A 108,951-nucleotide genomic window follows, 5' to 3' on the forward strand; every position below is an offset into this window, starting at 1 on the left:
ACGCCTTCGGCGAGCGCAACGAGGACCTGACCCGCGCCCGCTTTGAATCGGCGCGCGACGCCGACACCTGATAGCGCTCAGGACAGCTTGACCACTTCAGGATAAGCTGGCCGCGCCTCTTCGTGGAAAAGATCACCGAGATAGAGCGCCAGGTCGGCCTCTTCGACGTCATGCGGAATGACGAAATCGGCCGGCCGGCGCTTGCCGTCCGAACCGGGGTAGAAGGCAGCCCACTGGCTGCCCTGGCGCTCGATATGGATGCGGGTGCCGAATACATTGAACTTCAACGACATTCAAAGCTCCTCGATGCGTAAGGTGCCCGACTGCAGCGGGCGCACCAGGATATTGTACACATCGATATCGAAGCCAACTGCCGCGGTACGCGGCTTGTCCACGCCAAGGTAGCACCAGCGATCGACGATCGCATGCTGGCGCAGTCCGCCCGATTCTTCGACGATCCCCACGGCGCCCGCGAACGGCCAGCGTGTCACGCGCAGCGGCTCCAGCGCCAGCCGCACACGTGCCGCGTGCTCGGCTGCCGGCTCTTCGCCAGTACAAGCGCCCTGGCAGCGTCCCACTTGCCGCGCAAAGCACGGCCGCCCCGGCATCCCTTTCTCCAGCCCCGTCGCCACTGTGCACAGGGCGCGCGCATGCACCACGTCGCGCAGGGTTTCAATAGCCGCCTTCCTGCTGCCGAACAGGCCATAGAGCTGCTCGGCCAGCGCAAAGTCAACCTCGCGCGCGAAAACAATTTCTGGCCGGTCGCCCGCCATGCTGATCGAACACATCTCTCGCATCCGGCGCAATTTGGAATTAAAAACGGGCTGGTACTGTTTGACCAGTTCCGATTCGCGCAGCAAGGCGCCAATTTCCCCGCCGGTACGCTCGAAGTCGATGGCGGCGGAGCGCGCCAGCATCTGCATTTCCTCCGCAGTACGCAGGTGCGACAGCACCCGCGTCCGGATATTGACGCTCTTGCCGATGTAAACCGGCTTGCCGGCAGCATCGCGGAAGATGTATACGCCCGGCAGCGACGGCAGGGCGTCGATGCATTCTCTGGGGATGTGGGCGGGATAGCTGAAGTTCAATACGGGGTCGCTGACCACCAGCAGTCCCACCGAATTGACGTGGGTGCGCATGCGGGCATGATACCATTCGGCCCGCCATGAAATACCTCAGCGCTTACTCAGAACAGACACTTTCCCAGGTCCGCCAGGTGATGGACCAGGGTCGCCTCGGCGAAGTACTGCTGCAACGTTATCCGAAAGCCCACGAAATCCGCAACGACCGTGCGTTGTACGACTACGTCCAGGATTTGCGCAACGAATTCCTGCGCAATGCCGCGCCGATCGACAAAGTGGCATTCGACAGCAAGATCCATGTGATCAACCACGCACTCGGCCTGCACACCTCCGTGTCACGCGTCCAGGGCGGCAAGCTGAAAGCCAAGCATGAGATCCGCGTAGCGACAATGTTCCGCGACGTGCCGCTCGAATTCCTGCGGATGATCGCGGTGCACGAGCTGGCGCACGTAAAAGAAAAACAGCACGACAAGGCGTTCTACAAGCTGTGCACCTATATGGAGCCGAACTACCACCAGTACGAGTTCGACACCCGTCTATACCTGACGCACCTCGATGCGTCAGGCAAAAAGCTCTGGTCTTAGCCGCGCAGGCTTTGCACCAAGGCCATCGGCGAAGCGTTCACGCGTACCAGGGCCGCATGCTGCGGTTTGATGAAGCCTTCGTCGCGCGCGTGTTCGATGAAACCGACCAGCTTGTCGTAAAAACCGTCCACGTTCAGCAGGCCAACCGGCTTGCTGTGGATGCCAAGCTGCGACCAGGTCAGCATCTCGAACAGTTCTTCCAGCGTGCCCATGCCGCCCGGCATGGCGATAAAGCCGTCGGACAGCTGCGCCATCATGGCTTTACGCTCGTGCATGTCCTTGACGATGAACTGGCGCGTCAGGCCGCTGTGGCCCACTTCGCGTTCGACCAGTGCGGTCGGGATCACTCCCGTCACTTCGCCGCCAAGGCGCAGCACCTCGTCGGCGATCACGCCCATCAGGCCCACATTGCCGCCGCCGTACACCAGCGCCAGGTTCTGCTCCACCAGCGCGGCGGCCAGCGCACGCGCCTGTTCGGCGTAACGAGGGGAAGCGCCGGCATTGGCGCCGCAATACACGCAAATCGATTTCATTTGAGCTTCTTCAGGTATTCTTCGGACAGTTTCTGGAACAGCAGGCTGGTCTCGCCGCGCAGGTAAGGCCCAATCTGGGACAGCACCTGGTAGCAGCCGCGCGCCAGCGCATCGGCCATCGATTGCTGCTCGGAGTATTTGCGCGGATTGCGCACGTATTCGTAGGACAGCCAATAAGTCGCCACCACCACCATATTCACCGACATCGCGTCGATCGCCATATCGCTGGCTTCCAGCGAGCCTTCGCTGCGCAGGTCCAGGCACAGGTTGCGCGCCACCTTGATCTTGTGGGCCAGCAGTTCCTTGAATTCCAGCTCCAGCTTGCGATTGCGCGACAGCAGGTCGTTCAGGTCGCGGTAGAAGAAGCGGTAGCGCCAGATCAGCTCAAACATCAGGTGCAGGTACAGCCACACGTCCTCGACATTCGAGCGGCGCCCGCTCGGCACCTGCAGCATGCGTTCCGCTTCGGCCTTGAACTGGACGAAGATGGAATTGACGATGTCGTCCTTGTTCCTGAAATGGTAATAGAGGTTCCCCGGGGAGATATTCATCTCCTCGGCGATAACGGTGGTCGTGATGTTTGGCTCGCCGAACTCGTTAAACAAGCGCAGCGAGAGTTCCAGGATGCGTTCGCGGGTTCGTCTTGGCGCTTTTTGTAGCATAACAGGGGGGGTCTATTGTTTCCCCTGCAAGGATATCACTATTAGAAGTTTTCCAGAAGTTACGCTTTTTTCGTTGTCGCCTTTTTGACTGGCTTTTTCACCAACGCTTTCAATTCTTCGACCTGCCGGCTTAGTTCCTCCATCCGCTCGATCAAAGCGTTGATGTCCTGCCGCATCGGCACGCCGATCGAGTCCAGCGCCCGGGTTACCCGCTCTTCGAACACTTTTTCCAGTGAATTGACCGTTTCACGCACATGGCCGGCGCGGTCGCCTTCGACAGCCCGGGCCCGTTTTTGCAGGTCGGTAAATGCCCCCAGGCCGGCTTTCCAGATTTCCTGCGCCGATTCGCGTACTGCCTTGGTCAGCCGTTCTTCGCTTTCTTCAAACGATTTCGTCTTCTTCCCCATGGCGGCGGCTCCTGTAATAATTCTGGGGCCATTGTACGGCGCGCACTCTAGAAAGGGGCTTCTAATACGGACTGCAATGCCCGCATGGAACGCATCGCTCGGCTACCGCACGGCCTTGCTGGAAGCGGGTTTGATGGGTGAAACGGATGCCCGGGCGCACGGGCAGGCCTGGCCGGCTAATTGAGATATTGCGGCGCCCGGAACTGCGAATGCAGCCGGAAGCCTTCGCGTATATTCTCCCGCAACACCGCCCCCTTCCACGGCTTGGTATAGAAGCGGTCAATCGCCCCGTGATTGATGGCCGCCATGATCGGCGTCAGGTCGGCATACGCCGACAGCATGATCCTGAAGGTATCCGGCGCCAGGTTCTTGACCCGCTCCATGAACTCCGTACCGGTCATCATCGGCATGCACTGGTCGCACAGGATCACCTGCACCCGGTGGCGCGCCAGCACATCGAAGCCTTCCGCCGCCGTCTGCGCGGTCAGGATCCGGTAGCCGTCCTGCGCCAGGAAGTCGCTCAGCACATCGAGCATGAAGGCGTCGTCATCGACAATCAGCAGGGTTTGCTGGTCGACGATGCTCTCTTCGCTCGGCGTTTGCAGGTGGCGCCCTTCGCGCAGCATCTGCACGAAGTCGGGCTCCGGCAAGGGGCGGCTGAAATAATAGCCCTGCATCTCATCGCAGTCGTGGCGCCGCAGGTAGGACAGCTGCGCGTCCTTTTCCACGCCCTCCGCAATCACCTTCAGCTTCAGGCTGTGCGCCATGTTGATAATCGCCAGCACGATCGCCGCATCATCCGGATTGCTGGTCACCTCGCGCACGAAGGCGATATCGATTTTCAGCTTGTCGATCGGGAAGCGCTTCAGGTAAGCCAGCGAAGAATAGCCGGTGCCGAAATCGTCAATCGAAATCTTCACCCCGAGCGCCTTCAGGTTCTGCAGCACGGTGATGGTTTCTTCTGCATTGGACATCAGCGAGCTTTCGGTCAGCTCCAGTTCCAGCAGTTCCGGCGAGATGTCGTTCTCCTTGATGGCGCGCATCACTTCCTCTTCCAGCCCGCCAACGAAGAACTGGATGCCCGACACGTTGACCGACAGGTGCACCGATCCCACATCGCCCTTGGCCCATTCCGCAATCTTGCGGCAGGACTCATGGATCACCCAGCTGCCAACCCGCACAATCAGCCCCGTTTCTTCCAGCAAGGGGATGAACAGCGCCGGCGACACCATGCCGTGGCCGGGGCGCTCCCAGCGCAGCAGCACCTCGGCGCCGCTAATGCGGCCGGAAGCGATATGCACTTTGGGCTGGTAGAACAGGCGGAATTCACTGTTGTCGATCGCGCGGCGCAGCGCGTTCTCCATGTCCAGCCGCGCCAGCGATTGCGCATTCATCTCCGCCGTGAAGAAGCGGAAGGCATCGCGTCCGGCTTCCTTGGCGCGGTACATTGCCGTATCGGCATACTGGATCAGGGTATCGGGATCGCTGCCATCCTCCGGGAACACGGAAATGCCGATGCTGGCCGTCACCGTCACCTCATGCCCCTTCAAGTCAAAGGGCTGGCGCATCGCGTCGCGGATCTTGTCGACCACCGCAATGGCGTTCTGTGCGCCTTCCGGCAGCATCAGGATCGCGGCGAATTCGTCGCCGCCGAAGCGCCCGATGGTATCGCGCACGCGCAGGCACTCCACCAGCCGGCTGGAAAACTGCCGCAGCAGCTCGTCGCCAATGGTATGGCCCAGCGTGTCGTTGATATTCTTGAAGCGGTCCATGTCGAGGAACAGCACCGCCAGCGCCCAGTTATGCTCGGCCGCCTGCTTCAGCGACAGCGTCAGCGAATCATAGAACTGGCTGCGGTTCGGCAACCCGGTCAGGGTGTCGAAGTGGGCCAGCTTGAGCAGGCGGCGCTCAGCCTCCTTGCGCTCCGTGATATCGCGCGCGACCGCCACCAGGATCCAGTTCTGGCCCGAACGCAGCGTGCGGCGCTGCACTTCCACCGACAGCGGCGAGCCGTCCTTGCACTCTAGCAGCAGCTCGGCCATCGCCCCGCTCTGGTCGCCCGCCAGCAGCTTGTCGTACAGGTCCTGCAACGGCTGCAGGCCAGGCTCGCGCTCCGGCCCCACTTTCAGGAATTCCTCGCGCGCGAAACCCAGCATGCGGCAGGCCGTGACGTTGACGTCGATGAAGCAGGAATTGGCGCGGTCGACCAGGAAGATCGCGTCTGCCGTTGCATCCATCGCCAGCCGGAAGCGGCGCAAATCTTCGTCGAGCCGGATGCGCGCATTCATGTCCAGCTGCAGCTGGGCGTGGTGGCGGCTGATTTCCTCGTACAGCAGCAGGTTTTCGTAGGCGACCGAAATCTGCGCCGCCACCGTCACCGCCACCCGCTCATCGACTTCATTGAATTCCTCGGCGCCCAGTTTGTCCACCAGGTACAGCCAGCCGTGCACGCGCTCGCGCGAAGCGATCGGCACGCCCAGGAAGGAATGCACCGGCGGGTGCCCGACCGGCAGGCCGATTTCGCGCGGGTCGCCGCCCAGGCGGCTCATGCGCACCGGCTGGCGCTGCTGCAACAGGCTGTCCAGGATGCCGGCGCGCGGCCGGGCCGCCACCACCCTGGCATGCTCGCCCACGCCGCAGGTCGCGAAATAGCTGGTTTCCTGCGCATCCTGTTCCAGCACGCCGATGCAGGCAAAACGCGACACGCAGATATTCTGCGCCACGCGCACCCCGATTTCGATCAGTCCCTGGGCATCGCGTTCGGCGCCAAGTTCGATGCCCAGCTCGATCAGCGCCGTCAGGCGCAGGCTGACGGCCTGCAGGCTGGAGAGCGAGCGCGACAGCCGCTCCGTCATCTGGCTCAGGTGTTCCGGCTCCTCATGCCCCTCGCCATTGTTGGCAATGCGCCTAATGTGCTGGCTGCTCGACTCCAGCTCATCGATGTATTCGGCGACCTTGTGCTCGATATCGAACAGGCGCCCCTGGTCGGGCGGCTCGGGCGCGAACGCCGGCAACGCATCGCCCTGCTCCACCATCCCCAGCGCCTGGTGCACCGTCTTCAGGATCACGTCCGGGTCGGACGGCTTGGGCAGCACCCAGCGCACGCCGCAGGCTTCGGCCACTGCCATGGCTTCGCGTTCGCGGTAGGTCGCGGTATAGAAAATGATCGGTACGTCCGCCAGCTCCGGCTTGCTGCGGATGCGGTTGACGAATTCATAGCCATCCATGTTCGGCATCAGGATGTCGGAAATGACCAGGTCCGGCCGTTCCGCCTCCATCACCTTCAGGCCCTCCATGCCGCTGGCCGCTTCCAGCAGCCGGTGGCCGCTGTAGCCGAGCAACGTCATCAGGAATTCGCGGTTCAGCACATGGTCGTCGACGATCAGGATCGTCGCGATGTCGTTCTCATCCCGGGGCGACATCTCCCCCGGTAAAAAAGACTCGATTTGCGTAACAAAGGTATCGGGTTCGATCGGTTTGCCGATATAGCCGTCAAACCCGGCAGCCAGCAGTTTTTCACGGTCGCCGACCATCGCCAGTGCGGTCACGGCCAGCGCGGGGATATCTTTCAGGTTGGGGTCTTGCTTCAGTTGCGCCACCACGCCGTAGCCATCGAGCTTGGGCAGGTGCACGTCGCAGATGATCAGGTCGGGTACTTCGCGGCGCGCCACCTCCACGCCTTCCTCGCCGTTGTGGGCCAGGAGCGGCTGGTAGCCGAAGGCGCGGAGCAGGTACACCATCAGCTCCATATTCGTAGGGTTATCTTCGATAATCAGGATGCGTGCTGACATTGGTACTCCTGTCAATGTATCGCCTCTAGTATCCGCTATTCCAGCGGCAAAGTGAGCACAAATATGCTGCCGTTGCCCGGTTTGTCGAAATGCCGTATCGATCCGTTCAGCAGCGCCGCCAATTTCTGGCTCAGGCGAATGCCCAGTTGCTGCATGATGTCTTCCGTGATCCCGACCCCGGTATCGCTGACACTGACTTGCACAACAGCCTTGCCCTCTGCCACGCTGCGTTCCAGCGCGATACTGACCTCGCCCCGTTCGGTAAATTTGATCGCGTTATTCAGCAGGTTGCCCAGGATTTGCTGCAAGGCGCGGCGGTCGGTGCGCAGCATCAGCGCCTGCGCCGGCGCGCGCAAATGCAGCACCAGCCCTTTCTGCCTGGCCTGCGGCCGCAGCGCCAGCACCAGTTCTTCGACGATGGCGCGGCAATTCAGCGGCTCGCGATGCAGCTCCACCTTGCCCGATCCGATCTTGGCAAAGTCCAGCAAATCGTTGATCAGGGAAAGCAGGTGGCGGGCACTGGCTTGCACGGTACGCAGTTGCTTGTCCTGGTCCGCGTTCAGGGGGCCCGGCAGCTGCATCAGCAAGGTGCCGGTAAAGCCGATGATGGCATTCAGCGGCGTGCGCAGCTCATGCGACATGCCGCCCAGGAAGCGCTCCTTGGCCTGGCTGGCTTTCGCCAGCTCGCTGATATCGCGTACGGAATGCACTTGCAGCTGGCGGTCGCCGTCACGCAGCTGGCTGCTGCGCAGGTCGGCCGGGAACCTGTCGCCGCCCTTGCGTACCCCGCAGGCCTCCGGCACTTTGGGCAGCAGGGTTTCGATGGCCATGCCGCGCAGTTCCCCCGGCAGGTAGTCGAACAGCTCTTCCGCGCGGCAGTTGGCCAGCACGATGCGGCCACTTGCATTGGCCACCAGGATGGCATCCGGCATGGATTCAAGCAGGCCGCCGAGATGCTCGCCGGCCGCCAAGGTGTCTTCGATCTTGCCGTAGTCTGTCGCCATCGTCCCGCTTTCTGATTGAAACCTACTCGGATCAAAAATTGCAGCGTTTCTTGCTTGGCCTCAAGACAGTCTAAGTGATACCTAAAATCTCCGCAAGAATGTGACTCGCAATGGCGGGATGGCGGCCCATGCCGACGTGGCCGATGCCATGCAAGGCGATATTGCGGGCACCAGGCAGATGGCAGGAATCCTGCGGCGCGATGATGTTGTCGTGCCAGGAGTAGATGGACGTGAAGAGCCCGCGCTGCCCGCGGTCGGCGGCATCGAGCTGCGCCAGCCATTCCGCATCGCGCCGCATCTGGCGCGCATTGTGGCCCGGCCCCATATGCGCCAGGTCGGTGCCATGGTGCGGCGTGGCCAGCGTGATGATGCGCGCCACGCGCCCCGCGCCAAAGCGGCGCAGCCAGGCGCGTGCCACCAGCCCGCCCATGCTGTGCGCCACGATGACGACTTTTTCGCTGCGGCTGGCGGCAAGCAGCGCCTGCACACCCTGCTCCAGCTGCAAGGCAAAGTCCTCGATATCGCCGAACACCGGCTCCAGGTCCACGGTAGCGTGGCTGTAGCCGCGCTGCTCCAGCTGGCCGGCAAGGTGGACCCAGAAGCCGCCGTTGGCGCCGTAACCGTGCACCAGCAGCACCGGCAAGCCGCGCGGCGCACTTGCAATATGCATGCGCGGCCGGTGGCGCAGCATATGCCAGGACGTCACCGCCATGGTGGACGCATACTCGTGAAAGAATAGCTGCGCGCGTTGCAGCATGCCGATTTGCGCGTGCTCCGGCACCGGCCGCAAGGTCATGCGGAAATTGTTGGCGGTGATCGCCAAGCGTACCAACAGTACAACGATCACCGCCAGCAGCAGTGCGACGTCGGCAGGAACCACGCGCGACAGCCCCCACGCGATGCCGCCCGCAACGGCCACCTGCATGGCCATGATCATCAGCAGCATGCGTTTTACCATTGGTCAGGCCTGGCGTGACAGGCGCTCGGCCAGGCCGCTTGCCAGGCGGGCCGTGACGCCGTAAATCGACAACTGCGGGTTGGCGCCGATCGAAGTCGGGAACAGCGAGCCGTCATGCACCGACAGGTTGGCGATGCCGCGATACAGGCCGTCCGGCGCCACGACGCCGCTGGCGGCATCGCCCGTCATGGCGCAGCCGCCCATCACGTGGGCCGACACCACGCGCGTCAACAGTTTTTGCATCGGCAGTGCGGCGATGGACCGGCGCGCCTCGTCCCAGTTCCTGTACGGCTGCGCCACCAGTTCGTGCACCGGGCTCACGCCGTCGGCGCCGGCGGCGAACTGGATTTCCGCCATCGTCAGCAGGGCGCGGCGGGCGCCTTCCCAGAAATAAGGGGTCAAGGGGTAATCCAGTTGCGGCGAGCCGTCGCTGCGCAGCGTGACGCGGCCGCCGGCGGCATCCTGGTGGAAGCCGTCGCGCAGCAGCGCCAGCATGCCTTGCACATGGGCGAAGCGCTTCATCAGCTTGGCATGGGCCGCGCCGTAGGCCGACAGCGTGGTGGCGCCAAGCACCGGATGCAGCGGAGCGACTTCCAGCTTGTAGCCCATCGGGCCGTCGAGCGCTTGCGTGTGCAGGAAGTGGTCGGAATACACGGTCTGTGGCGCACCGCTGAAAGCCTCCACTGCCTGCGGGTAAAGGCCCATCGAGATCACCACCGGGTGCAGGAAGGTGCGCTGGCCAAGCAGCTGGTGCGGATCGGGCGCGCCGGAGCGCAGCAGCAGCGCCGGCGAATTGATCGCGCCGCCCGCCACCACGAAGTGGCGCGCCTTGAGCGTGATTTTGCGCCCGGTCGGCTCCATGCCGTCGGCGGTCAGCGCCACGCATTCCAGCGCCGTGGCCTGCCCGCCGGCCAGCGTGAAGCGCTCGGCGCGGGCGCGCGTCAGCAGCACCGCGCCCTGTTCCAGCGCCGACGGAATGGTAGTCACCAGCATCGACTGCTTGGCGTTGGTCGGGCAGCCCATGCCGCAGTAGCCCAGGTTCCAGCAGCCGTTGACGTTGCGGCGGATCAGGGCGGTCTTGATGCCCAGCTTTTCGGCGCCGCTGCGCAGCAGGTCGTTGTTGGCGTTCGGCGGCGTCGGCCAGTCGTTGATGTGCAGGCGCTCTTCCATCTTCTGGAACCACGGCGCCATCTGTTCCACGCCGTAGTCGCGCAGCCCGTATTGCGACTGCCACCAGGCCAGCGTGTCGGCCGGGGTGCGGAAGCTGGAGGTCCAGTTGACCACCGTGGTGCCGCCCACGGTGCGGCCTTGCAGGATGTTGATCGCCTTGTCGGCGGTCTTGCGGGCGGCCGAATCCTGGTACAGCGAAGGATAGGCGTCGGCCTCGCGCATCTTGAAATCCTTCGACGATTTCAGCGCGCCCTCTTCCACCATCAGCACTTTCAGGCCGGCCTGCGCCAGGATTTCGGCCGTCACGCCGCCGCCGGCGCCGGTGCCGACCACCACTACGTCGGCATCGAAGCTGCGGTCCTGCTGCAAAGCGGAAGCGTCGATGACTTGCCAGCCGGCGGCGATGCCGGCCTGGATCGGATCCGGGATCGGGCTGCTCATGCGCTCAGCTCCTTCATCGGGCCGGAGTAGGCGATCGCCGCCCAGCTTGAAGGCTCGGCATACCAGCCGCCAAGCACCAGGTCATGCAGGCCGTGGTAAGCCGTCTGCAGCATCTCGGTACGGTGGGTGCGCCAGCTTTGCAGGAAGGCCGCCAGCTGCTCCGGTGTCGCCTCCGGCCAGGCCGGCACACCGGCCAGCAGGCGGCGCGTGGGCGCCATGGAGAGCAGGCCAAACAGGTCGCTGATCTCTTTTTGTACCCGCAGCGGCAGGCCGTTGACGGCCGCACCTACACGATCGATACCGGCTTCCAGCGCGGCCGCATCGGGGGTAAAGCCAATAATGGCCGGAAGCAGGACGGCCAGCATGGCGCGGCCCTCGGCGTCGAGCGCGAAACGCCGCGCCGGCGCCGGGCGCAATTGCCGGTACACCGCCCCGCCCGCGACGAGCGCCAGGCCGCCCAGCAGCCCAGCTTTCAAAAATGATCTGCGTTGCATTTAGTCCCCTGTTAATAGTTATACGGGGATTCTAAGGACGCCGCCGCGCCCCGACTAGAGAAAGGACTCTAATCCTTGCGGCTGCGGGCCTGCACCTGGCGCGCAATGCCGCGCAGGATGTTGACCTCTTCCGTTTCCAGGCCGGCGCGCGCAAACATGCGCTTCAGGCGCGGCATCAGCTTGCGCGGGTTGCTGGCATCGAGGAATCCAACCTCGACCAGCGCCTGTTCCAGGTGCTCATACATGCCCTCGATCTGCGCCGAGCTGGCCGCTTCACCCTGGAAACCGACCGGGCTGGCCGCGCGCTGGCCATCCAGCGCCGCCATGCGGCACTCGTACACCAGCACCTGGGCCGCCTGCGCCAGGTTCAGGGACGAATAATCGGGATTGGCCGGAATATTCACCAGCACATTGCAAGGTTCGACGATCTCGTTGGGCAGGCCGAAGCGCTCATTGCCGAAGATCAGGGCCGCGCGCAACTCGGCGCCGGCCGCCAGTTGCCCGGCGAATTCGCGCGGCGTCACCACCGGCGGCGAAAACTCGCGCAGCCGCGCCGACACGGCTGCCGTGAAATTGATGCCATCCAGCGCTGCGGCCATGCTGCCCACGATGCGCGCCGCGGCCAGGATGTCCTGCGCGCCGGAGGCAAAGGCCACCGCTTCCTCGTGTTGGCAGGCCCCTGCGAAGCGCGGATTGACCAGCACCAGGTCGGAAAACCCCATGGTTTTCATAGCGCGCGCCACCGATCCGATATTGCCCGGACGGCTGGTTTCCACCAAAACGACACGGAGGCGGTGGAAGGCGGAGGATGCGGTTTCGGTCTGCTTCATTTACAATAGCGGGATTCTGCGTTGGGCCGCATTTTACCTTGCCCGCACAACGCGCCGCTCTTTTTCAATCTTGTCATCATTTCCGCTGCCGGATGCGCGAAGCGTTTCCGTGGGCGGCAATGTCTATTTTACGGAAGCTAGTATGCACCCAATGCTGAATACGGCCATCAAGGCCGCGCGCCGTGGCGCCGCTGTGATCAACCGCGCATCGTTTGACCTGGATCGCGTCAACGTAACTGAAAAACAACACAATGACTTCGTCACTGATGTTGACCAGGCCGCCGAACAGGCCATTATCGAAGTGCTGCTGAAAGCCTACCCTGGCCATGCCATCTTCGCCGAAGAGTCCGGCATCACCGGCACCGTAAATGACGAGAGCGAATACGTGTGGATCATCGATCCACTGGACGGCACCACCAACTTCATGCACGGCTTCCCACAGTACTGCATCTCCATCGCCCTGCAGCAAAAAGGCGTGGTGACCCAGGCTGTGATCTACGACCCGGTACGCAACGACCTGTTTACCGCCTCCAAGGGCGCCGGCGCCTACCTCAACGAAAAGCGCATCCGCGTCAACAAACTCGACCGCATCAGCGGCGCCCTGCTCGCTTCCGGCTACAAGCCGGGCAGCCCGGCCGCCATTGCGGAATTCGCCAAGATGTTCACCATCATGGCTGAGCGCTCGCACGGCATCCGCCGTGCCGGTTCCGCTGCCCTGGACCTGGCTTACGTCGCTTGCGGCCGCCTCGATGGCTACTACGAGAAAAACCTGAAACCATGGGACATCGCGGCCGGCGCCCTGCTGGTCACCGAAGCCGGCGGCATCGCGGGCGAGTTCAACGGCGAATCCAACTATATGAACAGCGGCCACATCATTGCGGCCTCGCCAAAAGTGTTCGGCCAGATGGTTGGCTTGCTGGCAGAGTTTGCATAAAAACTAGCCCAAAATCGCCACACAATGGGGCCCTGCGGGGCCTCTTTTGTTATTGCTGTGCGTCAACGAATCTGACTTACTGTTATACTCCGTACAGCGCCGACGTTTCCGTATGGCAATAATTTCCACATAATTTATATAATAATCACACTATGTCTTTTTCCGATCTCGGCTTGTCCGATGCCATCGTGCGCGCGGTCGCCGAAACCGGCTATACAGCCCCTACCCCGATCCAGAGCCAGGCGATTCCAGCCGTGCTGAACGGCGGCGACCTGCTGGCAGGCGCCCAGACCGGCACCGGCAAGACCGCCGGCTTTACGCTGCCGATCCTGCATCGCCTGTCCACCGACGCCTTCGGCAGCAAGCTGGCGAACAATACCTCGCCGCGCCCGATCCGCGCCCTGATCCTGACCCCGACCCGCGAGCTGGCGGCCCAGGTTGAAGAAAGCGTCAAGACCTACGGCAAGTACACCAAGCTGAATTCGGCCGTGATCTTTGGCGGCGTCAGCATCAACCCGCAGATCAAGCTGCTCAAGCACGGCGTCGACATCCTGGTTGCCACCCCGGGCCGCCTGCTGGACCACATGGGCCAGGGCACCGTCAACCTGGACAAGGTGGAAATCCTGATCCTGGACGAAGCCGACCGCATGCTGGACATGGGCTTCATCCGCGACATCCGCAAAGTGCTGGCCGCCCTGCCGCCGAAGCGCCAGAACCTGCTGTTCTCGGCCACCTTCTCCGACGAGATCAAGGCGCTGGCCGACGGCCTGCTGGACCAGCCGAAAACCATCGAAGTGGCACGCCGCAATTCGACGGTGGAAATCATTTCGCAGAAAATCCACCCGGTCGACCGCGACAAGAAGCACCCGATGCTGTCGCACCTGATCCGCACCCACGCCTGGACGCAGGTGCTGGTGTTTACCCGCACCAAGCACGGCGCCAACAAGCTGGTCGAACAGCTGGGGCGCGATGGCGTGAAAGCCATGGCGATCCACGGCAACAAGAGCCAGACCGCGCGTACCCGTGCGCTGGCCGAGTTCAAGGATGGCACGCTGCAGTGCCTGGTCGCCACCGATATCGCCGCGCGCGGCATCGACATCGACCAGCTGCCGCACGTGGTCAACTACGACCTGCCGAATGTACCGGAAGATTATGTGCACCGTATCGGCCGCACCGGCCGCGCCGGCGCCAAGGGCGAAGCCGTGTCGCTGGTGTGCGTCGATGAACACAGCATGCTGCGTGACATCGAGCGCCTGATCAAGCAAACGCTGCCGCGCGAAGTGATCGAAGGCTTCGAACCGGATCCGAATGCCAAGGCACAGCCGATCCAGTTGCGCAGCGGCGTCGGCCACCACCAGAACCGCCCGCCGCGCGCCGGTGGCGGTGGCGGTAACGGCAACGGCGGCGGCAACCGCGGCCAGAACGGCCAGGGCAAGCCACGTGTCGCCGCCAACGGCAACGGCAGCGCCCCGCGCGGCGCCGCTCCAGCCGGCATCCGTCGCGACGCCCGTCCAGGCAGCAGCCCAAGCGGTTCCCGCCCATCCAACGCCCCGCGCAACCGCCCACCACGTTAAATGTCCGTCTTGGGGTCAGGAACGGAAGTGGACATTCCGAGAAAAAATGTCCACTTCTGTTCCTGACCCCATGGTGGACATTTATAATCTGCGGCATGCCTAAGTTCGCTGCCAACCTGTCCATGCTGTTCACCGAAGCGCCGTTCATCGAGCGCTTCGGGCTGGCGCATGCGGCGGGTTTCAAGGGCGTGGAATTCCTTTTCCCTTACGCCTTCGATTCCGACGAGATCAGGCAACGCTTGCAGCGCCACCAGCTGCAACTGGTGCTGCACAACCTGCCGCCGGGCGACTGGCAGGCGGGCGAACGCGGCATGGCTTGCGATCCACGCCGTTTCGAGGAATTCCAGGACAGCGTCGGCATGGCACTCGAATACGCCCGGGAGCTGGGCACGCCGCGCGTGCATTGCATGGCCGGCATCCTGCCCGGCGGACTGGCGCCCGAACGTGCGCGCGAGGCGTATATCCGTTCCCTGCAATACGCTGCCGACCAGTTCGCACCGCACGGCATTGAGGTGTTGATCGAGCCGATCAACCACTTCGATATTCCCGGCTACTTCCTGAACCATAGCCGGCAGGCGCTCGACATCATCGCCGACGCCGCGCGCCCGAACCTGTTCCTGCAGTACGACATCTACCACATGCAGCGCATGGAGGGCGAACTGGCCAACACCATCCGCGCCTGCCTGCCCAATATCCGCCACCTGCAGCTGGCCGACACGCCGGGCCGCCATGAACCGGGCACCGGTGAAATCAACTACCCTTTCCTGTTCGACCTGCTTGACGAACTGGGCTACCGGGGCTGGATCGGCTGCGAATACGTGCCGAGCGCGCGTACCGAAGACAGCCTGGCCTGGCTCGAACCGCACCTTCGCGCCTGACCTTTGCGCTGGCGCAAACGCGCCGCCAGCGCCGAGGTGCAAGATGGTCCCTGCCGCCCGAGGAGACCCATCATGAAACGCTGCCTGTGCATTCTGTTGTGCCTGCTTCTGGCGGCCTGCGCCAGCAATCCGCGCCTGCAGGAAGTGCGCGCCCTCGCCGCTGACGCGCCCAAGCTGGCGGGATTCAACGACCTCAGCCAACGCTTCCGCGACACTTACCAGCGCGAGCAGCCTTACCTTGGCGCCGCGGCCATCCAGCGCGAAGAGGCGCTCGACCGCAAGCGCCGCGACGCCTATCCCGATTTCATCGCCCTGCATACTGCGGCCACCACCTACCTGCGGGCGCTTGGCGCGCTGGCCGGTGGCGACACTTTCCAGTACGGCGACCAGGTCAAGCAAATGTCCGCCAGCATCAAGGCCTGGCCCGATACCGGCCTGAGCGACCGCCACGTCAACGCCTACTCGGGCCTGCTGCGCCTGCTGCTGCGCGCCGCCACCGCGCGCGAGCAGGACCAGGCCGTGCAAGCCATGCTGCGCGAAGGCTATGAGCCGCTGCAAGGCACGCTGGATGCGATGGACACCCTGCTGCGCTACTTCAATAAGAACCACGACAACGAGCAGCGCATCGTGCTCGGCATGCTGGAAGTGGAAATCCCCTACGCCGAGGCGCCGCGCGACCGCCTGCTGGCGGCACTGGCGCGCTCGCACCAGCAGGAGAAGTCGAAGGAATACCGCCTGCTCGGCCTGCGCCACACGCTGGCCTCGCAAAACATCGAGGCCATCCGCGAACGCCATGCGGCCCTGTATCGCGGCCTCGATCCGCTGCCGGCCGCCGCCATCCCATCCGCCATCGCCAAAGGAGCCCAGCCATGAGCCTTACTGCCGCCCTGCCGCACGACCTGGAAACGCTGGCCGACAGCCTGTCCGCCAGCGCCGACGAACTGCACGAGCGCATCATGCGCGGCATCCGCCAGCAGCAGCGGCTGGAGGGCGGCAATGGCGGCGCCGCGCCGCTCACGCAGGGCGCCGCCCAGGCCCTGTTCGAAAATGAAGTCGCGCTGCGCCAGCAAGCCAATAGCCTGTATGTCGACGCCGCCAGCCACTCGCTGGAAGGGATGGGCGTCACCTTGCCCGAGCTGCTGCGCCTGGCCGCCGAAACGCGCGCAACCATCCGCCGCATCGAGCGCGTCAAGGAGCTGGCCGGCATCAGCGCCGACTTGCTGGCCGTGGCAGCGGCGATTGCCGCGGCGCGCCCGGAACACTTGCTGGCGCCGCTGGAAAGCCTGAAAAAACAGCTCGCCGCACGGCATGCACGCGAGAGTGCGTAAATAACGCAGCAGGCATACAATGGTCTTCCGAACAATGAATTCGTGGAGACCGCCATGGGCCTGTCGCCGGATCAGCTTGCATCATTGCAAGCCGCGCTGGAGCAACGCAAGCTAGCACTTTTGCAGCAGCTTGCCGGCCGCATGGACGGCGAGCTGGCGCGTGTTCCGGCGGTCGAGGAAATCGAAACCTCGCCGGCAGACAGCGCCAGCAATCGCACCCTGAACCAGCTCGAACTGGAAGCCGACGAGCACAAACAGGCACAGCTCAGCAGTATTCGCCACGCCCTGGCCAAGATCGACGAAGGCAGCTACGGCCTGTGCGACAACTGCGGCAACGAGATCCCCTTCTCGCGCCTGAATGCGCGGCCCGAAGCGCCGCTGTGCATCGCCTGCCAGACGCGGCTGGAGAAAGCGACGGCGGCCCTGCGCTGAGAGCAAGCCATGGCCTACAAAACTATCCTGGTGCATGTTGACGATGCGCCCCACAGCGCAGCGCGCATCCTGCTGGCGGCCGAACTCGCGCTGCAGGAAGGGGCGCATGTGGTGGGCGTCGCCACCACCGGCATTTCGCGCTTCCTGTACCAGAACGAAACGGTGGACGACAACGACCCCAACCTGGCGCGCCACCTCGCCATCCTGCGCGAGCGCGCCAGCCATGCGCTGGCCGAATTCGCACCGCGCCTGCAGAAGCTGGGCGTGCAATCGTTCGAACAGCGCATCCTCGACGACGAAGCGGCCACCGGCCTGAGCCTGATGGCGCGCCATGCCGACCTGGTGATTCTCGGCCAGCTGGCGCCGAACGGGCGCGGCCCCGACGTGCCGGCCGAAGTCCTGGCCGGCAGCGGCAAGCCGGTACTGGTGCTGCCATTTGCCGCGCGCACCTCGTCTGCCATTGCCGTCACCAGCGACGGCGTGGCCAGCCCGGGCGGCCCGGCGCCGGCGCGCCACATCCTGGTCGCCTGGAATGCCAGCCGCGAAGCGGGCCGCGCGCTACAGGATGCGCTGCCGCTGCTGCGCCGCGCCGACAGCGTCACCGTGGCCATCTACGACGCCGATGCGCGGCCCGGCGTGTTCGGCGATCCGCCCGGCACCGACGTGCTGGCCTGGCTCGAGCGGCACGGCGTGCTGGCGAAACTGGTCCTGGGACAAAGCGAGCGCCACGGCCTGCTGAAGCGTCCCGGCAACGTCGGCGAACAATTGCTGGCCCTGGCAAGCGAGCGCGATTGCGATTTACTGGTGATGGGGGCGTACGGCCATTCGCGTTTCCGTGAAACGCTGTTGGGCGGCGTTACGCGCAGCGTGCTTGACACGATGACGCTGCCGCTGCTGATGTCGCATTGAACGCGCCGTCAGCCGCCGGACAGCCAGGCCTGGTTGCGGATCTTGGCCACCTGGCGCAAGGCCAGCCACTTCCAGATCTGCAGCGCATCTTCCTGCTTGCAGCTCATATGGCGCGGCGTGGCGAGGGCAAGCTCGCAATCGCGGTCTGACCACTCTTCGTAGCGCACACCGCCGTCCTGGCCGACCTCGACCTGGTACATCAAGCCATCGTCGTAGCCGAACTTCAGGGTGGCGCTGCCGGGAATGCCGTCGGGGCCGTGGATCTTGCCGCCGTACACGTCCGACAGTGCCGCCACCAGTTGGGCTTCGGTCGGCGCCGAAACATCGCGCCGGTCCGGCCGCGAAAGTACTACCCATGCCTGTGTCATTGGCCCTCTCCCCCTCAGAACAAAAGCGCTAGCTCTTGTGGCAGATGATGTACTGGACGGCACGGCGTGGTCATGATCCACGTCTAGTTCGCTGCTTTTATTGTAGCAACTATCATACCGAAAATTACTTTTCGCGCAGGGGGCGTTTGCATTCCGCAACAGGGCGCTTAAACAAATTGTGGGACTGACAAGGGATCGAAATCTTTCCAGTCGCCGTTCTCGATGAGGCCCTGGGCGCGCTCGATCTTTTCGGCGCCCTGCTGGCGCATCAGTTCAATCGCACGCGCTTCCTGCCCCTCGTCCACGGCCACGGCGACCATCATGCCGGAGTGGCGCGGTGGCGGACCCGATTCATTTTTTTCCTTCATTTCAGAAAAGCTGTACAGTGAGCCGACATGGGCGCCGACCAGTCCGCCCAGCACCGGCCCCAGCGGCCCGGCCAGCGGAATGGCTGCCGCCCCGGCTGCCGCACCGATGGCGGCGCCGGTCACCTCCCCCTTGGCCACTGCTTGCGGGGTCTGCTTGGCGCCCGGCGACTCGGCGCGGTCGCCGCCGGTCGGGATCACATTGTGCTGCCCGGGCGGGTTGTTGAAGAAGTTGGTGACGCGACCGGCAGCGAAACCGGCCGCCTTGAACGCTTCGCATACGTCAAGCGCGGTTTCCTGCAACTGGAAATGTCCTGCAATGATGGTGGCCATGTTGTTTCCTCCAAAAGCCCTAGCCTGCCTAAGCTGCGCTTTTATGACTGTTAGCTATCGCACGCGCACCTTTTCTATTTCCCGCCGTATAATCAGTTCGTCCACATCAGATGCCACTTTGACATGAGTAGCTTCTACAACGAAAGGACTGCCGAACGCACGGCGATCGCACTGTCCGAACTGCTGGACGGTCACCCCGTTGCGACCTTCGTCATTGACGTCGACCACGTCATCACCCACTGGAACAAGGCCTGCGAACACCTGCTGGGCTGGGGCACGCATGAAATGGTGGGCACGCGCCAGCACTGGCAAGCCTTCTACACCAAGCCGCGTCCCTTGCTGGCCGACCTGATTGTGGACAATATCGACCCCGCCACCGACCGCAACTTCCGCGACAAGTACAAGTCCTCTTCGCTGATCGACGGCGCCTATGAGGAAGAGGACTTCTTTCCCAACCTGGGTGCGGCCGGGCATTGGCTGCAATCGACGGCGGCGCCGCTGCGCGGGCACGACGGCAAGCTGGTAGGCGCCATCCAGAGCCTGCGCGACGTCACCGAGCGGCGCGTTGCGGAAAATGCCCTGCGGCGCGCGCACGACAACCTGGAACAGACCGTGCGCCAGCGCACCGCCCAGCTGGCGGAAGACATCCGCCAGCGCCAGAGCGCCGAAGAAGAGCTGCGGCGGCGCAATATCGAACTGACCGAGCTCAATGAAACCCTGAGCCGCACGCAGCAGCAACTGGTGCAGTCCGACAAGCTGGCTTCGATCGGCCAGCTGGCTGCCGGCGTGGCGCACGAAATCAATAATCCGATCGGCTACATCTTCTCCAACTTCGGCACCCTGCAAAGCTACCTGGACAGCCTGTTCTCCATCCTCGACACCTACCAGCAGGCGGAGGCGGCGATTGTCGACCCGGCGGTGGCGGCACGCCTGCGCGCCATGCGCGAGCAGGTCGAACTGGATTTCCTGCGCACCGATATCCCGACCCTGATGCAGGAGTCGAAGGAAGGCATCGTGCGCGTGCGCCACATCGTGCAAGACTTGAAGGACTTTTCGCGCGTCGACAACCAGCAGGAATGGGTCTGGGCCGACCTGCGCCAGGGCATCGACTCCACCCTCAACATTGTCAGCAACGAAATCAAATACAAGGCCGACGTGGTGCGCGAGTACGGCGAAATCCCGGACATCGAATGCCTGCCGCTGCAAATCAACCAGGTGGCGATGAACCTGCTGGTCAACGCCGCCCACGCCATTGGCTCGATGCGCGGACGCATCGAAATCCGCACCGGCTGCGATGGCGAGCAAGTCTGGTTCAGCGTGTCCGACAACGGCAGCGGCATCGCGCCGGATAACCTGGGCCGCATTTTCGATCCCTTCTTCACCACCAAGGAAGTCGGCAAAGGCACCGGCCTTGGCCTGTCCCTGTCCTACGGCATCGTGCAAAAGCACCAGGGCCGGATCGAGGTCCAGTCCACCCTCGGCCAGGGCACGACATTCCGCGTCACCCTGCCCAAGAAACGTCCTCCCAACGAGCAGAAGGAAGCCCCCCAATGATGACCATCCTGTGTGTCGACGACGAGCCGAACATCCTCTCCTCCCTGCGCCGCCTGTTCCGCGGCAAAGGCTACGAGGTGCTGACGGCCATCAGCGGCGCGCAGGGACTGGAATTGCTGGAGCAGCAGCCGATCGACCTGGTGATCTCCGATATGCGCATGCCGGAAATGGACGGCGCACGCTTCCTGGCCCAGGTGCGCGAACGCTGGCCCAATACCGTGCGCCTGCTGCTGACCGGCTACTCCGATGTGCAGTCCATCCAGGACGCCATCAACTGCGGCGAGATTTACCGCTACATCACCAAACCCTGGGACGACAACGACATCCTGCTGATCGTGCGCCACGCGCTGGAACGCCACCAGCTCGAGCTGGAAAAGCAGCGCCTGGAAGCGCTGACGGTCAAGCAGAACGAAGAGCTGAAGTCGCTCAACGCCGGCCTGGAACATAAGGTCGAAGAGCGCACGCGCCAGCTCAAGGCCAATTTCCTGACCACCATCAAGATCCTGTCCAGCATCGCCGAAGCGCGCGGCACGGGCCAGACCGGCCAGACGCGCCAGGTGGCCGACCTGGCGCGCAAGATGGCAACCCAGCTCAAGCTCGATATGAACGAGGTGCAGGATATCTTCATCGCCGCCCTGCTGCACGACCTTGGCCGCATCGGCTTTTCCGACGAGATGCTGCGCACCCCGATGACCATGCTGCAAGGCGCCGACCTGGCGCTGTTCCGCAAGCACCCGGTGTCGGGCGCGCAGTTGCTGATGCCGCTGACCGACATGGCCGGCGTCGCCGCCATCGTGCGCCACCAGATGGAGCGCTTCGACGGCCAGGGCTATCCGGACCGGCTGGCCGGCTTTGCGATCCCGATCGGCTCGCGCATCCTGACGCTGGCGATCGATTACTACAACCTGCAGCAGGGCGCCCTGGTGCAGCGCCACCTGAAGCAGGAAGAAGCCAAGTCGCTGGTGATGGACGGCAGCGGCAAGCGCTACGACCCGCAGGTGGTGCAGGCCTTCCGCCAGGTGGTTGACGGCGGCGCGCGCGGCGCACTGGAAAGCACCGATGTCGAACTGCTGTCCGGCGAACTGGTGCCGGGCATGGTGCTATCGCGCGACGTGGTCAGCCGCGACGGCCTGATGCTGCTCGCCTCCGACCATGTGCTCAATGAACGCATGATCCAGCAGCTGCAGGACTTCGAAAAAAAGAGCGGCCACCGCCTGCCTATCTGGGTTCAGCGGAGCGCAATGGCAAATACACGGTAAACGCCGAACCCTTGCCGGGCTCGGAAATAACATTGATGCGCCCGCCATGCTTGCTGACGATGCCGTAAGCCAGGTAGAGACCCAGGCCGGTGCCGCTGCCCACCGGCTTGGTGGTGAAGAAGGGGTCGAAAATGCGGCCCAGGTTCTCGGGCGGGATGCCGACGCCGTTATCCTGGATGCGCACATGCACGCCTTCGCGGTCGGCACCGGTCACGATGCGGATGATGCCCTGGGCCGGCAAGGCCTGGATCGCATTCAACAGGATGTTGCGGAACACCTGGTTCAACTGGCCAGGCAGGCCATGCACCGGCGGCAGCTTGCCATAGTGCTTGTCGACCTTGGCCTTGAAGCGCAGCTCGTTGGCCAGGCTGTGCAGCGTGCCGTCCAGCCCTTCGTGCACGTCGGTTTGCTGCCAATGGCTCTCGCCCAGCTCCGAGAAGTCCTTCAGCGCCTGCACGATGTCGCGTACGCGGCGCAAGCCATCCATCGATTCGCGCAGCAAGGCCGCGGTATCTTCTTTCATGAAGTCGAAATCGGCCTGGCTGCGCTGCTCGGCCGTAGCGCTGTGCTCGACCAGCTCGAACAGGGTATCGGCATAGCTTTTCAGGGTGCCGATATTGGAGGTAACGAAGCCTACCGGGTTGTTGATCTCGTGCGCCACGCCTGCGGCGAGCTGGCCGATCGAGGCCATGTTCTGCGCCTGCAGCAGGGTTTCTTCCATTTCCTTGCGGTCGGTGATATCGGTCAGGGAACCGATCACCTCGAGCGGCGCGCCCTGCTCGTCGCGGATCAGGCGCAGCTTGTCGTGCATCCACAGGTAGCGCCCGTCGGCCGTGCGGAAGCGGTACTCGTAGGCTTTCTCGCCTTCGGTGAAGATCTGCGCCAGGCTGGAAAAAATGTTCGGCGCGTCGTCGGGGTGGATATGGTCGAACCAGAAATTGGGGTCGGCCACCATTTCCGCCGGCCGGTAGCCCAGTACATTCAGCGCATTGGCGCTGACGAAGGTCATCTTGAAGTCGCCGCTCGGCACCGTGCTGTAGATGATGGCCGGGGTGTTGTCGACCAGGTATTTCAGGCGCTGCAGCGGATCGGCCGGTTCGCTGGCGCGGGCCGGCGCTTCGCTGGTGATGAAATCGAAGTCTTCGAATTCCATGGGCGCCTTCGCAGTCTCCTTACCAGTCGGCCCAGGCGAACGACCGCACGGGCATTGGCATCGCCAGGAAGGCCGGTTCCGGCGCCGGCGGCGGCGGCGCCGCCAGCCAGTCGCGCGGATCGACCCGGTAGTACTTTTGCAGCTCGCCGTACAAGGCCGCATGGCGCTCGGCCAACTGCCACGGCCGCGTGAAGAAGGTTTCGGTGACCACGGCAAAGAACTCGGCCGGGCTGGTGGCGCCGTAATGGTCCAGCACACTGTCCTGCCGGCCCAGCCAGGCTGCGTGGCGCAGGTTGGCGTAGTCGCGCGACAGCACCTCCGACCAGCTGCGGTAGCTGTCCGGGCTGCCCAGGTAGGGCGCGCCGTTATTGCTGCCCGATTCGCTGTCGAGCTGGTGGGCAAATTCGTGCAGCACCACGTTGTTGCCGCCCTGCCAGTCCAGCGTGCCGCGTTCGACATCGTCCCACGACAGCACGATACGGCCGTCGCTCCACGATTCGCCCAGCATCTGCCGGCGCCCGGGAGTCACCACGCCGCCCGCCTCCACCTCATCGCGCCGGGCGACAAAGGCGCCCGGGTAGACCAGGATCGTGTGCAGGGCGCGATAAACCCTGCTCGGCTTGTTCAGCAGCAGCAGGCAAGCCTGGGCCGCGATCGTGACGCGCATCACATTGCTGACCTCGAGCCCGGCGCAACCGACGAATTTTTTCTGGTGCAGGAACTGCACCACCATGCGTTGCAACTGGCGCTGCAGATCAGGCGCCAGCTGGCGGTAGAAGGGAATGCTGCGCTCGAGCGCAGCCTGCTCGGCGACAGCCAGCGGCCGGGCCAGCGCCCGTCGCAAACTCCAGCGAGGATATACGAGCGGCGCCGCGATACCCAGCGCCGTCAAAATAAGCAAAACCCAAGCGTCCATGATGCCGTCCATAACAGAACTCGTTCCGCCACAGATGGGGCTGGTTAATGGCATTTCAACATGCCATCAATGGAAGCTTATCACTGTTCCGGCTTAAGGCATGGCCTTTTGCATGGAGCTCGGGGCGCCAAACAGCGCTGCCACCAGCGGGTCGCGCTGAACCGGAGCCCGGTTGACGCGGATGGCGTAATGGGTGTCGTCGGCCAGGATATGGAAATGACGGCCATTGCCGGCCATGCTCTGCTCGCGCAGGCTGGGGCGCTCCTTGCGCGGTGGCGCACCTTCGCGCTTGGGCTGGGCGATCGCGGCCAGGAAGGCTTGCACGCGTTCGGCATCCGGGGTCAGCTGGTATACCGCCTTGCCCAGGTAGGTTGCCGTGCCTTCTATATAGCGAGCCAGTTCGATCACGCCTGCTTCGCGCAGGTCGCGGATGTACTTACGGGCGCCAGAGGGCGAAAATTTGAGGAACCAGGCGATCTCGTCGGCCAGCATTTCGTGGTTTTGTAGTTCCGCCACCAGCTTTTGCATATTTTCAATGCGGCGCAGGGTTGCCGAGGTGGAGCGGACGCGCTCGATCGGGGCTAGCGACAGGGCTTTGCGCTCCGACACGGGACCGGGACGCTCGACAAGCGCCAGGCGTGGACGGGCAGGCACAGCCGGCAATGGTGCCGGCAGCTCCAGGGTAGCTTCGATTTCGAGGCCATGGGACGATTCTCTGATTGCGTGCATTTGAACACTCCTTGTAGAAGCCAGGGTGGATTCGCAGGCTCCAGAGTGCCTGCCTGCGACTCATCGGTCTGTGCGGCAACGAACATACAAACGCACAAACATTGGCTATTTGCCAATCTTGGGTGCGTCCTGGGTTTAGACAAGGCTTTCCTGTGTGTGTTCCCGAACAGAGTAGAAACCCGACAGCGACCTATGCTGGACCCGGCATCAACCAACCAGAGAGGAACGATCATGAAATATCCAGTCCTGCTCGCAGCCCTGGCCCTGGTGGGCCTGAGCGCCTGCGAAAAGACCGTGACCAACAACCCGCCGCCAGTGGTGGAGCCGGCGCCGCCGCCAGCTGTCGTGCCGGGGCCGCCGGGGCCATCGGGCCCGCAAGGTGATCCGGGAACGCCTGGGCCGCAAGGCGAGCCAGGCAAGCCGGGGGGCGACACGGTGATCGTGGCGCCGCAGACCCCGCCGCCGGAAGCTGAAAAAAAATAGTCATTCAGTCAACCAACCGCCACCTATACCCGTTTAGGTGGCGGCTTGACGGGAATTTCAATAGTGAAATAAGGTATATGTTGTATAAATGCTACATACTTGCTATACTTCAAGCCAAATGTGCGCCAACGCACTGATACTCGCGGTTAACGCCGCCTAAACTGAACCCACAGCAATGCATCACCGCTGGGAAAGGGAGTCGCGCAACTTTTTTTTGCGACTTTGCTACTCAAACAACGGGAGTTTTCTAGTGAATAAGATTAAGAATATCGCCATCGCCGCTGCGATGTTGTCGGCTTCGTTCGCCGCTTCGGCGCAGGACACCCTGCTCAACCAAAACTGGTACGTCGGCGCTGGCGCTGGCGCGTTCCGCCCTGACGGTGACTGGGGCATCGACAAGTACGACGGCGCTTACGGCCTGAAGCTGGGCAAGGCCCTGAATGAACAGTGGGACCTGCAATTCAACGCCACCCACGCTGCCACCAAGAAGTTCGGCTCCCGCTACGGCCAGAAAACCCTGGGCGTTGACGGCCTGTATATGCTGACCCGCAAGTCGGTACGTCCATTCCTGCTGGTTGGTGCCGGCATGGAACGCGATGTGTTCACCGCAGCGAACAGCCTGGCTGAACCAAAGCGCAATTCCCCGTTCGTCTCCGTTGGTGTAGGCCTGCAGTCGAACATCACCGACCGCCTGTTCCTGCAAGCTGACCTGCGCAACGTGCACGGCTTCATCCGCGGCGACGAGTTCGCCCTCTCGAAGTCGAACAACAAATACCTGATGTTCTCGCTGAACTACCTGCTGGGCCCAGCACCACAGCCAGCCCCGGCTCCGGTACCGGTCGCGCCAGTTGTTGCCGAGCCAACCCCGGCGCCGGTCGTAGCGCCAGTGGTGACTCCGCCGCCAGCACCGAAGTTCGAAAAAGTGACCATGTCCGCCAATGAGCTGTTCGCCTTCGACAGCGCCAACCTGGCACCGGAACAGCCTAAGCTGGACGACATGGCCAAGCTGCTGAGCGAAGACAAATCGGTCAACAACGTGGTCATCACCGGCCACACCGACCGCCTGGGTTCCGACAAGTACAACCAGAAGCTGTCCGAGCGCCGCGCTGAAGCTGTCAAGACCTACCTGGTCAGCAAAGGTGTTGATTCTTCCCGCCTGACCGCGCAAGGCAAGGGCAAGTCCCAGCCAGTGGTTCAGTGCAACGACAAGAAGATGAAGCGCGCTGACCTGATCAAGTGCCTGGAACCAAACCGTCGCGTCGACATCGACAACGTGACCGCGGAACGCCGCGTCAAGTAATCACTGCCAAGGCAGTCTGGAAAGGGACCTTCGGGTCCCTTTTTTTGTGCCCCGGCGCACCGTCAGCCTGGCCATTGCGCGCGTAAGCTTGCCCCATGAGCTGGAGACGCCTGCCCCACATCGCCAAAAAACTGCCTGCCGTCGGCTGGTGCGCCATCACCGAATGGCTCGAGCACCGCGCCAGCAGCAAGGGTGCCGCGCTCGCCTTCTACACCCTGTTTTCGCTGGCGCCGATCCTGGTGCTGGTGATTGCCATTGCCGGCCTGTTCTACGGCAAGGAGGCGGCGCAGGGCGAACTGTTCTTCCAGTTGCGCGGCCTGGTAGGCAGCCAGGGTGCGGAAGCGATCCAGCTGATCCTGTCGGGCGCCACCAATGAAACACAAGGCGTGATCGCCACCATCATCGCCGGCGCCCTGTTGCTGTTCGGCGCCACCAGCGTGTTCACCGAACTGAAAGGCAGCCTCGACGAAATCTGGCAATTGCCGCCCGCGCAAGGCAGCGGCATCTGGGATACCGTGCGCACCCGGCTGCTGTCCTTCGGCATGGTACTGGTGCTGGGCTTCCTGCTGCTGGTATCGCTGGTGGTCAGTGCCGCCCTCGCCTTCGCCGAGAAAAAAATGGGCGCCTACTGGCAGGATGCCGCGCTGCTGCTGACCGTCCTCAACCAGGTCATCAGCTTCTTCGTGATTTCCGCCCTGTTCGGCGTGATCTACAAGATGCTGCCGCGCGTGAAGCTGTCCTGGCGCGACGTGGTGATCGGCGCCCTCGGCACAGCTGCCATGTTCACGCTCGGCAAATACGCCATCGGCGTGTATATCGGCAACAGCGGCGTGACCGACAGCTTCGGCGCTGCCGGATCGCTGATCGCGGTACTGCTCTGGGTCTATTACTCGGCCCAGGTGTTCTTCCTTGGCGCCGAATTCGCGCGCCAGTATGCGCTCCAGCTTGGCAGCCTGCGGCACCGGCAATAAGCTCACTCGCCAAGCAGTTCGGCAACCACCTCCATGCCCTCGACTTTTTCCGCCACGACCTTGACGATCACCACCACCGGTACGCCCAGCAGCAAGCCCCATACGCCCCACAGCCAGCCCCAGAACAGCAGGCTGACGAACACGGCGGCGGCATTCATGCGCGCGATGCGGCCGGTCATCCAGGTGGCAATCACGGTACCGACCAGGGTCGCGATGGCAATCGACGCCAGTGCCACCAGCGCCACCATTTGCAGCGATTCCGTTTGCAGGTAGGAGGCGACGCTGAGCGCGCACACGATCAGCAAGGGGCCGAAATACGGCATCAGGTGCAGCAGGCCGGCCACGATGGCCCAGGCGCCGGCGTTTTCCAGGCCGATAAAGTGCAGGGCCAGCCACATCAGCAGCGCCAGCAGCACATTGGTCACCAGCAGCATGAACATATAGCCCTGGATCGAGCTGTTGATCTCGTCCAGGATCTGCAGCGTGACCTTCTTGCGCGTCAGCGAGGGCCCGGCCAGTTTGACCAGCTTGCGCTTGAAGGTGTCGCCGGACAGCAGCAGGAAAAACACCAGGAACACCACCATGGTGGCCTGGCTCAGGAAAGACAGCAGGCCGCGCGAGCCGGCCCAGACCCAGTCGATCACCTTGATATGGCCGCCGTCCTGCGTCACCACGGCTACCGCCTTGCGCGGCGGCGTGGCCGGTTTGCCGGACGTGGCTTGCTCGATCTGGGTGGCGACGTCCTGGATGCGTTTCAGCGTGCTGTCCTTGCCCGTGGTGGTCGACGCCACCAGGCGCGAAAACTTGCGGCCGGCATCCGGCAGTTCTTCGATGATGTTGGAAAATTCGACGTGCACCTTCTCCGCCGTCACCGCACCGCCAACCAGGATGGCGAAGGTGACCAGCGTGGTGCCAAGCGCACGCCGTACGCGCACGCGCTCCAGCCAGGCTACCAGCGGATTAAGCGTGTAGGCCAGCAGGATGCCGAGCAGCAGGGGCACGAGGAAGCCCCGGCCCCACTGCAAGGCGTACAGGAAGGCGACAGTGGCAAGGATGGTCTGCGCCAGGCGCATGAGCCATGCCACCCGCGTTTATTTGACGCGGATGTCGTTCTTGACTTCTTTGACACCTTTCACGCCGCGTGCGATTTCGCCGGCGCGGGTGATGTCGGCAGGCTGGGCCACAAAGCCGCTCAGCTGCACGGTGCCTTTGAAGGTTTCGACATTGATTTCCGTCGACTTCAGCGATGGCTCGTTGAAGATGCTGGCCTTGACCTTGGTCGTCAGTGCAGAGTCGTCGACATATTCGCCGACACTTTCCTGGGTTGGGGTCGAGGCGCAGCCAGCCAGGCCGAGGGTGGATGCAACGAACACGGCAGTAGCGAATTTATGTGCGAGTTTCATGGCGCTTCTCCTATGTGTGGTGGGTGTTCCGGGCACTAGTGTCCAGCTAACAGGGGCAGTTATCTGTTCGCCAGCGAACATTGTGCGGAATCGCACAGACGAGCACGCGCAGCGCGCCCTAAGCTGCGCCTAATCCCACCCACAGGAGGAGGCATCATGAAACCGACTGTATCCCTGGCAGCGATGATGGTGGCGGTGGCCGCACTGTCGGCCGGCTGCGCCAGTAATTCATCCTATCCCCAGTCCACCGACTATTCCTCGCAGGCTGATATCTCGACGTATGGCACGGTGGACTCGATCCGCGTGGTACGCGTTGACCCGGCCACCAGCGGGGCCGGCGCTGTTGCCGGCGGCTTGCTGGGCGCCCTGGCCGGCAGCCAGATCGGCTCCGGCTCCGGCCGTACCGCGGCCACCGCCGCCGGCGCCATTGGCGGTGCCGTGATCGGCAACCGTGTCGAAGAGAGCCGCAACATGCCGCGCGATGTGTACCAGATCAGCGTGCGCCTGGATAACGGCGACTACCGCACCATCAACCAGGACAGCGCCTACGACCTGCGGGTCGGCACGCGCGTGCGCATGGTCGATGGCCGGGTGTATCGTTATTAACGGGAGGTAGCCATGGCCACCATTCTGCTGATTGTGCTGGTGCTGCTTGTCATTGGCGCCCTGCCGACCTGGCCGCATAGCCGCAACTGGGGCTATGCCCCCAGCGGCGTTGCCGGCCTGATTGTAGTCGTCCTGCTCATCCTGCTGCTGACCGGCAGGCTCTAGCGAAGGAGCAACATCATGAAAAAGCTGATTGGCGTTGCGGCGCTGGCCCTGTGCGGGCTGGCCGGCGCCCAGGTCACGCCGCCTGAAGTTGCACGGCAGCAACAGCAAGAACTCAAGCGCGGCGACCCGCCGCGCTGGACCAGGCCGGACCGCACTGAAGCGGCCCAGCTTGCCACGCTGCGCAAGGAAATCAACGCGGCCCTGCGCGAAGCCCTGGAAGCCTGCAAGCAGCAAGGGGCTGGCGCAAACAGTGACTGCGTGAAGGAAGCGCGCACTATTGCCCAGGCGGATATGGCCAACGCACGCCAGATCCACCTGGCCTCGCGCGACCTGTCGCGTACTTTCGAGACTAGTGGTAAATAAGCAAGCGGACAACCAGCAGTTATGGTCGCAGCATAAAAAGTCATCCTGACCTTGCGCCAGGTCAGGTATGATGCGAGCATGCCACATGCATACCAATTACAAAGAGAGCAACACCGGGCCACAACCGTCCAGCGCTTGGGCATCGGTGTTGCACTCTACGACCGCTATACCGAGCTGAGCGCTCCGCACGTGACCCCGGTCCACGTGCGCAAGGGCACCATGCTGCAGGAGGCCGGCGCGCGCGCCACCCACTACTACTGGATTTCCAGTGGCGTGGCGCGGCGCGGCCATATTTCCGTTGCCGGCGAAGACCTGACCCTGGGCTTCATCACCGAAGGCGAGAACACCGGTTCGCACAGCGATATGATGGGCGGCCTGCAAGGGGAACCGGCGCTGGAATTCTTCGTCGCCGAGACCGCGGTCGAGGCCTGGCGCATCGACTGGATGGCCATGCAGCGCCACAAGGCCGAGCATGGCTTCGTGCACGAGTATTACCTGAAGATTATCGAATGCAGCATCCGCCGCTATGCGGCCAACCTGCAGATCCGCAGCCACAATTCGGCGGAAGCGCGGCTGGAAGCGTTCCGCAGCCAGTTCCCCGGCCTGGAACAGCGCATTACCCAGCGCGCGCTGGCCTCTTACCTCGGCATCACGACGCAGTACATGTCGCGCCTGCGCAAAACGCCTTAAGCCTCGGGCTTGCGCCGCATCAGCCACCAGGCGCCCACTGCCGCCAGTACCCCGGCCGCCGCAGCCGGTTTCCACAAGCGCTTGCGGGCAATCCACGAACCCACCGTCACCGCATACGGCAGCACGGTTTTGAAGCTGATGCCGGACAAGCCGCCGCCCTGGCCGATGAAAGCGCCAAGGCGCGACTGCAGCGTGCCGATGGCCTGGTCCACCGCCCCATGCAGCAAGGCTTGCGGCTGCAGGGCATGGATCACTTCATGCTTGGAGCGCAGCGTGCTGAGGCGGTACAACTCCCCTTCCCGCACCAGCCTTTCCTTGGCGACGGCAAGCGCCTGTAATTCCTGTCTGGACGCCATGTTTTCCCTTTCAAAGCAGCATGTCGCGGTCGGACTTGAGTTCCGCCATGGTCGCCGACAAGCCCAGTTTGCCTTGCCGCACCAGGCGGCGTCCCCACAGCACCAGGCCGATTGCCAACACTGAAAAGGCAAGCGCCAGTACCAGCAGGATTTTCCAGCCCATCGCCTCCCAGCACAGGTAGATCAGGGTAGCCGTGCCGAACGCAATGGCGAACCAGGCAGCCAGCAGGGCCACGGCAAACACGATGGACAATTGCAGCACCGTGTCGCGCACCTCGGTCAGCTCGAGGGCTGCGAGTTCCAGGCGCGACAGTAAAAGGTGCAGGCAGTTTTTGGCAAGCCCGGCCACTGAGGCGATCAGGCCGGGCGGTGGTGGTGGTGCCTGGTTCTCGGCCGACATCGCTTATTTGCGGCCGAGGATAACGCCGACCAGCAGGCCCACGCCGGCAGCCACGGCGATGGAACGCCATGGATTTTCCTTGACGTAGGCGTCGGTCGAAGCGGCCGCCTGCTTGGCGCCGGCCACTGCGCTGGCCTGGGCTTCATGCGCCTTGGCCAGGGCGCTATCGAGCGCTTTCATGCCGCGGCCACGCAACTCGTCGGCTTTTTCACCGGTCAGCGCGGTAGCGGCAGTAAACAGGGCTTGCGCATCCTTGACCAGCGTTTTTACATCGTTGTTGACGGTACTGATGTTCTGTTCCAGCATGATAGGACTCCTCTTTCGTCAGTGATTCAGGCCAATAGGTCTCGCATATCGTCGGCGTGTTCTTCCTCTACCGCCATGATTTGCGTCAAGAGTTGCTTGGTCGTCGGGTCGCTGTCGCCAATCAGTTCGATCATCTGGCGATAGCTCTCGATTGCCACCCGTTCTGCCACCAGGTTGGCCCGTACCATTGCTTGCACCTCCCTTGAGTCATCATACTCGGCATGGCTCCTGTCGAGCAACGTTGCTGGATTGAAATCGGGTTCGCCATTGAGCTGGACGATGCGCTCGGCCAGCCAGTCGGCATGCTCCTGCTCCTGCGTCGCATGCTCCAGGAACTCGGCCTTGATCGAAGCATTCGACAGGCCGGTCACCATGTAGTAGTGGCGCTTGTAGCGGTGGATGCAGACCAGCTCGGTGGCCAGCGCTTCGTTCAGCATCTGCAGCACCTGCGCGCGGTTGCCCTTATAGCCTTCGGTCACCGGACCGTCGGCCATATTGCGGGCTGCCGCGCGGATCGCATTTTTATCGATCATGGAAACTCCTCGTTAGCGGCGGTAAGTGATCGGGCGGCCCGCTTCGGACAACACGATCTCGACCCGGCGGTTCATCTGGCGTTCGCCGGCCGTGGCATTGCCGGCCACCGGGTAGGCTTCGCCGTAGCCGCGCGTTTCGATGCGCGCGCGCGCCACGCCCATCTGGCCCAGCGCCACGCGGATCGCCTCGGCGCGCCGCTGCGACAGCTGCAGGTTGTAGGCATCGCTGCCGGTGCTATCGGTAAAGCCTTCGACCAGCACGGTGCGGTCCGGGTTATCGCGCAGCACATCGGCCAGGCGCTGGGCCACTGCCATGCCCTGCGAAGTCAGGTTGGCCTGGTCGACATTGAACAGCACATCGCCAAAGGTGATGACGATGCCGCGTTCGGTCTGCTTGGCTTGCAGCTCGGACAGCGCGGCGGCCAGCGCAGCGGCGCGGGACTGGGCCTCGCGCGTGGCGGCTTCGGCGCTGGCGGCCTGGTTCTGCGCGTTCTCGGCATCCATGCGCGCCTGCTCGGCACGCCGCTGGGCCGCTTCGGCTTCCGCGGTGCGGGCCTGCAGGCGCACCTGGTCACGCTGGGTGGCGGCGTCCTTCACCTGGTCTTCGGCAGACTTGGCACGCGCGACTTCTTCGGCGCTGGCGGTCTTCTGCTTGGCGATATAGGCCAGCTTGTCGATCTCGGCCAAGCTTTCGTTGCGCGCGGCGGCGGTATTGGCCTGGTCCATGGCGCGGGTAGCGGCCGCCAGCTCGGCTATGGCGTACTTGGCCACGATCGGGTTGCCCTGCGCCTGGGCATAGTTGGCACGCGCGGTTTCCAGCTCACCAGTGGTGGTCGGGGTGGTGCTGCAGGCTGCCAGGGCCAAGGCCGCTGCCAGTGCAACAGGTTTGAAGTTTGGCTTGAACATGGTGGCTCCTTTCTCAGCGAGTCATGGTGCTGTTGGCGCGATCGAGTTCTTCGCGCAGCACACGGATATCGTCTTGCAGTTGATTGGCGGCCTCGGTGGCCTTGGCACTGCTGGCCTTGCTTTGCGCCAGCTTGGCGTCGGCCTGCGCCTGTTGTGCCAGGTCCTGGGCGGTGCGGTAATCCTTGGCTGCCAGCGCCTGGTTAGCGCGCAGCATCTTGTCGCGCGCTGCCGCCATCTCGGCCGGAGCCAGTTCCGGTGCGCCAGTCGAGGCTGCGGCTTCCACTGCCGTGCGCGACGATGCTACTTCGGCCGTGGCCGGGGTCTTCATGCTGCTGCAACCAGCCAACGCGATCACGCAAGCGGCGCAGGCGGTAGTCAACAGTGACAGGCGATTCAGCGAATCCATTGTTGTTCTCCTCAAAGCGATTGGGGTATTGCAGTTATATAAGCTGTCCCCGCTGGGTTCAGTACGGTGCCGCACATTGAAGTCGGGCTGCCCGGTGTAGCCTGTCGCTATGGCACATACAATTTCTCGCCGTGCAAAGATAAGCCTGGCTGTGCTGGGCTTTCTCGTGGCCATTCCGGCGGTGGCCCTGGTGATCCTGTTGAACTATGACTGGAACCGCGCCCGCCCCTGGCTGGGTGCGCGTGCCACGGAAGCGCTGCAAAGGCCCGTGCAGTTACGCGGCAATTTGTCGCTGACCTGGCAAAAACAGCCACTGCCGCAACAGGCGCGCAGCTGGCGCGACCATATCCCCTGGCCGCACCTGGTGGCGCAGGACGTCCACGTGGGTAACCCTGCCGGGCTGCCGCAGGGCGACACTGCTGCCGCGCAAAGCCTGGCATTCTCACTGAGCCCGTTTGCCCTGCTGGGCCGCAAGATCGCCATTCCCGAACTGCGTTTCGACCAGCCGCAACTGGCGCTGCTGCGCCAGGCTGACGGCAAGAACAACTGGACCCTGCCCAAGCGCCCGCCATCGGAGTGGCGCATGGAGCTGGACCGGGTAGTGTTCACGCGCGGCACCATCAAGCTTGACGATGCGCAGCAGGATATCGCTGCCACCGCCCACGTCGACACCCTCGACAACGATCCCCGCTACGGCGTGCAATGGACGCTGGCCGGCAAATGGAACAAGCAGGATATCCGCGGCAAGGGCAAGACCGGCGCCGTGCTGGCCTTGCGCGACACCGCCCTGCCCTTCCCGATCCAGGCCGATGCCAAGGTCGGCCTGGTCAGCGTGGCGGCGCAAGGCACGCTGACCAACCCGGCCCAGCTCGCCGCCATCGACTTGCAGCTCAAGGTTGGCGGCGCCTCGGCCGCGCGCCTGTATGCGCTGACCGGGCTGCTGTTGCCGGAAACCCCGCCCTTCACCACCGCCGGGCGCCTGAGCGGCCACCTGGCCGAAGGCGCCAGCCAGTGGACTTACGAGAAATTCACCGGCCGCGTCGGCGACAGCGATATCGCCGGCACCCTGTCGTTCCAGCAGCGCCAGCCGCGCGGGCTGCTGACCGGCTCGGTGCATTCGCGCCTGCTGCAATTCACCGACCTGGGTCCGCTGATCGGCGCCGACTCCAACGCCAGGAAAGAAGAGCGCGGCGTGGCAGCGGTGCAGCCGGCCGGCAAGCTATTGCCGGTGGAAACCTTCAAGACCGAACGCTGGACGGCCATCGATGCCGATGTCAGCTTCCGCGCCGAACGCATCGTGCGCACCAAGGAACTGCCGCTCAGCAAGCTGCAAACCGAATTCCACCTGAAGGATGGCGTGCTGCGCCTGACGCCGCTCAACTTCGAATTTGCCGGCGGCCAGGTCGCCTCCAAAGCCACCCTGGACGGCAGCAGCGGCCAGGCCGTGGCCGCCACGCTTGACGCCACCGCCCGCCATATCAAGCTCAGGCAACTGCTGCCCAAGCTGCCCGAACTCAAGCAGGCCACCATTGGCGAAATCAATGCCGCCGCCAAACTGACCGCCACAGGCAATTCGGTGTCGACCATGCTGGCCCATTCGAACGGCGAACTGAAAACCCTGGTCAACGACGGCACCGTCAGCAAACTGCTGCTGGAACAAATGGGCCTGAACATCGGCAATATCGTGCTGACCAAACTGTTTGGCGACAAGCCGGTACACCTGAACTGCCTGGCCGGCGACTTCGGCGTGCGCGACGGCCTGGCACAAACGCGCTATTTCATTGCCGACACGGAAGACGCGACCGTGCGCATCAATGGCGCAGTCAACCTGGCCAGTGAAAAAATCGACCTGACGCTGAAACCCGAAAGCAAGGGCCTGCGCATCATCTCGCTGCGCGCGCCGATCTATGTGCGCGGTTCGCTCAAGCAGCCCGACGTCGACATCGACAAGGGCGTGATTGCGATGCGGGCCGGCGGTGCGCTGGCGCTCGGCGCCCTCGCGGCACCGGTGGCGGCGCTGGCGCCGCTGATCAGCGCCGGCGGCGAAGGCGACAACCAGTGCGCCGCCCTGCTGGCAGCGGCCCGCGAAAAACCCAAGGCGCCGCCGCCCGGCAAGACGCAAAGGTAACAAGCCGTTACACCGTGAAATAGCGAACAGATCACATCCGGCCCGCGCCGTAAGCTGGAACCAGTATTCCAAGTTACGGAGGAAACATCATGAAAACCAAACAGATTGCTGCCCGCCTTGCCATCGCAAGCGCCCTGCTGGGCCTGGGCGCCTGCTCCTCGATGTCGCAACAGGATAAGAACACGGCCATTGGCGCCGGTGTCGGTGCGGTCGCCGGTTCCGTGCTGACTGGCGGCTCCACCACCGGTGCGGTGGGTGGCGCCGTGGTCGGTGGCGTGATCGGTAACCAGGTCGACAAACCACGCCGCTAAGCCGGCGTGCGGACCTGCTGGTAGCAATGGCAGGACACCGCTTCCAGGCCAGCCGGGTCCAATATTTCGATATTGCCCCGGCTGTAGCTGATCAAGCCCTGCCCTTGCAATGCACTCGCCGCCTTGGTCACGCCGACGCGGCGCACGCCCAGCGCATGGGCCAGGAACTCATGGGTCATGTGGAAGCGGTCCGACTGCAGGCGGTTGCGCGTGACGAGCAGCGAGCGCGCCAGGCGCGCCTCCAGCACGTGGAAGCGGCTGCATACCGCAATCTGGATCGCTTGCGCCAGCAGGCTGTCGGTATAGCGATGCAGCAGGCGCTGCAGCGAATCCATTTCCGCAAACTCGGCAATGAAATCTTCCGCTTCCATGCGCAGCGCATGGCCGCTGCGCTGGACCACGGCACGCACCTGGGCGCAGCGCTGGCCCAGCGCCACGGAGGCGCCGACCATGCCTTCGCGGCCGGCCGAGCCGACCTCCAGCGTCATGCGGCCTTCGGCCACAGCCAGCAGGGAGATCAGGGTGTCGAGCGGGAAGTAGATGTAGTCGATGGTTTGGCCGGCTTCGAACAGGATGTCGCCGGCGCCGAGGTCCACCAGTTCGCACAAGCCCTCGAGGTGCTCGAGGTCGTCTTCCGGCAAGGTTGCCAGCAGGCGGTTGCCGATGCGGGGTGGTGGCGATTCACTGCTTGGAACGGTATGAAGATTCAGGGTCATTGCCGTCAGCCTGGTGGAGTTTAGGCGGAGCGTATCGGCAATTAAAAAGACTGTATGTACGCTGACGCACGGAAGCAGGCCAGCCCGGCCACCACAATGCGTTTATCCAATAGGAAAGGAAGTACCGCATGGAACGAGAACCCAAGAGCATGAGTTACACCACCCACCCGCTGCTGCTGATCGCAGCCATTGCCGTGGTGCTGTTTTGCGGCGTCGGCATTGCCGCGGTCATGGGCTGGCTGCCGCAATCGGGCGCGAAGATGGGGCCTCCGGTGGCCGAAGCACCGCTGCAGGTAATGGGCGCGCGCGACATGGGGCCGCCACCGCCGCCAGCAGGTTACGCGCCGGTCGACCGGGTGGCCGACACGTCTGGCTACTCGGGCCACTCGGGCTACGCGGGCAGCGGCGGCGGCAGCTACGGCGGCGGCACTGCCCCGTCCGCACGCAATGCGGCGGACGCAGCTTATGCCGAAGCGCCCGCCGCGGCGCGGGCGCCGGCGCCCGCCGCCTGCCATAGCTGCGGTGTGGTGCAGTCGGTGCATGCCGTCACCCAGCGCGGCCAGGGCAGCGGCCTGGGCGCAGCCGGCGGCGCGATAGTCGGCGGCTTGCTGGGCAACCAGGTCGGCGGCGGTTCGGGCCGCAAGATCGCCACCGTGGCCGGTGCGGTCGGCGGCGCCGTGGTCGGCAACCAGGTGGAAGGCAATATGAAGTCCACCACGAGCTACCAGGTGCGCGTCCGCATGGAGGATGGCAAGCTGCGCACCATCGGCAGCAGCTCGGCCAACTGGCAGGCCGGCGACCATGTAAAAGTCGTCAAAGGACGTTTACAACGACGCTGATAGTTCGACAACGAACAGATGACGCGGTTGAACGCAGCAATAATGCACCCAGGATTACGGACTATGAGAGGAAAACATCATGCTCTATACGATCGCTGTTGTACTCATCATCTTGTGGCTGCTCGGCCTGGTGACCTCCTACACTGTGGGCGGTTTCATCCATATTTTGCTGGTCGTGGCAGTTATCATGATCCTGTTGCGCCTGATCAGTGGGCGCGGTATTTAGATAAGCCGGCCAAGCCGGCGTACACTAGCGGGGCGGGGACTGCGGCGCAGGACCCGTCCCGCTTTTTTTCGAGCATTTTTAACGAAGGAGAAGTTCATGCCCAATAAAACCCTTGCTGCCCTGCTGATTGCCGCGCTTGTCACGACCGGCTGCGCGGATATGAGCGCGACCCAGCGCGGCACTGCCACCGGTGCCGGGGTCGGCGCCGGCCTTGGCGCCGTGCTCGGCGCCGCGACCGGTCCTGGCGGCGGCAAACGGGCGGCCGGCGGCGCGGCAATTGGCGCGGCCATCGGCGCCGTGGTCGGCAACGTCTGGTCCAAGCGCATGGAAGCGCAGAAGCAGCAAATGGAACAGGCGACCCAGGGCACCGGCGTGCAAGTCACGCAAACCGGCGACAATCGCCTGAAGCTGGAGATCCCGAGCGATATCTCGTTCGACACCGGGCGCTCCGACATCAAGCCGGACTTCCGCCCTATCCTGGACCGCTTCGCCAGCACGCTCAATGAAAACCCGGCGACCTCGGTGAGCATTGTCGGCCACACCGACAGCACCGGCAGCACCGGCGTCAACCAGCCGCTGTCGGTCGAGCGCGCAGCCCATACCCGCGACTACCTGGCGACACGCGGCGTATCGCCAACCCGTATCGTGATCGAAGGGCGAGGCGAGCAGGAACCGATCGCCTCGAACGACGACGCAGCCGGCCGCGCGCGTAACCGCCGCGTGGAAATCTTCGTGGCCGAGCCACGCCAGCCACAAGGCTAAGCAATCCTGGACGGCCCGGGGCATGCTGTCCCGGGCCGCGCCTCACGCCCCTGGGAGCCCCCATGAAAATCCGATCCTTCTTCCTGCTTTGCCTGGCGGCCGCGCCAGCGATGGCGCAGACTTTGAAACCAGGTTTGTGGGAGCTGGATAACCGCATCGCCTCTGCCAGTCCGGAAATGATGGCGATGATGGCGGCAGCCCAGCAGCAGATGGCGAATATGGCGCCGGAACAGCGCAAGGCAATGGAACAAATGATGGCGCGCCACGGCGTCAACATGGGGCTGGGCGATAACGGCGGCGTCAAGCTGAGCTATTGCCTGACCAAGGACATGGCCGAGAAGCAGGACTTGCCGGCCGGCCAGCCCGGCCAGTGCAGCACCACCCGCACCCCGGTGCCGGGCGGTTTGAACGTGACCTTCAATTGCACCCGCCCGCCCTCAAGCGGCAATGGGCAGGTGATCTTCAACGGCAATACCGCTTACAGCATGCGCATGAACGTAAACAGTTCAGCGCAGGGCAAGCCGCAGAACATGGTGGTGGAAGGCAGCGGCCGCTGGCTCAGTGCGGACTGCGGCAGCGTGGCGGCGCCAGCGCCAGCCGCGCCGCCCAGCAAGCCAGGACCGGAAGTGCAGGCGCCTACTCGCCGCGCTCAATAAAGGCCCAGTACAGTTCGCGGGCCTTGGCAGCGACAGGACCGGCCGGCAGTTCGCGGCCGTTATAGCGCACGCAAGGCGTGACCTTGCCGAAGTTGCCGGTGTTGAAAATCTCGCTGGCGCGATCCAGTTCTTCCGGCTTGACGCTGCGCTGCTCGACCTCAATGCCGGCCTCGGCCAGCAGCTTGATCACCCGGGCGCGGGTAATGCCCGCCAGGAAGGTGCCATTCAGTGCTGGCGTCACGACCTTGCCTTCAGCCGTCACGAAGAACAGGTTGGCGGTGGCGAACTCCGCCACATTACCCTGGCTGTCGCAAACGACCGCGTTGTCGCAGCCGCGTTCTTTTGCTTCACGCAGCACGCGGGTCGAATTGGCGTACAGCGCGGAGGCCTTGGCATCGGTCGGCGCCATGTCGGCATCCGGGCGGCGCATGGCCGACAGGCAGGCCGAGAAGCCGGTGAAGGGCGGCACCGGTGCATCGAACAGGGTCAACGCGAAGGCAGCCTTCTCGGAAACCGGGATCAGCAAGCCATCGGTAGCAAAGACCAGTGGGCGGATGTAGAGTTCAGCGTCGGCCGGGAAACGCGCCACGCCCTCTTTCACCAGCTGTTCCATTTCATTTACGCTGAGCGGACATTCCAGGCCCAGGCTGCGCGCCGAGCGGATGACACGCTCGAGGTGCGGACGCAGGTCCGGCAGCTTGCCGCGCATGGCACGCGCACCATCGAAAACTGACGAGCCAAGCCAGACGCTGTGGTCCATGGCACCAAACAGTGGCGCATTGCCTTCCGCCCAGTTTCCATTGAAGTAAGTCAGATACATAGTGTTCCCCGCTGAAAGTTCCAGCTTGGGAATGTAGCACATCAGAAAGCGTGGCGCAGGCCGAAGGTAATGGCGCGGCTGCCCTTGCCGGTTTCGCTGGCAGTGCCGGCGGTATAAGCCGCGCCGTTGCGGTTGCGGATGTGGGCGAAGGATGCGTGCAGCGCGGTGCGCCGGGACAGCGCATACACCACGCCAAGTGCGGCCTGGTCGGCATCGTGATTCGGCGGGCTGCGGTCGTCCTTGTGGATGAACGAGGCCATATAAGTGGCGCGGCCGCTGGTATAGGAAATGCCGGCCAGCATATCGTGGCTGTAGAGCGACGGCGTTGTCAGCGCCAGGGCGCCATACGGGTTGGCCGGGTCCCAAGGTGAACTGCCGAGGCCCCGATTGATGCCATACGCGGCGAATACCGTGATGGCGCCAAATTCCAGGTTGGCTGCCACCAGGGTATTGCGTGCGGACAGGTCAACCGGCTGCGTGGTGCCGACCGCCTCGATCGGGTTGCGCTTGCGCTGGTGGGCAATGCGGACATTGAACATGCCGTTGGCAAAGCCCAGCGTGGCGCCATAGGCCCGATTGCGCGAGGTGCTGAATTCCGACTCGCCGAAACTGTAGATGGCGCCGGCGCTCCATTGATGGCCGGACGGCGTGCGGTATTTGACGGCATTGTCGTAACGCTTGGTGGTAAAGCCCATCAGGTTGGTCGCGGTACCGGCCAGTCCGCCATGGAAGGGATCGGCCACTTCGGCCAGCGCCTCATATTGCAGGTTGTACTGGCGCCCCAGGGTCAGCATGCCCCAAGTCCCGTCGAGCCCGACCCAGGCCTGGCGCCCCAGCAGGCGGCCCTCTTCAGAGCGGCCGGTGTCGTTTTCAACCCCGCCTTCCAGGGTGAACACGGCCGAGGTGCCATTGCCGCCCAGCGGTTCACGTCCAGTGATGCCGATGCGCGAACCTTCCGAGATGCCGGGCGAAACTTTGCTGCTGGCGCAATTGTCCTTGCAGCCGCGTTCGAGCACGACGCCGGCGTCGACCACGCCGTAGGGCTGGACGCCCTGTGCCGCCGGCGGTTCCCTGGTCTGCGCCAGCGCCAGTACAGGCATTGTGAGCAGGATGGCAAGTGCTTTCATGCTTGTCAGCTTAGGGTAAGCAGTGTGATGCAATCTGTGCGCACACAAACAAAACACCCTGGAGACCGAGTATGTCCAGCAAGCGTTGCAGCGCCGCCGACGCCGTCCGCCTCGTGCGTGATGGCGACATGATCATTGTCCCGACCGGCGCCGGCGAGCCGCCGGCCCTGTTGCGGGAACTGTCGGCACAGCGCCGCAGCTTCAAAGGCGTGCAGGTGGCGCAAATCCTCGCCATGCGCAAGTACGACTACTTCGATCCGGAAACTGCGCATCATGTGCGGCATTGCGCGCTATTCTTCGGCGGCGCATCGCGGACCGCGGGACAGGCGGGCTGGGCCGATTTCATCCCGGCCTATTTCTCGGAGATCCCATCCTTGATCGATCAGGGACAGATGCCCGCTGATGTGGTGTTTGCAATGGCCTCGGAAATGGATGCGCACGGCAACTTCGCGCTCAGCCTGGGCGCCGACTACACCATGGCGGCGCTGCAGAAAGCGCGCGTGATCGTGCTCGAATCCAATCCCAATGTGCCGTTCGCGCACGGCCAATGCCATATCCACATTTCGCAGGTCACGGCCGTGGTGGAAAGCGATGAGCCGGTGATCGAAGTCGGCCTGCCGAAGATCGGCCCGGTGCAGGAAGCGATCGCGGCGCATGTCGCACCCATGATCGACGACGGCTCGACCTTGCAGATCGGCTATGGCGGCATTCCCGATGCGGTGGTGATGCAGCTCACCAGCAAACAGGACCTGGGCATCCATACCGAAATGATTGGCGACGGCATCCTCAAGCTGGTGGAGTGCGGTGCTGTCACCAATCGCCGCAAAACCTTCATGCCGGGCCGCATGGTGGCGACGTTCGCGCTGGGTTCGCGCAAGCTGTACGACTTCATGCACCACAACCCGATGCTGGAAATGCACCCGGTCAGCTTTATCAATGATCCCTGCATCGCCGGGCAGAACGACAAGCTGGTTTCGATCAATGCCAGCCTGCAGGTCGACCTGCTGGGCCAATGCGGCTCGGAAAGCCTGGCCCACCTGCCCTATTCCGGCACTGGCGGCCAGGTCGACTTTGTGCGCGCCGCCAACCGTTCGCGCGGCGGCAAGTCGTTTATCGTGCTGCCATCAACCGCCAAGGAGGGCAGTATCTCGCGCATCGTCCCGACGCTTTGTGCCGGGACGCATGTGACTACCAGCAAGAACGACATCAATTACGTGGTCACGGAATATGGCGTGGCCCAGCTGCGCGGCAAATCGGCCAGGCAGCGGGCCGAAGCGCTGATCGGTATTGCCCATCCTGACTTCCGGGCCGAATTGCGGCGCGAGGCAGCCCGGCTGAACTACAGCTGATTATGTACGGTAGCGAACAATCAAACGTTCGCTGCTGTCTTAGACTTGCTTTCGGAGGTGATCCATGAGGGCAAGTCGCTGTATGGCGTTTTTCCTCGCAGGCTGGACACTGTTGGCCTGCGCACAATTGCCCGAAGTTGATTCGGACCAGGCCAAATCGCGTGCCAGCGCGGTACCGGAGATCGTCACCGCCAAAGGCAAGCTGCCACGCCAGACCACCGAGCAATTGCTGAAAAAGCGATGGGCCAAATCCACGCTGGACTTGAAGGGCCAGGCGGCGCTTGAAGAAGCGGCGACCGGCGTGCCCCTGATCGCCGGCAACAAGGTGCAATTGCTGTTCGATGGGCCGCAGACGATGGCGGAGATGATGAAGGCCATCGCGGCAGCCAAGGATCATATCAATTTCGAGACCTATATCTTCGACCAGGATGAGCTGGGCAAGCAGTTCGCCGACCTGCTGATCAAGAAGCAGCGCGAAGGGGTGGTGGTCAACGTGATCTACGACAGCGTCGGCACCATCGGTGTGCCGCAGGAATTCTTTGACCATATGAAGGATGGCGGCATCAAGCTGCTGGCTTTCAACCCAGTCAATCCGGCCAAGGCGCGCGGTAACGGTTGGAAGCTGAATAGCCGCGACCATCGCAAGATGCTGATCGTCGATGGCAAGGTTGGCTTTACTGGCGGCATCAATATCAGCGATACCTATTCCAAGAGTTCGCCATTCCGGGGCGGTATTGGCGGCAGCGGCCCTGGCAGCGGTCCCGGCGGCGGGTCTGGACTTGGCTCGGGCGCCGGCTCGCGCTCGGGCGCCGGCATCGGGTCGGGCGCAGGGTCCGGCGGCGCCAGGGCGCATCCCGCAAGCGATGATGATGTCGGCTGGCGCGATACCCATGTACGCATTGAAGGACCGGCCGTGCAGGCCATGCAGTGGCTGTTCGTGCAGGCATGGATTGAGCAGGATGCGGACGATCTGCGCGATGCAAAATACTTCTCGCAAGTGGCGCCGGCGGGCGACAAGGTGGTGCGGGTGCTGGGCTCCCGGCCCGAGGGCCGCTTTGAGATCTATAAAGCATTGCTGCTGGCGATGCAGGAGGCAAAGAAGTCGATCCATATCACCTGCGCCTATTTCGTGCCGGATGACCAGACCATGGAGGCGCTGACCAATGCCGCGCGGCGCGGTGTCGATGTACAGCTCGTCCTGCCCAGCGTGTCGGACAGCGGGCTGGTGTTCCATGCAGGGCGGGCGTTCTACCAGCCTTTGCTGGAAGCGGGTGTGAAGATTTATGAACTCAAGCTGTCGGTCTTGCATGCCAAAACGGTGGTGATCGACGGCGTCTGGTCTACCGTCGGCTCCACCAACCTTGACCGGCGCAGCTTCCTCCACAACAGCGAAGTCAACGTGATCGTCATGGGCGATCTGTTTGGACTCGAGATGGAGAAGGCGTTCAAGGAAGACCTGCACAATTCCAAGGAAGTGACGCTGGTGGATTGGAACAAGCGGCCCATCTCCAACCGCCTCAAAGAATGGCTTGCCCGCGTGTGGGACTACTGGCTCTGATTTTTGATATCCATCAAACCGCAGTGTGCCTTTCGGCCCAGGCTGAAAGCACCATGAATGACCGCAAACCGCCCACCTCGCTTGACAAGCCCCAGCCTGGCGATGAACATGCAGGTATCCCCATGCGCGTAATCAGGCTGGAGGTGATGGTGGAAGAAGTCATTCTAAAACTCGACAAGCTCGACCTGAAACTCGATAAGCTGGACAAAAAAGTCGACGATGGGCTGGAAAAGCTTAACGACAAGATCGATAGTGGACTGGAAAAACTTAACGACAAGATCGATAGCGGACTGGAAAAGCTTAACGACAAGATCGATAGCGGACTGGAAAAGCTTAACGACAAGATCGATAGCGGACTGGAAAAGCTTAACGACAAGTTCGATAGTGGACTGGAAAAGCTCAATGACAAGATCGATGCTGGACAGGAAAAACTCTACGACCGGATCGACTCGAACCAGAAGGAGTGGCTTAACCAGTTCGCCAAGATCTATTACATGCTCGTTATGTTTTTGATTGCGCTGATTGGCGGCCTGCTCGCCTTGCTGGCGAAGGCTGTTGGTGTTTTTTAGCTCGCGGGACGCCAGATGTCGCCCTGGCGGCGGAAGATGTCGGTGGCGGCGAGGGTGAAACCGGTGCTCTGGTTCCAGCCGTAACGCTCGACCTGGATTTGGTCGTACTGCACGCGCAGCACATTGAATGAATTTGTTTCGCCGCGACTGCGGGTCGACGTCGCTGTGCCAGCCTGGACTACCAACGCGGCGTAGCCGTCTATTTCATAGCGCTCGGAAGTATTGTGGCTGTGGCTGGTATGCAGGTGCCCTGCCAGCAGCAGGTCCACGCCGCAGCGCGCGAATGTCTCCATCGCCATTGGCGCACGGTCCACGATATCGTCATTGTCCTTATGCGGCGGCAGGTCGAAGGGATGGTGCGTCACCACCACCCGCGTGAGACTGCCCGACAGGCGCGAGAAGCGTTGCCGCAGGTATTCCACCTGGCGCCGGTTGACGCGGCCATCCTTGAAGGTCAGCGAACGTGCCGTGTTCAAGCCCAGCACGGCAATTTCATCGTCCACGAACTCCGGCGCCAGGTCGCGCGTGATATAGCGGCGGTATTTGACCAGCGGCTGGAAGAAGCGTGCCGCCACGTTGTACAGGGGAATGTCGTGATTGCCCGGCACCACGATCTGCGGCGTGGGCAAGGTGTCGAGGTAATGCCGTGCCTGGCGGAACTGGGCGCTGCGGGCGCGCTGGGTCAGGTCGCCGGACACCACCACCACGTCCGGCCGCAGATCACCGATCAATTCGCGCAAGGGCGCCAACAACGCATTGTCGACGCGGCCGAAATGCAAATCGGAGATATGGACCAGGGTTCGCATTAATCCTCCTGAGGTCGCGGCACGATCACCGGCAAGGCGGCCGGGCGGATCCGGTAACGCAAAGGCGGCGCCATCACGGATACCTCACCGTCGGTCGCCACCCGCAGGCGGCGGTGGCGGGTTTCGATCATCATTTCGCCGGCCTGGAACACGTGAAACTCGCGCGACTGCCGCAGCCGTCCGAGCAAAGCCCGCAGGGCCAGCTTCAGCAAGCCAAAGCGGGTCGGCCGCTGGGCCACATACACACTCAGCATGCCGCCGTCGATGCGAGCCCGCTCGCCGATATTGAAGCCCTGCATATGGTATTCATTATTACCGATGAAGACGAAAGGCGTGCGCCGCGCATGGCCTTGCTCGCCCAAAGTCAGGCGCACGCTGAGGAAAGGATAACGCCGCAGCGCGGCCAGTGTCGCCCAACCGAATGCCGTCCACTTGCCCCGGCCGAGGCGGCGCTGCTGCCGCTGGCGATCGCGCACGATATCCGGATACAGCCCGAGGCTGGAGTTATTCAGGAAGATGCGGCCATTCACCTCCCCTACGTCCACGCGCGCCACATGGCCAGCCGCCAGCGTGGCAACTGCCGCGTCCAGCTGGGGCGGGATGCGCAGGTCGCGCGCAAAGTGGTTCAGCGTCCCCATGGGAAGCACGCCGAATACGGCGCCGCTATCCAGCACCACCGAGGCAACGGCGTTGATGGTGCCGTCGCCGCCGCCTGCCACTACGATCGGCGCGCCGGCAGCCAGTGCTGCGCGTGCCGCCTCCATCAGGTGATTGACGTCCGCCGCCAGGGTAATGTCGGCATCCAGCCCATGGCTGGCAAGCCGTGCGGCCAGCGACTCGCGCCATGCCTGGCCATATCCCAGGCCGGCGCCGGCGTTGATGATCACAGCCATGCGGCTCACAGGCGCTCCCGGTGCCGGCGCAGGCTGGATACCGCCGTCACGCAGATCGCCAGCCAGCCCAGTCCTTCAGCCACCGCCGCCAGGACATCGGTCAGGTAATGCACGCCAAGATAGACGCGGCTGAACGCCACCAGCGCAATCATCAGCAACGCGCCAACGGCCAGCGCGGCCCGCTGGGCGCCGCTGCGCGCATGCGTCCACAGGTAGCAAGCCAGCGCGCCATAGAACACGGTCGCTGCCAACGTATGGCCGCTGGGGAAGCTGTAGGTCGGCAACGTCAGCAGCGGCGCCTCAAAGCTGGGGCGCACGCGCTGGTAGCTGTGCTTGAGCAGCACATTCAGCACCATGCCCGGTGGCACGGATAACAGCACGGCCAGCAGCCAGTAATGCGCCTGCCGCCGCCAGAGGTGCCAGGCAAACAGCAGGGTCAGGAAAGCAATGCCCGCCACGCTGTGCAGGTGGCTGACTGCCAGCATCAGCGTCGTCCAGGGTTCAGTGGCGCGGGCGTGCAGCCATTGCGAGACACTGATATCGAAGGCAGCCAGGCGCGCCCCCGGCCCCACCGCGGCCCCGGCAATGGCGTGGAACACGGCAGAGGCCACGATCAGCGGGGCCAGCCCGGCCACAAGGTGCAAAGGAAGTCGGATCGTATCTCTCATACAACGCTTAATAAAAAAACCTGATTTTTCATCCAGTACTGTTGATTCATACAGTATTTGTGCTATTCTAATCACTCGTTAAACACACATCACAGCACAAGGAATTCGTCATGACCACTATGCACAGCACCTTCGGCTCCCGCTTTGGCCTGGAATATGCCCCTATGTCTTTCCTGGTTCGCTTCGGCAAACGCGAAGTGCTGGTGTGCCGTGACTTCCGCAAGCGCTTCTACGCTGTGAACCCGATCATCGAGTGCGACACCGGCGTTCAGCCTGGCCACCTGGAAGTTCTGCTGTTCAGCCGCTGGCTGCTGATCTTCTCCAAGGCCCACTAAGCTTCAGTCTCGCATAGCTGTTCATACCGAGCGCGCAAGTAGTCGCGCAAACGAATCACGACGGGCGTGACCTGCGAGCGGTGCATGCAAACCAGCTGTAATGGCACCTCTTCACCCATTACATCTGGTAGCAGCAAACGCAAGCGACCGGCTTCAAGGTCGGCGGTCACGTCCAGCCGTGATTTGTAGGCAATACCCAATCCCGCTACCGCCCAGCGGCGCACCAGGTCGGCATCATCGCTGCTGCGATTGCCCCTGACCTGCACCACTTTGCCCTGGGCGGGGAAAGCCCAGCGGTCATACAGCATGTCATCCAGGGCGAAGCGCAAGCAGTTGTGCTGTGCCAGCTCGTCCAGGTTGGACGGCGAACCGTTCCGGCGCAGGTATTCCGGCGATGCCACCAGCGCACGCCGGTTGCCGGGTGCAATGGGCATGGCCACCAGGCTGGAATCATCGAGCTTGCCATAACGCAGGGCCAGGTCCACTGGCTGGCGATACATGTCCGCGACCCGGTCGCTGACAAACAGCTGCAGGCTGATGGCCGGATACTCGGCCTGGAACCCGTCCAGCCATGGCAACAGCACATTGCGGCCCACGTCCGATGGCATCGAAATCTTCAGCAGGCCAGCCAGTTCCTGCTGGCCCTGCCTGATCGCCTCATGCCCTTCGCGCAATTGACGCACCGCTTCACGTGCATGGCGCAGGTAATGCTCGCCTTCCGCCGTCAGGCGCAGCGAACGGGTGGTGCGGGCAAACAGGCGCAATTGCAATCCGTCTTCCAGCCGCTTCAGGGCCGCACTGGCCAGGGCCGGCGATATGTCCAGCGAACGTGCTGCCGCCGACAGGCTGCCACGATCGGCCGTATTGACGAAGACTTCCAGGTCATCCAGGCGCAACATTTTCAGCATTCCTTTGAAAGTGTTTCCATAATTTTAGTCTTTTTCTTGAAGCTGTGATGTTCGAAGATACCGACATCACCACTTCTTACGAAAGACGTCACCATGAAAGCTGTTGCCTACCGCGCCTCCCTGCCGATCGACCACGCCGATGCGCTGATCGATATCGAACTGCCTGCACCGGTTGCCAGCGGCCGCGACCTGCTGGTCGAGATCAAGGCTGTGTCCGTCAATCCGGTCGACACCAAAATCCGCCTCAATGTCGGCCCTGCCGAAGGCGAAAGCAAGGTGCTGGGCTGGGATGCCACCGGCATCGTGCGTGCGGTCGGTCCCGAAACCAGCCTGTTCAAGCCGGGCGATGAGGTCTGGTATGCCGGCGCCCTTGGCCGTCCTGGCACCAATGCCGAACTGCACCTGGTCGACGAACGCATTGTCGGCCATAAGCCATCCAGGCTCAGTTTCGCCGAAGCGGCCGCCCTGCCCCTGACTGCCATCACGGCCTGGGAATTGCTGTTCGACCGCCTGGGCGCCAGCCGCGACAAGGCGCGCGAAGCCGGCAAATCCCTGCTGGTAACAGGCGCCGCGGGCGGCGTCGGTTCCATCCTCATCCAGCTGGCGCGTCAACTGACGGGACTGACCGTGATCGGCACGGCCTCGCGCCCTGAAACTGCTGAATGGGTCGAGTCGCTGGGCGCGCACCACGTCATCGACCACAGCAAGCCACTGGATGAAGAAATCCGTCGCCTGGGCCTGCCGCCCGTCAATTACATCGCCAGCCTGAACGAAAGCGAACACCATTTCAGTGCGCTGGCCGAGCTGGTGGCGCCGCAAGGCAAACTGGCCCTGATCGACGATCCGGCCCATATCGACGTGCGCCTGCTGAAACGCAAAAGCGTGTCTCTGCATTGGGAATTCATGTTCACGCGCTCGATGTTCGAAACTGACGACATGGCGCAACAGCACGCCCTGCTGAACGACGTGTCGCGCCTGGTGGATAGCGGTGTGCTGAAAACCACACTGGGTGAGCGTTTCGGCGCCATCAATGCGGCTAATCTGAAACGCGCGCACGCCCTGCTCGAAAGCAATCGCGCACGCGGCAAGATTGTATTGGAAGGCTTCTAAGCTTCGGCTGCGGTGCGCACAGCGTGTGCCGCCGCGCTTGCCTCACCCGCCAATTCGATCGCATGCTGCTGCTGGCGAATCGCCAGTGCGCGGCGATCGTGCGTGTCGACCAGGTCGATCAAGGATTGCGAAACGCTGCATGCGTCTTCGACCGTTGCGTCGAAGCGATCGCGGCCGCGTTTAAGCATGGGCGACTCGTAGCCCACCGCGCTGAACATGTCGCATATTTCCGCGCACAGGTCACAGAGCGTGCGCATCGAATCGCAGGCGCCTTCGATGTCGGCGCGCATTTTACGGTCGAGGTCGATAAACTCGGTGCGAGCACAATCATGGGCCGACAATTCCGAGACCGTGCTTTTCCAGCGCTGGATGCGCCCAATGATGCGGCTGATGTTGATATTTTTCTGGCGCAGGATCAAGGCGTACTGGCAGGCCAGCAGCGCCAGCGGCAGGCAGGCCAGGAAGGCCGGCATGCCCGCACGCCGCAAATTCGTTTCCATTTTTTTGCAGCGGCGCAGGATTGCACCGATATTGCTGCCAAGGGATTGGTTGCGCATGGCCGTCCTCCCGACGATCCGCCGTGCGAAGGCATGGCGCGACAAGCCAAGTATAGGCAGCGCTGCGCCGGAGCGACCGTGCCCAGGGTTGATGCAGATTAAAGGTGCAGCGATTAAGCGCCGTTGAGCCAGGTTTGCTCGTGGGCCCGTTCGCGGCGGCGGCGCTCGGCTGGGGAGTCGAAGTCGCGCAGGAACTGGACGTGCTTGCGTTCCAGCGCCAGCATCTCGCGCTCGAGCGAATCAATTTCGGCGCGATCGGTCGAGTGATTCATGTAAGTGGCGCGTTCGCGCTGGATACGCTCCTGCTCGTCCTGGATGGTTTGCAAACGCCCTTCGCAACGCTGCACGGTGCGGCGCAGCTTTTCCGGCGTCAGGCCCTGGTCGCGCAGGTCGGTCTGCACCGCCAGGTCGCCGCGCACGGCATGGGTGCGCTTTTGCAGTTCGGCGATTTCCGCGTTGACTTCATCGATGGCCTGGGTGTCCTTGGCCGCATAGGCGCTGCGGCGGCGCTCGCCCAGCAGGGCCATTTCCGCTTCCAGCACCTGGTATTCATCGCGGAATGGGCGTTCGAAATTGCCTAATTGGGTAAGGCAGGACTCGAGCTGCTTCTCCAGTGTCACCACCTCGAGCTGCAGCTTGGCGATCGGCATGTCAAAGCGGCGCTGGGCACGCTCCTCCATTGCCTTGTTGGCGGCCAGCAGGCGCGCCTCGAAGCGCACGGTCGAAAACTTCTTGCGCGCCTCCTCCTCATGGGCGGCACGCAGCCTGCGCTCGTAAGCGCGGTAAGCCGCGGGCATGCGCAGCTTGCGATACCAATTTCGAATCCAATTCCACATAGGCAGGAATATAGCCTAGGCTGCGCCGCGTGTCATGTCTGCCAACGCCGGGACCAGCAAGGATGCGACAGCAATCGCGTTGCTGCTGTGCGGCACAGTGTCGCAGCTCGCGGTGCGCGCCACGCCGGCGGCTTGCAGGTCTTCGAAGGCAGTTGCGGCGAACAGCGGGTGGACCGCGACGCAAACGGGCGGCGGCAGGCCGGCCCGGCGTACATGGCCGACAGCGGCAATCATGGTGCGGGCGGTGGATGCGATATCGTCAACGATGACGGGAGTGTGGTGCTGCCAGCGTCCGGTGTCCGGCACCGAGACTTCCACATCGTGGTCGCCGCGGCGCACTTTTTCCAGCACGATGCAAGGGCAGCCGGCGCCGCGAGCCACCTCGGAGGCCCATTGCTCGCTCTCGGCATCCGGCCCGATCACCAGCGGCTGGGGCACATTGGCCGCGATCCATTGCGATATGGCCGGAGCGGCGCGCACCACGCGCGTTGGGATGGTATAGATTTCGGCCAGGTCGTGGTGGCGGTGCAAATGGGGGTCGATGGTCACCATCCAGTGGAACACGCCAGACAGCAGCCGCGCGAAATGGGCCGAGGTAATGCCTTCACCCGGATTGAAGATGGCATCGTGCCGCATATAAGCCAGGTAAGGGGCCGCCAGGCCGACGCTGGCGGCGCCCAGGTCGCGCGCGATGCTGGCGGCAAAGTACAGCGGCATGAAACGGTCGTCAGGCCGGTCAAGGGTGCAGACCAGGACTACCTGGCGCCCTTTCACTTCCGAGTGGTAGCGCACGTAGGATTCGCCGTCCGGGAAGCGCCGTACTTGCAAGCGCCCCTGCTCCCAGCCTGTCAATGCCGACAATTGCTCTGTCATTGCTTCATTGCCGGGCAGGGCGAACAGGATAGGCGTCATGGCGATCTCCTCAAAGTAGTGACTTTTATTCTAGCTCCCGGTCCGGGATTTGCGCAATTCAAGCATCATTTTTGACAACCTGTCGCAATCTTTGGGCGGCTAATGGTGGTAGCAGCCAGAATCGTCCCCGTTATCAAACTGGAGACATGCATGCCTTTGAACCGTTGCACCCTGCCTGCGCTGGCACTGGCGCTGGCAAGCGCCCAAGCGCATAGCGAAGCCGTGCTGCAGGATTTTTCCGGCCATAAGATTGAGGTCCTGAAGATCACCAAGCCCGGCGCCCCGGCCACCGTGGTCTTCGAAAATGGTTCGCGCATCACCCTCGACAAATGGGACAAGGTGATCCTGGAAGTGGCCAAAGAGGCGACCGTGTTCGCCTACAACCGCCCGGGCTACGGCAAGAGCGACAAACCATCCACGCCGCGCAACGGCAAAACCGTGGTTGAAGAACTACGCCAGCTGTTGCAGCAGCAAGGCTTGCAGCCGCCCTATGTCCTGGTTGGCCATTCCCTCGGCGGCCTGTACATGCAGTTGTATGCGCGCGCCTATCCGCAGGAAGTCCAGGGCGTGGTGCTGGTCGACGCGGTCTACCCCGGCATCATCAAAAAGCCGGAGGACTTTCCTTTCATGACGCGTATGGCCAAGTACCTGTTCCTGAATTCGGCGATGGAAGCGGAAGTCGACCAGATCCACAGCACCGGCCAGGCCGTGCTGGCGATGCCGTGGAACGACGAGATCCCGATCGTGCGCCTGTTCAACGTGCCCAAGTCAGCCGGCGCGGTAGCGGTCGACCTGGGCACTGTCAATGAGGACGAGCAGACCCGCACCATGGTCAAGAACATGTACCCGAAATCCTGCAAGGTGATCGTGGATTCCGATCACCAGATGCAGCAGGCTAATCCCGAAGTGGTGGTCAACGCTATCCACGACGTGATCAGCGCCCGCGACAGCAAGCGTCAGCCGGCCTTGCGCTGCACCTGATCCGGTTCAGCCGTGGTACGCGCTTCTTCATGATGGAAAGGCGCGTACCAGGTCACAACGAAGGATGGCACAGTCGCCGCCATCACCAGCCAGAAATAGCTGACATAGCCCATGGCCTCCTGCAGGTGGCCGCTGACCATGCCGGTCAACATGCCGCACATCCCCATCAAGCCGGTGCCGAAGGCGTAGTGGGTGGTGGTGTATTTGCCGGGGGCGAGCTGTTGCATCAGGTAGATCATGAAGCCCACAGAACCGAAGCCGAAGGAGAACTTCTCCACCACCACGCCGGCGCCGATCACCCACAGGTTCGATGGCTGGAAGATCGCCATCAGCAGGAAGGTGGCGATCGGGATGTTCAGCACGCAGCACAGCGTGAACAGCACCGGTTTCAGTCCGCGCTTTGCCACGTACCAGCCGCCGATCAGGGAACCTGCCAGTACAGCCAGCAGGCCGTATGTGCCATAGACGATGCCGAGCAGTTCGTTCGACATGCCAAGCCCGCCCTTCTCGACCGGGTCCACCATGAAGAAGGGACCGATCTTTTCCAGCAGGCCAATCGACACGCGATACAGCAGTGCGAAGGCCACCATGGTCCACACGCCGCGCTTTTCAAAGAAGGTCTTGAAGGCGTCGCGCAGGATGAAGCCCGCTTGCGCCAGGTTTTCCGGTGTATCGGCCGCACGCGCGCCATCCGGCATCGCGCGCCAGTGCCAGGCCGTAATCGCCAGCAGCAGGATCGCCACGGCAACGAAGACAATGCGCCAGGCGCCAAGCCAGTCCATGCCATAGTCGGAATGCAGGCGGCCGCTCAGGTAGACCAGCACGCCGGAAGCCACCACCGGACCAATGTTCCAGCTCAGGCTTTGCACGCCGCAGTACAGCGACTGGCTGCGCGAACTGAGCGAGGTGACGTAGACGCCGTCGCTGGCGATGTCCATGGTGGCCCCGATGAAGGACATGATCCAGAACAGCGCCATCATCAACGCCATCGAGCCCGGCATGCCCATCACCAGGGCCACTGCGCCGAAGCCCAGGCCAAGCAGCAACTGGGTGACCAGCACGAAGAACTTCTTGGTGCGGTACATTTCCACCACCGGAGCGAACAAGGGCTTGATGGTGTAGGCCAGGATCAGCATGCTCGAATACTGCGCCGCGCGGCCATTGTCCATGCCCAGGTTCTTGAACATGATGGACGTGACGCTGGTCAGCATCATATAGCCCATCGCCATTGCGAAGTAGCCGGTGGGCACCCACTGCAGCGGCGAGCGGTTCATGAGCGCTGCACCTTGACCAACTCGCGGTACCAATGCGCGCTGTCCTTCAGCGTGCGCTTTTGCGTGGCGTAATCGACATGGACGATGCCGAAGCGCTTGGCGTAGCCGGAATCCCATTCGAAGTTATCGAGCAGGCTCCACATGAAGTAGCCTTGCACATCGACGCCTTGCTCCATGGCGCTGGCCAATGCATCGAGGTGGCGCGAGATGAAGGAAATTCGCTCCTCGTCGTGGTCCGGCGTGCTGCTGGCCATGCCGTTCTCGGTGATGTAGATCGGCGGCAGCTCATACTCGCCCTTCAGCTTGAGCAGCAATTCGGTCAACCCCTGCGGATAAATTTCCCAGCCCATTTCGGTGCGGCCGTTTTCCAGCGGCGGCGTGCGCGGCGGATCTTCGGCGCTGCAGAAAGCGCGGAAGTAGTAGTTCACGCCAAGGAAGTCGATCGCCTGGTGGATGGCGGCCATGTCTCCCGCCTCGATTTGCGGGGCATTGGCGCCGTGGTGGCGCAGCGCCAGTTCCGGATAGCGGCCTTTGAAAATTGGGTCCATGAACCATTGTACCGAACGTGCGTATTCCACCTCGGCCAGCGCGCGGTCAGCATCGCTATCGGTGGCCGGGTCGGCGGTCCACTGGTTCAGCACAATGCCCAGCTTCGCCGTCGAACCGACGGCGCGCATGGCGCTCATTGCCAGGCCGTGCGACAGCAGCAGGTGGTGCGAAACCTGGACGGCGGCCTTGGCGTCGCGTACGCCCGGCGCAAACTGGCCGTTGCCGTAGCCAAGGTTAGCGGTGCACCATGGCTCGTTATGCGTCGCGATGCTGGCCACGCGATTACCGAAGCGGCGCGCCACTTCAGCCGCGTATTCGGCGAAATATTCGCAGGTGGCACGATTCAGCCAGCCGCCCTCTTCCTGCAGGGCCTGCGGCAGATCCCAGTGGTACAGCGTGACGTAGGCCTGCTTGCCTTTTTCCTGCAAGGCAGTGATCAGGCGGTCGTAGAAGGCGAAGCCGGCTTCATTCCAGGCGCCCTTGCCATCCGGCTGCACGCGCGACCAGGCGATGGAGAAGCGGTAGGCATCGACGCCGAGGGAGTCGATGATGTCGACGTCCTCGCGATAGCGATGGTAGTGATCGCAGGCGACGCTGCCGTCGCTGCCATCCTTGATCTTGCCGGGCGTATTGCAGAAAACGTCCCAGATAGAGAGGCCTTTGCCGTCCTCCTGGTTGGCGCCCTCGATCTGGAAGGCGCTGGTGGCTACGCCCCAGAGAAATTCGGGCGGCAGGCGTGTGTCTTTCATTCTTGATTTCGCAGGTAAAAGCTTAGGGATGGCCTGCCCCGGGGGACGAGGCAGGCCGCGTTGCGACGGGCTTAGAAGTCGATGCCCGCGTTAACACCGATGGTGCGTGGAGGCAGGTACTGAGCCACCCACACGTTGGCGCCGTTCATGGCGCTGGTCTTGATGCGTTTGTCGCCAACGTTACGTACGAAGGCATCCACCCAGAACTGCTTCGGTCCCTGGTAGCGCAGGCCGAGGTCAAACTTGGTGTAAGCAGCTTGCTGGTCTTCCGGACCCATATTGAAGATCGACAGCTCGGACTTGGTTTCGTAGTGCGCCGAGACGCGCGGGACCAGCGTGTCGCCGTTCGCCAGGCGGAAGGTGTGCTGGTAGTTCAGGTGGGCCGAGAACTTTGGCGCGTGCGGCATGATGTTGCCGGTGACGTTCAGGCAGTTCGAGTTCAGGTCCGGGCAGAACGGCAGCGAATAGTCGTTGGAACCGGCGATCAGGAAACCCAGCTTGGTATGGGTGTAAGCCAGCGCCAGCGCCAGCTTGTCGTCCGGCGACAGCTTGGCCTGGATTTCCGACTCGAAGCCCCACACCTTGGCGCCGTCCACATTGCTGGTGACGAAGGTATGCGACCCGTCCGGATTGGTGACCGGAGAGCTGAACTGGAAGTCCTTGAAGTCCTCGTAGTACAGCGCATTGTTGATGCGCAGTGCGCCGCCCAGGAAGGAGCTCTTGCTGCCGATCTCGTAGTTGGTCAGGGTCTCCGGATCGTAGGTACGGCCGCCGTCCTGCAGGCCGCCGGCCTTGTAGCCGGTAGCGACGCTGGCGTACAGCATGTGGTTCTTGTCGATGTCGTAGCTCAGGCGCGCCAGACCGGTGGTCTTGCTGCCTTTGTAGCGGCCATCGTTGGATGGCACGCTCGGGTTGTAACCCTGGCCCGGCTTGGTCGGATCGATGCTCGGGCTCAGTGGAACCTGCGGCGCCGCTGGATCGCTGTTCCATGTATAGCCGTTACCGCCTTCATTGGTGCGCTTGTCCGAGGTATAACGCAGACCGCCGGTCAAATGCATACTGCCGACGTTCCAGGTGGCCTGGCCGAATACTGCGCGCGAATCCACCGTTTCTTTCGGCTGGATGAAGGAACCTTGCCATGCCACGCTGCCCTGCTGGGTGCCGTGCATGATCGGGATGTCGAAGCGGATGCCATTGTCTTCCGCCGCGTAATACGCGCCCAGCTGCCAATCCACTTCTTTCTGGCCGACCGATTGCAGTTGCAGTTCATGGCTGTTGCTGCTGTATTTCGACCAGACGGTGTTGTTGGCCTGGTAGTCGCCGCCGGTGGTGAAGCTGGTTGGCAGCACGCGTCCGCCGTCCTGGTCATAGGTGGACGAGCCGGAGAACTTCGAATGGCCTGCAATATAGCTCAGCGACATGTCCGGGCTCACAGCGTATTCCAGGCGGCTGCGGAAGGTGTTCACATTACGGTGCAGGAATGGCGCGGTGTCGATCAGGGCCGACCACTCGTCCTGGCCGGCGCGCGGCGTCTGCATCAGGTTCATGTTCGGGGTGCCGCGGTCCTGGAAGCGCTCATAGGAGATATTCCACTTCAGGCGATCGGTCGGCTGGTACAGCCAGCTCACGCGCACACCGCTCTGGTTCTGCGCGTTGTAGCGCGGTCCGTTGACGACGTACTGGTTCGGGTTAATCGGCTGGAACTTGGCAGGATCGCCGCCGCCGGCCAGGAAGGCCGCCTGCTGGGAAGCGAGCGAGAGGTTCGGGAAAGTCTGGTACTTCACATATCCGTCGTGCTGCTCGTGGATGACGGCCACACGCAGGGCGGAGTTGTCGCCGGTCGGCACGTTCAGGGCCGCGCGGGCGCCGAGGCGGGCGTAATCGCCGATACCACCGGAAACGCTGCCCGAGAATTCTTTCAGTTTTGGCTTGACGGTCTGCATATTGACCGCGCCGACGGTGGAGTTGCGGCCCCACAGCGTGCCTTGCGGGCCGCGCAGGACTTCAATCGCTTCCACGTCGAACAGCAGCGCGGTGGCGCCTTCCGGACGCGGCGAGTAGATGCCGTCCACGAAGAAGGCTACTTCCGGATCAGCATATTCGGTCTTGGCAGAGTCGTTACCGATACCGCGCATGGTCATGGTGATGACGCCGTGATCGCCCTGGCCGGTGGCCTGGAAGCTTGGCACCAGGTTGGTCACGTCCTGGATGGTTTGCACGTGTGCATCTTCAAGCGCCGCGGCATCCAGCGCGGTAACGGCCACCGGGGTCTTTTGCAGCGAAGTGGTGCGTTTGGTCGCCGTGATCAGCACTTCCGGCACGACGGTGGATTCGGTGTTGGCGGCAGGCGCGGCAGGGGCTTGCTGCGCGGTAGCACTATTGGCGGACGCGACCAGGGCCAGCACCCCGATCTGGATTGCAGAAAACTTCATGTTGTCTCCGGGTTGTTGTTGTGAAAACGATTTCTTATTGCTTGAAAACGTTTTCATGGTACATTTTTAAAAAATAAGAAGTCAACAATTTTTTTAAGGAGACGACAAAAATGGTACCGATTCCAACACGGCGCATACTCATCGTTGGCGGCGGCAGCGCAGGATGGCTGTGCGCCGCTTACCTGGCCAAGATGTTCGGCGACAGCAAGGAAATCACGCTGGTGGAAGCACCTGAAATCGGTGCCATCGGCGTAGGAGAAGGCAGCTTCCCGTCCCTGCGCGCCACGCTGGCGGCGCTCGGCATTCCCGAAGCCGAATTCGTGCGCGAATCGAGCGCAACCTTCAAGCAAGGCATCACCTTCCAGAACTGGCTGTATGGCGCCGACCACTACTTCCATCCGTTCTCGATGCCGAGCCAACGCCCTGGCGCACCGGAACTGCTGCCCTACTGGCTGCAAGGCCTGACCGGCGACACGCCGTTCGCCGAAGCAGTCACCATGCAAAAGCGCGTGGTGGATGCGCAACGGGCTCCGAAACGCCCCGGCGACAGCGACTACAACGGCCCGTTGAATTATGCCTACCACTTCGACGCCGCCCGCTTTGCTGCACTGCTGTCCAAACACGCCCGCAAATCTGGCGTGCGCCATATACAGGACCATGTCGAAGGCGTACAACTCGACCTCGAAGGCGCCATCGCCAGCATCCAAACCCGCGAGCACGGCGCACTCACGGCCGACCTGTACATCGACTGCTCCGGTTTCCGCGCCCTGCTGATCGGCGGCGCGCTTGGCTCGCGATTCCACAGCGTGAGCGACGTACTGTTCTGCGATACAGCGCTGGCCGTGCAAGTGCCCCACCCTGCGCCCGACACGCCAATCGCCTCCGCCACCATCTCCACCGCGCACGAAGCCGGATGGACCTGGGACATCGGCCTGCAGGAACGGCGCGGCATCGGCTACGTTTATTCGAGCCGCCACACCAGCGACCAACGCGCCGAACAAGTGCTGCGCGCCTACGCCGGCCCCGCTTCCAATGGCCTGAACGTGCGCAAGATCCCCATGCAGGTCGGTTATCGCGAACAGCATTGGATCAAGAACTGCGTGGCAATCGGCCTTGCGGGCGGCTTCCTCGAACCACTGGAGGCGTCCGGCATCGGCTTGGTGGAAACGGCGGTCCAAATGCTGGGCGCACTGTTCCCGCATAACGGTGAAATGGCCCCGCTGGCGCGCCACTTCAACCAGTTCATGAGCGAACGCTATGCCCGCATCGTCGACTTCATCAAACTGCACTACTGCCTGAGCCAGCGCCGTGAGCAGTTCTGGATCGACAATTGCGACCCCGCCACCTGGACCGACAGCCTGCGCGACAAACTCGCCATGTGGCGCTGCCGTCCACCACAGCGCATGGATTTCCTGACTGATTTCGAAATGTACCCGCCCTCCAGCTGGCAGTACATCTTGTATGGGATGGACTTCCCCAAAGCGATGCCGCCCATTCCCGGACTCGAACTGATGGCCGACGCAGCGCGGCAGGAATTCGCCAATATCGCCGAAGTTTCAGCCCGTGCGGTGGCGGATTTGCCCGACCACCGTGCCTTTGTAAGCCAGCTATGCCGGCATGAAAACGCTTTCAGAAACGACTTTCATGCAATTCGTGCAACAGTGAACCGCTGAGCGCTTGCTGCTGCCAAGTTCTATGGTAATCTCCGCTTGAAAAGCATTTCATAATGAGAAACCCCTTGAACGACCACGCCAACACCCCATCGCCAGCCACGCTAACCGACGTCGCCCGCCGCGCGGGAGTTTCCCCCAGCACCGTATCGCGCATTTTGAACGGCACCGCCAGGGTGGCTGACGACAAACGGCAAGCCGTGCAGGCCGCGATCAGCGAGTTGAATTTCGCCCCCAACCAGATGGCGCAAAGCCTGAAGCACGGTCGCACGATGACGATCGGGATTGTGGTGCAGGATATCGCCTCGCCCTTCTTCGACGAGATCCTGCATGGTGTGGACGATGGGCTGAAAGGCACCGGCTACGCATCGGTGATCGTCAGCGGCCACTGGAATGCCGACGAAGAAGCGGAGCGCATCCGCCTGCTGTTGGCGCGCAAAGTGGACGGCATCATCCTCCTGACAGGCCGCATGACCGATGCAGCAGTGCTGGGTTTCGCGGCCCAGCGCCCCGTCGTTTCGCTGGGCCGCGTGCTGCGCACCAACCGCGCCATCGGCTTCGCGCTCGATAATGAACACGGCGCCTGGCTGGCCGTGCGCCACCTGATCGAAATGGGTCACCGCCGCATCGCCCACCTGGCAGGCCCGGTTGAAAACCGCGACTCGGTGGAGCGCCTGGCGGGCTACAAGCGCGCACTGAAAGAAGCCGATATCCCCTTTGATCCGGCGCTGGTCGCGGAAGGCAACCTGCAGGAAGCCGGCGGCCTGATGGCAATGAATCGCCTGTACGACAGCCAGCATCCCTTCACTGCGGTCTTTGCGGTCAATGACCAGACGGCCTACGGCGCGCGCCTTTTCCTGTACCGCAAAGGCATCCGCGTACCGGACGACGTTTCGCTGGTCGGCTTCGATGACCTGCCCGGCTCCTCCTACACCACCCCGCCGCTGACCACCGTCCGCCAGCCGCTGTACGTGATCGGCCAGACGGCCGTACAGTCCATGCTCGGATTGATCAACGGCGAAGAAGTGGAAGGCACGATCCCGCCGGTGGAGTTGGTGGTGCGCGAAACGACACGGCGCATCCGCTAGTGATTACGGACGGCGGCGCACCACGTCGCCGCTATCGACCTGCCCTTGCTTGACCTTGAGCCAGCTCTTGCCAGTCAGACGCTCGAAGTTATTGAATGGCGAAGGCAGCGCGTCGGCATCGAAACCCGGCGCATTCTTCAGGTCATAATGCAGGTGCACCAGGAAGGCATCACCGGAAAAGCCCATTTCGCCGACCTTCTGCGCAGCCTTCACGGTATCGCCCACCTTGACCGTCACGCTGCCCTGCTTCATGTGGGCCAGCAGACTGATTTCACCGTTGCCATGGTCGATTTCCACATGGTTGCCCCACATGATGCTCGGGTCGGCGATGAACTGCTCTTTTCCAAACGAAGGCCCTTTGCCCTTGGAATTGTCCGGAATCGTGGCAACTGCACGAACCACTTTACCGCCAGCTGGTGCCAGGATGGGTTTCCCCCAGCCATACCAGTCTTCATTGCGCGAGCCGTCGCCCTTGAACATGCGGCCCTGGTCGTCGGTGGCGACGAAGTCATAGCTGTAGCGCATAAAGTTGCGCTTCCAATTCAGTGCTTGCGCCATCGGATCAAGCAAAGGCAGGCGGCGGTGGTGCCCGTAGAAATCATGGCCGTCGTGCACCAGCACCGGTCCGGCAACTGGCAGCTGCAGCTGCGCTTTCGGCTTGTAGGAGATTGGCGCAACCGGGACTTCAACGGTGTATTTGGTGTCATCGCCCACGTCGAACTTGAAGGTATAGCGCAGGCGGGAGATATCCAGCTCCCGAGGGAATGCAAACAGCGGATTGAAAACCAGCTCCGACTTGCCCGGCTCGATAAAGCGGTTTGGCACCACGAGTACACTGCGGCCATTGGCGCCTACACGGTATTGCGCCACCAGCTTGCCAGCATCGCCCAGCACGGAAACTTCGACTTCACTCAGTTCTACCTTATCCTGGCTATCATTTTTGACCAGGAAGTCGATGTTCAGCAGTTGCTGGCCCTTACCCTGCTCAATCAGCGGCTTGGCCGGAGCCACGCTCACATTGATCGGATCAGCCCAGGCCATGCCCGTTGCCAGGGCCATTGCCGCGAAGGCGATGTTATGCAATTTCATTCAGTCCCCCAAAGGTTTTAATAGTGAGGCGACTTTACCCGGCAGCAGGCAGCAAATGCGGGACTTTGCGACGAACTGCACGATTCTTGGCGTGATTGGCGTGGGGAATGTATAATCCAGCCCTCTGGAAGCGTGGCCGAGTGGTTGAAGGCAGCAGTCTTGAAAACTGCCGACGGTTAATCCCGTTCGTGAGTTCGAATCTCACCGCTTCCGCCACCTAGTGGTGTTAAGTTATTGATTTTGTTGGTATTTTTGTTTTTCAATACGATTAACCATCAAACTGACTATCAAATTATGGTTTGGTTGATTCGTTTCAACTATCCTTGTTGTTTTAGTCGATCTTTGCTCAGTATCGACTGACGGTAACGTCCCGTCTGTTGAAAATCCCCCCCCCAGTAGCTTTCAAAGTTTTTACCATCTCGTTTTTCTTACTAGTCATTTCGACATTTATCGAAATGTCGAAATAATAACACTATGCCTTTCTCGTTCATATAAACGTGAATCGACAGAATCGTCTACAGCAGAGCGTCCGACGGCAAAAGTTAGCCATCGGCTAATGCTGGTGCCCGTCATGCCCCCACTAGCGCCAGCGAATTGCCGGGTCAACGTGGTGTGGCGTCATTGGGTCGAAGATCGGTGGCGCATTGCCGTCGATTGACACCCGTATTGGCCTAGAAAATTTCAGGAATATATTGTTGAAAGGAGAACGGCAAGTTAATGCACTGTCGGTCGGCGTGACCGGCCTGGCTTAGCAAGGCAATCTCACCCATTGAGGGCATACACCCCGCAGCCAAGCTGGCTGCGGGGTGTATGCCCTCTTTGCGTTTCTGTGGACGAAGTTGTCCGGTTCATCTCAATCATCAGTTGTAAAGGATTCATCATGCGACCATTCCCATCACCCCTGGAGCATCTCACTGCATTTGTCATCGTCTTTGCAGCAGGCGTCATATCGACGGCCAGCTTTATCGGTTACATGGAGCGTGTGCGGCGTAACGCTGTACGTGACTACTACAAGCGGGCCAATGCTGAACGTAGCCTGTCAGCCGTACAGATGGAACAAAGGAGCATCGAAAAATGACGCCTCGTTGCCCTCGATGTGAATCTGACCAAATCGTCACTAAAGACTACGCAAGAATGGTCACCTGTTCAATCGGCACGATTGCTGGCGCGGTTCGTGGCTGGCTAGGCGCAGCAAGTGGCGCGGAGCTGGGCGCTGCACTGGGGGCCGTTGCAGGGCCGCCAGGAGTCGCTTTGGGTGGCTTAGCGGGTGCTGTTGTCGGCGCGCTTGTGTGCGGTGCTGCCGGTGGCTCCGCTGGTGCTGCGCTGGGCGAGATTATTGACGAAAACGTTCTCAATAATTTCCTGTGCCTGAGCTGCGAATTCAGCTTTGGTAAGGCCAGCACCGAAGTTCTAGAGCCAACTCCCGCGTCGGAAATATGGACGTGGTAGCTACCGCGCCACGCTAACGTATCCCCAATCGCACAGCGGCCTTCGGGCTGCTGTGCTCTTCCTCAGTAGCACCTTCCCTGACGCGCAGCCTTTCGATCCCGATGTGGATCGACGGCCTGTGCACGTCCCTACCAAAGTAAAGAAAGGAATCGCTGTATGTCACACCTCATCGAAACCATGGCTTACGTCAACGAGACGCCCTGGCATGGGCTTGGAAATCAACTCACTGCGCGCCAGCCGATTGAAGTATGGGCAAAGCAGGCTGGCATGGACTGGCAGATTCGCGAAACGCCTGTATGCTTCTCGACGGGGCATGCTGGCGGCCCTGGCGCTACTGCATCGTTCCCTGAAAACAAAGTCCTGTTTCGCTCCGATACCAATGAGCCGCTGTCTGTCGTCAGCCAGCGCTTCAAGGTCGTGCAGCCCAACGAAATACTGGAGTTCTACCGCGACCTTACAGAAGTTTCCGGCTTTGAGCTTGAAACCGCTGGTGTCTTGAAGGGCGGGCGGAAAATCTGGGCACTGGCACGCACAGGGCAGTCGTCAACGCTCAAGGGGGATGACGTAAGCAATGCCTACGTCCTTCTCGCCACGGCATGCGATGGCACACTGGCGACGACGGCGCAGTTTACGAGCATTCGCGTCGTCTGCAACAACACGCTGGCGGTGGCCCTGGGTGCCAGCAACGGTGCCGTAAAGGTTCGGCATAGCACGTCGTTCGATGCACAATCCGTCAAGCGCCAGCTTGGCATTTCGGTTTCCACTTGGAGTTCCTTCATGTACCAGATGAAGGGGCTGAGCGAGCGGAAAGTGAAAACGCATGAGGCGATGATTTACCTTTCGCGGGTCTTTGCTGACGAACGCAAAGCCGACAGCGGCGGTGCGAGCGACCGGACCATGGCGAAGGTGATGGCGTTGTTTGATGGACATGGTCGGGGAGCTGAACTGGCTTCGTCAAAGGGAACGGCTTTCGGCTTGCTCAACGCCGTGACGGAGTTTGTTGATCATGAGCGGCGTGCGCGTAGTGCTGATCACCGTCTGGATTCCGCGTGGTTCGGACAGGGGTTGTCAGTGAAGGAGAAGGCACTTGAGCAAGCGCTGATAATGATTGTCTAACCTCTCGGCATTTGCACCATGGACCCGGCCGACATCGGCCGGGATTCTAGCGATGCCTTAGCTTGGTACTACTAATAGCGTCCCTGCTACATCGATGCAGAAAGTTGAGAGTGTCAAAAGGGTGGCTCATCTAAAGGGACTTCTGAGAATAGCCATCTCTTCGTGTGGCTAGCTGTGTACCAAAAATTATCGCTTAATTCGACGAATCGCCGCTCCCAAAGATGCGAATGAACGGCAAACAGGGTTGATTTCTGCTTCCTGATGGAAATCTGTGGAGTAGAATGCTGATGTACAAAAACCAATCCTAGTCTAGATGCCAATCTCAAAACCACGAGCGCGAAAAGCGGCTCCCCTCCCTACCAATGCGATGGAGGCCTACAAAGCACTTCAAAAGTCCCTACAAATCCGTGCCGTTAGTGAGGATGATGACGATACGACAACGGCAGAAGAAATCGACTTCTTACATTCAAACCAAGCTCCGCTCCTTGCGGCTGCCATAAAATTTGCGATGACGGAGATTTCGTTAGCGGAGCGACTGGAGTGTGTTTCGAAAGTGGCGGGCAAAAGGTATTTCGCATTCGAGCGCCGTACTGCTAGCGAAACATTTCTCAGTCGTCCGGTTAACCAAGATCTGTTCTCTGACGATCTTGCGCCAGTTCTGGCGTTGTTTGACTCACTTGAGAACTCGCAAACCCATGAAGAGCTCAGTGTTTCTTTGCGTACCTGGGACTCTAATTTACTCCAGAAAACACTCTACTCGATGGCAATGGCATTCTGTTGCGCTATCGATATTCAAAAAACAGGAGATAAAAAAACTCCGGGAACGTTTTTTGAGTACTTTGTCGCGTATTTGATTTCACGGCGTCTACGGGTGAACCCCGTCCGTCGTGTAGAGATAAGTAGTCGAGGCGTCAATATTTCACTGCCCACAGACTTCATCTTCGAGCCTGGATTGGGCTTGCGGAATCTTCACGTGCCGGTTAAGACGTCTACACGTGAGCGAGTTATACAAGTTTGGGCTCATCAGCGAGTCATAGATGGCACGCTAGGCCAAGGCCGCTACCTGGGTACGCCTGTAATTCTTACTGAAACAAAGCTTGATAAGAAAAAAATGGAAGTGGTTGAAATATGCCTACCTGAACAATGGCAAATTTATCAGGGGCATATTTCACAATTATCCAGGATCTACTACTTGGACCTTCCACAGCCTTACATGGATCTGAATACCAAGCTACCTCCAATTGCAGTTAAACCATTTGCGGAGTTTTTTTTCGAGTCTGACGCTTTGGTCGGGGTTTGATAAATACGAGGAAGTAACTATGATTCTTCCTCGCATGTACCTGCTTTATCATTCTCGATACCCCTGGCTTTCCTTTTCGAACGATAACGAAAAGATCCTCGCACACAAAACCATAAGAAGCATATTCGTTGATTAACTCTACGTGAGTGAGCCTCTGCTTATTGGCGCATACCTCATCCTGACATTTAACTATGAAAACGCCATTGTCTTTTAATACACGCCAAGCTTCCTTGCCGGCTTGAAAATAAAGGTCCAATACGGCTTCATGGTATTTTTTACCACCTGCAGCCTCTCCCCCATTGTTACGATAATAGGCCTCAAAATTCTGATGGCCTTGGTGTGCAGTTCCTCCGGGAGTGTGCATGTAAGGTGGATCAAGAACGACGCCATCAAACGATGAATCTTCATATGGAAGTGCGCGGCAATCTGTGCCTGACGCAACGTCTGATGGGACCAGTTCACAATGGTCGCGTGGAACGTTACGCCAGAACACGCCGGTTCCGTATGTAACGTCTGCCACACGTGCGCCTTGTGGCACATACAGCTGTACGATGTGGGGGAACAACTCATCATTGTTGCACATGTACGCGGAGTGGATGAGCTCATTTGTTGCGACGCCACTCGCAACGCGCTCAGTCTTTTTCGCCTTGGTGGGCGTGGCTTTGCCAGGGGTGATGACCGGCAGTCCGTAGGTTTCAGTTATCATGGACGAAGTTTACCAAGCCTACGCGGATTCCGGAAGACCCTAGACGCAAATAAATGCAGTTTTCGCGGCAAGTTGATGTGCCGTCAAAGTTGTTGTTTTACCACGCGCGCGCCCTGCTCAGGGTGGACAGATTGCATGGAGGAGCATACTTACCTAGGTAGGCAGCTCCTCGGTCCGACCAGACGCCCAGTACCGCCCTACTAAGCTACTTAACTCCACAGAAGCGAACGTTAGTGCTGTGATCGTTCTTGGCTGCCCAGTCATCTGTGAGGTGTACTGTCAATGGTGGACACTTCCGTTTCAAGCAGCCAGCGCCTGTTTGCCGAAGTTCTCAGCGAACCTCGCTGGCGACTCGTAACCAAGGCGCGAATGGCGCCGCTGGCGGTTATAAAAAATCTCGATGTACTCCTTGATGGCTGCCTCCGCGTTGGCCCGTGTAGCGTACCTCTGATGATGAATCATTTCGTTCTTCAAGCTGCCCCAAAAGCTCTCCATAGGCGCGTTATCGAAGCAGTTCCCCTTGCGCGACATAGAGGCCCGCATTCCGAACTGCGAGACCAGCTTGCGGTAGTCGTCAGCGCAGTATTGGCTCCCCCGGTCAGAGTGCAGGATCAGCCCTGGCGCCGGCCGCTTACTCCGCACCGCCCGCCACAGCGCTTTCGCCGTCAGATCCTGCGTCATTCGCGCGCCCATGGCATAACCGACCATCTCGCATGTGAAGACGTCTTTGATGCCCGCCAGGTAGAGCCATCCTTCCTCGGTGGCGACATAGGTGATGTCGCTAACCCAGGCCTCATTCGGCCGTGTCGGCGCGAAGGTCTGCTCCAACAAGTTCGGCGCCACCGGGAAGGCGTGCTTCGAATTGGTCGTCGCTTTGAACTTCCGCTTTTGCTTGCAGCGCAGACCCAGTTCCCGCCGCAGCCTTACGATGCGATCACGCCCTGCGTCAAAACCTTGTGCGGCCAGCTCTGGCTGCAAACGCAACGGCCCGTAGGTCTCGCGCGTCTGCGCATGGGCGGCCTTGATGGCGACCTTCAATCGCTCGTCATCTTGCCGTCGTTGAGATGGCGGGCGACCCACCGCTGCATAGAAGCCGCTGCGCGACACCGAAAAGACCCGACACAACAAGCCAAGCGGGTATTCAAGTCGCACCGATTTCATGAACGCGTACCGGGCAGCGACTCCCTCGCAAAGTACGCGGTGGCCTTTTTTAATACTTCCTTTTCCATCCGTTCGACAGCCAGTTCTTTGCGCAACTTGGCGACTTCCGCTTCCAGTTCGGCGACGCTACGGCTGCCTGGAGGCGCAGCAGCATCGGTACTACGTTTGGCGGCGCTTACCCAGTTGGCCAACGTCCCTTTGGGTATCGCAATCCGCTTGGCTGCTTCCTCAAGCGTCAAGCCTTGCGCCAGTACCAGCTTCACCGCCTCGCCCCGAAACTCTGGCGTGTATGTTGTTGATTTCATGATTTCACTCCCTTTGACAAGTTTATCAAATGGAAGTGTCCGAAAAACTCAGGTTACCTCAGGTTTAAGCTGTGGTCCAGGAAAGGATGACAGCAAATGAGTGAAGGCAAAAAACGGCGGGTACACACGGCGGAATTCAAGGGCAAGGTCGGCCTGGAGGCGGTGCGAGGGGTGAAGACGGTGACGGAAATCGCGCAGGAGTACGGCGTGCATCCAGTGCTCGTTGGCCAATGGAAGAAGGAGATCCTGGACAACGCGGCAGCCTTGTTTGATGCCAAGCGCGGCCCCAAGCCGGTCGATGAAACCAGCCCCGAAGACAAGCTGTATGGCGAGATCGGGCGGTTGAAGATGCAGGTTGACTGGCTTAAAAAAAAGCTAGGGGACTGACCCAGGCCGAGCGCTCGCATTGGATCGAGCGCGAAGACAAGGTGCCGTTGGCAATGCAGTGCGAGCTGGCAGGCGTGCCGCGCTCCTCGGTCTATCGCCGAATGGAGGCGGCGTGCCGGGTTCAATTCGAAGACGCGGAAGATCTGAAGCTGCGCGCATTGATTGACGAGGAGTACACCAGGCGGCCGTTTTACGGCAGCCGGCGGATGGTGGTGTTTTTGCGAAACGACGGCCATATCGTCAACCGCAAGCGGGTGCAGCGCCTGATGCGCAGCATGGGCTTGGCAGGCATGGCGCCGGGGCCAAACACGAGCAAGGCACATCCTCGGCACAAGGTTTATCCGTATCTGCTGCGCGGCGTGGCGGTCACACGGCCAAATCAAGTGTGGTCGACAGATATCACGTATATCCGGCTGGCGCGCGGCTTCGCCTATCTGGTGGCGATCATCGACTGGTATAGCCGCAAGGTGCTGTCCTGGCGCATCAGCAACAGCATGGACGCGTCGTTCTGCGTGGACTGCCTGGAAGACGCCTTGCGCCATCATGGGGGGCCTGAGGTGTTCAACAGCGATCAAGGCTCGCAGTTCACCAGCTCGGCCTTCACCGATGTGCTCAAGCGCGAAGGCGTGACCATCAGCATGGACGGGCGCGGAAGGGCGCTGGACAATATCTTCGTCGAGCGCTTGTGGCGCAACGTGAAGTACGAGGACGTCTACCTGAAGGGCTACGCCAGCATGGCGGAATTGATGGTGGGCCTGGCACAGTATTTCGCGTTTTATAACACGCAGCGGCCGCACCAGTCGCTGAGCTATCAGACGCCAGATCAGGTCTATCGCGATGGGCTTGGCGGCGGCGCGATAATCGTCGACAGGTTCGGCGATGACGGCGGGAAGCCGCAGGAAAAAAGTATTACGGGACAGCGCCGGGCAGCTGAAGAAGTGGAAATGGGCACAGCTTAAATTAACTGGCAGAGTGTCTTGACTGAAGGGTCCACTTTAGCTCGACGCCGGCGCCTTGCATCGGGCAAGGTCTGGGTAGGCTATTACTACAATGGATACTCGAACGATGGGAAACGCCAGGAGCTTTCACTCGGGACCGATCTCGCCGCAGCCAAGCGAAAGTGGGCCGAACTTGAATGCGCCGACGTTCCTGTTGACGCGTCGATGATGAAGCACACGTTCGATCAATACGTTCGCGACATCCTGCCGAAAAAGAAGCCATCCACCCAGCGCGAGAATATGCTTTGCTTGTCCCAGCTACGGCCGGTGTTCGATGCTGCACCAATCAACGAGATCCGGCCGCAGGACATTGCCCAATACCGCGATGCGCGGTCGGCGCCAGTTCGCGCGAACCGCGAAATAGCGCTATTGTCACACGTGTTCAACATGGCCCGAGAATGGGGCCACCTGAAGGGCGAAAACCCATGCCGGGGCGTGCGGAAAAACAAAGAGCAGCCACGTGACTTCTATGCAGATTCCGAAGTGTGGGACGCAGTCTACGCAGCCGCTGCGCCGGAATTGAAAGATGCAATGGATCTGAATTACTTAACAGGCCAGCGCCCTGGAGATGTGTTGCGTATGAAGGATTCGGACATTCGAGAAGGCGCGCTCCTTGTGCGCCAAGGAAAAACCAACAAGTTCCTTCGCATCTTACTTCGGCCTAACGGCTCGGAATCTCAGCTGGCAAAGGTAGTCGAACGCATCCTCGCACGACCTGGACGCAAGTCAGACTCTCACCTGGTTACACTTCCATCTGGTGATCCGTTAAAGCAATGGAACCTCCGCTTGCGCTTTGATACAGCACGAAATGCTGCAGCTGATCGTGCAGTTGAAATGGGGAAGAAGGCACTGGCGGTGCGCATCAAAAAATTCCAGTTCCGCGATATCCGCGCGAAATCCGCCAGTGAGATCGCCGACATCAAAGCTGCCAGCGAGCTACTGGGGCATACGGAAGGTGACATAACTGATCGGGTTTATCGCCGGGTCGGCCAAGCTGTTAAGCCAACAAGATAGCAGCCGGGCCACAAGTGCGATACGCAAAGCACAAACGCACGTCGATCAGGGCCGATAGACCGGAATTCTCACGCGCCAGTTCTTGACTGGCGCGTTCTTTAAAGTCCTAGTGCAGCTAACGACGACTTGTGGTTCTTCGCCTGGCTCGGTTGCCTGCCAGTTGGCAACCAGCGGAACAGCACACTCCCAGACTACAACCCGAATGTCTGGATTACCGACTTCCCATTGAGTCTTCCTCGTTGAATTTTCGCGGCGGATGAATTCCTTCGCCGCTTCCCTGATCTCGTAGAGGCCGTGCCTATTTCCCCGCGTCCGATATTCGAGCAGAGGGTCTTCAGCGACATCATGGGCAGAGCAGCTCACAGACGTTGCAACCGCACAAAGCAGGAGCCCAACTACCTTATTCAATTGTAACGGTGCCCACATACTTACCTTCCTTATCGCTTCGATTTGAGATGAGATAGCGATATACGTCATTCCATTTGGTCAGATCATATATGGTGACGCATCCCTCAGATAGATTTCCAACGTGGACAAAATTACTGTTAGCTGTCGCTGCGTACTCGATGGGAAACCACACAGTGTGATACTTAAGGTCTGGATTGCCTCCAGGGTATGTCACATAAAACTCGGTACTATCCGGGTTGTGCGCATGCTGCGGGGCTAAAATTTTGTATGTCCCCTTCGGTAAAGGCTTTGATTGCTTCCATGTGTGGAAACCAGGCCCTGGTGCCGTTTCCCAGAACTTCACATCCGAGTCAAGTGAGATCATTGAAGTCTGGCCATTGAATGAAAGCGTCCCAACAAGTTGGTTATGCGTGTCATTCCGGGGTTTCGAATACAAACGTTCACGCCCTTTCATCTTTGCGACGAGCTTTGCGCCAGAGCCACGAGTCGCGGCAACCAAACATTTCGCTGCATTCTCGCTCTTGAGGCTTGCAGTTTCCCGTTTGTATTCACCTTCGAGAATTATAAAGTGAGTGCGACTACCCTCCTTAATCACCGAGACCTTCACGAATTCCGGAAGGAAGGCCATTTGACCCGATGACTCCAATTGGACCTTTAGCCATCCAGACATGTCCGGTGACTTCGTATACTTTGTCGTGACGACCGCTTGATGAACGCTGTTCGCAGTAGTGTTGGTACGTGCTCGCGCGATAACCTGATTCATGAGTCAATGTGCCCTAAACAAACCTCGATATATTCCGCGCCTTCGGTGCGGTAGCGTCCCGTACGCCCTTCCTCATCGGTGACCCCGTGAATCCGCTGGCCTGACGGCAGAAAGATGGTGTAAGGCACGCCCGCCAACATCAGGTCATCTTCGTCCTTGAGTTGGAATTGTTCGTCATATAGCGTGGCATCGTCAGCGACTTCGGCCGACTGCGAAATCGTTGGGTGCTGCCCTGGAGCCAGTGAGGTAATTGGCCCAGCAGCCGCCGTCTCATCACTTGGCCGCTTTGATGCCGGCGAAGCTTCATTTGGAGAACCGGATGAGGCCCGACCGCCCCATTCGACGGTATCGGTGAATTGGCTAGCGATAAGCACTGCGCCGCACGAAGTTTTCATTCCAGCAAGCGCAACGCCCTTGCCAAAGAATGTCGTGGTTGGCACACCCTCAATGATCGGGAAATCGCCCTTGCATTTAGGGCAGTGGACCTTGTGGCCAATGTAGGCTATTGGCTTCCCCATGCAAATGTCAGTCTGCGACCCTTCCAAGACTGTCCCATTGTGGCTCGTAGTGTCCCCAAGCCGAATTATTTCTCCAGCCATGTAATACCCTTGAATCAGTGAATCCAAGATTGTATTTCTGACCATTTCTTGATGTCGCACTGTTGAGCTACCGCACGACAGCTTTCGCATTTGGGGCCAGCGGCTGCATGCCTTGATCGCATAAAATCATTTCCGCATCTCGGCCACGACGTATCCAAAATCAAAGAGTTACGTAGCGCATTTTTGGGTCCCACGCGGAAACGAATTTGCGCTAAGATGCTGATCTTTCAGAAGAAGTGCTGAGACTTGAAAACTGCCGACGGTTAATCCCGTTCGTGAGTTCGAATCTCACCGCTCCGCCAATAAGAAATTCCAGGATGTTCCAGAACGTCCCAAGAGCCGCGATCCTCCCAGTGAGTTCGCGGTTTTTTTGCCCCCCAAAACGTCCGAGGCAATCCCTTTACATCCCAGTTTTTTTCGAAATTCACCGCACCGCCAAAGATTAAATTCACGCCCAGCGTTCAACGGCGCAGTCATGCACTCAGGCCAGCGACACGTGGCACCCTACCTGGTCGAGCGCTTTATTCCCCAATCCACATGCTTTATCGGTAGGCCATGTGAGGGGGCTCATCACCATCCCCCAGTTATACACATTTCCTCCACCGTCGCGGTAGACCCAATGCACCAATTCGTTTTTGCTGTTCATGATCCCCAGGATGCCTTGTCCACCCGGATCGGCGTTGCTGGTGAGAGTTGCCGTCGGTATACCGCATATCACCTGTACGTACAGTGTCAATGCTTCCGGCGTCATCGCGCATTGGAACTCATTGCTGCGGTCGATGAAAATCTGGGCGCGCACTGCCCGATCGGCAGCGCTGAGAAATCCCTCAACTCCTAGCTTCATCAGATCCGAATTGAGTTCCTTATTCAACGCTACGAGCCCGGGGATTAGCTCAGTCCGAAACGCGCGCACGTATTTCAGGAACGTCATCACCTCGACCAACAGCGCCAATTGGATTTCCTGCGAAGTTTTCGAGTGAACCCGGCTCCTCAAACGTACGTCCGAGCTGTACAGGTGGGAAAGGGCAGACGTGAAACCGCATATTCCCCACGTCCTGTTGTAATAGCTGATAATTTCGGCCGGCATAATACCTCCAGTCCATTGTCCGTAAGACTGCGGTACCGGAACCCGATTCCGGTGCACCGAGGTCGTCCAACACTTCACGACAGTCTAACGGGCGCGTCCAGGCGAACAAGTAACAACGGGTATCGCATTACGTAACAGGGGGCGCTCTAAAAATAGCCTGAAGATAGGATTAGATGAAACGCGGAGCCGCGCACGATTGACAAGGGCGAACTCATCACATAAATAATTTCATAGCTATAATTTACTGTTGCGAAATTTTTAATTTTTCCGCAGCACTTCTTATCGATTGGTTTAAAACTAGGAAATCCATTCTTCGGAAGTTACTACTTATTGATAGTTTTTTTTGATTCAAGAGGAAAGTATGGCAATTGACGTATATCTGCAAATTGAAGGTATTAAAGGCGAGTCCCAAGACGACAAGCACAAAGAATGGATCGAAGTAAGGGGTATTCACTGGGGCGTGCATCAGCCTAAAAGTGCTACCGCATCGACTGGCGGAGGTCACACTGCAGAACGCGCAGAATTGTCGGACATTTCCTTCTCCAAGCTCAGCGACCTGTCGTCGCCAATCCTGCTGCAAACATGTGCAGCCGGCAAGACCATCCCAAAAGCCAAGTTTGAATTCTTCCGTGCCGATGGCAATGGCGATCGCGTGAAGTATTTCGACATCGAACTCGAAAATGTCCTGATCAGCATGGTGACCCCGCACTTGGGCGGAAGCGACACCCTTCTGACTGAGAACGTCAACTTGAAGTTCTCGAAAGTGAAGTGGAAGTACACGCAGCAGAAGATTGGCGGTGGCACTGGCGGCAATACGTCTGGCGGCTGGGATCTGGCAACCAACAAAGTCGCTTAAAGGCGGATCATGCCACTTAATCTGGATCAATTCGCGCAACATTTGCGGACAAATGCGCTCCCCGGATTTGGACAGGGTAAATGCGCGAAGTATGTACGCATGGCGCTTCAGGCCGGCGGGGCGCAAATTTCGCAGTATGCCCCGGCGGGGAGAGATTTTGGCCCGGTTCTGCTTCAGCTCGGCTTCCATGCAATTACAGTCGACAACCCGGACACCTTTCATTTTATGAAGGGGGACGTGATGGTCATGCAACCGTATACCGGTGGCAATCAGAATGGACATGTGGCCGGCTACGATGGAAGCAAGTGGATTTCCGACTTCATTCAAAGTGACTTCTGGGCAGGTCCCGGATACAGAGCAGAAAGACCAAGTCATGTTGTCTATCACTATTAAGGGCCTGTGCGCAGCCGCTTTGCTTGCAGTACTCTGCGCCAGTGCAAGCGCACAGGAAAGCAAGCATCCTCCGCAATCCCTGCGCGATCCCATTCTGGGTCTGCGGCTCCCTTCTGCAGGCCTCAAACTGGATCCTGTGCCTGAAGATATCCGCGCACTGTGTGCGCAGATGGCCGACTCTGAGACTTGGACCACGCGCCAATGGATTTTTGGAGTAGCGAAGAATTCCACAGATACGTATTACCTCGTTAACGGGTATTCCAAGCGCCGCAACCCCAAACCAGGCGAGAGACCGTATCTTCAACACAAAGATGGGGGCGTTTATAAGGTCTCCGGCACCGAGTGCACTGGCGATCCGGCGCGAGAGACGTTTGTGGTGCGCGACCCGCGGCAAATTCCACGGGAAGTACTACAGGAACTCGCCCAGGATCTGGTAACTCGCCTGGCACGCGCCGCGGGAGGTGAGCAACGCTTGCGGGCTGAGATTAAGAAACAGCGTATCGATCTTCATCAGTTGTCGCCCGAGATGCAAGAGGCGTTCAAACCTTACTTTGGTCTCGCACATTAGTTAAGGCGGCCTTTCTTGGTTTTTCCAGTAGAAGGCAGGGTTTCGGCCCTGTCTTCTTCTCGCTTCCTGCCAACGAAATGCCCAGAAGTGCGCTAATTTGCGACGTGCTGATTTCGATGAATATGCCGGTTCCCGAGCAGACGGTTGTGCCGTTCCCGTAATAGGCGTAGCCCTTCCCCTGTGCTAACATCCGAGGTCCAAATTTACAGGCCCCACCATGACCGCATCCCGCCGCTATAACAAACGCCAACTCAAGAAAAAGCACCTCGGTGAATTCCAGGAATTCGGCTTCCTCGTCGAGGCACAACTGGTCGGCACCCTGACCCTGGCCGAGCACAACGCCCTGATCCACCAATTCCTCGAAGAAGCCATCGAAGCCAATGGCCTCGCGTTTGGCGGTGGCTACAGCGACGACTTCGGCGGTATCGTGGTGTCGAACAAGCCGTATGGCAAAGTCGACGAAAGCCACCGCGCCCTGGTGCAGGATTGGCTGTCCAAACACAGCAAACTGACCAACGTCAAAGTCGGCGAACTGCGCGACGCCTGGTACGGTTGGGGTTAATTGCGCGTCGAGTGCTTCCAATGACCAGGAAAGGGCGGCCACATCGGCCGCCCTTTTTTCGTTCTTCGCCCGTTACAGGGAAGATGCGGGCCCTGCTAGTCGCGGGGGGCCAGGCGGATCATAGCGGACGGCCTTCCGGCTTGTGTCTGGCCCGGCAATACCATTAGCGGGGCGGCTCGAACAAAGAGATCCTGCGCACAGCGATTTTGCCCGCCTTTGTCCGTCATCCGACTTTGAAGCAAACCCGGTAAACCAGGGTCAGACCCAAGGGTCTGACCCGACCGCTTGCCTGCGACTAATAAGTAGGGCGGCGTCCCGGTAGGCGGCGATGAGCCTAGTTTTACTGTGCTAACCTTGCCATTCCACTAAGTAAGGAAGGCATCTGTGAAATTACTACTTCTCGTCGCCGCCGTCATACTGGCTTTGCCGGCCCAGGCTTCGCAACAATTCAATGTGCCATCGGCGCCGGGTGTCACGCTGGCTGTCACGGAGGTCGGGCAGCACCGGGGCAAGCGCCCTATCCTGCTGGTGCATGGTGCGCGGGTCAGTTCAAAGGCTTCGTTCGACCTGCCTGTGGCGGGCGGCTCGCTGGCGGCCGACCTGGCGGCGCGCGGGTTTGATGTCTATACGCTTGATGTGCGTGGATATGGCGCATCCACACGGTTGGCCGAGATGGAGTCCGCGCCGACGGCCGGCGCCGCCTTGGTGCGCACCAATACTGCGGTTGAAGATATCGATGCGGCGGTGGACTTCGTGCGCCAGCGTAGTGGCGGTATGAAGGTGGCGCTGCTTGGCTGGGCGACCGGCGGCCAGTGGGCGGGGCATTATGCAACGCTGCACTCGCCCAAACTCAGTGCGATTGTCATGCTGAACAGCCTTTATCGCGGAGCTTCCGCACATCCGCTGATCGGGCGCGGAACGGGGTTGGAGGACAAGGAGCGGCCGGGAGCCTTCAACCGCGCGGCTTGCGGCAATTACCGCGTGTCGGATGCGGCGTCCACGCTGGGTGCGTGGGACCGCACCTTGGGCGAGGACAAAGACAGCGCGCGCGATCCGGCCGTTGCGAAGGCCTACGTCGAGGCAGCGCTGGATAGCGACAGCACCAGCCGCCAGCGCGAGCCGCGCAGCTTCCGTGCACCATGCGGGGCGATGGAAGACAGCTTCTACCTCGCGACCGGCCGCCAATTGTGGGACGCTTCGCTGATCACAGCGCCGGTACTGGCTATCGCTGGTGAGAAGGATTTCTGGTCGCGGCCGGAGGATATGCACAACCTGCAGGCGGACCTGGTGCACGCTGCGGCCGTGCGCATGGTCCGCATTTCGAACGCAACCCACTTCCTGCACCTGGAACGTCCGGCGCGCGGGCGCGCGCAACTCATCGATGAAGTGGACAGCTTCGTGCCGCGGTAGGGCTTGAGCGCTGCGGCATAAGTGCTACTCTGGTTGGTAATCCTTTTCGCGGGAGGCCGTCGTGCTTAGATTTTTCAGCAAGCTTGCAGCAATGTTCCTGTTCGCTGGTGCGGCCGTGGCACAGACCACACCGCAAGCCGTAGGCGTGGTTGTCATGCATGGCAAAGGTGGTTCGCCGACAAAGTTCGTGGCAGAACTGGCGTCCGGCCTGGAAGCGAAGGGGCACCTGGTCGCGAATATCGAGATGCCCTGGTCGGGCAACCGCAACTACGACGTCGACCCGGCTGCGGCCGAAGCAGAAGTCGATGCGGCGCTGGACAGGTTGCGCGTAAAGGGCGCGAACCGCTTGTTCGTGGCGGGTCACAGCCAGGGTGGTACGTTTGCGCTCTACTACGGCAGCAAGCACGCCGTGGATGGCATCATCTCCATTGCCCCAGGTGCCAGCACCGCCAGCCAGGTGATTCGCGAGAAGCTGGGTGGAACGCTGGAGGAGGCGCGCAAACTGGTGGCGGCGGGCAAAGGCGGCGAGACGGCGCGGTTGCAAGATTTCGAAGGCGCCAAGGGAACCTATGTCGTTGTCTGCAAGCCTGACAACTACGTGTCCTGGTTCGATCCCGATGGCGCCATGAACCTGACGAAATCGATTCGCGCCATGCGGCCAGGAACGCCGGTCCTGCTGGTGGTACCGAAGAACGATTACCCTGGCCTGCTCAAGGCCAGGCAGGCAAACTTTGATGCCCTGCCCCGCAATCCGCTGACGAAGCTGTATGAGCCGGACGCCACGCACACCGGTGCGCCTGCGGCATCGCATGAGGAAATCTCACGCTGGATGATGGAGGTGGCGCGCTAGCCGCTCCGCGCTAACAGGGCTTGGGCTTGACGGCAGCGAACTGGCAGTCGAGCGGCCGGAAGAATTCGCGAGAGGTACCGTAGGATTTGTTGTAGCGGTCGAAGATGCGGTCGATTTCACCGGATTTGTACAGCGCAGCGACGCCGTGCTCGAAGCTGTCGCGCTGTTCTGCCGTGCGGAATATGAACCAGTATTCGTTCGGCTTGCCGAGGATGTCGTGGTACACGAGATCAAAGTCGCCGTCGCGCAGGTAGGACTGGCGGCTCAGGTAGTAATTGAAAATATCCCGCTGCGAGATCACCACATCCACCTGCCTCAGTACAAGCAGCGGTGACTGCAGCGTCAACGGTTCCGAGTAGCGCGGATTGCCTTGCACCGCTTCGCGATAGCCGCCGCCCAACATCTGGCTGGCGCCGTTGAAGGCGGTGACACGGTATCGGGACAATTCAGCAACCGAATCGAGGTGCGGCAAGGCCGCGCGGCGGGTGATCGCCATATTATGGAAGCTGGTCACGGGCCAGCGGCTCATCACGCCAACCGGCGCCATCGAAGGCTTGCCATTGGTGGAGACGTCCACCAGGCCGCTGCGCAGCGCATCTTCGGTGCGCTTCATCGGCAGGTAGAAGAATTCGGCGCCGATGCCCTGGGTTGCCATTGCTTCGCGCAGCACGTCGACCATCAGGCCGCTTTGGCGGTCGGGCATGACAAAGGGGGCGATGTCGTCCTGCAGCCCGAACTTGATGCGCGCCGGTTCTGCTGCCTGCGCGGCGCAAGAGATCAGCAATGCCAGGGCGGAGGCGCGGAACATGGTCAGCCGGCGGCGGCGATGGGTTCCGGCGGAGCCCAGTTCTGCAATAGAGCGTTCTCGAATTCGAGCGCGGGCAAGGGGCGCGAGAAAAGGTAGCCTTGCACTTCGTCGCAACCGGAATCTTTGAGGAAGGCCAGTTGTTCCGCGGTTTCCACACCTTCGGCGATCACCTTGTGGTTCAGTTGCTGGGCGATGCTGATGATGGTGCTGGCAATGGCGCAGTCGTTGGTGTCGAGTGGAATGCCGGTGGTGAAGGAGCGGTCGATCTTCAGCGTGTCGATCGGGAAGCGCTTCAGGTAGGACAGGCTGGAGTAGCCGGTGCCAAAGTCGTCCAGCGACAGTGTGATGCCGGCCGCCGTCAGGCGGTCCATGATGCCGATCACGCGCTCGATATTGTGCATCAGGGTGGACTCGGTGATTTCCAGTTCCAGCCACGATGGTTCGAGGCCATAGCGCGCCAGCGTTTCCATCACGCGGCCCGGCAGCGCGGAGGTGAATTCGCGCGCCGATACGTTGACCGCCAGGCGCACCGGCGGCAAGCCCTTTTCTTTCCATGCCTGCGCCTGCGCACAAGCGGCTTCCAGCACCCATTCGCCGACCTGCACCACCAGGCCGGTTGCCTCCGCCAGTGGAATGAATTCGGCCGGCGGCACCAGGCCGCGCTCGGGGTGCTTCCAGCGCACCAGCGCTTCGGCGCCGATGATCTTGCCGGTGCTGATTTCAAACTTGGGCTGGTAATGCAGCAGCAGTTGCCCGTTGCCCAGGGCCTGGCGCAGGCCCGATTCGATGCGCATGCGTTCCTGCATGCCCTTGTTCATGTCCTGGCTGTAGAAGGCGATGTGCTCGCCGTCCGTCGAGGAATTCTGCTTGGCGCGGTACATGGCGATATCGGCCAGGCGCAGCAGGGTTTCCGCGTCATTGCCATCCTGCGGGTAGACGCTGATGCCAATCGAGGCGCTGACGCGCAGGTCGTGGCCCTCGATCAGGAAAGGCTCGTTCAGCGCCGATAGCAGCTTGTTCGCCACCATGCTGGCTTCGTAATGCTGGTGGATGTCGAACAGGCCGACCGCAAATTCGTCGCCGGACAGGCGCGCCACCACATCCTGGTCGCGCAGGGCCAGGCGGAAGCGCTGCGACACTTCGCGCAGCAGCGCATCGCCCACCGCGCGGCCCAGCGTGTCGTTAATCAGCTTGAAGCGATTCAGGTCGATGAACATCACGCAGCCGTCGGCCTTGCTGCGCTGGGCTACGGTCATGGCCTGGTCGACCAGCTTGGTCAGCAGCGAACGGTTCGGCAGGCTGGTCAGCGCATCGTAGTAAGCCAGGTGGTGGATGCGTTCCTCCGCCTCCTTGCGCTCCGTGATATCGGTCAGGTAGGCGACCAGGCCGATCGAGCGGTCTTCCATATCGCAAAGCTGCGACAGCGACAGGCTGGCCCAGAATACGTCGCCGTTCTTTTTCTTGCGGCGCACTTCCATCAGGCGGCCGCCCTGCTCCAGGAACTCATCGCCGAGGTCTTCGTCTTCGTCGTCGTAGAGGAAGATGATGTTGCGCCCCACCGCCTCCACCGCCGAATAGCCGAACAGGCGCTCGGCGCCCTTGTTCCAGCTTGTGATGAAGCCATTCAGGTCCATGGTCAGCACCGATTCGTGAATCTGGTCCAGTATCTGGGTCTGGTGCTGCAAGCGCGCTTCCACTTGAACATAGGCGTGGGTGGTGCGCTGAGCTATCGAATGCACCTGCAGCACGCTGCCGGCGAGGCTGGCCAGGCTGGCCAGGTTGTGCCGGCTGGTTTCAGTGTAGTTGTCGAGGCCGGAAACTTCAAAGCGGCCGAAATACTGCTGGTCGTATTGGATCAGCTGCGACAGGCCGCTTTCCCATCCTGGCAAACCGGTGGCCGGGGTCATTTCGCCCGGCACGTAGCGGCCGTGCGGGCTGCCGGTGACCTCGCGTGCAATGCGGCCCAGCTCTTCCACCAGCGCGCGGCCGCGCAGGCGCAGCACCGCATCGCACACGGCGGCACTGCTGGCGAGGAAGTTGGCGACCGGTTGCTCGTGCATGCCTACACGTTCCTGCTGACCTGCAGGGCCCAATGGTAGGCCTGCAACAGGCTGCGCCAATACATTTCATTGTCGATGCCGACGTCGCGCAGCGCGCTTGCCTGCGGTTCGTGCATTTCCACCAGCGCCAGCATTTCGCCCAGGCCGCCGCTGCGGTCCAGCAGGGCCGCGACGACGTCCAGGTCCAAGTTCAGTGCCGATACGATTTCGGTCATCGGCATCGCCAGCAATACATCGAGCAGGGAAAACACGCCAACCAGGAAAGCCATGTCCTGTTCATCGCGTTCGCCTTGGCGCAGCTTGCACAAGGCTTCCATTTGCGCGGCGCGCAGGGCGGCCAGCGGCAGCAGGACATTGGCCGGGCCGTCGGCTTGCTGGCGCGCGTACAGCAGCAGCTGCAGCCAGCGTTGCAGCTGGCGGCGGCCCAGCAGGTTGATGGCCTGGCCGAAGTTGTGGATCGGATTGCTGCTCGGCGCAAAGGCAGCGGAGTTCACCAGCTTGAGCAACTGGAAGGACAGCGCCGGGTCCTGCTTCAGCAGGGTTTCCAGTTCGCGCGAGTCGGCGTCCTGCGCCAGCAGCCCAAGCAGGGCAAGCAGGCGTTTGCGGGTGGTGCCGTCGCCCTGCCCCGTGTCCCGCTCCTGCGCGCGCGGCAGCTCGCCACGGAACAGGGTAAAGCCGGCTTTGCGGCATTCGTCGACGCGCATGGTATCGGCGTTGCGGGCCAGGTGCGGGCCGGGCAACGACATCATCGCCAGCGCGCCGGGCAGCGCATCGGCGCAATCGACGTCGAGGCCACGGATGCCGGCTTGCGCGGCGGCGATGCCTGCATCGCCATCGGCCAGCAAGCGCAGGCCGCGGTCGGCCAGCTGTCTGCAGCACTTCTGCACAGCTTCATCGGCCAGCAACGCAGCCGGTACGGTGAATACGATGCGCTCGAGCGGCAGGCTATCGAGCTGCGTCGCATCGAGTGCAAGCGGGTCGGCAAGGGGAATGAAGTAATCGAGCGAACCCAGTTCTTCGGATTCAGGACAGCACAGGAGTGATTGCAGCACGGGCAGCGAGGCCGCCACCGGCATTTGAAATGCCAGTCCTACCCAGTGATTTTGGGTGTCCATGACAGGCTTGATTCCCACCAGCGGTAACGATTTCGGGTCTGACTCAAACATCGGAATCTCAGGTGTGGCAACGCTAACAATGGTAAATGGTCTATTGATGTAAAGCAACCATTGAGCGCGCACAGACACCCTGTGTTACAAGACTCGGGGAGTCTAACAGAAATTGTCCAAAAATCAGCTTTTTAGTGGTAGAGGAGGCAATCGAATTGCCAGATTTGTATCAGCAACGATACATTACTGATTAATTTAGCAATTTTCTATTTATCGAATTGTGCGTGTTGAACGGCAAACTTGATCAGTTCTGCCTGGCCTTCAATGCCAAGCTTGCGTTTGATGTTAAGGCGGTGGGTTTCCACCGTGCGCACGCTGAGGTCCAGTTCGCGCGCAATATGCTTGTTCGATTCGCCATTGGCGAGGTGGCGCAGCACCTCCGCTTCGCGCGTGGTGAGCTGGTTGTCCTGGGCCATGGGCTTGGCCAGCTGCTGCGCCAGGTTGGCGCTGTAGTAGATGCCGCCGGCCATGACCGTTTCGATGGCGACCACGATGTCCTTGCCCGGCGCATCTTTCAGCACGTAGCCTCGGGCGCCGGCCTGGATCGCCTGGGTCACGTATTCCAGCTTGTCGTGCATCGACAGGATCAGCACCGCAATCGACGGGAACTGGCGCTTGAACAAGGCGGTGGCTTCGATGCCGTTGGTGCCGCGCATATTGATGTCCATCAGGACCAGGTCGGGACTGTGCAGGCGCGCAGCTTCCAGCGCTTCGGCGGCGCTGCCTGCCTCGCCTACCACTTCGAATTGCGCCATGGCTTCCAGCCGCGCGCGCAGGCCGTCGCGTACCAGGGGATGGTCGTCTACCAGCAGGATACTTGTCCGCAGCTCACTCATTTTTTGCCTTTGTTGTCTACGCGCGCCAGCACAATGGTGCCGGCGGGCGAGGATTCGATGCGGAACTGGCCGCCGATCGCTTCCATGCGCTCCATCATATTCCGTAATCCGATGCCCCGCTTCGGATGGCCGGCAATGCCCTCGGCATCGAAACCGCTGCCATTGTCGGCAATGCGCAGCGCGACGCCCTCGGCATCGCCTTCGAGGCCGATGTTGATGCTGGTAGCGGCAGCGTGGCGCTCGATATTGGTCAGCGCTTCCTGCGCAATACGGAACAGCACCGTGTTCGCCACGTCCGGCAGGGCGTCGGTACAACCGGTGGCGCTGAACGCCACGTCGACGCCAATGTGTTCGCGGAATTCTGAGGCAAGGTGGTCGAGCGCGGCGGCCAGGCCCAGGTCGTCCAGGATGGCGGGGCGCAGGTTGTGCGAGATGCGGCGCACTTCGCCCAGCACATTGTTCAATTGCTCCGCGGTGTGCTCGAAGGCTGCCTTGGCCTTGTCCTGCTGCGCCGGGTTGCCGAGGCGGATAATGCCGGCCTCGATCTGCAGCTTGATCGAGACCAGCCACTGGCTGATGCCGTCGTGCAGGTCGCGCGACAGGCGCGCCCTTTCCTCTTCCTGCGATTCGACCACGCGCTGCGCCAGCACTTTGAGCTTGGCATCAGCCACGCGGTATTCGCGGATATTCAGCGCCAGGCCGGACACGCCTACAGCCACCAGCGCCAGCGCCGCAATCGCCGTCATCCACAGCAAGGTATTGCGGATATTGCCGCGCTGCTGGGCGTCGACCTTGGCCAGCGCCGCGTCGACGTCATCGAGATAGATGCCGGTGCCCAGCATCCAGCCCCATTCCGGCAGCGGTATCACGTAGCCCAGCTTGGGGGCCGACTTGTGGGTGGAGGGCTTGACCCAGTTGTAGCGCTCCAGCCCTCCCCCTTCACGGGCGCGTGTCAGCAGGCGCTGGATGGTGGGGTTGCCCTCCTGGTCCTTCAGCATGAACAGGTTCTGCCCCACCAGCTCCGGCTGGCGCGGATGCATCAGCGAATTGCCCTGCATGTCGTAGACGAAGAAATAGCCGTCATCACCAAAGCTCAGGGTGGACAGGATGCGTTTCGCTTCGTCGAGCGTGGCCTGGTCATTGCGGCCGGATTTGACCAGGTGCGCAATCGAATGGTTGGCCAGCGTGACGTAGTGTTTGAGTTCCGCTTCCTTGCTGGCCAGGTAGGCCTGCTGGATGGTGTCGCGCTGCTGGCGGGCGAGCGTGGTCGCCTGGTAGCGCACCGCGACGGCGATCGCGCACAGGGCCAGGATCAAGGGCGCAATGGCCAGGAACAGGAACTTTTGCCGCAGCTTCATGCGGCGATTGTAAGCCCGCTCCTGCGTGCTTGTCCTACGTAGTTATACGGACCGCGTTTGCGTAGTGGTGCGCTTGTGACAGATATTCAATTCCTGAATACTGGCCATTCATCCTTGGAGGAGACCCCGATGAATCCCACTATGAAGAAACTTGGCTGGGCAGCGATGTCCGTGCTGGGTGCGAGCGCCCTGGGCGTGATCGCGCTGAAGCGCGGCGAACCTGTCAGCGCCATCTGGCTGGTGATTGCAGCCGTTTGCGTGTACCTGATTGCGTACCGCTTCTACAGCCTGTTTATTGCCAAAAACGTCATGGGCCTGGAGGCTGACCGCCTGACCCCGGCCTATAAATACAACGATGGCCTGGACTATGTGCCGACCAATAAGAACGTGCTGTTCGGCCACCACTTCGCCGCAATCGCCGGCGCCGGCCCGCTGGTCGGCCCCGTGCTGGCGGCGCAGATGGGCTACCTGCCCGGCATGCTGTGGATCCTGGCGGGCGTGGTGTTCGCCGGCGCGGTGCAGGACTTCATGGTGCTGTTCATCTCCACCCGCCGCGATGGCCGTTCGCTGGGTGACCTGATCAAGTCCGAACTGGGGCCGGTGCCGGGCAATATCGCGCTGCTGGGCACCTTCATGATCATGGTGATCATCCTGGCCGTGCTGGCGCTGATCGTGGTGAAGGCGCTGGCGCACTCGCCTTGGGGCTCGTTCACCGTGATGGCCACCATCCCGATCGCGCTGTTCATGGGCGTCTACTCGCGCTACATTCGCGTCGGCCGCGTCGGCGAAGTGTCGCTGATCGGCTTCGTGCTGCTGATGCTGGCGATCTTCGGCGGCCAGTGGGTGCAGGAGAACCCTGCGCTGGCGCCAATGTTCACCTTCTCCGGCACTGAACTGACCTGGATGCTGATCGGCTACGGCTTCATCGCCTCCGTCCTGCCGGTGTGGCTGCTGCTGGCGCCGCGCGACTACCTGTCCACCTTCCTCAAGATCGGCACCATCGTCGGCCTGGCGCTGGGCATCCTGATCGTGTCGCCGATGCTGCAAATGCCTTCGCTGACCAAATTCATCGACGGCACCGGCCCGGTATGGTCCGGCAACCTGTTCCCCTTCCTGTTCATCACCATCGCCTGCGGCGCCGTGTCCGGCTTCCATGCGCTGATCTCCTCCGGCACCACGCCGAAGATGATCGAGAACGAAACCCATGCCCGCTTCATCGGCTACGGCGCGATGCTGATGGAATCCTTCGTCGCCATCATGGCGCTGATCGCCGCTTCGACCATCGAGCCAGGCGTGTACTTCGCGATGAATAGCCCGGCCGCACTGCTCGGCACCACCGCCGAATCGGCAGCGCAGGCGATTTCCCAGTGGGGTTTCTACGTCACGCCTGAAATGCTGACGCAGACCGCAAAGGACGTCGGTGAATCGACCATCATCTCGCGTGCCGGCGGCGCACCTACCCTGGCGGTCGGCATGGCGCACATCCTGTCCAACGTGGTTGGCGGCAAGGCCATGATGGCGTTCTGGTACCACTTCGCCATCCTGTTCGAAGCGCTGTTCATCCTGACCGCTGTCGACGCGGGCACCCGCGCCGGCCGCTTCATGCTGCAGGATTTGCTGGGCTCCTTCTCGCCATCGCTGAAGCGCACCGATTCCGTGTTTGCCAGCCTGCTGGCCACCGGCCTTTGCGTGGCGGCCTGGGGCTACTTCCTGTACCAGGGCGTGGTCGATCCGCTGGGCGGCATCAACACCCTGTGGCCACTGTTCGGTATCGCCAACCAGATGCTGGCCGCGATTGCGCTGATCCTGGGGACCTGCGTGCTATTCAAGATGAAGCGCGCCAAGTACGCCTGGGTCACCATCCTGCCGACCATCTGGCTGCTGCTGTGCACCCTGACCGCCGGCTGGCAGAAGATCTTCGACGCCAATCCGAAGATTGGCTTCATGGCCCACGCCGCGAAATACCAGGCGGCCCTGGCAGACGGCAAGGTGCTGGCGCCGGCCAAGTCGATCGAACAGATGCAGCAGGTGATCTTCAACGACTACCTGGATGCGGGCCTGGCAGCCTTCTTCATGATCGTCGTGGTCAGCGTGCTGGTGTTCGGCGTGCGTACCGCATTGGCGGCCTGGAACGCCAGCCGCCCAACCCACAACGAAGCCCCGGCCCAATACGCCGCCGCGGCCAAATAAGACCATGCTGGGCGAAATCGTCAAGGCTGGCCGCTACCTCGGGCAGAGCATGCGGCTGATGTGCGGCCTGCCGGAATACGACACCTACGTCGCCCATCGCGAGGCCACCCACCCGGGTGAGCCCGTGATGAGCTACGAGGAATTCTTCCGCGAGCGGCAAGAAGCGCGCTACGGCGGCGCCGGAAAACGCGGCGGCTGCTGCTAGAAATGTCCACCTTGGTTCCTGACCCCAAGGTGGACATTGTTGCTAGCGACTAAAAGTTAGAGCCAGATCAAAGTGTCGAAATTCTTAGCATTTATTCTTTGCCCGATGGAATCGTCCTTCGGCGGCGAAAATGCTCAACTTCGAACGGTCCGGCTTAAGCCAGAAACTGACCATCATCTCCGTGCTCACCACCGGCAGCGCCTTGCTGCTGGTGTTCGTGGCATTCGCCGTCGCGTCCATCCTTTCCCACACCAGCGAGGAGCGCAAGCAGCTTACCTCGCTGGCTGATGTCATCGGCGCCAACAGCGTCGCTTCCCTGCTCTATTCCGACCGGCCGACGGCCGAACAGGCCCTGGCTGCGTTGGCGGTGAAAAGCGACATCACGCGCGCTGCCCTGTTCGACCGCGACGGCGAACTGTTTGCCTCCTACCCTGCCCTGCGCCAACTGGGGCCCGCCGCGTTGGACGCGGCGCGCCTTAAGCAACTGGCGTCCGGCGAACTGGCTGAACGCGACGGTCCGCCCTGGGCGCCGCTGTTGCGGCTCTATCGGCCGGTGCGGGTGCGCCAGCATGTCATCGGGGCGGTGATGATCGAGGCCGGCCAGGCCTCGCTGTGGCTGGGCATCCTGCGCAACCTTGGCATTACGGCAGCCGCCACCGCGTCCTCGTTCGGGCTGGCGCTGGTGCTGTCGGCGCGCTTCCGCGAAGGCATTGCGGCGCCCATCGCGCAATTGATCGCGGCGGCGGATAAGGTCAGCAGCAGCCAGACCTACGCCCAGGTGCAGCACCAGCGCAGCGATGAACTGGGTACGCTGATCGATAGTTTCAACGGCATGCTGGCGCAGATCGAGAACCGCGACACCAAGCTGGCCCAGTACCGCGGCGAGCTGGAACGGCAGGTCAGCATCCGCACCGCGCAGCTGGAAAAGGCCAAGGATTCAGCGGAGGCGGCCAGCCAGGCCAAGAGCGCCTTCCTGGCCAATATGTCGCACGAAATCCGCACGCCGATGAACGGGGTGCTGGGCATGGCGGAGCTGCTGGCGGCAACCGAGCTCACCGAAACCCAGCGCCATTACACCAGCATGGTGCGCCGCTCGGGCGAGCACCTGCTGGTGATCATCAACGACATCCTCGATTTCTCCAAGGTCGAAGCGGGCAAGCTGACCGTTGAATACATCAACTTCAACCTGCGCGAGCTGCTGGACGATATCGAAAACGTGTTCGCGCCACAGGCCCAGGCCAAGGGCATTGAAATGGAGTTCGCAGTGGCGAACAACATCCCGCTGGCGATCTGCGGCGATCCGAACCGGCTGCGGCAGGTGATCGTCAACCTGCTGGGCAATGCGGTCAAGTTCACCGACCAGGGGCGGATCAAGGTGGCGGTACGGGTGGCGGAGGAGGATGCGCAGTCGGCGCGGCTGCGGCTTGAAGTGCACGATACCGGCATCGGCGTGACGCGCGAGGCACGGGCGCACATCTTCGACTCATTCTCGCAGGGCGATGGTTCGACTACGCGCAAGCACGGCGGCACCGGACTTGGCCTGGCGATTTCCAAGCAGCTGGTGGAGCTGATGGGAGGCACGATCGGGGTCGACAACGCGCTGGGGCGCGGTTCGGTGTTCTGGTTCACCGTGCAATTCGACAAGCGGCGCGTGGATGCGGATGATGCGGGCTTCCAGCAGAAGCCAACCAAGGGCCTGCGCGCACTGGTGGTCGACCGGCAGGCTGAAAGCGCGCTGGCGCTGCAACGCTTGCTGGCGCGCTGGCATTTGCAAGGCAATTGCGTGCCCAGCGCAGCGGATGCCTTGCGTGAACTGCACGCGGCGGCCATGCGCGGGATGCCCTATGACGTGGCATTGCTCGAGATGGGGCTGGACGATATCGGCGGGCTGGCGCTGGCGGCCGAAATCAAATCCGATCCTGATATTTCTTCGGTGCGCCTGATCTTGCTGGCCTCCGAGCGCAATGCGGCGGACCAGGTGCAACGCCGCGCCGCAGGCGTGGCTTTCCAGCTGATCAAGCCAGTGCGCGAACCGGACCTTTACGACTGCATCGTGACGCCGGCGCGCGCCAATGAAGGGGTGGGCGCGGCGGGACTGGCCGGCATTCCGTCATCGCAGTCCTCGCCGCGGCCGCGGCACGGCCAGCGGCCGCGCGCCCTGCTGGCCGAGGATAATCCGGTAAACGTGGAGGTGGCGTCGGCCATGCTGCGCGGCCTGGGCATGGAGGTGGCCTGCGCCGCCAACGGCGAAGAGGCGCTTGCCGCCGTGCGGGCCGGCGATTACGACCTGGTCCTGATGGACTGCATGATGCCGGTCATGGACGGCATGGCCGCTACCGCCGAAATCCGCCGCCTGGAGCAGCAGCGCGGCCGGACACGCACGACACCCATCGTCGCCATCACGGCCAACGCGCTGCAGGGCGACCGCGAACGCTGCCTGGCCGCTGGGATGGACGACTACATCAGCAAGCCTTTTTCACAGCAGGCACTGGCCGACACCCTCGGGCGCTGGATTGCCCTGCCGCGTCCAACTCGCGCTCCCGAAGCGCAGGCCGCCGCGCCGGGCCAGGCCACTCCCGCAACCATCAACCAGCTCGCGCTTGACGCCATCCGCGCCCTCAGTGCCGAGCAAGGAGAGCTATTACTGCAACGCGTCCTGACCACCTTCCTGCAAGACACCCCCCGCCAACTCACAGCTCTGCACGCAGCGGTCGCAGACAGCGACCCATCCACCATCCGCAAGACCGCCCACAGCCTGAAATCCAGCAGCGCCAACGTCGGCGCCGACACGCTGGCCAGGCTGTTCAAGGAACTGGAACAGATGGCACGCGCCGGCCGTACCGACGGCGCGGCCGGCCTGATGGCGCAACTGGAGCGCGAATTCCAGTCAGTCCGGCATTCGCTCAGTATCATCCTGCCGAAGGGAGCATGAAATCATGGCAGCGCTCTATTCACCCAAACGCGGCACCGTGCTGGTGGCTGATGACGATCCTGTCATGCGCCTGTTAATGCTTGAAATGCTGGCCCAGGTCGGGCTCGACGCGGTGGAAGCGAGCGACGGCCGCGCCGCTATTACCAGTTTCCGCGACAATGCGCCGGACCTTGTGCTGCTCGACGTCGACATGCCGCTGCTTGACGGCTTCTCGGTCTGCCGCGCCATCCGCAAGCTGGAAAGCTCGTCCCACATCCCCGTCATCATGGTCACCGGCGGCGACGACCTGGAAGCCGTCACCCAGGCGTATGAAGCCGGCGCCACCGACTTCGTCTCCAAGCCGATCAACTGGCCCATCCTGGGCCACCGCGTGTTGTACGTACTGCGTGCCAGCGATGCCATCGCCCGCCTGCGCATTGCCGATGCCCACAACCGCGCCGTGCTGGCGGCCATCCCCGACACCTTCTTCCGCCTCAGCGCCGACGGCTACTATCTCGATTACGAACAAGGCCACGAGCCCGGCGCCGATTTTGCCAGCCGCGAATGCGTGGGCCGCCACATCCGCGAGGTACTGCCGGCGCCGATCGCAAGCCGCATGCTGGAGCAGCTGTCGGCCGTGCTGCACTCCACTTCCGTGCACTCGGTCGATTACGAGCTGGCGCGCGACGGCGTTGGCCACCACTTTGAAGCGCGGCTGGTCAGCACGGTGTCCGGCGAAGTCCTCGGCCTGGTGCGCGACATCAGCGAACGCAAACGCACCGAAGAGCAGATCCGCAAGCTGGCCTACTGCGATAGCCTGACCGGCATCCCCAACCGCCAGGCCTTCCTTGAAACGCTGGAACGCGAACTGGAGCGCTCGCAACGCGAGCAGCGCAAGTTCGCCATCCTGTTCATGGACCTGGATTCCTTCAAGCGCATCAACGACACGCTGGGCCACAACGTCGGCGACCTGCTGCTGCAGATCGTCACCGAACGCCTGCGCGAGACCATTCGTCCCAGCGACCACCTGTGCAGCCTGGCGCGCCTGGGCGGCGATGAATTCACTATCCTGTTGCCCGATATCGAACGGGTGGACGACGCATTGGCCGTGGCGCACCGCGTGAAGGATGCCATGCGCCGCCCCTTCAACCTGGACGGCCACGAGATCTTCGTCACCGCCAGCATCGGCATCTCGCTCTATCCCGAAGACGGCGAAGACTGCACCTCGCTGCTGAAATTCGCCGACACCGCCATGTACCACGCCAAGAACTGCGGCAAGAACAACGCCAAGCTTTACAGCTCATCGCTCACGATGCAGATCATGAGCCACGTCAAGCTGGAAGTGGGCTTGCGCAAGGCCTTGCAGAACAACGAGCTATACCTGCTGTACCAGCCGCAAGTCGACGTCCCGACGACACGCGTGGTCGGCGTGGAAGCGCTGATACGCTGGCGCCACCCCGAGCACGGCATCATCCCGCCCACGGAGTTCATTCCGCTGGCGGAGGAAACAGGCTTGATCGTGCCGATCGGCGAATGGGTGCTGCGAACCGCATGCGGCCAGGCCCGCGCCTGGCAGCTTGAATGCGAGCGACCGGTCCGCATGGCGATCAACCTTTCCGCGCGCCAGTTCAAGGATGAGAACCTCGCCCAGATCGTGCTGGCAGTGCTGCAGGAAACCGGCCTTGATCCCAGCCTGCTGGAACTGGAACTGACCGAAGGCACCTTGATGGACAACGCCCTTGCCACGCTGGCCACGCTGGAGCAACTGCGCGGCATCGGCGTATTCCTGTCGATCGACGATTTCGGCACCGGCTATTCGTCCATGAGCTACCTGAAACGCTTCGACGTACGCGCACTGAAGATCGACAAGAGCTTCATCAGCGGCCTGCCGCAGGACAGCGAGAACGCCGCCATCACGCGCGCCATCATCGCCATGGCGCACGGCTTGAAAATGATCGTGGTGGCAGAAGGCGTCGAGACGCCCGAGCAACTGGACCTGCTGAAGCACTACGGCTGCGATATGGCGCAAGGCTACCTGCTCGGCCGCCCCGCTTCGCAGGACGCCATCAGCCAGATGCTGGTTTGTGCCGGATCAGGTGCTGCGGCGGTCTAGCATGGCGCGGGCGATAGTGCCGGCGTCGACGTATTCGAGTTCGCCGCCCACCGGCACCCCTCGTGCCAGGCGCGTTACCGCCAGGCCGCGCGCTTTCAGCATTTCACTGATGTAGTGGGCGGTGGCTTCGCCTTCATTGGTGAAATTCGTTGCCAGCACCACTTCCCCCACCACGCCGTCGGCGGCGCGCGCCAGCAGTTTTTCGAGATGGATGTCTTTCGGGCCGATGCCGTCCAGCGGCGACAGGCGGCCCATCAGCACGAAGTACAAGCCTTTGTACGTCAGCGTGGATTCGATCATCGCCTGGTCGGCCGGCGTTTCGACCACGCACAGCTGGCGCCTGTCGCGCGACTCGTCGACGCAGGTGTCGCAGATCTCGGTTTCGGTGAAGGTGTTGCACAGCGCGCAGTGGTGCACCTGCTCCACCGCCTGGTACAGGGCGCGCGAGAGCATGGCGGCCCCTTCGCGGTCGTGCTGCAGCAGGTGGAAGGCCATGCGCTGGGCCGACTTGGGACCGACACCCGGCAGGCGGCGCAGCGCCTCCGTCAAAAATTCAAAGGACTTCGCCATTGGCTCAGGATTGCTTGAAGGCGCTCAGGAAATCGGCCGTCTTGGTTGGCACGAATTCGGTGATCGCGTAGCTGGCGGCACCGGCTTCGTTGAACGGGTCCAGCTCGATCACCGCTTCGATATCGGCCCGGCTGTCGGCTGTGGCAAGAATGACGCCGCCGGTACGCGGCACCAGGCGTCCAGACATCAGGAACATGCCGTTGGCATATTGCTCGCGCAGGTACTCGCTATGCGCGGCGAGGAGCTTGTCGATTTCCTCGGCCGGTTTCAGGTACGTGAGCGTGATGATGAACATGATGGTGCTTTAGAACGGCATCTTGAAGCCAGGCGGCAGCGGCAGGCCGGCGGTCAGGCCGCTCATTTTTTCCGAAGCGGTGGATTCGGCCTTGCGCACGGCGTCGTTGAAGGCGGCGGCCACCAGGTCTTCCAGCATGTCCTTGTCGTCGCCCAGCAGCGATGGGTCGATCGACACGCGCTTGACGTCGTTCTTGCAGGTCATCACGACCTTTACCATGCCGGCGCCGGCCTGGCCCTCGACTTCGATCAGGGCCAGCGCATCCTGCGCCTTCTTCATGTTGTCCTGCATGGCTTGCGCTTGTTTCATCAGGCCGGCCAGTTGGTTCTTCATCATGGTGTGGTTCTCCGTATTTCGGTGTTGAGTATCGGGTTTAGTGCGCTGGCGTCATCGGCGCCACGATCGAGCCGGGCACGATGAAGGCGCCGAATTCGCGCATCATTGCTTTGATAAATGGGTCGGCGGCCACTGTTTCTTCAGCAGCGCGCTGGCAGTTCTCGCGGTGGACCTGGGCTTCGACGCTGGTGGTGTACCAGGCCTTGCCGATTTCGGTCTCGACGCGTGCGGCGCGGCCGAAGCGTTCGGCCAGCGCGGAGGTCAGCTTTTCAACGTTGGCCGGCGTAGCCCAGGTTTCGATCGGGCAGCGGATGCGGAACAGCGCCATATTGCCGTCGAATGCGCAGCTTACCAGCTCGGCCTGGGTGGCCAGCTGCTGCGCTACGCCGCGCAATGGCAGGTGGGCGGCCAGTGCCGGCCAGTTGCCGTCCCAGCCCAGTTCAGGAACCGGGGTGATGACGTATTCGTATGGCGCCTTGGCTGGCGCGGCGGCGCGCTGCTGCGGTGCCGCCTGCGCCATGCCGGAAATATGGTCGGCGCCGGCCGGCATTGCGGAATCTTCGGAGAAGTCGGTTACCCATGGCGGGAGGTCGTCTTCTTCGGCTTGCTGCTGCACTGGAGCAGCGCGGCGTTGCTGCGCTTGCTGCGGGGCTTCCATTACGGTGGCGGCGCCGCCCTGCTCATCCCAGGGCGCGCTGGCCGGCGCGGACGGTGCGCTTGGGGCCGGGGCATCTTCCCACGGTGCCGGCGCGCGTGGTGCGGCCGGCGCGGACGGCATTGCGGCGCGCGGCGCTGCGGATGCCGGCGGCGATGCAGGTGCCTCGGCTTGCGGCGCTGCCGGACGCGCCGGAGCCGGGGCGCGCTGGCCGGTGCGGGCGGCGGCGGCGGCACGTGCGGCTTCCAATGCAGCGGTGATGGCCATCTTTGCAGGGCTCATCGGACGGCTGTCGGCTGCTGGCGCAGGCTGCGGTGCTGGTGCTGGTGCAGGCGCTGCGACAGGCTGCGGCGCGGCGGCGGGCTGCGCGGGCATTGCCGGAGCGGCTGCGGCGGGTGCGGCGGCCGGAACGCTGGCCAGGTGCGAGGCGCTGGCAGCGTTTGCCGCGGGAGCGGCGGCAGGCGCCACTTGCTGGACCGGCGGTGCCGGCGGCACAGGCGGAGCAGCGGTGGTGGACGCAGGCGCCGGCTGGCCGACCGGAACACTCATGCGATCCGCAGTTGCGGACGAAGCAGCCATGGCGGCCGCGGCGGCCGCGCGGGCTGGATTCGCGCCGGCTGGACGAGCCGCTACCGGGGCGCTGGCCGGCTGGCCATCTGCCCCACCGAAGCCGGGCCGAAAGGCAAGCATGCGTAACAGGGTCATGGAGAAGCCGGCATATTCATCCGGCGCCAGCCCCAGTTCATTGCGACCGTGTACCGCGATCTGGTAATACAACTGCACTTCCTCAGCATCAAACAGGGAAGCCAGCCGCACGACATCGTTATATTCAGGCAGGTCCACAGGCACGGCGGAAGGCACGGTCTGCGCCAGCGCGATCCGGTGCAGCAAGGTGCCCAGGTCCTGCAAGGCGCCGTTGTAAGACAGTGAGCGCGACGCCATTTCATCGGCAACCGCCATCAGGTCCGCGCCATCCTTATTGGCCAGCGCGTCCAGCAGGCGCACCAGGTAGGACTGGTCCAGGGCACCCAGCATGCCCTGTACCGCATCCAGCGTCACAGCGCCGGCGGCGTAGGCAATCGCCTGGTCGGTCAGGGACAGGGCATCGCGCATCGAACCGTGCGCGCCCTGCGCCAACAGGCGCAAGGCCGGCTGCTCGAACACGACGTTTTCCTGGCCCAGGATATTTTCCAGGTGGCCGACGATATGCCCCGGCGGCATCTGCTTCAGGTTGAACTGCAGGCACCGCGACAGCACGGTGACGGGAATCTTCTGCGGATCGGTGGTCGCCAGGATGAACTTGATGTGCTCCGGCGGCTCCTCCAGCGTCTTCAGCATCGCATTGAAGGCGTGGTTGGTCAGCATGTGCACCTCGTCGATCATATAGACCTTGAAGCGCGCATTGGACGGTGCATACACCGCCTGCTCCAGCAACTGCGCCATTTCATCGACGCCGCGGTTGGACGCCGCATCCATCTCGACATAGTCGACAAAGCGGCCGCCATCGATCGCGGTACAAGCCTCGCACACGCCGCACGGGGTAGCCGTGATGCCGCCGTTGCCGTCCGGGCCGACGCAATTGAGCGACTTGGCCAGGATACGGGACAGCGTCGTCTTGCCGACACCGCGCGTCCCGGTAAACAGGTAGGCGTGGTGCAGGCGACCGGTATGCAACGCGTGGGTCAGCGCACGGACAACGTGCTCCTGGCCGACCAGCGTTTCAAAGTTCCGGGGACGGTATTTGCGAGCGAGGACTTGATAGGACATGATCGGGATTTTACCGTAGATAGCAGGCACTGCGGACAACATTAGGCGTTCGGCCAGACTTCGTCTAGACTTTGCCTTTTTTACAACTGGACCACCATGAAAAAGCTGCTCCTGATTGCCCTGCTGGCCAGCGTTGGCGCCGCCCACGCGGAAGAGCGCGAGTGGACCACCTATAAGAAGTTTGTCGAGTCGATCCGCCTGGATCGCTTCTACGCCCTGCCCGCCTCCGAGCGCGATAAGCTGGACTTCTATCTGACAGTGGAGCCGTCCAGCAAGAAACTCAAGGCCGCCGACATGAATTTAACGGTGGTCCATGCCGGCACGCGTACCGCACTGCCGCTTGACGACAAATCCCACCTGCGCATGGCGCCCAATCCGCAATGGCTGGCCGAAGACGCCAAAATCATGACATCCCAGGCCAAAGGCGAGAAGATCAGCGTGATCTACAACCTGGACGCGGTCGTGCCGGAAGGCACGCAGTGGCCTTATAACAAGCTGATGGGCAGCGTTGCCCAAGGCAATGCGGCAATTGGCAAGGTGGCAGGCGCTTTCAGCTGGTTTGCACCGACGATGAAGTCGGTCCTGCTGACTTTCGACAAGCCATCCCAGCTGACGATCCAGTCACGGCATGGCACCAAGCGCTTCCTCAGCGACGCCGAAAACAAGATCCGGCTGCCGGCCGAGGCTGCACTGCTGAAGGAAAATCCGCTGGTAGAGATTACCGCCCGCCCGCTGCAGGCCGAGCTGGATACCGAGTGAGAAATAAAAAAGCTGCCAATGGCAGCTTTTTTATTGAATTCAAAGAGGCGAGCCTGATCTGCGGCACTTGCGGTGAACAGCTTTGGCTGCTTCGTTCCCGACCTGACCAGGTTAACCGTGCCACAATGCGCAGGGGCCCGCCCGGGCGCAATTATAGGCTATAAACCGAGCTGCTGCCAAATATCATCGACACGGGCTTTCACTTCAGGTGTCATGGCGATGGTGGTACCCCATTCCCGGCTGGTCTCACCCGGCCATTTATTGGTAGCGTCGATGCCCATTTTGCTGCCCAGGCCACTGACCGGCGAAGCGAAATCCAGGTAATCGATAGGCGTATTGTCGACCAGCGTGGTGTCGCGGGTCGGATCAACGCGGGTTGTTATCGCCCAGATCACTTCCTTCCAGTCGCGGATGTTCACATCCTCATCCACCACGATAATGAACTTGGTATACATGAACTGGCGCAGGAAGCTCCACACGCCGAACATCACGCGCTTGGCGTGGCCCGCGTACTGCTTGCGGATCTGCACCACCGCCATGCGGTAGCTGCAGCCTTCCGGCGGCAAGTAAAAGTCGGTGATCTCGCTGAACTGCTTCTGCAGCAGCGGCACGAACACCTCGTTCAGCGCCACGCCCAGCACAGCCGGCTCATCCGGCGGCTTGCCTGTATAGGTCGAATGGTAGATCGGGTCGCGCCGCATCGTGATGCGGTCGATGGTGAAGACCGGGAACCAGTCCTGCTCATTGTAATAGCCGGTGTGGTCGCCATACGGGCCTTCCAGGCCGTGCTCATAGCCGGAAGGATGGTTTTGGTCCGGGTAGATATGCCCTTCCAGCACGATCTCGGCCGACGCCGGCACACGCAGCTCGCTGCCGATCGCCTTTACCAGTTCGGTACGGCTGCCACGCAGCAGGCCGGCGAATTGATATTCCGACAGGCTGTCCGGCACCGGCGTTACGGCGCCGAGGATGGTCGCCGGGTCGGCGCCCAGCGCCACGCAGACCGGATAAGGCTGGCCCGGATTCCTGATGCAGTGCTCACGGAAGTCCAGCGCGCCGCCGCGATGCGCCAGCCAGCGCATGATGACCTTGTTACGCCCCAGGACCTGCTGGCGGTAGATGCCCAGGTTCTGGCGCTTCTTGTTGGGGCCCTTGGTAATAACAAGACCCCATGTAATAAGGGGCGCCACGTCGCCGGGCCAGCAATGCTGGATCGGCAAACGTGCCAGGTCCACATCGTTGCCTTCCCAGACGATCTCCTGGCATGGCGCGCCGCGCATCTCTTTAGGCGACATATCCCACACTGCTTTGACCAGCGAGCCCAGGCCCATCAAGTCCTTGAAGCCTTTTGGCGGCTCGGGTTCTTTCAGTTGCGCCAGCACGTGGCCGATCTTGCGCAGCTCGCTCACATCGTCGGCGCCCATGCCCAGTGCCACGCGGCGCGGTGTGCCGAACAGGTTGCCCAGCACCGGCATGTCAAAACCGGCCGGCTTCTCGAACAGGATGGCCGGCCCGCCGGCGCGCAGGGTGCGGTCGCAGACCTCCGTCATTTCGAGGTGTGGTGAAACAGGCAAGCTTGTGCGCTTAAGTTCGCCCATCGCTTGCAGTTGAGAAATAAAATCTCGGAGATCGCGATATTTCATACTTTTTTACGATTATTTTGCTCCCGACGAGTCGTCTGAGCACTTTTAGTCAAGCCGTTGATTTTATTGGTTTTTGTCAATGTGTACACGAGAAAGTCATACTCAAAAGTAATAAAGAACGCGTTCGTTAGTATTGACGGGATATAATACGCCTCCTACAATTTGACCTACCTGATGAGGACATGGCCTCTATGCCAACTAAGTTGTCACTCATTACATTCACGGAGCATCCGGGCTCCACAGACATTTTAAGGAGTGTTTTTCACGAGGCGTCTGCCTCCATCCCGGAAAAAGTTGTGTTGCAACTGGCCCCATAGACCCGCCAGCTTTAGCAAACAATGATGGCGTCCAGTCCCGTGCGACCTGTGCGGCGGTGGGCGAAGATAACACTGATGTAACGACTATGGCACGTCGAATTGACCGCGGTTTTCACGCGGCGGGGACGCGTTTTGACTCTTACATTTCAGGGGAGTTCTGAATGAACAATCGATTCAATGGGTTGCTTGATGGCGCCCGCCTGTGGGCCAGCCAGCCCGCCGTGTGGATTTCCACGCAGAGCATTTCGGCACGCGGTCTGCTGACCGCCGCTCAGTCCATGCTGAGCCTCTTCGGTATCGCTGCACTGGTCATGGCTTGCGCCATGGTTGCCCGTCCTGAACTGGCATCCGACCTGGCCCACGCCCTGCGTGGCGAGCCGCCAGCGCCTCAGCAAATTGTGGTTGCACCTCCGCTGTCCGAGCTGATGGAAGCGCCTGCGGTGCGTCCGGCCGGCCTGGTCATCGCCACCGCCGACGCGCAGCCTGCTGCCGAGGACAAGGACCTGGTGGGCTCCAAGAAGCAGCAGGACGCCGTCACCAACTGGTTGTCCAAACGCTACCGCGTTGCGGGCGATGCGACCAATATGCTGGTCTCCACCGCCTACCTGACGGCTCGCGAAATCAAGATGGATCCGCTGCTGATCCTGGCCGTGATGGCGATCGAGTCGGGCCTGAACCCGTTCGCGGAAAGCCCGATGGGCGCACAAGGCCTGATGCAGGTGATGTCCAAGGTCCACACCGACAAATTCCAGGACATGGGCGGCGTGCAGGCTGCGCTGAACCCGGTCGCCAACATCCGCGTTGGCGCCCTGATCCTGCGGGATTACGTAGCCAAAGGCGGCTCCGTTGAAGCCGGCCTGAAATTCTACGTTGGCGCAGCCGCCTTCGAGACCGATGACGGCTACGGCTCGCGCGTGATGGCGGAATACTCCCGCCTGAAGCAGGTCTCCGCCGGCAAGAAGGTGCCTTACATCACCCCACCGCAGCAGGTTGCTGCCGCCCCTGCCCCGGCCAAGGCAAAAGAAGCCCCAACCACCGTGGCCCAGGCCGACAAGCAAATCAGTGCAGACCAGCTGGCCGGCCTGTAATCGCCGCCCGCAGCCCGCCAAGCCACCCTCGGGTGGCTTTTTTCTTTTGCCCATAACAAATGTCCACCTTGGGGTCAGGAACGGAAGTGGACAAAAAAATGCCCTCCGCTGGGAGGGCATCTTGTTGCCTGAGGCGGATTAACGCTTCTTGTCTGCCGTGACTTCGTCGGCGCGCAGTTGGGCGGCCAGCTTGTCCAGCACGCCGTTCACGTATTTGTGGCCATCGATACCGCCAAAGGACTTGGTCAGCTCCACCGCTTCGTTGATCACGACGCGGTATGGAATCTCGACGTGGTTCTTCAGCTCGTACGCGCCGATCAGCAGCACGGCGTGCTCGACCGGCGACAGCTCGCTAATGCCGCGATCAACCAGCGGCGAGAACACTTCGCGCAGCTCGACCGATTGCTTGATGGTGCCACGCAGCAGGTCGGCAAAGTACTCGCCGTCCGCCTTGTCGAAGCCATGGGCGCTGCGGATATTGTTGACGACCTTGGCCGCTTCTTCATTGTTCAGCAGCCACTGGTACAGGCCCTGCAGCGCGAACTCACGTGCGCGGTGGCGCGGCGTGCGGTTCTTGCTCGGGTTAGCGTGCGTCATATTGTCAGTCATGTTCTTACCTTTATTGAATTACTCGTCGTCGCCCAGGTCCTGGTGCAGCTCTTCCAGGGCGATCGACAGGTTGGCCATTTCGACGGCGCAGCGGGCAGCTTCGGCGCCTTTGACGGCCATGCGGACTTCCGCCTGCTCGTCGTTCTCGGTGGTCAGGATGGCGTTGGCGATAGGGATGCTGTAGTCCAGGCCCACGCGGGTGATGCCCGCGCCGGATTCATTGGACACCAGCTCGAAGTGGTAGGTTTCGCCGCGGATCACGGCGCCCAGTGCGACCAGCGCGTCGAACTGGTTGGACTCGGCCATCTTTTGCAGCACCAGCGGCACTTCCAGCGCGCCGGGAACGGTCACGTGCAGGATATCTTCATCTTCCACGCCCAGGTTCTTCAGCTCTTGCAGGCAGGCGGACAGCAGGCCATGGCAAACGTCTTCGTTGAAGCGTGCTTGCACGACGCCGATGCGCAGGTTTTCGCCGGACAGGTTGGTTTCGTAGGTTGCTACGGTCATGGTGGTCCTCTTTTCTGGATTCGGGTTAAGCCGCGCTCAGGCGGCAGGTTTGGCCATGTAGCCGGTGACTTCAAGGTTAAAGCCGGTCATCGAAGGCATCTTGCGCGGGCTGGCCAGCAGCTGCATCTTGTGGACGCCCACATCGCGCAGGATTTGCGCGCCGATGCCGTAGCTGCGCAGGTCCATGCTGGCGGCGCGCCCAGTTGGGCGCACGTTCTTGTCCAGCGCATCGAGCTGGCCGAACAGCTGCTCCGCGGTCTCGCCGCAGTTCAGCAGCACCATTACGCCCTGCTCCGACTGCTTGATTGCCTTCATCGAGGACGACACGTTCCAGGAGTGGGTGGTAGCTTCGGTTTCCAGCAGGTCCAGGATCGAGACCGGCTGGTGCACGCGCACCAGCGACTCCTTGCCAGGGGCCATATCACCATGCACCAGCGCCAGGTGGGCCGCGCCGCTTGGCTTGTCGCGGAAAGCGATCATGCGGAAGTCGCCGTGCGCGGTGCGCAGCGGACGTTCGGCAATGCGCTCCACCATGCATTCGTTCTGGCTGCGGTAGTGGATCAGGTCAGCGATGGTGCCGATCTTCAGGCCGTGTTCCTGGGCGAATTCCAGCAGTTCCGGCAGGCGCGCCATGGTGCCGTCGTCCTTGATGATCTCGCAGATCACGGAAGCCGGCATCAGGCCAGCCATCGCGGTCAGGTCGCAGCCGGCTTCAGTATGGCCGGCGCGCATCAGCACACCGCCCGGCACAGCGCGCAGCGGGAAGATGTGGCCCGGCTGCACGATATCGCTTGGCTTGGCGCCTTTCGCCACGGCCACCTGGATGGTCCTGGCGCGGTCGGCGGCCGAAATGCCGGTGGTGACGCCTTCCGCCGCTTCGATCGACACGGTGAAGTTGGTGCCGAACGAAGTGCCGTTCTTGGCCGTCATCATGGTCAGGTCGAGCTGGTTGCAATGCTCTTCGGTCAGGGTCAGGCACACCAGGCCGCGCGCGTGCTTGATCATGAAATTGATCGCTTCCGGCGTGACGTGTTCGGCGGCCAGCACCAGGTCGCCTTCGTTTTCACGGTCTTCTTCATCGACCAGGATCACCATGCGACCGGCGCGCAGTTCGGCGACGATTTCTTCGGTGCTGGAAATGGACATATTTTTTCCTTTGATGTGAGGCACAGAGCGTTTCTTTGTTAACCCGCTATTTTAAAGGATTTGGCGCACTTCCGCCCCCTCGGGCGCCGCCATTAGGCGATTTGGCCTAGACTAAATTGCTTTTCAACCCTAAAGGAGGCAGCGATGAAGACTAGCGGTTCGGCCGTCTGGACTGGCGGCATCAAGGATGGACGTGGAGCGATCAGCACTGCAAGCGGCGCGCTACAGGCGGCGCCATATGGATTTTCCAGCCGTTTCGAGGGCAAACCGGGCACCAATCCGGAAGAATTGATCGGCGCGGCGCATGCCGGCTGCTTCACCATGGCCTTGTCGCTGATCCTGGGCGAAGCGGGCCTGACCGCCGAAAAGATGGAAACCAAGGCTGAAGTGACGCTGGACAAGGTGGCGGACGGCTTTTCTATCAGCGCCATCCACCTCGACCTGCAAGCCAAGATTCCTGGCGCAGACAAGGCGAAGTTCGAAGAACTTGCCAATAAGGCAAAACTCGGCTGCCCGGTTTCCAAGCTGTTCAATACCAACATCACCCTCACCGCCACCCTCCTGTAATCGCCAACCGGGGCGCTTCGCGCGCCCTTTTCAAAATTTTCCTTGAATTTTTTAATTGCGATCACTATTATTAAGTCATTCGATGACGACCGTCATCATTAAACCATCAAGGAAACCATCATGAACCTGAAAGATTCCGTCGTATTCATCACTGGCGCAAACCGTGGCCTGGGCCTGCAACTGGCAAAAGCAGCGCTGGCCGCCGGCGCGAAAAAAGTCTACGGTGCCGCCCGCGACCCGAAAACCGTCACCCTGCCCGGCGTCACCCCGGTCCAGCTGGACGTGACCAAACACGACGAAATCTCCGCCGTCACCCGTGAATACAAAGATGTGACCGTATTGATCAACAACGCCGGCATTGTCCGCGCTGGAGGCATCATGGCCGACAACGCCCTCGAGCAAGCACGCGCCGAGCTGGAAACCAATGTGATCGGCCCAATGCTACTCAGTAAAGGCTTCGCCCCCACGCTGAAAGCCAACGGCGGCGGCACCATTGTCAACATCCTGTCCGTGCTGGCTTGGTATAGCCAAGGCCCGACCAATACTTACAGCATGTCCAAATCAGCTGCCTGGGCGTTGACCAACGGCCTGCGCATTGAACTGGCCGCGCAAGGCACGCAAGTGGTGGGCGCCCACATGGGCTATATGGATACCGACATGACGGCCGGCTATGAAATCGACAAAGTCAAGCCAGAACACGTCGCCGCACAAATCTTCGCAGCACTGGCGGAAGGTAAAGAAGAGGTGCTGGCGGACGACCTCACCCGCCAAGTAAAGCTGGGCATCAACGCGGAAGTGCCTGCGTACATCGCCGCAGCACGCGCTGCTACCTGATTGCACCCAAGGCGTAGCACCATATGCCACGCTAACTACTGGCAAATGCCCTTGGTCGATCACAGCCAAGGGCATTCCTGATGGGCGACTTGAAAGCTTAAGGGTTATCTGCGATGCGCTAGAAAACGAATGAAAAGATCCGAACGCCTGGAAAACTGCTGGAGACAACAGAAAGTCTCAACGCTTATATTTATAGGCTCAACCCACCTGACATCGCGTGTCAGCCCTAAGGTGATGGACGGCTTCCGCCCCAAAGCCGCCTATGGCCCCTTGTTGGCAAAGATCTGCAACCCATATCTAAGCGACTGTTATCAGAGGAAGCCCATCGCAATTTTTTTCCGAGAAACTCGATCGATTTAGGCTTATCACCAAATCAGAGCTCTATTTTGGTCTCCAGGAATTCGAGATACTTGGGGTCATCTTCCATAAAGATATCCATCCCAGCCCCCATATATGCTCGCGTCAACTCGTCAGCAGCATCTGTAAGATTGCCACGCTCGAACTGGACTTGACCCAGCCGCAAATGAATATATGGATTGCCCAATCCCTCCGGGCACTTGAGCGCATTTGCGAGAGCTTGGAACGCTTTATCGTACTTGCGCCCCTTAAAGCAAACATCACCAATCGCCACGTAGACCCACGTGGCAGCTTTCCAGTCTTGATGATTCTCGGGCAATAGCTTCAGCGCATCCAGGTAATGTCTGAAAGCGCCCTCGTAGTTCCCGGCATCCGACTGCTCGTCTCCTTGCTTGCACAGCGCTGTGATTTGCGAATACACATTTTCCGAAAGCTCTTTCACCATTATTCCCAATCACCATTACGAACACTAAAAAATCCTACCCGTTCAGCCACCGCCGCTGGCGACAGTAAGTTCTTGCACAAACCAAGCTCACTGCCCGCTTCTGGCCGGCCACTGCCGCCCACAGGTTGCCTAAGTCAACTAAGAGCAAGCCAGCGCCAGAAGCAACTGAAATGGTGAGTCATTCACGAGGCTCGAAGAAGCACCCCAATCAGATTAACCAGCCACGTTGAGCGACAGCATGCGCTCCACATAACGGGCAATCAGGTCAATCTCCAGGTTGACTTTGGAACCTGCTTTCAGGTGCTTCAGGGTCGTGACCTGGATGGTGTGCGGGATCAGGTTGATCGAGAACGAGCAGCCGGAGGCGCTGTCTTCAACACGGTTGACGGTGAGCGACACGCCATTCACCACCACCGAACCTTTGTATGCCAGGTATTTCGCGAGGTCGCGCGGGGCTTCGATCACCAGTTCGTGCGATTCGCCGACCGGTTCGAACTTGCGCACCACGCCCAGGCCGTCAACGTGACCGGAGACCAGGTGGCCGCCCAGGCGCTCGGCCAGGGTCAGGGCTTTTTCCAGGTTCACTTCGGTGGTGGTGTCGAGGCCGACGGTCTTGTTCAGGCTTTCGCGCGAAACGTCGACGGTGAAGCCGGTGGCAGTTTTCTCGACCACCGTCATGCAGGCGCCGTTCAGGGCGATCGAGTCGCCCAGGCCGACGTCGTCCATCGGCAAGCCGCCCGCGTCCACGTCCAGGCGCACGCCTGCATCAGCGCCGCCTTCCAGCGGGGTTACGGTTTTGATTTTGCCGACAGCGGCTACGATTCCAGTAAACATAGTGATCTTTAATGAGGGTTGAATCGGGCAAGGATACGCAAATCGGCACCGACTTGCTTGACCTCGTGGAATTTCAGGCTGTGCTTGCCGCTGAGCTCCGTCAGCGCCGGCAGGGCGAACATGCCTTGCGCGTCGCCCAGCAGGGTTGGCGCCAGGTAGACCAGCAACTCGTCCACGCAGCCTTCGCGGATCATGGAGCCATTCAGCTTGCCGCCCGCTTCGACGTGCAACTCGTTGATCTGGCGGCGGCCCAGTTCGCGCATCAGCTCCGGCAAATCGACTTTGCCATGCGCATTCGGCAGGACGATGATCTCGGCGCCCTTGTCGCGCAGGATTGCTTCCTTTTCCGGATGGTGGGCGGCGGCAACGATCCAGGTCCCGCCACCTTCCAGCACGCGCGCTTGCGGGCTGATTTCCAGTTTGCTGTCGACCACGATGCGGCGCGGCTGGCGCGGCGTTTCGACGGCGCGCACATTCAATTGCGGGTCGTCGGCTTTAACGGTGCCGATGCCGGTCAGGATGGCGCAGGCACGCGCGCGCCAGGCATGGCCGTCGGCGCGCGCTTCAGCACCGGTGATCCACTGGCTTTGGCCATTATGCAAGGCCGTCATGCCATCCAGGCTGGCAGCGGTCTTCATTCGCACCCACGGCAGGCCATGGCGCATGCGGTGGAAGAAGCCGATATTCATTTCATAGGCCTGGTCGGCCAGCAGGCCACTGGCGACCTCGATCCCGGCGGCGGAAAGGCGTGCCATGCCATTACCCGCAACCAGCGGATTGGGATCTTCCATTGCTGCGACGACGCGCCCCAGGCCTTCCCGCACCAGCGCATCGGCGCAGGGCGGCGTGCGGCCGTGGTGGCTGCACGGCTCCAGCGTGACATAGGCGGTAGCGCCGCGCACGTTGTGGCCACGGCGCTTGGCGTCCTTCAGGGCCTGGACTTCGGCATGATCCTGGCCGGCGGCTTGCGTCACGCCTTCGCCGATCACCAAGCCGTCGCGCACGATCACGCAGCCGATGCGCGGATTCGGGGATGTGGTGAATAGTCCTTTTTCCGCCCATTGCAGGGCGAGCCGCATGCCTTCGAGGTCGCTGTTGATATTCATATGCTTGCGCAGGTTGCCGGTTCCAGGACTGGATCGCATAAACGCGCCCTGCCCTGCATATTGATCTTTATGTTGCGCTGCGTGCCTGCCAGTTCAAGGGTAATGGTGCCAAAGTTGGCGGCATTCGGGTGGGCGGCGCGGCAGCTTCTTCCTGCTGCATTATATGAAATATAGGCCGGGGCCGTGTTGTCGGTGAACCTGGCCCTCACTTGCAGGCGCTCGGAAGCGGCCACGTGGCGGAACAGGATAGCCTCGCCTTCGTCGGCGCTGCGGTTGACATTGGCGTCGATGACAATCAGCCAACCTTGCTGCCAACTTCCGTTTTTTGCCAGAAGGGTAACGACGCGGCGGCGGGCGATGGCCTGGGCGCGGGTGTCGTTGATCGCTGCCAGCAGGTCGGCGGAGGCGGCGCGCAGCTGGCGTCCGGCCAGCATATTGCTCAGGTCCGGCAAGGCGGAAGCGAACAGGATTGAGAGGATGGCAAGGACGATCATCAGCTCCATCAGCGTGAAGCCCGGCCGCGCCCCCGCCGTCTCATACGCCTCGCGCTTCAGCGCCAGCAGCTGCGGGAGGGGCCGGTGGCGAGATGCAGCCCGCTGCTGGTGAGGATAAGGCGTTCGCATTGCGGATCCCTGAAGCGGTTGTCGACATTGGATGTGCCGGGCGTGGCAACCAGCTGGATGCAGTCGCGGATTTGCTGGCCGTCGCAGGCCTTCCCTTCCAGCTCGTAGGCACTGGAACTCGCGGTACGGCCCGACCACCAGCGGTATTCGCTATCGGCATTCATGGAAAAAGCGGCGTAGCTGTTGAAGCGGGTGAAGTGCCGCTCTTCCTGCTGCATCAGCTCCTGAAGTGCGGCTTGCGCTTCACTGCGGCGCATGCGGATGACGGCTTCGCTCCAGACTGGTATTGCCACTGCGGAGAGAATGCCGATGATGACGAGGGTGGTCAGCATGCCGAGAAGGCTGCCGCCAGCGGAGGTGCGCGTGTTCATTGGCCGTCCTCGCGCGACGCGGCATCGTGCAGCGCCTGCCAATCCATGATTTCGCGCCAGCTGTGACGGTGCACCGGCGCTGGTGGCGCGTAACTGGCCTGCAGCACAGCCTCGGCGCCGGGTCGCGTGCCGAAGCCGATCACCGTCACCCGGTAGTAGTGGGCTGGCGGGGCACCGGCCGGGGTAAAGGCAATGCGCTCCACGAGATAGCGCGGGCGGCGGAAAGGCAGCGCACCCTGCCCGGTTTCCATCGAGGCGCCGGTTAACGCACCGTATTCGGTGCCGCCATTGCCTGCCAGGTCTACGCTTTGCCACGCGGGTGCGCCCCGTGCGTCAGGTGCCGACTCGAGTGGCTGGCTTAGGCCAGCGTTGATATCGCGTTCCGCATCCATCAGCGCATCCTCCGCAGACTGAAAGGCGATCAGGCGGTCTCGTTCAGCGCGGGCGGCCTTTTCGCCCAGCATCGCCATTTGGGCTGCCGATGCGCCGATGGTCAACGCGGCGAGCAGCAACAACATTGTTACGGGAAGAGTGACGCCGCGCTGGTAGGGATGCATGGCAACCTCCATTACGGATTGCGCAGGGCGACGGACGCCGTGAACAGTCGGCGCGCCAGATGGCGCATTGGCTCGGGCAAGCTGGCTTCGTCGATGTGTGCGCCTGGATCGGCGCCTGGGAACAATTCGTAGCTGCTTAGCAGGTTACCGCTTCGTGAACCGCGCTCGCCGTGCAGCAGCAAGGCAATGCGAACGCTGGCGACACGGCGCCAAAGCGATGCATCACGTGCGTTCATCGCGCTGGCAGTCAGGTAAAGGTTGGGGATGTGGTCGCGCGGGTTGTCGGTATCAACGCCATACAGGACGTGGAACGCGTCCACGCCGCGCACCACGGCATCCGAGCCCCATCCATTCTCGCCTTTGTATTTGCAACGTAGTTCGGCAATACCGTCGCTCGCTTGGGCAATGTAGAAAATGCTCCATGCCCATTCGCCGGCATCGGCCGGAAAACCGGCGCAATTGAGCATGGCACCGCCGCCCGATGCGCCCGCGATCGCCGTGGGAGCGTAGCGGATGGCAAGTACATCGCTGCCGTTGATCGCCGGCAGCGCAGCGCCCAGGCCATCCGCATTGCTTGCGACGCTTGCAGCATCGCGGCCTTCGATAGCCAGGGGCGAACCAGGCGCGGCGCCCGCCCCAGCGCCCGGTTCGCCGGGATAGCCGGCCTGGCGCAGCGACTGGCTAATGATGGCCAGGGCGAAGCGGCCACTGTCGTCGATCCGCGAATTGGCGCCGTTGTGAAGAAAGTCTCCATTGGAAGCGTGCAGCAGGGAAGCTGCCGCCAGCGCAACCAGCAAGCTAAGCGCCATGGCGATGAGGACTTCGGTCATCGCCAGTCCATGGTCGTGCGCCCTCACTGCGAGCCTCCCGCGCTTGGCGGCGGCACCGGCGGCAGCCCGGCGAGAGCGATAGGCAAGGCGATGCCAGGCGCACTCGCAAAGCTGGTGCTGGCGCCATCTGGCCGCCGGCTGCGCCAACCTATCTTGATAACGACCGGAGCATCAGCGGCACCCGAGCATGGCCACTGAAACTGCCCGCCACGCGCGGCAGCCGAGTCGCGGCAAATCACCGCACGGGCAAGCGGCAACGCAGCCATCAGATGCCGGCGGAACTCGTTCAGGTCAGAGCGTACGACGGCGCCTGAATCACATGGAGCATCCGCACAGGCGGGCAAAGCATCAGGCGCTCCGGCAAGCGCTGCATCAAATTCAAACCCCAGGTAGGCAGAGGACTGCGCGGCGTTAGCGCGCATGCGGTCAGCAAGCGTGGCGGCGGCCTGCAGGGCTTCGGTCTGCAATGCCGATTCCTGTCGAGTGCGCATGGCGTGAGCCTGCATTGCCAGCGCTCCGACCAGCCCTACGGCCAGCAACAGCAAGGCAACCAGCACTTCCACCATGGTAAAACCCGCAACTGGACGACGCATGGCGCAGCCCTCCCCTGCTGATCACATTAGTCAGCAGAGGACTCGCGGGTTTGAGGAATATCAAGCCTTGGTAGAGAGCTCTTGACCGTCGCCAACTTCTTCGATCGCGTCCTGGAATTCGGCCAGGTCTTCGAAGTTTTTGTAGACGGAAGCGAAGCGGATGTAGGCCACTTTATCGAGGCGCTTGAGCTCAGCCATCACCAGCTCGCCAACGAAGACGGAATCGACTTCGCGCTGGCCGCTGGTGAGCAGTTTTTCTTCGATGGAGGAAACCGCCTTGTCGACGGACTCGGCAGCAACAGGGCGTTTGCGCAAGGCCAGCATCAGGCTGGCGCGCAGCTTATCGGCCGAATACTCGGTGCGGCTGCCGTTTTTCTTGACCACATAGGGCATAGTCAACTCGATCCGCTCCCATGTGGTGAAGCGCTTATCGCAATTCACGCAGCGCCGGCGCCGCTTGATGGCGTCCCCTTCCTCCGACACGCGGGTGTCGAGGACTTGGATATCATCGTGCTGGCAGAACGGGCATTTCATGGATGTGGCGTCTCTTATTATGTAATGAAAAAGCGCCGGACCTTACGATCCGGCGCCTCGATAGTACCAACCGGGTGCTTAGGCGTAAACAGGGAATTTATCAGCCAGCACCTTCACAGCGGCTTTCACGCGCTCGATGGTTGCTGCGTCGTGCGGGTTATCCAGCACGTCGGCGATCAGGTTGCCCACTTCTTCCGCTTCCGCTTCCTTGAAACCGCGGGTGGTGAAAGCTGGCGAACCGAGACGAATGCCGGAAGTCACGAATGGCTTCTGTGGATCGTTAGGGATGCCGTTCTTGTTGCAGGTCATGTGAGCTTGGCCAAGGATCGCTTCCGCTTCCTTGCCGGTCAGGTTCTTGGCGCGCAGGTCGACCAGGAACACGTGCGATTCGGTGCCGCCGGACACGATGCGCAGGCCGCGCTTGATCAGGGTCTTGGCCAGCACGTCGGCGTTCTTCACCACTTGCTGCTGGTAAGCCTTGAATTCCGGGGTCAGCGCTTCCTTGAAGGCCACTGCCTTGCCAGCGATCACGTGC

117 protein-coding genes, 1 tRNA gene and 1 other RNA gene (2 of these 119 cut by a window edge) are annotated in these 108,951 nt (G+C 61.6%); 52 read left to right on the forward strand and 67 right to left on the reverse strand.

Annotated features, from left to right (window positions below; translation table 11 throughout):
- Positions 1-71, forward strand: partial view of a cytochrome bd-I oxidase subunit CydX gene (cydX, locus tag ASD07_RS21250; RefSeq protein ID WP_055934817.1) — the 3' end only. Its footprint begins 82 nt before the window's first position; the window shows 71 of its 153 coding nt (coding positions 83-153); its start codon lies beyond the left edge, outside the window; its stop codon occupies positions 69-71.
- 6 nt (positions 72-77) lie between these two features.
- Here the strand turns inward: cydX and ASD07_RS21255 are convergent, their stop codons facing one another.
- Together ASD07_RS21255 and ASD07_RS21260 are read right to left on the reverse strand one after the other, a co-directional pair.
- A complete protein-coding gene (locus tag ASD07_RS21255) occupies positions 78-293 on the reverse strand; it encodes a hypothetical protein (RefSeq protein WP_055934820.1) in 216 nt (71 codons plus the stop codon).
- Positions 294-1,139 (reverse strand): GIY-YIG nuclease family protein, encoded by an 846-nt coding sequence (locus tag ASD07_RS21260; RefSeq protein ID WP_055934823.1) that lies wholly within the window; start codon positions 1,137-1,139, stop codon positions 294-296.
- A 26-nt stretch (positions 1,140-1,165) separates the two neighbouring features.
- Between ASD07_RS21260 and ASD07_RS21265 the strand changes: the two genes are divergently transcribed.
- Positions 1,166-1,666, forward strand: coding sequence for a YgjP-like metallopeptidase domain-containing protein (locus tag ASD07_RS21265; protein WP_055934825.1), 501 nt, complete (start codon positions 1,166-1,168; stop codon positions 1,664-1,666).
- Here the strand turns inward: ASD07_RS21265 and ASD07_RS21270 are convergent.
- The 9 genes from ASD07_RS21270 to ASD07_RS21310 all read right to left on the reverse strand — a co-directional run bounded on the left by ASD07_RS21270 (position 1,663) and on the right by ASD07_RS21310 (position 11,956).
- Positions 1,663-2,199 carry a TIGR00730 family Rossman fold protein gene (locus tag ASD07_RS21270; RefSeq protein WP_055934828.1) on the reverse strand — a complete coding sequence of 179 codons (537 nt, stop codon included), beginning with the start codon at positions 2,197-2,199 and terminating at the stop codon, positions 1,663-1,665. The two genes, ASD07_RS21265 and ASD07_RS21270, sit on opposite strands and share 4 nt — an antisense overlap.
- A complete protein-coding gene (locus ASD07_RS21275; protein WP_055934831.1) occupies positions 2,196-2,861 on the reverse strand; it encodes a TetR/AcrR family transcriptional regulator in 666 nt (221 codons plus the stop codon). The genes ASD07_RS21270 and ASD07_RS21275 overlap by 4 nt, the downstream gene beginning before the upstream one ends.
- A gap of 59 nt (positions 2,862-2,920) precedes the next feature.
- On the reverse strand, positions 2,921-3,268 hold the full coding sequence (locus ASD07_RS21280) for a phasin family protein (RefSeq protein ID WP_055934834.1): 348 nt from the start codon (positions 3,266-3,268) through the stop codon (positions 2,921-2,923).
- 176 nt (positions 3,269-3,444) lie between these two features.
- On the reverse strand, positions 3,445-7,059 hold the full coding sequence (locus ASD07_RS21285; protein WP_055934837.1) for an EAL domain-containing protein: 3,615 nt from the start codon (positions 7,057-7,059) through the stop codon (positions 3,445-3,447).
- A gap of 35 nt (positions 7,060-7,094) precedes the next feature.
- Positions 7,095-8,063, reverse strand: a complete 969-nt coding sequence (locus ASD07_RS21290) for a PAS domain-containing sensor histidine kinase (RefSeq protein WP_055934840.1) — start codon at positions 8,061-8,063, stop codon at positions 7,095-7,097.
- 70 nt (positions 8,064-8,133) lie between these two features.
- Positions 8,134-9,009, reverse strand: coding sequence for a triacylglycerol lipase (locus ASD07_RS21295; RefSeq protein WP_229207238.1), 876 nt, complete (start codon positions 9,007-9,009; stop codon positions 8,134-8,136).
- Between the two features lie 15 nt (positions 9,010-9,024).
- Positions 9,025-10,632: a GMC family oxidoreductase gene (locus ASD07_RS21300; RefSeq protein ID WP_055934845.1), complete on the reverse strand. Its 1,608-nt coding sequence runs from the start codon at positions 10,630-10,632 to the stop codon at positions 9,025-9,027.
- A complete protein-coding gene (locus ASD07_RS21305) occupies positions 10,629-11,126 on the reverse strand; it encodes a hypothetical protein (protein WP_055934848.1) in 498 nt (165 codons plus the stop codon). The genes ASD07_RS21300 and ASD07_RS21305 overlap by 4 nt, the downstream gene beginning before the upstream one ends.
- A gap of 68 nt (positions 11,127-11,194) precedes the next feature.
- The gene (locus tag ASD07_RS21310; protein ID WP_055934851.1) at positions 11,195-11,956 is read right to left on the reverse strand and encodes an RNA methyltransferase; all 762 of its coding nucleotides are present in this window, start codon (positions 11,954-11,956) and stop codon (positions 11,195-11,197) included.
- A gap of 151 nt (positions 11,957-12,107) precedes the next feature.
- Between ASD07_RS21310 and ASD07_RS21315 the strand changes: the two genes are divergently transcribed.
- From ASD07_RS21315 to ASD07_RS21345, 7 genes are all read left to right on the forward strand, one after another.
- Entirely contained in the window at positions 12,108-12,890 is a 783-nt protein-coding gene (locus ASD07_RS21315) for an inositol monophosphatase family protein (protein ID WP_055934854.1), read from the forward strand.
- Positions 12,891-13,042: 152 nt separating this feature from the next.
- Positions 13,043-14,464 carry a DEAD/DEAH box helicase gene (locus ASD07_RS21320; RefSeq protein ID WP_082507484.1) on the forward strand — a complete coding sequence of 474 codons (1,422 nt, stop codon included), beginning with the start codon at positions 13,043-13,045 and terminating at the stop codon, positions 14,462-14,464.
- A 95-nt stretch (positions 14,465-14,559) separates the two neighbouring features.
- Entirely contained in the window at positions 14,560-15,342 is a 783-nt protein-coding gene (gene otnI, locus ASD07_RS21325) for a 2-oxo-tetronate isomerase (RefSeq protein WP_055934856.1), read from the forward strand.
- Between the two features lie 72 nt (positions 15,343-15,414).
- Complete coding sequence (locus ASD07_RS21330; RefSeq protein WP_055934859.1) at positions 15,415-16,215, forward strand: hypothetical protein; 801 nt, start codon at positions 15,415-15,417, stop codon at positions 16,213-16,215.
- Complete coding sequence (locus tag ASD07_RS21335) at positions 16,212-16,670, forward strand: hypothetical protein (protein WP_055934862.1); 459 nt, start codon at positions 16,212-16,214, stop codon at positions 16,668-16,670. Before ASD07_RS21330 ends, ASD07_RS21335 begins: the two co-directional genes overlap by 4 nt.
- A gap of 54 nt (positions 16,671-16,724) precedes the next feature.
- The gene (locus tag ASD07_RS21340) at positions 16,725-17,102 is read left to right on the forward strand and encodes a TraR/DksA family transcriptional regulator (RefSeq protein ID WP_055934865.1); all 378 of its coding nucleotides are present in this window, start codon (positions 16,725-16,727) and stop codon (positions 17,100-17,102) included.
- A 9-nt stretch (positions 17,103-17,111) separates the two neighbouring features.
- Entirely contained in the window at positions 17,112-18,011 is a 900-nt protein-coding gene (locus ASD07_RS21345; protein WP_055934868.1) for a universal stress protein, read from the forward strand.
- An 8-nt stretch (positions 18,012-18,019) separates the two neighbouring features.
- On the opposite strand, the gene ASD07_RS21350 is transcribed toward ASD07_RS21345, so the two are convergent.
- Together ASD07_RS21350 and ASD07_RS21355 are read right to left on the reverse strand one after the other, a co-directional pair.
- A complete protein-coding gene (locus ASD07_RS21350; RefSeq protein WP_055934871.1) occupies positions 18,020-18,379 on the reverse strand; it encodes a hypothetical protein in 360 nt (119 codons plus the stop codon).
- A gap of 167 nt (positions 18,380-18,546) precedes the next feature.
- A complete protein-coding gene (locus tag ASD07_RS21355) occupies positions 18,547-19,077 on the reverse strand; it encodes a hypothetical protein (protein ID WP_055934874.1) in 531 nt (176 codons plus the stop codon).
- Between the two features lie 123 nt (positions 19,078-19,200).
- Between ASD07_RS21355 and ASD07_RS21360 the strand changes: the two genes are divergently transcribed.
- Together ASD07_RS21360 and ASD07_RS21365 are read left to right on the forward strand one after the other, a co-directional pair.
- Positions 19,201-20,631 (forward strand): ATP-binding protein, encoded by a 1,431-nt coding sequence (locus tag ASD07_RS21360; protein ID WP_055934877.1) that lies wholly within the window; start codon positions 19,201-19,203, stop codon positions 20,629-20,631.
- The gene (locus ASD07_RS21365) at positions 20,628-21,890 is read left to right on the forward strand and encodes an HD domain-containing phosphohydrolase (protein WP_055934879.1); all 1,263 of its coding nucleotides are present in this window, start codon (positions 20,628-20,630) and stop codon (positions 21,888-21,890) included. Before ASD07_RS21360 ends, ASD07_RS21365 begins: the two co-directional genes overlap by 4 nt.
- Here ASD07_RS21365 and ASD07_RS21370 read toward each other — a convergent pair.
- From ASD07_RS21370 to ASD07_RS21380, 3 genes are all read right to left on the reverse strand, one after another.
- Positions 21,850-23,043, reverse strand: coding sequence for an ATP-binding protein (locus ASD07_RS21370; RefSeq protein WP_055934882.1), 1,194 nt, complete (start codon positions 23,041-23,043; stop codon positions 21,850-21,852). The two genes, ASD07_RS21365 and ASD07_RS21370, sit on opposite strands and share 41 nt — an antisense overlap.
- Positions 23,044-23,062: 19 nt before the next feature.
- Complete coding sequence (locus ASD07_RS21375; RefSeq protein ID WP_055935391.1) at positions 23,063-23,959, reverse strand: zinc-dependent peptidase; 897 nt, start codon at positions 23,957-23,959, stop codon at positions 23,063-23,065.
- A 93-nt stretch (positions 23,960-24,052) separates the two neighbouring features.
- Positions 24,053-24,688 carry a winged helix-turn-helix domain-containing protein gene (locus tag ASD07_RS21380; RefSeq protein ID WP_229207240.1) on the reverse strand — a complete coding sequence of 212 codons (636 nt, stop codon included), beginning with the start codon at positions 24,686-24,688 and terminating at the stop codon, positions 24,053-24,055.
- Positions 24,689-24,919: 231 nt separating this feature from the next.
- Between ASD07_RS21380 and ASD07_RS31485 the strand changes: the two genes are divergently transcribed.
- The 3 genes from ASD07_RS31485 to ASD07_RS21395 all read left to right on the forward strand — a co-directional run bounded on the left by ASD07_RS31485 (position 24,920) and on the right by ASD07_RS21395 (position 27,442).
- Positions 24,920-25,171 (forward strand): hypothetical protein, encoded by a 252-nt coding sequence (locus tag ASD07_RS31485; RefSeq protein ID WP_055934885.1) that lies wholly within the window; start codon positions 24,920-24,922, stop codon positions 25,169-25,171.
- 250 nt (positions 25,172-25,421) lie between these two features.
- A complete protein-coding gene (locus ASD07_RS21390; RefSeq protein WP_055934887.1) occupies positions 25,422-26,471 on the forward strand; it encodes an OmpA family protein in 1,050 nt (349 codons plus the stop codon).
- Positions 26,472-26,566: 95 nt separating this feature from the next.
- Positions 26,567-27,442, forward strand: coding sequence for a YihY/virulence factor BrkB family protein (locus tag ASD07_RS21395; RefSeq protein WP_055934890.1), 876 nt, complete (start codon positions 26,567-26,569; stop codon positions 27,440-27,442).
- A 2-nt stretch (positions 27,443-27,444) separates the two neighbouring features.
- Here ASD07_RS21395 and ASD07_RS21400 read toward each other — a convergent pair whose 3' ends face one another.
- Positions 27,445-28,515, reverse strand: a complete 1,071-nt coding sequence (locus ASD07_RS21400; RefSeq protein ID WP_055934894.1) for an AI-2E family transporter — start codon at positions 28,513-28,515, stop codon at positions 27,445-27,447.
- 18 nt (positions 28,516-28,533) lie between these two features.
- Positions 28,534-28,845, reverse strand: coding sequence for a BON domain-containing protein (locus ASD07_RS21405; RefSeq protein WP_055934896.1), 312 nt, complete (start codon positions 28,843-28,845; stop codon positions 28,534-28,536).
- A gap of 156 nt (positions 28,846-29,001) precedes the next feature.
- Between ASD07_RS21405 and ASD07_RS21410 the strand changes: the two genes are divergently transcribed.
- The 4 genes from ASD07_RS21410 (at position 29,002) to ASD07_RS21420 (ending at position 30,669) form a co-directional block, all read left to right on the forward strand.
- A complete protein-coding gene (locus ASD07_RS21410; protein WP_055934899.1) occupies positions 29,002-29,451 on the forward strand; it encodes a glycine zipper 2TM domain-containing protein in 450 nt (149 codons plus the stop codon).
- 12 nt (positions 29,452-29,463) lie between these two features.
- Positions 29,464-29,616: a DUF3309 domain-containing protein gene (locus ASD07_RS30350; protein ID WP_082507486.1), complete on the forward strand. Its 153-nt coding sequence runs from the start codon at positions 29,464-29,466 to the stop codon at positions 29,614-29,616.
- 15 nt (positions 29,617-29,631) lie between these two features.
- On the forward strand, positions 29,632-29,979 hold the full coding sequence (locus ASD07_RS21415) for a hypothetical protein (protein WP_055934900.1): 348 nt from the start codon (positions 29,632-29,634) through the stop codon (positions 29,977-29,979).
- 78 nt (positions 29,980-30,057) lie between these two features.
- Positions 30,058-30,669 carry a Crp/Fnr family transcriptional regulator gene (locus tag ASD07_RS21420; protein ID WP_055934903.1) on the forward strand — a complete coding sequence of 204 codons (612 nt, stop codon included), beginning with the start codon at positions 30,058-30,060 and terminating at the stop codon, positions 30,667-30,669.
- Here ASD07_RS21420 and ASD07_RS21425 read toward each other — a convergent pair.
- The 6 genes from ASD07_RS21425 to ASD07_RS21450 are packed head-to-tail and all read right to left on the reverse strand — an operon-like array spanning position 30,666 to position 33,576.
- The gene (locus ASD07_RS21425; protein WP_055934907.1) at positions 30,666-31,025 is read right to left on the reverse strand and encodes a hypothetical protein; all 360 of its coding nucleotides are present in this window, start codon (positions 31,023-31,025) and stop codon (positions 30,666-30,668) included. The genes ASD07_RS21420 and ASD07_RS21425 overlap by 4 nt on opposite strands.
- A gap of 10 nt (positions 31,026-31,035) precedes the next feature.
- Complete coding sequence (locus tag ASD07_RS21430) at positions 31,036-31,425, reverse strand: phage holin family protein (RefSeq protein WP_055934910.1); 390 nt, start codon at positions 31,423-31,425, stop codon at positions 31,036-31,038.
- Between the two features lie 3 nt (positions 31,426-31,428).
- Positions 31,429-31,731, reverse strand: coding sequence for a YqjD family protein (locus ASD07_RS21435; protein WP_055934914.1), 303 nt, complete (start codon positions 31,729-31,731; stop codon positions 31,429-31,431).
- A gap of 26 nt (positions 31,732-31,757) precedes the next feature.
- The gene (locus tag ASD07_RS21440) at positions 31,758-32,264 is read right to left on the reverse strand and encodes a bacterioferritin (RefSeq protein WP_055934917.1); all 507 of its coding nucleotides are present in this window, start codon (positions 32,262-32,264) and stop codon (positions 31,758-31,760) included.
- Positions 32,265-32,276: 12 nt separating this feature from the next.
- Complete coding sequence (locus tag ASD07_RS21445; RefSeq protein ID WP_055934920.1) at positions 32,277-33,170, reverse strand: OmpA family protein; 894 nt, start codon at positions 33,168-33,170, stop codon at positions 32,277-32,279.
- Positions 33,171-33,183: 13 nt separating this feature from the next.
- On the reverse strand, positions 33,184-33,576 hold the full coding sequence (locus ASD07_RS21450; RefSeq protein ID WP_055934923.1) for a DUF4398 domain-containing protein: 393 nt from the start codon (positions 33,574-33,576) through the stop codon (positions 33,184-33,186).
- A 109-nt stretch (positions 33,577-33,685) separates the two neighbouring features.
- On the opposite strand from ASD07_RS21450, the gene ASD07_RS21455 reads away from it, so the two are divergent.
- Both ASD07_RS21455 and ASD07_RS21460 read left to right on the forward strand, forming a co-directional pair.
- Positions 33,686-35,704, forward strand: coding sequence for an AsmA family protein (locus tag ASD07_RS21455; protein WP_055934927.1), 2,019 nt, complete (start codon positions 33,686-33,688; stop codon positions 35,702-35,704).
- Positions 35,705-35,793: 89 nt separating this feature from the next.
- A complete protein-coding gene (locus tag ASD07_RS21460) occupies positions 35,794-36,015 on the forward strand; it encodes a glycine zipper 2TM domain-containing protein (protein ID WP_055934930.1) in 222 nt (73 codons plus the stop codon).
- Here ASD07_RS21460 and ASD07_RS21465 read toward each other — a convergent pair.
- The gene (locus tag ASD07_RS21465) at positions 36,012-36,731 is read right to left on the reverse strand and encodes a Crp/Fnr family transcriptional regulator (protein ID WP_055934933.1); all 720 of its coding nucleotides are present in this window, start codon (positions 36,729-36,731) and stop codon (positions 36,012-36,014) included. The two genes, ASD07_RS21460 and ASD07_RS21465, sit on opposite strands and share 4 nt — an antisense overlap.
- Positions 36,732-36,859: 128 nt before the next feature.
- Here ASD07_RS21465 and ASD07_RS21470 point away from each other — a divergent pair, with 128 nt between their 5' ends.
- The 4 genes from ASD07_RS21470 to ASD07_RS21480 all read left to right on the forward strand — a co-directional run bounded on the left by ASD07_RS21470 (position 36,860) and on the right by ASD07_RS21480 (position 39,214).
- Positions 36,860-37,570 (forward strand): glycine zipper 2TM domain-containing protein, encoded by a 711-nt coding sequence (locus ASD07_RS21470; protein WP_082507488.1) that lies wholly within the window; start codon positions 36,860-36,862, stop codon positions 37,568-37,570.
- A gap of 79 nt (positions 37,571-37,649) precedes the next feature.
- Positions 37,650-37,796 carry a lmo0937 family membrane protein gene (locus ASD07_RS31055; protein ID WP_139232699.1) on the forward strand — a complete coding sequence of 49 codons (147 nt, stop codon included), beginning with the start codon at positions 37,650-37,652 and terminating at the stop codon, positions 37,794-37,796.
- Between the two features lie 96 nt (positions 37,797-37,892).
- On the forward strand, positions 37,893-38,558 hold the full coding sequence (locus ASD07_RS21475; protein WP_055934939.1) for an OmpA family protein: 666 nt from the start codon (positions 37,893-37,895) through the stop codon (positions 38,556-38,558).
- Between the two features lie 62 nt (positions 38,559-38,620).
- On the forward strand, positions 38,621-39,214 hold the full coding sequence (locus tag ASD07_RS21480) for a DUF3617 domain-containing protein (protein WP_082507489.1): 594 nt from the start codon (positions 38,621-38,623) through the stop codon (positions 39,212-39,214).
- Here ASD07_RS21480 and ASD07_RS21485 read toward each other — a convergent pair.
- Both ASD07_RS21485 and ASD07_RS21490 read right to left on the reverse strand, forming a co-directional pair.
- On the reverse strand, positions 39,195-40,034 hold the full coding sequence (locus ASD07_RS21485) for a branched-chain amino acid aminotransferase (RefSeq protein ID WP_055934942.1): 840 nt from the start codon (positions 40,032-40,034) through the stop codon (positions 39,195-39,197). The two genes, ASD07_RS21480 and ASD07_RS21485, sit on opposite strands and share 20 nt — an antisense overlap.
- 41 nt (positions 40,035-40,075) lie before the next feature.
- On the reverse strand, positions 40,076-41,161 hold the full coding sequence (locus tag ASD07_RS21490) for a porin (protein ID WP_055934945.1): 1,086 nt from the start codon (positions 41,159-41,161) through the stop codon (positions 40,076-40,078).
- A gap of 71 nt (positions 41,162-41,232) precedes the next feature.
- Between ASD07_RS21490 and ASD07_RS21495 the strand changes: the two genes are divergently transcribed.
- From ASD07_RS21495 to ASD07_RS21505, 3 genes are all read left to right on the forward strand, one after another.
- Positions 41,233-42,510, forward strand: a complete 1,278-nt coding sequence (locus ASD07_RS21495; protein ID WP_055934948.1) for an acetyl-CoA hydrolase/transferase family protein — start codon at positions 41,233-41,235, stop codon at positions 42,508-42,510.
- A gap of 82 nt (positions 42,511-42,592) precedes the next feature.
- Positions 42,593-44,068, forward strand: a complete 1,476-nt coding sequence (locus ASD07_RS31860; RefSeq protein ID WP_229207241.1) for a phosphatidylserine/phosphatidylglycerophosphate/cardiolipin synthase family protein — start codon at positions 42,593-42,595, stop codon at positions 44,066-44,068.
- A 53-nt stretch (positions 44,069-44,121) separates the two neighbouring features.
- Positions 44,122-44,637: a hypothetical protein gene (locus ASD07_RS21505; RefSeq protein WP_055934954.1), complete on the forward strand. Its 516-nt coding sequence runs from the start codon at positions 44,122-44,124 to the stop codon at positions 44,635-44,637.
- Here the strand turns inward: ASD07_RS21505 and ASD07_RS21510 are convergent.
- The 3 genes from ASD07_RS21510 to ASD07_RS21520 are packed head-to-tail and all read right to left on the reverse strand — an operon-like array spanning position 44,634 to position 47,004.
- A complete protein-coding gene (locus tag ASD07_RS21510) occupies positions 44,634-45,443 on the reverse strand; it encodes a metallophosphoesterase (RefSeq protein ID WP_055934957.1) in 810 nt (269 codons plus the stop codon). The genes ASD07_RS21505 and ASD07_RS21510 overlap by 4 nt on opposite strands.
- Positions 45,443-46,336 (reverse strand): diacylglycerol kinase family protein, encoded by an 894-nt coding sequence (locus ASD07_RS21515; RefSeq protein ID WP_055934961.1) that lies wholly within the window; start codon positions 46,334-46,336, stop codon positions 45,443-45,445. The genes ASD07_RS21510 and ASD07_RS21515 overlap by 1 nt, the downstream gene beginning before the upstream one ends.
- A 5-nt stretch (positions 46,337-46,341) precedes the next feature.
- On the reverse strand, positions 46,342-47,004 hold the full coding sequence (locus tag ASD07_RS21520; RefSeq protein ID WP_082507490.1) for a phosphatase PAP2 family protein: 663 nt from the start codon (positions 47,002-47,004) through the stop codon (positions 46,342-46,344).
- Between the two features lie 110 nt (positions 47,005-47,114).
- On the opposite strand from ASD07_RS21520, the gene ASD07_RS21525 reads away from it, so the two are divergent.
- Entirely contained in the window at positions 47,115-47,339 is a 225-nt protein-coding gene (locus ASD07_RS21525) for a hypothetical protein (RefSeq protein ID WP_055934969.1), read from the forward strand.
- On the opposite strand, the gene ASD07_RS21530 is transcribed toward ASD07_RS21525, so the two are convergent.
- A complete protein-coding gene (locus ASD07_RS21530) occupies positions 47,336-48,238 on the reverse strand; it encodes a LysR family transcriptional regulator (RefSeq protein ID WP_055935395.1) in 903 nt (300 codons plus the stop codon). The two genes, ASD07_RS21525 and ASD07_RS21530, sit on opposite strands and share 4 nt — an antisense overlap.
- Positions 48,239-48,340: 102 nt before the next feature.
- On the opposite strand from ASD07_RS21530, the gene ASD07_RS21535 reads away from it, so the two are divergent.
- Positions 48,341-49,357 carry a zinc-binding alcohol dehydrogenase family protein gene (locus tag ASD07_RS21535; RefSeq protein WP_055934972.1) on the forward strand — a complete coding sequence of 339 codons (1,017 nt, stop codon included), beginning with the start codon at positions 48,341-48,343 and terminating at the stop codon, positions 49,355-49,357.
- On the opposite strand, the gene ASD07_RS21540 is transcribed toward ASD07_RS21535, so the two are convergent.
- The 3 genes from ASD07_RS21540 to ASD07_RS21550 form a co-directional block, all read right to left on the reverse strand.
- Positions 49,354-49,914, reverse strand: a complete 561-nt coding sequence (locus ASD07_RS21540; protein WP_055934975.1) for a hypothetical protein — start codon at positions 49,912-49,914, stop codon at positions 49,354-49,356. The genes ASD07_RS21535 and ASD07_RS21540 overlap by 4 nt on opposite strands.
- Before the next feature lie 113 nt (positions 49,915-50,027).
- Positions 50,028-50,711, reverse strand: coding sequence for a hypothetical protein (locus tag ASD07_RS21545; protein ID WP_055934978.1), 684 nt, complete (start codon positions 50,709-50,711; stop codon positions 50,028-50,030).
- A gap of 54 nt (positions 50,712-50,765) precedes the next feature.
- Complete coding sequence (locus tag ASD07_RS21550; RefSeq protein WP_055934981.1) at positions 50,766-51,662, reverse strand: ribose-phosphate pyrophosphokinase; 897 nt, start codon at positions 51,660-51,662, stop codon at positions 50,766-50,768.
- A gap of 150 nt (positions 51,663-51,812) precedes the next feature.
- Here ASD07_RS21550 and ASD07_RS21555 point away from each other — a divergent pair, with 150 nt between their 5' ends.
- The gene (locus ASD07_RS21555; RefSeq protein ID WP_055934984.1) at positions 51,813-52,643 is read left to right on the forward strand and encodes an alpha/beta fold hydrolase; all 831 of its coding nucleotides are present in this window, start codon (positions 51,813-51,815) and stop codon (positions 52,641-52,643) included.
- Here ASD07_RS21555 and ASD07_RS21560 read toward each other — a convergent pair.
- The 3 genes from ASD07_RS21560 to ASD07_RS21570 all read right to left on the reverse strand — a co-directional run bounded on the left by ASD07_RS21560 (position 52,619) and on the right by ASD07_RS21570 (position 57,647).
- Positions 52,619-53,917, reverse strand: a complete 1,299-nt coding sequence (locus ASD07_RS21560; RefSeq protein ID WP_055934987.1) for an MFS transporter — start codon at positions 53,915-53,917, stop codon at positions 52,619-52,621. The genes ASD07_RS21555 and ASD07_RS21560 overlap by 25 nt on opposite strands.
- Entirely contained in the window at positions 53,914-55,215 is a 1,302-nt protein-coding gene (locus ASD07_RS21565; RefSeq protein ID WP_055934990.1) for a GH1 family beta-glucosidase, read from the reverse strand. Before ASD07_RS21565 ends, ASD07_RS21560 begins: the two co-directional genes overlap by 4 nt.
- A gap of 71 nt (positions 55,216-55,286) precedes the next feature.
- On the reverse strand, positions 55,287-57,647 hold the full coding sequence (locus ASD07_RS21570) for a TonB-dependent receptor (protein ID WP_055934993.1): 2,361 nt from the start codon (positions 57,645-57,647) through the stop codon (positions 55,287-55,289).
- 110 nt (positions 57,648-57,757) lie between these two features.
- Here ASD07_RS21570 and ASD07_RS21575 point away from each other — a divergent pair, with 110 nt between their 5' ends.
- Both ASD07_RS21575 and ASD07_RS21580 read left to right on the forward strand, forming a co-directional pair.
- Positions 57,758-59,320: a tryptophan halogenase family protein gene (locus ASD07_RS21575; RefSeq protein ID WP_055934996.1), complete on the forward strand. Its 1,563-nt coding sequence runs from the start codon at positions 57,758-57,760 to the stop codon at positions 59,318-59,320.
- 53 nt (positions 59,321-59,373) lie between these two features.
- Entirely contained in the window at positions 59,374-60,405 is a 1,032-nt protein-coding gene (locus tag ASD07_RS21580) for a LacI family DNA-binding transcriptional regulator (protein ID WP_055934999.1), read from the forward strand.
- A gap of 3 nt (positions 60,406-60,408) precedes the next feature.
- Here the strand turns inward: ASD07_RS21580 and ASD07_RS21585 are convergent, their stop codons facing one another.
- Positions 60,409-61,494: a M23 family metallopeptidase gene (locus tag ASD07_RS21585; protein WP_055935002.1), complete on the reverse strand. Its 1,086-nt coding sequence runs from the start codon at positions 61,492-61,494 to the stop codon at positions 60,409-60,411.
- Positions 61,495-61,620: 126 nt separating this feature from the next.
- On the opposite strand from ASD07_RS21585, the gene ASD07_RS21590 reads away from it, so the two are divergent.
- The 4 genes from ASD07_RS21590 (at position 61,621) to ASD07_RS31070 (ending at position 65,359) form a co-directional block, all read left to right on the forward strand.
- Positions 61,621-61,710: transfer RNA gene (locus tag ASD07_RS21590), tRNA-Ser, on the forward strand.
- A gap of 664 nt (positions 61,711-62,374) precedes the next feature.
- Entirely contained in the window at positions 62,375-62,572 is a 198-nt protein-coding gene (locus ASD07_RS31065) for a hypothetical protein (protein WP_156398124.1), read from the forward strand.
- A gap of 527 nt (positions 62,573-63,099) precedes the next feature.
- On the forward strand, positions 63,100-64,059 hold the full coding sequence (locus ASD07_RS21595) for a DUF932 domain-containing protein (protein WP_055935005.1): 960 nt from the start codon (positions 63,100-63,102) through the stop codon (positions 64,057-64,059).
- Between the two features lie 367 nt (positions 64,060-64,426).
- The gene (locus ASD07_RS31070) at positions 64,427-65,359 is read left to right on the forward strand and encodes a hypothetical protein (RefSeq protein ID WP_055935008.1); all 933 of its coding nucleotides are present in this window, start codon (positions 64,427-64,429) and stop codon (positions 65,357-65,359) included.
- Here ASD07_RS31070 and ASD07_RS30365 read toward each other — a convergent pair.
- Together ASD07_RS30365 and ASD07_RS21610 are read right to left on the reverse strand one after the other, a co-directional pair.
- Positions 65,307-66,065, reverse strand: a complete 759-nt coding sequence (locus ASD07_RS30365; protein ID WP_082507493.1) for a DNA methyltransferase — start codon at positions 66,063-66,065, stop codon at positions 65,307-65,309. The genes ASD07_RS31070 and ASD07_RS30365 overlap by 53 nt on opposite strands.
- Positions 66,066-66,365: 300 nt before the next feature.
- Positions 66,366-67,531 (reverse strand): IS3 family transposase gene (locus ASD07_RS21610; RefSeq protein ID WP_373922094.1). Its coding sequence is split into 2 segments (ribosomal slippage): positions 66,366-67,279 and positions 67,279-67,531, totalling 1,167 coding nucleotides; the frame shifts between segments, so codons are not numbered across the junction.
- Between the two features lie 96 nt (positions 67,532-67,627).
- On the opposite strand from ASD07_RS21610, the gene ASD07_RS21625 reads away from it, so the two are divergent.
- A protein-coding gene (locus ASD07_RS21625) for an IS3 family transposase (RefSeq protein WP_229207242.1) occupies positions 67,628-68,877 on the forward strand; the annotation gives its coding sequence in 2 pieces (ribosomal slippage) (positions 67,628-67,913 and positions 67,913-68,877; 1,251 coding nt in all).
- Positions 68,878-68,895: 18 nt separating this feature from the next.
- On the forward strand, positions 68,896-69,930 hold the full coding sequence (locus ASD07_RS21630) for a tyrosine-type recombinase/integrase (RefSeq protein WP_200953840.1): 1,035 nt from the start codon (positions 68,896-68,898) through the stop codon (positions 69,928-69,930).
- Between the two features lie 400 nt (positions 69,931-70,330).
- Here ASD07_RS21630 and ASD07_RS21635 read toward each other — a convergent pair whose 3' ends face one another.
- The 3 genes from ASD07_RS21635 to ASD07_RS21645 all read right to left on the reverse strand — a co-directional run bounded on the left by ASD07_RS21635 (position 70,331) and on the right by ASD07_RS21645 (position 72,652).
- The gene (locus tag ASD07_RS21635) at positions 70,331-70,966 is read right to left on the reverse strand and encodes a hypothetical protein (RefSeq protein ID WP_156398126.1); all 636 of its coding nucleotides are present in this window, start codon (positions 70,964-70,966) and stop codon (positions 70,331-70,333) included.
- Positions 70,967-71,097: 131 nt separating this feature from the next.
- Entirely contained in the window at positions 71,098-71,727 is a 630-nt protein-coding gene (locus ASD07_RS30370) for a PAAR domain-containing protein (RefSeq protein WP_229207243.1), read from the reverse strand.
- Positions 71,728-72,181: 454 nt separating this feature from the next.
- Positions 72,182-72,652, reverse strand: coding sequence for a hypothetical protein (locus tag ASD07_RS21645; protein WP_156398127.1), 471 nt, complete (start codon positions 72,650-72,652; stop codon positions 72,182-72,184).
- Positions 72,653-73,148: 496 nt separating this feature from the next.
- Here ASD07_RS21645 and ASD07_RS21650 point away from each other — a divergent pair, with 496 nt between their 5' ends.
- The 6 genes from ASD07_RS21650 to ASD07_RS21670 all read left to right on the forward strand — a co-directional run bounded on the left by ASD07_RS21650 (position 73,149) and on the right by ASD07_RS21670 (position 77,426).
- Positions 73,149-73,643, forward strand: a complete 495-nt coding sequence (locus tag ASD07_RS21650; RefSeq protein ID WP_055935036.1) for a type VI secretion system tube protein Hcp — start codon at positions 73,149-73,151, stop codon at positions 73,641-73,643.
- Positions 73,644-73,652: 9 nt separating this feature from the next.
- Entirely contained in the window at positions 73,653-74,036 is a 384-nt protein-coding gene (locus ASD07_RS21655; RefSeq protein ID WP_055935039.1) for a hypothetical protein, read from the forward strand.
- Positions 74,017-74,604 (forward strand): hypothetical protein, encoded by a 588-nt coding sequence (locus tag ASD07_RS31075; protein ID WP_156398128.1) that lies wholly within the window; start codon positions 74,017-74,019, stop codon positions 74,602-74,604. Before ASD07_RS21655 ends, ASD07_RS31075 begins: the two co-directional genes overlap by 20 nt.
- Positions 74,605-74,821: 217 nt before the next feature.
- Entirely contained in the window at positions 74,822-75,166 is a 345-nt protein-coding gene (locus ASD07_RS21660) for a YggL family protein (protein ID WP_055935042.1), read from the forward strand.
- A 384-nt stretch (positions 75,167-75,550) separates the two neighbouring features.
- Complete coding sequence (locus tag ASD07_RS21665; RefSeq protein ID WP_156398129.1) at positions 75,551-76,576, forward strand: alpha/beta hydrolase; 1,026 nt, start codon at positions 75,551-75,553, stop codon at positions 76,574-76,576.
- Positions 76,577-76,637: 61 nt separating this feature from the next.
- Positions 76,638-77,426, forward strand: coding sequence for an alpha/beta fold hydrolase (locus tag ASD07_RS21670; protein WP_156398130.1), 789 nt, complete (start codon positions 76,638-76,640; stop codon positions 77,424-77,426).
- Between the two features lie 10 nt (positions 77,427-77,436).
- On the opposite strand, the gene ASD07_RS21675 is transcribed toward ASD07_RS21670, so the two are convergent.
- The 5 genes from ASD07_RS21675 to ASD07_RS21695 all read right to left on the reverse strand — a co-directional run bounded on the left by ASD07_RS21675 (position 77,437) and on the right by ASD07_RS21695 (position 83,654).
- Positions 77,437-78,234, reverse strand: a complete 798-nt coding sequence (locus ASD07_RS21675) for an ABC transporter substrate-binding protein (RefSeq protein WP_082507494.1) — start codon at positions 78,232-78,234, stop codon at positions 77,437-77,439.
- A gap of 2 nt (positions 78,235-78,236) precedes the next feature.
- On the reverse strand, positions 78,237-80,294 hold the full coding sequence (locus ASD07_RS21680; protein WP_055935048.1) for a bifunctional diguanylate cyclase/phosphodiesterase: 2,058 nt from the start codon (positions 80,292-80,294) through the stop codon (positions 78,237-78,239).
- A gap of 2 nt (positions 80,295-80,296) precedes the next feature.
- A complete protein-coding gene (locus ASD07_RS21685; protein ID WP_229207244.1) occupies positions 80,297-81,409 on the reverse strand; it encodes an HDOD domain-containing protein in 1,113 nt (370 codons plus the stop codon).
- Between the two features lie 257 nt (positions 81,410-81,666).
- Positions 81,667-82,296: a response regulator transcription factor gene (locus ASD07_RS21690; protein WP_055935054.1), complete on the reverse strand. Its 630-nt coding sequence runs from the start codon at positions 82,294-82,296 to the stop codon at positions 81,667-81,669.
- Complete coding sequence (locus ASD07_RS21695; protein WP_055935056.1) at positions 82,293-83,654, reverse strand: cache domain-containing protein; 1,362 nt, start codon at positions 83,652-83,654, stop codon at positions 82,293-82,295. The genes ASD07_RS21690 and ASD07_RS21695 overlap by 4 nt, the downstream gene beginning before the upstream one ends.
- A 129-nt stretch (positions 83,655-83,783) precedes the next feature.
- Between ASD07_RS21695 and ASD07_RS21700 the strand changes: the two genes are divergently transcribed.
- The 4 genes from ASD07_RS21700 (at position 83,784) to ASD07_RS21715 (ending at position 91,073) form a co-directional block, all read left to right on the forward strand.
- Positions 83,784-85,844 (forward strand): carbon starvation CstA family protein, encoded by a 2,061-nt coding sequence (locus ASD07_RS21700; RefSeq protein ID WP_055935059.1) that lies wholly within the window; start codon positions 83,784-83,786, stop codon positions 85,842-85,844.
- Between the two features lie 4 nt (positions 85,845-85,848).
- The gene (locus ASD07_RS21705; protein WP_055935062.1) at positions 85,849-86,049 is read left to right on the forward strand and encodes a YbdD/YjiX family protein; all 201 of its coding nucleotides are present in this window, start codon (positions 85,849-85,851) and stop codon (positions 86,047-86,049) included.
- A gap of 130 nt (positions 86,050-86,179) precedes the next feature.
- Positions 86,180-88,981, forward strand: a complete 2,802-nt coding sequence (locus ASD07_RS21710) for a hybrid sensor histidine kinase/response regulator (RefSeq protein ID WP_055935065.1) — start codon at positions 86,180-86,182, stop codon at positions 88,979-88,981.
- Between the two features lie 4 nt (positions 88,982-88,985).
- Positions 88,986-91,073 carry a bifunctional diguanylate cyclase/phosphodiesterase gene (locus ASD07_RS21715; RefSeq protein ID WP_055935067.1) on the forward strand — a complete coding sequence of 696 codons (2,088 nt, stop codon included), beginning with the start codon at positions 88,986-88,988 and terminating at the stop codon, positions 91,071-91,073.
- Here the strand turns inward: ASD07_RS21715 and recR are convergent.
- The 4 genes from recR to dnaX are packed head-to-tail and all read right to left on the reverse strand — an operon-like array spanning position 91,053 to position 94,696.
- A complete protein-coding gene (gene recR, locus ASD07_RS21720) occupies positions 91,053-91,643 on the reverse strand; it encodes a recombination mediator RecR (RefSeq protein ID WP_055935070.1) in 591 nt (196 codons plus the stop codon). The two genes, ASD07_RS21715 and recR, sit on opposite strands and share 21 nt — an antisense overlap.
- A 4-nt stretch (positions 91,644-91,647) precedes the next feature.
- Entirely contained in the window at positions 91,648-91,938 is a 291-nt protein-coding gene (locus ASD07_RS21725) for a YciI family protein (RefSeq protein ID WP_055935073.1), read from the reverse strand.
- Between the two features lie 9 nt (positions 91,939-91,947).
- Entirely contained in the window at positions 91,948-92,274 is a 327-nt protein-coding gene (locus ASD07_RS21730; protein WP_055935076.1) for a YbaB/EbfC family nucleoid-associated protein, read from the reverse strand.
- Positions 92,275-92,311: 37 nt separating this feature from the next.
- A complete protein-coding gene (gene dnaX, locus ASD07_RS21735; protein WP_055935400.1) occupies positions 92,312-94,696 on the reverse strand; it encodes a DNA polymerase III subunit gamma/tau in 2,385 nt (794 codons plus the stop codon).
- Positions 94,697-94,792: 96 nt separating this feature from the next.
- Here dnaX and ASD07_RS21740 point away from each other — a divergent pair, with 96 nt between their 5' ends.
- A complete protein-coding gene (locus tag ASD07_RS21740; RefSeq protein ID WP_055935078.1) occupies positions 94,793-95,455 on the forward strand; it encodes a DUF2987 domain-containing protein in 663 nt (220 codons plus the stop codon).
- Between the two features lie 43 nt (positions 95,456-95,498).
- Here the strand turns inward: ASD07_RS21740 and ffs are convergent.
- Positions 95,499-95,597, reverse strand: an RNA gene (gene ffs, locus ASD07_RS30375) — signal recognition particle sRNA small type.
- A 16-nt stretch (positions 95,598-95,613) separates the two neighbouring features.
- Positions 95,614-97,098, reverse strand: coding sequence for a 4-hydroxy-3-polyprenylbenzoate decarboxylase (gene ubiD / locus ASD07_RS21745; protein WP_082507495.1), 1,485 nt, complete (start codon positions 97,096-97,098; stop codon positions 95,614-95,616).
- A 478-nt stretch (positions 97,099-97,576) separates the two neighbouring features.
- Between ubiD and ASD07_RS21750 the strand changes: the two genes are divergently transcribed.
- Positions 97,577-98,503 (forward strand): lytic transglycosylase domain-containing protein, encoded by a 927-nt coding sequence (locus ASD07_RS21750; RefSeq protein ID WP_055935084.1) that lies wholly within the window; start codon positions 97,577-97,579, stop codon positions 98,501-98,503.
- 138 nt (positions 98,504-98,641) lie between these two features.
- Here ASD07_RS21750 and nusB read toward each other — a convergent pair whose 3' ends face one another.
- From nusB to ribBA, 3 genes are read right to left on the reverse strand one after another with little or no spacing between them, the layout of a single operon-like run.
- Positions 98,642-99,112 carry a transcription antitermination factor NusB gene (gene nusB, locus ASD07_RS21755; protein ID WP_055935087.1) on the reverse strand — a complete coding sequence of 157 codons (471 nt, stop codon included), beginning with the start codon at positions 99,110-99,112 and terminating at the stop codon, positions 98,642-98,644.
- Between the two features lie 18 nt (positions 99,113-99,130).
- Complete coding sequence (gene ribH / locus ASD07_RS21760) at positions 99,131-99,619, reverse strand: 6,7-dimethyl-8-ribityllumazine synthase (protein WP_055935089.1); 489 nt, start codon at positions 99,617-99,619, stop codon at positions 99,131-99,133.
- Between the two features lie 36 nt (positions 99,620-99,655).
- Positions 99,656-100,765 carry a bifunctional 3,4-dihydroxy-2-butanone-4-phosphate synthase/GTP cyclohydrolase II gene (ribBA, locus tag ASD07_RS21765; protein ID WP_055935091.1) on the reverse strand — a complete coding sequence of 370 codons (1,110 nt, stop codon included), beginning with the start codon at positions 100,763-100,765 and terminating at the stop codon, positions 99,656-99,658.
- Positions 100,766-100,909: 144 nt separating this feature from the next.
- Here ribBA and ASD07_RS21770 point away from each other — a divergent pair, with 144 nt between their 5' ends.
- Together ASD07_RS21770 and ASD07_RS21775 are read left to right on the forward strand one after the other, a co-directional pair.
- Positions 100,910-101,332: an OsmC family protein gene (locus ASD07_RS21770; RefSeq protein WP_055935096.1), complete on the forward strand. Its 423-nt coding sequence runs from the start codon at positions 100,910-100,912 to the stop codon at positions 101,330-101,332.
- Positions 101,333-101,452: 120 nt separating this feature from the next.
- Complete coding sequence (locus ASD07_RS21775; protein WP_055935099.1) at positions 101,453-102,166, forward strand: SDR family oxidoreductase; 714 nt, start codon at positions 101,453-101,455, stop codon at positions 102,164-102,166.
- 373 nt (positions 102,167-102,539) lie between these two features.
- Here ASD07_RS21775 and ASD07_RS21780 read toward each other — a convergent pair whose 3' ends face one another.
- From ASD07_RS21780 to glyA, 10 genes are all read right to left on the reverse strand, one after another.
- Positions 102,540-102,968, reverse strand: coding sequence for a hypothetical protein (locus ASD07_RS21780; RefSeq protein WP_055935102.1), 429 nt, complete (start codon positions 102,966-102,968; stop codon positions 102,540-102,542).
- Between the two features lie 213 nt (positions 102,969-103,181).
- Positions 103,182-103,802, reverse strand: coding sequence for a riboflavin synthase (locus ASD07_RS21785; protein ID WP_055935104.1), 621 nt, complete (start codon positions 103,800-103,802; stop codon positions 103,182-103,184).
- A gap of 8 nt (positions 103,803-103,810) precedes the next feature.
- Complete coding sequence (gene ribD / locus ASD07_RS21790) at positions 103,811-104,908, reverse strand: bifunctional diaminohydroxyphosphoribosylaminopyrimidine deaminase/5-amino-6-(5-phosphoribosylamino)uracil reductase RibD (RefSeq protein WP_055935109.1); 1,098 nt, start codon at positions 104,906-104,908, stop codon at positions 103,811-103,813.
- Positions 104,905-105,531, reverse strand: coding sequence for a GspH/FimT family pseudopilin (locus tag ASD07_RS21795; protein ID WP_082507496.1), 627 nt, complete (start codon positions 105,529-105,531; stop codon positions 104,905-104,907). The genes ribD and ASD07_RS21795 overlap by 4 nt, the downstream gene beginning before the upstream one ends.
- On the reverse strand, positions 105,459-105,902 hold the full coding sequence (locus ASD07_RS21800; protein ID WP_055935112.1) for a type IV pilin protein: 444 nt from the start codon (positions 105,900-105,902) through the stop codon (positions 105,459-105,461). The genes ASD07_RS21795 and ASD07_RS21800 overlap by 73 nt, the downstream gene beginning before the upstream one ends.
- Complete coding sequence (locus tag ASD07_RS21805) at positions 105,899-106,459, reverse strand: PilX N-terminal domain-containing pilus assembly protein (RefSeq protein WP_229207246.1); 561 nt, start codon at positions 106,457-106,459, stop codon at positions 105,899-105,901. The genes ASD07_RS21800 and ASD07_RS21805 overlap by 4 nt, the downstream gene beginning before the upstream one ends.
- A gap of 11 nt (positions 106,460-106,470) precedes the next feature.
- Complete coding sequence (locus ASD07_RS21810) at positions 106,471-107,316, reverse strand: PilW family protein (RefSeq protein WP_156398131.1); 846 nt, start codon at positions 107,314-107,316, stop codon at positions 106,471-106,473.
- The gene (gene pilV / locus ASD07_RS21815) at positions 107,313-107,882 is read right to left on the reverse strand and encodes a type IV pilus modification protein PilV (protein ID WP_082507498.1); all 570 of its coding nucleotides are present in this window, start codon (positions 107,880-107,882) and stop codon (positions 107,313-107,315) included. Before pilV ends, ASD07_RS21810 begins: the two co-directional genes overlap by 4 nt.
- 60 nt (positions 107,883-107,942) lie before the next feature.
- On the reverse strand, positions 107,943-108,416 hold the full coding sequence (nrdR, locus tag ASD07_RS21820) for a transcriptional regulator NrdR (RefSeq protein WP_055935119.1): 474 nt from the start codon (positions 108,414-108,416) through the stop codon (positions 107,943-107,945).
- 78 nt (positions 108,417-108,494) lie between these two features.
- Positions 108,495-108,951, reverse strand: the 3' portion of a protein-coding gene (glyA, locus tag ASD07_RS21825; protein WP_055935124.1) for a serine hydroxymethyltransferase. The gene runs 788 nt beyond the window's last position; only the last 457 of its 1,245 coding nucleotides appear in the window; its start codon lies beyond the right edge, outside the window; the stop codon is at positions 108,495-108,497.

This window comes from Duganella sp. Root336D2, assembly GCF_001425005.1.
Lineage (GTDB): Bacteria > Pseudomonadota > Gammaproteobacteria > Burkholderiales > Burkholderiaceae_D > Rugamonas.

Excerpts from the sequence above, each read along its gene's own strand:
- ASD07_RS21255 (WP_055934820.1), bottom strand. The coding sequence starts at position 293 with ATGTCGTTGAAGTTCAATGTATTCGGCACCCGCATCCATATCGAGCGC.
- ASD07_RS21260 (WP_055934823.1), bottom strand. The coding sequence starts at position 1,139 with ATGCGCACCCACGTCAATTCGGTGGGACTGCTGGTGGTCAGCGACCCC.
- ASD07_RS21265 (WP_055934825.1), top strand. The coding sequence starts at position 1,166 with ATGAAATACCTCAGCGCTTACTCAGAACAGACACTTTCCCAGGTCCGC.
- ASD07_RS21270 (WP_055934828.1), bottom strand. The coding sequence starts at position 2,199 with ATGAAATCGATTTGCGTGTATTGCGGCGCCAATGCCGGCGCTTCCCCT.
- ASD07_RS21275 (WP_055934831.1), bottom strand. The coding sequence starts at position 2,861 with ATGCTACAAAAAGCGCCAAGACGAACCCGCGAACGCATCCTGGAACTC.
- ASD07_RS21280 (WP_055934834.1), bottom strand. The coding sequence starts at position 3,268 with ATGGGGAAGAAGACGAAATCGTTTGAAGAAAGCGAAGAACGGCTGACC.
- ASD07_RS21285 (WP_055934837.1), bottom strand. The coding sequence starts at position 7,059 with ATGTCAGCACGCATCCTGATTATCGAAGATAACCCTACGAATATGGAG.
- ASD07_RS21290 (WP_055934840.1), bottom strand. The coding sequence starts at position 8,063 with ATGGCGACAGACTACGGCAAGATCGAAGACACCTTGGCGGCCGGCGAG.
- ASD07_RS21295 (WP_229207238.1), bottom strand. The coding sequence starts at position 9,009 with ATGCTGCTGATGATCATGGCCATGCAGGTGGCCGTTGCGGGCGGCATC.
- ASD07_RS21300 (WP_055934845.1), bottom strand. The coding sequence starts at position 10,632 with ATGAGCAGCCCGATCCCGGATCCGATCCAGGCCGGCATCGCCGCCGGC.
- ASD07_RS21305 (WP_055934848.1), bottom strand. The coding sequence starts at position 11,126 with ATGCAACGCAGATCATTTTTGAAAGCTGGGCTGCTGGGCGGCCTGGCG.
- ASD07_RS21310 (WP_055934851.1), bottom strand. The coding sequence starts at position 11,956 with ATGAAGCAGACCGAAACCGCATCCTCCGCCTTCCACCGCCTCCGTGTC.
- ASD07_RS21315 (WP_055934854.1), top strand. The coding sequence starts at position 12,108 with ATGCTGAATACGGCCATCAAGGCCGCGCGCCGTGGCGCCGCTGTGATC.
- ASD07_RS21320 (WP_082507484.1), top strand. The coding sequence starts at position 13,043 with ATGTCTTTTTCCGATCTCGGCTTGTCCGATGCCATCGTGCGCGCGGTC.
- otnI (WP_055934856.1), top strand. The coding sequence starts at position 14,560 with ATGCCTAAGTTCGCTGCCAACCTGTCCATGCTGTTCACCGAAGCGCCG.
- ASD07_RS21330 (WP_055934859.1), top strand. The coding sequence starts at position 15,415 with ATGAAACGCTGCCTGTGCATTCTGTTGTGCCTGCTTCTGGCGGCCTGC.
- ASD07_RS21335 (WP_055934862.1), top strand. The coding sequence starts at position 16,212 with ATGAGCCTTACTGCCGCCCTGCCGCACGACCTGGAAACGCTGGCCGAC.
- ASD07_RS21340 (WP_055934865.1), top strand. The coding sequence starts at position 16,725 with ATGGGCCTGTCGCCGGATCAGCTTGCATCATTGCAAGCCGCGCTGGAG.
- ASD07_RS21345 (WP_055934868.1), top strand. The coding sequence starts at position 17,112 with ATGGCCTACAAAACTATCCTGGTGCATGTTGACGATGCGCCCCACAGC.
- ASD07_RS21350 (WP_055934871.1), bottom strand. The coding sequence starts at position 18,379 with ATGACACAGGCATGGGTAGTACTTTCGCGGCCGGACCGGCGCGATGTT.
- ASD07_RS21355 (WP_055934874.1), bottom strand. The coding sequence starts at position 19,077 with ATGGCCACCATCATTGCAGGACATTTCCAGTTGCAGGAAACCGCGCTT.
- ASD07_RS21360 (WP_055934877.1), top strand. The coding sequence starts at position 19,201 with ATGAGTAGCTTCTACAACGAAAGGACTGCCGAACGCACGGCGATCGCA.
- ASD07_RS21365 (WP_055934879.1), top strand. The coding sequence starts at position 20,628 with ATGATGACCATCCTGTGTGTCGACGACGAGCCGAACATCCTCTCCTCC.
- ASD07_RS21370 (WP_055934882.1), bottom strand. The coding sequence starts at position 23,043 with ATGGAATTCGAAGACTTCGATTTCATCACCAGCGAAGCGCCGGCCCGC.
- ASD07_RS21375 (WP_055935391.1), bottom strand. The coding sequence starts at position 23,959 with ATGGACGCTTGGGTTTTGCTTATTTTGACGGCGCTGGGTATCGCGGCG.
- ASD07_RS21380 (WP_229207240.1), bottom strand. The coding sequence starts at position 24,688 with ATGCACGCAATCAGAGAATCGTCCCATGGCCTCGAAATCGAAGCTACC.
- ASD07_RS31485 (WP_055934885.1), top strand. The coding sequence starts at position 24,920 with ATGAAATATCCAGTCCTGCTCGCAGCCCTGGCCCTGGTGGGCCTGAGC.
- ASD07_RS21395 (WP_055934890.1), top strand. The coding sequence starts at position 26,567 with ATGAGCTGGAGACGCCTGCCCCACATCGCCAAAAAACTGCCTGCCGTC.
- ASD07_RS21400 (WP_055934894.1), bottom strand. The coding sequence starts at position 28,515 with ATGCGCCTGGCGCAGACCATCCTTGCCACTGTCGCCTTCCTGTACGCC.
- ASD07_RS21405 (WP_055934896.1), bottom strand. The coding sequence starts at position 28,845 with ATGAAACTCGCACATAAATTCGCTACTGCCGTGTTCGTTGCATCCACC.
- ASD07_RS21410 (WP_055934899.1), top strand. The coding sequence starts at position 29,002 with ATGAAACCGACTGTATCCCTGGCAGCGATGATGGTGGCGGTGGCCGCA.
- ASD07_RS30350 (WP_082507486.1), top strand. The coding sequence starts at position 29,464 with ATGGCCACCATTCTGCTGATTGTGCTGGTGCTGCTTGTCATTGGCGCC.
- ASD07_RS21415 (WP_055934900.1), top strand. The coding sequence starts at position 29,632 with ATGAAAAAGCTGATTGGCGTTGCGGCGCTGGCCCTGTGCGGGCTGGCC.
- ASD07_RS21420 (WP_055934903.1), top strand. The coding sequence starts at position 30,058 with ATGCCACATGCATACCAATTACAAAGAGAGCAACACCGGGCCACAACC.
- ASD07_RS21425 (WP_055934907.1), bottom strand. The coding sequence starts at position 31,025 with ATGGCGTCCAGACAGGAATTACAGGCGCTTGCCGTCGCCAAGGAAAGG.
- ASD07_RS21430 (WP_055934910.1), bottom strand. The coding sequence starts at position 31,425 with ATGTCGGCCGAGAACCAGGCACCACCACCACCGCCCGGCCTGATCGCC.
- ASD07_RS21435 (WP_055934914.1), bottom strand. The coding sequence starts at position 31,731 with ATGCTGGAACAGAACATCAGTACCGTCAACAACGATGTAAAAACGCTG.
- ASD07_RS21440 (WP_055934917.1), bottom strand. The coding sequence starts at position 32,264 with ATGATCGATAAAAATGCGATCCGCGCGGCAGCCCGCAATATGGCCGAC.
- ASD07_RS21445 (WP_055934920.1), bottom strand. The coding sequence starts at position 33,170 with ATGTTCAAGCCAAACTTCAAACCTGTTGCACTGGCAGCGGCCTTGGCC.
- ASD07_RS21450 (WP_055934923.1), bottom strand. The coding sequence starts at position 33,576 with ATGGATTCGCTGAATCGCCTGTCACTGTTGACTACCGCCTGCGCCGCT.
- ASD07_RS21455 (WP_055934927.1), top strand. The coding sequence starts at position 33,686 with ATGGCACATACAATTTCTCGCCGTGCAAAGATAAGCCTGGCTGTGCTG.
- ASD07_RS21460 (WP_055934930.1), top strand. The coding sequence starts at position 35,794 with ATGAAAACCAAACAGATTGCTGCCCGCCTTGCCATCGCAAGCGCCCTG.
- ASD07_RS21465 (WP_055934933.1), bottom strand. The coding sequence starts at position 36,731 with ATGACCCTGAATCTTCATACCGTTCCAAGCAGTGAATCGCCACCACCC.
- ASD07_RS21470 (WP_082507488.1), top strand. The coding sequence starts at position 36,860 with ATGGAACGAGAACCCAAGAGCATGAGTTACACCACCCACCCGCTGCTG.
- ASD07_RS31055 (WP_139232699.1), top strand. The coding sequence starts at position 37,650 with ATGCTCTATACGATCGCTGTTGTACTCATCATCTTGTGGCTGCTCGGC.
- ASD07_RS21475 (WP_055934939.1), top strand. The coding sequence starts at position 37,893 with ATGCCCAATAAAACCCTTGCTGCCCTGCTGATTGCCGCGCTTGTCACG.
- ASD07_RS21480 (WP_082507489.1), top strand. The coding sequence starts at position 38,621 with ATGAAAATCCGATCCTTCTTCCTGCTTTGCCTGGCGGCCGCGCCAGCG.
- ASD07_RS21485 (WP_055934942.1), bottom strand. The coding sequence starts at position 40,034 with ATGTATCTGACTTACTTCAATGGAAACTGGGCGGAAGGCAATGCGCCA.
- ASD07_RS21490 (WP_055934945.1), bottom strand. The coding sequence starts at position 41,161 with ATGAAAGCACTTGCCATCCTGCTCACAATGCCTGTACTGGCGCTGGCG.
- ASD07_RS21495 (WP_055934948.1), top strand. The coding sequence starts at position 41,233 with ATGTCCAGCAAGCGTTGCAGCGCCGCCGACGCCGTCCGCCTCGTGCGT.
- ASD07_RS31860 (WP_229207241.1), top strand. The coding sequence starts at position 42,593 with ATGGCGTTTTTCCTCGCAGGCTGGACACTGTTGGCCTGCGCACAATTG.
- ASD07_RS21505 (WP_055934954.1), top strand. The coding sequence starts at position 44,122 with ATGAATGACCGCAAACCGCCCACCTCGCTTGACAAGCCCCAGCCTGGC.
- ASD07_RS21510 (WP_055934957.1), bottom strand. The coding sequence starts at position 45,443 with ATGCGAACCCTGGTCCATATCTCCGATTTGCATTTCGGCCGCGTCGAC.
- ASD07_RS21515 (WP_055934961.1), bottom strand. The coding sequence starts at position 46,336 with ATGGCTGTGATCATCAACGCCGGCGCCGGCCTGGGATATGGCCAGGCA.
- ASD07_RS21520 (WP_082507490.1), bottom strand. The coding sequence starts at position 47,004 with ATGAGAGATACGATCCGACTTCCTTTGCACCTTGTGGCCGGGCTGGCC.
- ASD07_RS21525 (WP_055934969.1), top strand. The coding sequence starts at position 47,115 with ATGACCACTATGCACAGCACCTTCGGCTCCCGCTTTGGCCTGGAATAT.
- ASD07_RS21530 (WP_055935395.1), bottom strand. The coding sequence starts at position 48,238 with ATGTTGCGCCTGGATGACCTGGAAGTCTTCGTCAATACGGCCGATCGT.
- ASD07_RS21535 (WP_055934972.1), top strand. The coding sequence starts at position 48,341 with ATGAAAGCTGTTGCCTACCGCGCCTCCCTGCCGATCGACCACGCCGAT.
- ASD07_RS21540 (WP_055934975.1), bottom strand. The coding sequence starts at position 49,914 with ATGCGCAACCAATCCCTTGGCAGCAATATCGGTGCAATCCTGCGCCGC.
- ASD07_RS21545 (WP_055934978.1), bottom strand. The coding sequence starts at position 50,711 with ATGCCCGCGGCTTACCGCGCTTACGAGCGCAGGCTGCGTGCCGCCCAT.
- ASD07_RS21550 (WP_055934981.1), bottom strand. The coding sequence starts at position 51,662 with ATGACGCCTATCCTGTTCGCCCTGCCCGGCAATGAAGCAATGACAGAG.
- ASD07_RS21555 (WP_055934984.1), top strand. The coding sequence starts at position 51,813 with ATGCCTTTGAACCGTTGCACCCTGCCTGCGCTGGCACTGGCGCTGGCA.
- ASD07_RS21560 (WP_055934987.1), bottom strand. The coding sequence starts at position 53,917 with ATGAACCGCTCGCCGCTGCAGTGGGTGCCCACCGGCTACTTCGCAATG.
- ASD07_RS21565 (WP_055934990.1), bottom strand. The coding sequence starts at position 55,215 with ATGAAAGACACACGCCTGCCGCCCGAATTTCTCTGGGGCGTAGCCACC.
- ASD07_RS21570 (WP_055934993.1), bottom strand. The coding sequence starts at position 57,647 with ATGAAGTTTTCTGCAATCCAGATCGGGGTGCTGGCCCTGGTCGCGTCC.
- ASD07_RS21575 (WP_055934996.1), top strand. The coding sequence starts at position 57,758 with ATGGTACCGATTCCAACACGGCGCATACTCATCGTTGGCGGCGGCAGC.
- ASD07_RS21580 (WP_055934999.1), top strand. The coding sequence starts at position 59,374 with ATGAGAAACCCCTTGAACGACCACGCCAACACCCCATCGCCAGCCACG.
- ASD07_RS21585 (WP_055935002.1), bottom strand. The coding sequence starts at position 61,494 with ATGAAATTGCATAACATCGCCTTCGCGGCAATGGCCCTGGCAACGGGC.
- ASD07_RS31065 (WP_156398124.1), top strand. The coding sequence starts at position 62,375 with ATGCGACCATTCCCATCACCCCTGGAGCATCTCACTGCATTTGTCATC.
- ASD07_RS21595 (WP_055935005.1), top strand. The coding sequence starts at position 63,100 with ATGTCACACCTCATCGAAACCATGGCTTACGTCAACGAGACGCCCTGG.
- ASD07_RS31070 (WP_055935008.1), top strand. The coding sequence starts at position 64,427 with ATGGAGGCCTACAAAGCACTTCAAAAGTCCCTACAAATCCGTGCCGTT.
- ASD07_RS30365 (WP_082507493.1), bottom strand. The coding sequence starts at position 66,065 with ATGATAACTGAAACCTACGGACTGCCGGTCATCACCCCTGGCAAAGCC.
- ASD07_RS21635 (WP_156398126.1), bottom strand. The coding sequence starts at position 70,966 with ATGGCCTTCCTTCCGGAATTCGTGAAGGTCTCGGTGATTAAGGAGGGT.
- ASD07_RS21650 (WP_055935036.1), top strand. The coding sequence starts at position 73,149 with ATGGCAATTGACGTATATCTGCAAATTGAAGGTATTAAAGGCGAGTCC.
- ASD07_RS21655 (WP_055935039.1), top strand. The coding sequence starts at position 73,653 with ATGCCACTTAATCTGGATCAATTCGCGCAACATTTGCGGACAAATGCG.
- ASD07_RS31075 (WP_156398128.1), top strand. The coding sequence starts at position 74,017 with ATGTTGTCTATCACTATTAAGGGCCTGTGCGCAGCCGCTTTGCTTGCA.
- ASD07_RS21660 (WP_055935042.1), top strand. The coding sequence starts at position 74,822 with ATGACCGCATCCCGCCGCTATAACAAACGCCAACTCAAGAAAAAGCAC.
- ASD07_RS21675 (WP_082507494.1), bottom strand. The coding sequence starts at position 78,234 with ATGTTCCGCGCCTCCGCCCTGGCATTGCTGATCTCTTGCGCCGCGCAG.
- ASD07_RS21680 (WP_055935048.1), bottom strand. The coding sequence starts at position 80,294 with ATGCACGAGCAACCGGTCGCCAACTTCCTCGCCAGCAGTGCCGCCGTG.
- ASD07_RS21685 (WP_229207244.1), bottom strand. The coding sequence starts at position 81,409 with ATGGACACCCAAAATCACTGGGTAGGACTGGCATTTCAAATGCCGGTG.
- ASD07_RS21690 (WP_055935054.1), bottom strand. The coding sequence starts at position 82,296 with ATGAGTGAGCTGCGGACAAGTATCCTGCTGGTAGACGACCATCCCCTG.
- ASD07_RS21695 (WP_055935056.1), bottom strand. The coding sequence starts at position 83,654 with ATGAAGCTGCGGCAAAAGTTCCTGTTCCTGGCCATTGCGCCCTTGATC.
- ASD07_RS21700 (WP_055935059.1), top strand. The coding sequence starts at position 83,784 with ATGAATCCCACTATGAAGAAACTTGGCTGGGCAGCGATGTCCGTGCTG.
- ASD07_RS21705 (WP_055935062.1), top strand. The coding sequence starts at position 85,849 with ATGCTGGGCGAAATCGTCAAGGCTGGCCGCTACCTCGGGCAGAGCATG.
- ASD07_RS21710 (WP_055935065.1), top strand. The coding sequence starts at position 86,180 with ATGCTCAACTTCGAACGGTCCGGCTTAAGCCAGAAACTGACCATCATC.
- ASD07_RS21715 (WP_055935067.1), top strand. The coding sequence starts at position 88,986 with ATGGCAGCGCTCTATTCACCCAAACGCGGCACCGTGCTGGTGGCTGAT.
- recR (WP_055935070.1), bottom strand. The coding sequence starts at position 91,643 with ATGGCGAAGTCCTTTGAATTTTTGACGGAGGCGCTGCGCCGCCTGCCG.
- ASD07_RS21725 (WP_055935073.1), bottom strand. The coding sequence starts at position 91,938 with ATGTTCATCATCACGCTCACGTACCTGAAACCGGCCGAGGAAATCGAC.
- ASD07_RS21730 (WP_055935076.1), bottom strand. The coding sequence starts at position 92,274 with ATGATGAAGAACCAACTGGCCGGCCTGATGAAACAAGCGCAAGCCATG.
- dnaX (WP_055935400.1), bottom strand. The coding sequence starts at position 94,696 with ATGTCCTATCAAGTCCTCGCTCGCAAATACCGTCCCCGGAACTTTGAA.
- ASD07_RS21740 (WP_055935078.1), top strand. The coding sequence starts at position 94,793 with ATGAAAAAGCTGCTCCTGATTGCCCTGCTGGCCAGCGTTGGCGCCGCC.
- ubiD (WP_082507495.1), bottom strand. The coding sequence starts at position 97,098 with ATGAAATATCGCGATCTCCGAGATTTTATTTCTCAACTGCAAGCGATG.
- ASD07_RS21750 (WP_055935084.1), top strand. The coding sequence starts at position 97,577 with ATGAACAATCGATTCAATGGGTTGCTTGATGGCGCCCGCCTGTGGGCC.
- nusB (WP_055935087.1), bottom strand. The coding sequence starts at position 99,112 with ATGACTGACAATATGACGCACGCTAACCCGAGCAAGAACCGCACGCCG.
- ribH (WP_055935089.1), bottom strand. The coding sequence starts at position 99,619 with ATGACCGTAGCAACCTACGAAACCAACCTGTCCGGCGAAAACCTGCGC.
- ribBA (WP_055935091.1), bottom strand. The coding sequence starts at position 100,765 with ATGTCCATTTCCAGCACCGAAGAAATCGTCGCCGAACTGCGCGCCGGT.
- ASD07_RS21770 (WP_055935096.1), top strand. The coding sequence starts at position 100,910 with ATGAAGACTAGCGGTTCGGCCGTCTGGACTGGCGGCATCAAGGATGGA.
- ASD07_RS21775 (WP_055935099.1), top strand. The coding sequence starts at position 101,453 with ATGAACCTGAAAGATTCCGTCGTATTCATCACTGGCGCAAACCGTGGC.
- ASD07_RS21780 (WP_055935102.1), bottom strand. The coding sequence starts at position 102,968 with ATGGTGAAAGAGCTTTCGGAAAATGTGTATTCGCAAATCACAGCGCTG.
- ASD07_RS21785 (WP_055935104.1), bottom strand. The coding sequence starts at position 103,802 with ATGTTTACTGGAATCGTAGCCGCTGTCGGCAAAATCAAAACCGTAACC.
- ribD (WP_055935109.1), bottom strand. The coding sequence starts at position 104,908 with ATGAATATCAACAGCGACCTCGAAGGCATGCGGCTCGCCCTGCAATGG.
- ASD07_RS21795 (WP_082507496.1), bottom strand. The coding sequence starts at position 105,531 with ATGCGAACGCCTTATCCTCACCAGCAGCGGGCTGCATCTCGCCACCGG.
- ASD07_RS21800 (WP_055935112.1), bottom strand. The coding sequence starts at position 105,902 with ATGAACACGCGCACCTCCGCTGGCGGCAGCCTTCTCGGCATGCTGACC.
- ASD07_RS21805 (WP_229207246.1), bottom strand. The coding sequence starts at position 106,459 with ATGCATCCCTACCAGCGCGGCGTCACTCTTCCCGTAACAATGTTGTTG.
- pilV (WP_082507498.1), bottom strand. The coding sequence starts at position 107,882 with ATGCGTCGTCCAGTTGCGGGTTTTACCATGGTGGAAGTGCTGGTTGCC.
- nrdR (WP_055935119.1), bottom strand. The coding sequence starts at position 108,416 with ATGAAATGCCCGTTCTGCCAGCACGATGATATCCAAGTCCTCGACACC.